This window comes from Nocardia sp. FDAARGOS_372 (assembly GCF_002554515.1).
Taxonomy (GTDB): domain Bacteria; phylum Actinomycetota; class Actinomycetes; order Mycobacteriales; family Mycobacteriaceae; genus Nocardia; species Nocardia farcinica.
Genome location: NZ_PDDW01000001.1, coordinates 1,395,972 through 1,504,055 on the forward strand (window position 1 = coordinate 1,395,972; position 108,084 = coordinate 1,504,055).

At 70.9% G+C, this 108,084-nt stretch carries 123 protein-coding genes and 1 tRNA gene (1 of these 124 cut by a window edge); 53 read left to right on the plus strand and 71 right to left on the minus strand.

The features are described from left to right. Positions 1-123, minus strand: the start of a protein-coding gene (locus CRM89_RS06920) for a GlxA family transcriptional regulator (protein ID WP_098083527.1). 873 nt of this gene lie to the left of the window's left edge; only the first 123 of its 996 coding nucleotides appear in the window; it begins with the start codon at positions 121-123; its stop codon lies beyond the left edge, outside the window. A gap of 32 nt (positions 124-155) precedes the next feature. After that, entirely contained in the window at positions 156-818 is a 663-nt protein-coding gene (locus tag CRM89_RS06925; RefSeq protein WP_011209330.1) for a TetR/AcrR family transcriptional regulator, read from the minus strand. A 115-nt stretch (positions 819-933) separates the two neighbouring features. Here CRM89_RS06925 and CRM89_RS06930 point away from each other — a divergent pair, with 115 nt between their 5' ends. Further along, entirely contained in the window at positions 934-1,425 is a 492-nt protein-coding gene (locus CRM89_RS06930; RefSeq protein WP_060591169.1) for a nitroreductase family deazaflavin-dependent oxidoreductase, read from the plus strand. 6 nt (positions 1,426-1,431) lie between these two features. On the opposite strand, the gene CRM89_RS06935 is transcribed toward CRM89_RS06930, so the two are convergent. Beyond that, complete coding sequence (locus CRM89_RS06935) at positions 1,432-2,010, minus strand: TetR/AcrR family transcriptional regulator (protein ID WP_098083528.1); 579 nt, start codon at positions 2,008-2,010, stop codon at positions 1,432-1,434. Between the two features lie 177 nt (positions 2,011-2,187). Here CRM89_RS06935 and CRM89_RS06940 point away from each other — a divergent pair, with 177 nt between their 5' ends. The 3 genes from CRM89_RS06940 to CRM89_RS06950 are packed head-to-tail and all read left to right on the plus strand — an operon-like array spanning position 2,188 to position 6,395. Continuing rightward, entirely contained in the window at positions 2,188-4,002 is a 1,815-nt protein-coding gene (locus tag CRM89_RS06940) for an ABC transporter ATP-binding protein (RefSeq protein WP_098083529.1), read from the plus strand. Then, the gene (locus tag CRM89_RS06945) at positions 3,999-5,711 is read left to right on the plus strand and encodes an ABC transporter ATP-binding protein (protein ID WP_098083530.1); all 1,713 of its coding nucleotides are present in this window, start codon (positions 3,999-4,001) and stop codon (positions 5,709-5,711) included. The genes CRM89_RS06940 and CRM89_RS06945 overlap by 4 nt, the downstream gene beginning before the upstream one ends. Positions 5,712-5,744: 33 nt before the next feature. Continuing rightward, positions 5,745-6,395 (plus strand): nitroreductase family protein, encoded by a 651-nt coding sequence (locus CRM89_RS06950; protein WP_098086901.1) that lies wholly within the window; start codon positions 5,745-5,747, stop codon positions 6,393-6,395. Between the two features lie 12 nt (positions 6,396-6,407). On the opposite strand, the gene CRM89_RS06955 is transcribed toward CRM89_RS06950, so the two are convergent. Beyond that, positions 6,408-7,145 carry a sulfite exporter TauE/SafE family protein gene (locus tag CRM89_RS06955; RefSeq protein ID WP_060591164.1) on the minus strand — a complete coding sequence of 246 codons (738 nt, stop codon included), beginning with the start codon at positions 7,143-7,145 and terminating at the stop codon, positions 6,408-6,410. Between the two features lie 242 nt (positions 7,146-7,387). On the opposite strand from CRM89_RS06955, the gene CRM89_RS30825 reads away from it, so the two are divergent. Further along, the gene (locus CRM89_RS30825; RefSeq protein WP_172964454.1) at positions 7,388-7,837 is read left to right on the plus strand and encodes a hypothetical protein; all 450 of its coding nucleotides are present in this window, start codon (positions 7,388-7,390) and stop codon (positions 7,835-7,837) included. Between the two features lie 51 nt (positions 7,838-7,888). On the opposite strand, the gene CRM89_RS06965 is transcribed toward CRM89_RS30825, so the two are convergent. Continuing rightward, positions 7,889-8,203 carry a hypothetical protein gene (locus CRM89_RS06965; protein ID WP_127516092.1) on the minus strand — a complete coding sequence of 105 codons (315 nt, stop codon included), beginning with the start codon at positions 8,201-8,203 and terminating at the stop codon, positions 7,889-7,891. A gap of 400 nt (positions 8,204-8,603) precedes the next feature. On the opposite strand from CRM89_RS06965, the gene CRM89_RS06970 reads away from it, so the two are divergent. From CRM89_RS06970 to CRM89_RS06980, 3 genes are all read left to right on the plus strand, one after another. Continuing rightward, the gene (locus CRM89_RS06970; protein ID WP_011209339.1) at positions 8,604-9,011 is read left to right on the plus strand and encodes a YciI family protein; all 408 of its coding nucleotides are present in this window, start codon (positions 8,604-8,606) and stop codon (positions 9,009-9,011) included. Next, positions 9,011-10,210: an RNA polymerase sigma factor gene (locus CRM89_RS06975; protein ID WP_098083532.1), complete on the plus strand. Its 1,200-nt coding sequence runs from the start codon at positions 9,011-9,013 to the stop codon at positions 10,208-10,210. The genes CRM89_RS06970 and CRM89_RS06975 overlap by 1 nt, the downstream gene beginning before the upstream one ends. 75 nt (positions 10,211-10,285) lie before the next feature. Continuing rightward, positions 10,286-12,013: a hypothetical protein gene (locus CRM89_RS06980; RefSeq protein WP_229435015.1), complete on the plus strand. Its 1,728-nt coding sequence runs from the start codon at positions 10,286-10,288 to the stop codon at positions 12,011-12,013. Between the two features lie 477 nt (positions 12,014-12,490). On the opposite strand, the gene CRM89_RS30830 is transcribed toward CRM89_RS06980, so the two are convergent. From CRM89_RS30830 to CRM89_RS07030, 11 genes are all read right to left on the minus strand, one after another. Continuing rightward, the gene (locus CRM89_RS30830) at positions 12,491-13,030 is read right to left on the minus strand and encodes an LpqN/LpqT family lipoprotein (protein WP_098701401.1); all 540 of its coding nucleotides are present in this window, start codon (positions 13,028-13,030) and stop codon (positions 12,491-12,493) included. Positions 13,031-13,092: 62 nt separating this feature from the next. Then, a complete protein-coding gene (locus CRM89_RS30835) occupies positions 13,093-13,995 on the minus strand; it encodes a hypothetical protein (protein WP_172964455.1) in 903 nt (300 codons plus the stop codon). Continuing rightward, on the minus strand, positions 13,980-14,282 hold the full coding sequence (locus CRM89_RS06990; protein ID WP_098083534.1) for a hypothetical protein: 303 nt from the start codon (positions 14,280-14,282) through the stop codon (positions 13,980-13,982). Before CRM89_RS06990 ends, CRM89_RS30835 begins: the two co-directional genes overlap by 16 nt. A gap of 37 nt (positions 14,283-14,319) precedes the next feature. Further along, the gene (locus CRM89_RS06995) at positions 14,320-14,574 is read right to left on the minus strand and encodes a hypothetical protein (RefSeq protein ID WP_098083535.1); all 255 of its coding nucleotides are present in this window, start codon (positions 14,572-14,574) and stop codon (positions 14,320-14,322) included. A 459-nt stretch (positions 14,575-15,033) separates the two neighbouring features. Continuing rightward, positions 15,034-15,924, minus strand: coding sequence for an RNA polymerase sigma-70 factor (locus tag CRM89_RS07000; protein ID WP_060591152.1), 891 nt, complete (start codon positions 15,922-15,924; stop codon positions 15,034-15,036). After that, on the minus strand, positions 15,921-17,111 hold the full coding sequence (locus CRM89_RS07005) for an NAD(P)/FAD-dependent oxidoreductase (protein ID WP_098083536.1): 1,191 nt from the start codon (positions 17,109-17,111) through the stop codon (positions 15,921-15,923). The genes CRM89_RS07000 and CRM89_RS07005 overlap by 4 nt, the downstream gene beginning before the upstream one ends. A 97-nt stretch (positions 17,112-17,208) precedes the next feature. Then, a complete protein-coding gene (locus CRM89_RS07010) occupies positions 17,209-18,585 on the minus strand; it encodes a sodium:alanine symporter family protein (RefSeq protein ID WP_060591149.1) in 1,377 nt (458 codons plus the stop codon). A 128-nt stretch (positions 18,586-18,713) separates the two neighbouring features. Then, positions 18,714-19,637, minus strand: a complete 924-nt coding sequence (locus tag CRM89_RS07015; RefSeq protein ID WP_098083537.1) for a TAXI family TRAP transporter solute-binding subunit — start codon at positions 19,635-19,637, stop codon at positions 18,714-18,716. Continuing rightward, on the minus strand, positions 19,634-21,058 hold the full coding sequence (locus CRM89_RS07020; protein ID WP_098083538.1) for a HAMP domain-containing sensor histidine kinase: 1,425 nt from the start codon (positions 21,056-21,058) through the stop codon (positions 19,634-19,636). Before CRM89_RS07020 ends, CRM89_RS07015 begins: the two co-directional genes overlap by 4 nt. 4 nt (positions 21,059-21,062) lie before the next feature. Then, entirely contained in the window at positions 21,063-21,722 is a 660-nt protein-coding gene (locus CRM89_RS07025; protein ID WP_098083539.1) for a response regulator transcription factor, read from the minus strand. Between the two features lie 47 nt (positions 21,723-21,769). Further along, positions 21,770-23,131, minus strand: coding sequence for an MFS transporter (locus CRM89_RS07030; protein WP_011209348.1), 1,362 nt, complete (start codon positions 23,129-23,131; stop codon positions 21,770-21,772). Positions 23,132-23,276: 145 nt separating this feature from the next. Between CRM89_RS07030 and CRM89_RS07035 the strand changes: the two genes are divergently transcribed. Beyond that, positions 23,277-24,203, plus strand: coding sequence for an aldose 1-epimerase family protein (locus CRM89_RS07035; protein WP_098083540.1), 927 nt, complete (start codon positions 23,277-23,279; stop codon positions 24,201-24,203). A gap of 75 nt (positions 24,204-24,278) precedes the next feature. Next, on the plus strand, positions 24,279-25,739 hold the full coding sequence (locus CRM89_RS07040; protein WP_050768284.1) for an MFS transporter: 1,461 nt from the start codon (positions 24,279-24,281) through the stop codon (positions 25,737-25,739). A 13-nt stretch (positions 25,740-25,752) separates the two neighbouring features. Here CRM89_RS07040 and CRM89_RS07045 read toward each other — a convergent pair whose 3' ends face one another. From CRM89_RS07045 to CRM89_RS07060, 4 genes are all read right to left on the minus strand, one after another. Continuing rightward, positions 25,753-25,920 carry a DUF4236 domain-containing protein gene (locus CRM89_RS07045; RefSeq protein ID WP_011209351.1) on the minus strand — a complete coding sequence of 56 codons (168 nt, stop codon included), beginning with the start codon at positions 25,918-25,920 and terminating at the stop codon, positions 25,753-25,755. A gap of 73 nt (positions 25,921-25,993) precedes the next feature. Continuing rightward, positions 25,994-26,185, minus strand: a complete 192-nt coding sequence (locus CRM89_RS07050) for a DUF3072 domain-containing protein (RefSeq protein ID WP_011209352.1) — start codon at positions 26,183-26,185, stop codon at positions 25,994-25,996. Between the two features lie 98 nt (positions 26,186-26,283). Further along, positions 26,284-26,523, minus strand: coding sequence for a DUF1272 domain-containing protein (locus tag CRM89_RS07055; RefSeq protein WP_220275465.1), 240 nt, complete (start codon positions 26,521-26,523; stop codon positions 26,284-26,286). A 12-nt stretch (positions 26,524-26,535) separates the two neighbouring features. Next, complete coding sequence (locus tag CRM89_RS07060) at positions 26,536-26,946, minus strand: PaaI family thioesterase (protein WP_060593323.1); 411 nt, start codon at positions 26,944-26,946, stop codon at positions 26,536-26,538. A 76-nt stretch (positions 26,947-27,022) separates the two neighbouring features. Between CRM89_RS07060 and CRM89_RS07065 the strand changes: the two genes are divergently transcribed. Next, positions 27,023-27,610 carry a TetR family transcriptional regulator gene (locus CRM89_RS07065; protein WP_098083541.1) on the plus strand — a complete coding sequence of 196 codons (588 nt, stop codon included), beginning with the start codon at positions 27,023-27,025 and terminating at the stop codon, positions 27,608-27,610. Between the two features lie 33 nt (positions 27,611-27,643). On the opposite strand, the gene CRM89_RS07070 is transcribed toward CRM89_RS07065, so the two are convergent. The 4 genes from CRM89_RS07070 to CRM89_RS07085 form a co-directional block, all read right to left on the minus strand. Further along, positions 27,644-28,657, minus strand: coding sequence for a hemolysin family protein (locus CRM89_RS07070; RefSeq protein ID WP_060591140.1), 1,014 nt, complete (start codon positions 28,655-28,657; stop codon positions 27,644-27,646). Further along, a complete protein-coding gene (locus CRM89_RS07075) occupies positions 28,650-30,035 on the minus strand; it encodes a hemolysin family protein (protein ID WP_098083542.1) in 1,386 nt (461 codons plus the stop codon). Before CRM89_RS07075 ends, CRM89_RS07070 begins: the two co-directional genes overlap by 8 nt. A gap of 248 nt (positions 30,036-30,283) precedes the next feature. After that, complete coding sequence (locus CRM89_RS07080) at positions 30,284-31,312, minus strand: alpha/beta fold hydrolase (RefSeq protein WP_060591136.1); 1,029 nt, start codon at positions 31,310-31,312, stop codon at positions 30,284-30,286. A gap of 20 nt (positions 31,313-31,332) precedes the next feature. Next, positions 31,333-32,052 carry a hypothetical protein gene (locus CRM89_RS07085; RefSeq protein ID WP_098083543.1) on the minus strand — a complete coding sequence of 240 codons (720 nt, stop codon included), beginning with the start codon at positions 32,050-32,052 and terminating at the stop codon, positions 31,333-31,335. Between the two features lie 110 nt (positions 32,053-32,162). Between CRM89_RS07085 and CRM89_RS07090 the strand changes: the two genes are divergently transcribed. Beyond that, positions 32,163-32,789 (plus strand): class I SAM-dependent methyltransferase, encoded by a 627-nt coding sequence (locus CRM89_RS07090; protein WP_195009717.1) that lies wholly within the window; start codon positions 32,163-32,165, stop codon positions 32,787-32,789. Positions 32,790-32,802: 13 nt separating this feature from the next. Here the strand turns inward: CRM89_RS07090 and CRM89_RS30330 are convergent, their stop codons facing one another. The 4 genes from CRM89_RS30330 to CRM89_RS07105 form a co-directional block, all read right to left on the minus strand. Then, positions 32,803-32,985 (minus strand): hypothetical protein, encoded by a 183-nt coding sequence (locus CRM89_RS30330; protein WP_127516094.1) that lies wholly within the window; start codon positions 32,983-32,985, stop codon positions 32,803-32,805. After that, positions 32,982-33,737 (minus strand): Mut7-C RNAse domain-containing protein, encoded by a 756-nt coding sequence (locus tag CRM89_RS07095; RefSeq protein WP_060591131.1) that lies wholly within the window; start codon positions 33,735-33,737, stop codon positions 32,982-32,984. The genes CRM89_RS30330 and CRM89_RS07095 overlap by 4 nt, the downstream gene beginning before the upstream one ends. A gap of 31 nt (positions 33,738-33,768) precedes the next feature. Further along, positions 33,769-34,485, minus strand: coding sequence for an MBL fold metallo-hydrolase (locus CRM89_RS07100; RefSeq protein WP_098083545.1), 717 nt, complete (start codon positions 34,483-34,485; stop codon positions 33,769-33,771). A gap of 172 nt (positions 34,486-34,657) precedes the next feature. Further along, positions 34,658-36,097: an amidase gene (locus CRM89_RS07105; RefSeq protein ID WP_098083546.1), complete on the minus strand. Its 1,440-nt coding sequence runs from the start codon at positions 36,095-36,097 to the stop codon at positions 34,658-34,660. 128 nt (positions 36,098-36,225) lie between these two features. Here CRM89_RS07105 and CRM89_RS07110 point away from each other — a divergent pair, with 128 nt between their 5' ends. From CRM89_RS07110 to CRM89_RS07125, 4 genes are all read left to right on the plus strand, one after another. Further along, positions 36,226-37,170 (plus strand): LuxR C-terminal-related transcriptional regulator, encoded by a 945-nt coding sequence (locus CRM89_RS07110; protein ID WP_098083547.1) that lies wholly within the window; start codon positions 36,226-36,228, stop codon positions 37,168-37,170. 31 nt (positions 37,171-37,201) lie between these two features. After that, positions 37,202-37,507, plus strand: coding sequence for a helix-turn-helix transcriptional regulator (locus CRM89_RS07115; RefSeq protein WP_011209366.1), 306 nt, complete (start codon positions 37,202-37,204; stop codon positions 37,505-37,507). Further along, positions 37,507-37,893, plus strand: coding sequence for a VOC family protein (locus CRM89_RS07120; protein WP_170916118.1), 387 nt, complete (start codon positions 37,507-37,509; stop codon positions 37,891-37,893). The genes CRM89_RS07115 and CRM89_RS07120 overlap by 1 nt, the downstream gene beginning before the upstream one ends. A 589-nt stretch (positions 37,894-38,482) precedes the next feature. Further along, positions 38,483-38,740: a hypothetical protein gene (locus tag CRM89_RS07125; protein WP_098083548.1), complete on the plus strand. Its 258-nt coding sequence runs from the start codon at positions 38,483-38,485 to the stop codon at positions 38,738-38,740. Between the two features lie 267 nt (positions 38,741-39,007). Here the strand turns inward: CRM89_RS07125 and mug are convergent, their stop codons facing one another. From mug to CRM89_RS07160, 7 genes are all read right to left on the minus strand, one after another. Continuing rightward, the gene (mug, locus tag CRM89_RS07130; RefSeq protein ID WP_098083549.1) at positions 39,008-39,562 is read right to left on the minus strand and encodes a G/U mismatch-specific DNA glycosylase; all 555 of its coding nucleotides are present in this window, start codon (positions 39,560-39,562) and stop codon (positions 39,008-39,010) included. A 36-nt stretch (positions 39,563-39,598) separates the two neighbouring features. Beyond that, entirely contained in the window at positions 39,599-40,219 is a 621-nt protein-coding gene (locus CRM89_RS07135) for a response regulator transcription factor (RefSeq protein ID WP_011209369.1), read from the minus strand. Between the two features lie 35 nt (positions 40,220-40,254). Then, positions 40,255-40,812: a nuclear transport factor 2 family protein gene (locus CRM89_RS07140; RefSeq protein WP_011209370.1), complete on the minus strand. Its 558-nt coding sequence runs from the start codon at positions 40,810-40,812 to the stop codon at positions 40,255-40,257. Further along, entirely contained in the window at positions 40,809-42,044 is a 1,236-nt protein-coding gene (locus tag CRM89_RS07145) for an amidase (RefSeq protein ID WP_098083550.1), read from the minus strand. Before CRM89_RS07145 ends, CRM89_RS07140 begins: the two co-directional genes overlap by 4 nt. After that, a complete protein-coding gene (locus tag CRM89_RS07150) occupies positions 42,041-42,310 on the minus strand; it encodes a hypothetical protein (protein ID WP_041560142.1) in 270 nt (89 codons plus the stop codon). Before CRM89_RS07150 ends, CRM89_RS07145 begins: the two co-directional genes overlap by 4 nt. Then, positions 42,286-42,825, minus strand: coding sequence for a flavin reductase (locus CRM89_RS07155; RefSeq protein WP_011209373.1), 540 nt, complete (start codon positions 42,823-42,825; stop codon positions 42,286-42,288). Before CRM89_RS07155 ends, CRM89_RS07150 begins: the two co-directional genes overlap by 25 nt. A 79-nt stretch (positions 42,826-42,904) precedes the next feature. Then, on the minus strand, positions 42,905-44,386 hold the full coding sequence (locus CRM89_RS07160) for a PAS domain S-box protein (RefSeq protein WP_172964456.1): 1,482 nt from the start codon (positions 44,384-44,386) through the stop codon (positions 42,905-42,907). Between the two features lie 169 nt (positions 44,387-44,555). Between CRM89_RS07160 and CRM89_RS07165 the strand changes: the two genes are divergently transcribed. Genes CRM89_RS07165 through CRM89_RS07200 form a run of 8 tightly spaced genes read left to right on the plus strand, consistent with a single transcriptional unit; the run spans position 44,556 to position 51,511 of the window. Next, positions 44,556-45,716: an acyl-CoA dehydrogenase family protein gene (locus CRM89_RS07165; RefSeq protein ID WP_170916107.1), complete on the plus strand. Its 1,161-nt coding sequence runs from the start codon at positions 44,556-44,558 to the stop codon at positions 45,714-45,716. A gap of 51 nt (positions 45,717-45,767) precedes the next feature. Further along, a complete protein-coding gene (locus CRM89_RS07170; protein ID WP_011209376.1) occupies positions 45,768-46,133 on the plus strand; it encodes a hypothetical protein in 366 nt (121 codons plus the stop codon). Between the two features lie 36 nt (positions 46,134-46,169). Beyond that, positions 46,170-47,459 carry a Rieske 2Fe-2S domain-containing protein gene (locus CRM89_RS07175; RefSeq protein ID WP_060591117.1) on the plus strand — a complete coding sequence of 430 codons (1,290 nt, stop codon included), beginning with the start codon at positions 46,170-46,172 and terminating at the stop codon, positions 47,457-47,459. Further along, the gene (locus CRM89_RS07180; RefSeq protein ID WP_011209378.1) at positions 47,452-47,964 is read left to right on the plus strand and encodes an aromatic-ring-hydroxylating dioxygenase subunit beta; all 513 of its coding nucleotides are present in this window, start codon (positions 47,452-47,454) and stop codon (positions 47,962-47,964) included. Before CRM89_RS07175 ends, CRM89_RS07180 begins: the two co-directional genes overlap by 8 nt. Then, positions 47,961-48,701, plus strand: a complete 741-nt coding sequence (locus CRM89_RS07185; protein ID WP_060591115.1) for an SDR family NAD(P)-dependent oxidoreductase — start codon at positions 47,961-47,963, stop codon at positions 48,699-48,701. Before CRM89_RS07180 ends, CRM89_RS07185 begins: the two co-directional genes overlap by 4 nt. Positions 48,702-48,717: 16 nt before the next feature. Further along, a complete protein-coding gene (locus CRM89_RS07190) occupies positions 48,718-49,665 on the plus strand; it encodes a PDR/VanB family oxidoreductase (RefSeq protein WP_060591113.1) in 948 nt (315 codons plus the stop codon). Between the two features lie 23 nt (positions 49,666-49,688). Further along, on the plus strand, positions 49,689-49,976 hold the full coding sequence (locus CRM89_RS07195) for a DUF485 domain-containing protein (RefSeq protein ID WP_086843078.1): 288 nt from the start codon (positions 49,689-49,691) through the stop codon (positions 49,974-49,976). After that, positions 49,973-51,511: a cation acetate symporter gene (locus CRM89_RS07200; protein WP_098083552.1), complete on the plus strand. Its 1,539-nt coding sequence runs from the start codon at positions 49,973-49,975 to the stop codon at positions 51,509-51,511. Before CRM89_RS07195 ends, CRM89_RS07200 begins: the two co-directional genes overlap by 4 nt. A 70-nt stretch (positions 51,512-51,581) precedes the next feature. On the opposite strand, the gene CRM89_RS07205 is transcribed toward CRM89_RS07200, so the two are convergent. Next, positions 51,582-52,115 carry an MspA family porin gene (locus CRM89_RS07205; protein ID WP_172964457.1) on the minus strand — a complete coding sequence of 178 codons (534 nt, stop codon included), beginning with the start codon at positions 52,113-52,115 and terminating at the stop codon, positions 51,582-51,584. 510 nt (positions 52,116-52,625) lie between these two features. Here CRM89_RS07205 and CRM89_RS07210 point away from each other — a divergent pair. Both CRM89_RS07210 and CRM89_RS31285 read left to right on the plus strand, forming a co-directional pair. After that, positions 52,626-52,943 carry a hypothetical protein gene (locus CRM89_RS07210; protein WP_086843082.1) on the plus strand — a complete coding sequence of 106 codons (318 nt, stop codon included), beginning with the start codon at positions 52,626-52,628 and terminating at the stop codon, positions 52,941-52,943. Positions 52,944-53,282: 339 nt separating this feature from the next. Beyond that, a complete protein-coding gene (locus CRM89_RS31285) occupies positions 53,283-53,426 on the plus strand; it encodes a hypothetical protein (RefSeq protein WP_172456883.1) in 144 nt (47 codons plus the stop codon). A gap of 90 nt (positions 53,427-53,516) precedes the next feature. Here CRM89_RS31285 and CRM89_RS07215 read toward each other — a convergent pair whose 3' ends face one another. From CRM89_RS07215 to CRM89_RS07230, 4 genes are read right to left on the minus strand one after another with little or no spacing between them, the layout of a single operon-like run. Then, a complete protein-coding gene (locus CRM89_RS07215; protein ID WP_041561009.1) occupies positions 53,517-53,774 on the minus strand; it encodes an HPr family phosphocarrier protein in 258 nt (85 codons plus the stop codon). A 48-nt stretch (positions 53,775-53,822) separates the two neighbouring features. Beyond that, entirely contained in the window at positions 53,823-55,892 is a 2,070-nt protein-coding gene (locus CRM89_RS07220) for a fructose-specific PTS transporter subunit EIIC (protein ID WP_086843084.1), read from the minus strand. A 12-nt stretch (positions 55,893-55,904) separates the two neighbouring features. Beyond that, a complete protein-coding gene (locus CRM89_RS07225; RefSeq protein WP_060591100.1) occupies positions 55,905-56,855 on the minus strand; it encodes a 1-phosphofructokinase family hexose kinase in 951 nt (316 codons plus the stop codon). Beyond that, on the minus strand, positions 56,852-57,619 hold the full coding sequence (locus CRM89_RS07230) for a DeoR/GlpR family DNA-binding transcription regulator (RefSeq protein WP_098083554.1): 768 nt from the start codon (positions 57,617-57,619) through the stop codon (positions 56,852-56,854). Before CRM89_RS07230 ends, CRM89_RS07225 begins: the two co-directional genes overlap by 4 nt. A 139-nt stretch (positions 57,620-57,758) precedes the next feature. Between CRM89_RS07230 and CRM89_RS07235 the strand changes: the two genes are divergently transcribed. Beyond that, a complete protein-coding gene (locus tag CRM89_RS07235) occupies positions 57,759-59,450 on the plus strand; it encodes a putative PEP-binding protein (protein ID WP_098083555.1) in 1,692 nt (563 codons plus the stop codon). Between the two features lie 3 nt (positions 59,451-59,453). Here CRM89_RS07235 and CRM89_RS07240 read toward each other — a convergent pair whose 3' ends face one another. Next, complete coding sequence (locus CRM89_RS07240) at positions 59,454-59,930, minus strand: YbaK/EbsC family protein (RefSeq protein ID WP_098083556.1); 477 nt, start codon at positions 59,928-59,930, stop codon at positions 59,454-59,456. A 185-nt stretch (positions 59,931-60,115) separates the two neighbouring features. Here CRM89_RS07240 and CRM89_RS07245 point away from each other — a divergent pair, with 185 nt between their 5' ends. The 11 genes from CRM89_RS07245 to CRM89_RS07295 all read left to right on the plus strand — a co-directional run bounded on the left by CRM89_RS07245 (position 60,116) and on the right by CRM89_RS07295 (position 65,615). Then, positions 60,116-60,745: a hypothetical protein gene (locus tag CRM89_RS07245; RefSeq protein ID WP_098083557.1), complete on the plus strand. Its 630-nt coding sequence runs from the start codon at positions 60,116-60,118 to the stop codon at positions 60,743-60,745. A gap of 5 nt (positions 60,746-60,750) precedes the next feature. Further along, a complete protein-coding gene (locus CRM89_RS07250; protein ID WP_098083558.1) occupies positions 60,751-61,860 on the plus strand; it encodes an SRPBCC family protein in 1,110 nt (369 codons plus the stop codon). Beyond that, positions 61,857-62,249, plus strand: coding sequence for a gas vesicle protein GvpJ (gene gvpJ, locus CRM89_RS07255; protein ID WP_098083559.1), 393 nt, complete (start codon positions 61,857-61,859; stop codon positions 62,247-62,249). The genes CRM89_RS07250 and gvpJ overlap by 4 nt, the downstream gene beginning before the upstream one ends. Then, positions 62,249-63,046, plus strand: a complete 798-nt coding sequence (locus tag CRM89_RS07260) for a GvpL/GvpF family gas vesicle protein (RefSeq protein WP_098083560.1) — start codon at positions 62,249-62,251, stop codon at positions 63,044-63,046. The genes gvpJ and CRM89_RS07260 overlap by 1 nt, the downstream gene beginning before the upstream one ends. A 3-nt stretch (positions 63,047-63,049) precedes the next feature. Continuing rightward, the gene (locus CRM89_RS07265) at positions 63,050-63,304 is read left to right on the plus strand and encodes a gas vesicle protein GvpG (protein ID WP_098083561.1); all 255 of its coding nucleotides are present in this window, start codon (positions 63,050-63,052) and stop codon (positions 63,302-63,304) included. A 5-nt stretch (positions 63,305-63,309) separates the two neighbouring features. Continuing rightward, positions 63,310-63,609 (plus strand): gas vesicle protein, encoded by a 300-nt coding sequence (locus CRM89_RS07270; RefSeq protein WP_098086904.1) that lies wholly within the window; start codon positions 63,310-63,312, stop codon positions 63,607-63,609. Beyond that, positions 63,606-64,001, plus strand: coding sequence for a gas vesicle protein (locus CRM89_RS07275; RefSeq protein WP_098083562.1), 396 nt, complete (start codon positions 63,606-63,608; stop codon positions 63,999-64,001). The genes CRM89_RS07270 and CRM89_RS07275 overlap by 4 nt, the downstream gene beginning before the upstream one ends. Further along, entirely contained in the window at positions 63,994-64,770 is a 777-nt protein-coding gene (locus CRM89_RS07280; protein ID WP_098083563.1) for a GvpL/GvpF family gas vesicle protein, read from the plus strand. Before CRM89_RS07275 ends, CRM89_RS07280 begins: the two co-directional genes overlap by 8 nt. Continuing rightward, positions 64,767-64,979: a gas vesicle protein gene (locus CRM89_RS07285; protein WP_098083564.1), complete on the plus strand. Its 213-nt coding sequence runs from the start codon at positions 64,767-64,769 to the stop codon at positions 64,977-64,979. Before CRM89_RS07280 ends, CRM89_RS07285 begins: the two co-directional genes overlap by 4 nt. After that, the gene (locus tag CRM89_RS07290) at positions 64,972-65,265 is read left to right on the plus strand and encodes a gas vesicle protein K (RefSeq protein ID WP_098083565.1); all 294 of its coding nucleotides are present in this window, start codon (positions 64,972-64,974) and stop codon (positions 65,263-65,265) included. The genes CRM89_RS07285 and CRM89_RS07290 overlap by 8 nt, the downstream gene beginning before the upstream one ends. 98 nt (positions 65,266-65,363) lie before the next feature. Next, complete coding sequence (locus CRM89_RS07295) at positions 65,364-65,615, plus strand: hypothetical protein (RefSeq protein ID WP_086843089.1); 252 nt, start codon at positions 65,364-65,366, stop codon at positions 65,613-65,615. 12 nt (positions 65,616-65,627) lie between these two features. Here the strand turns inward: CRM89_RS07295 and CRM89_RS07300 are convergent, their stop codons facing one another. From CRM89_RS07300 to CRM89_RS07335, 8 genes are all read right to left on the minus strand, one after another. Continuing rightward, a complete protein-coding gene (locus CRM89_RS07300) occupies positions 65,628-66,302 on the minus strand; it encodes a hypothetical protein (RefSeq protein WP_098083566.1) in 675 nt (224 codons plus the stop codon). Between the two features lie 119 nt (positions 66,303-66,421). Next, complete coding sequence (locus CRM89_RS07305) at positions 66,422-67,195, minus strand: MerR family transcriptional regulator (protein WP_011209393.1); 774 nt, start codon at positions 67,193-67,195, stop codon at positions 66,422-66,424. 93 nt (positions 67,196-67,288) lie between these two features. After that, a complete protein-coding gene (locus CRM89_RS07310; RefSeq protein ID WP_098083567.1) occupies positions 67,289-68,806 on the minus strand; it encodes an NAD(P)/FAD-dependent oxidoreductase in 1,518 nt (505 codons plus the stop codon). Further along, positions 68,803-69,720, minus strand: coding sequence for a reductase (locus tag CRM89_RS07315; protein WP_098083568.1), 918 nt, complete (start codon positions 69,718-69,720; stop codon positions 68,803-68,805). Before CRM89_RS07315 ends, CRM89_RS07310 begins: the two co-directional genes overlap by 4 nt. 1 nt (position 69,721) lies before the next feature. After that, positions 69,722-70,612: an SDR family NAD(P)-dependent oxidoreductase gene (locus CRM89_RS07320; protein WP_107646856.1), complete on the minus strand. Its 891-nt coding sequence runs from the start codon at positions 70,610-70,612 to the stop codon at positions 69,722-69,724. A gap of 83 nt (positions 70,613-70,695) precedes the next feature. After that, positions 70,696-72,675, minus strand: coding sequence for an acetoacetate--CoA ligase (locus tag CRM89_RS07325; RefSeq protein WP_098086905.1), 1,980 nt, complete (start codon positions 72,673-72,675; stop codon positions 70,696-70,698). Then, complete coding sequence (locus tag CRM89_RS07330; protein ID WP_060591087.1) at positions 72,672-73,424, minus strand: 3-hydroxybutyrate dehydrogenase; 753 nt, start codon at positions 73,422-73,424, stop codon at positions 72,672-72,674. The genes CRM89_RS07325 and CRM89_RS07330 overlap by 4 nt, the downstream gene beginning before the upstream one ends. Beyond that, entirely contained in the window at positions 73,421-74,797 is a 1,377-nt protein-coding gene (locus CRM89_RS07335) for an MFS transporter (protein ID WP_060591085.1), read from the minus strand. The genes CRM89_RS07330 and CRM89_RS07335 overlap by 4 nt, the downstream gene beginning before the upstream one ends. A gap of 98 nt (positions 74,798-74,895) precedes the next feature. On the opposite strand from CRM89_RS07335, the gene CRM89_RS07340 reads away from it, so the two are divergent. Beyond that, complete coding sequence (locus CRM89_RS07340) at positions 74,896-75,852, plus strand: LysR family transcriptional regulator (RefSeq protein ID WP_098083570.1); 957 nt, start codon at positions 74,896-74,898, stop codon at positions 75,850-75,852. 18 nt (positions 75,853-75,870) lie between these two features. Here CRM89_RS07340 and CRM89_RS07345 read toward each other — a convergent pair whose 3' ends face one another. Both CRM89_RS07345 and CRM89_RS07350 read right to left on the minus strand, forming a co-directional pair. Next, positions 75,871-77,175 (minus strand): DUF1254 domain-containing protein, encoded by a 1,305-nt coding sequence (locus CRM89_RS07345; RefSeq protein ID WP_098086906.1) that lies wholly within the window; start codon positions 77,173-77,175, stop codon positions 75,871-75,873. A gap of 301 nt (positions 77,176-77,476) precedes the next feature. Further along, positions 77,477-77,561 (minus strand) — tRNA-Leu (locus CRM89_RS07350). Positions 77,562-77,945: 384 nt separating this feature from the next. Between CRM89_RS07350 and CRM89_RS07355 the strand changes: the two genes are divergently transcribed. After that, positions 77,946-78,380 (plus strand): DoxX family protein, encoded by a 435-nt coding sequence (locus CRM89_RS07355; RefSeq protein WP_098083571.1) that lies wholly within the window; start codon positions 77,946-77,948, stop codon positions 78,378-78,380. A 282-nt stretch (positions 78,381-78,662) separates the two neighbouring features. Here CRM89_RS07355 and CRM89_RS07360 read toward each other — a convergent pair whose 3' ends face one another. Further along, positions 78,663-79,142, minus strand: a complete 480-nt coding sequence (locus tag CRM89_RS07360) for a DinB family protein (protein WP_060591079.1) — start codon at positions 79,140-79,142, stop codon at positions 78,663-78,665. 295 nt (positions 79,143-79,437) lie between these two features. Between CRM89_RS07360 and CRM89_RS07365 the strand changes: the two genes are divergently transcribed. The 3 genes from CRM89_RS07365 to CRM89_RS07375 all read left to right on the plus strand — a co-directional run bounded on the left by CRM89_RS07365 (position 79,438) and on the right by CRM89_RS07375 (position 81,805). Then, positions 79,438-79,941 carry a GNAT family N-acetyltransferase gene (locus CRM89_RS07365; RefSeq protein ID WP_194999084.1) on the plus strand — a complete coding sequence of 168 codons (504 nt, stop codon included), beginning with the start codon at positions 79,438-79,440 and terminating at the stop codon, positions 79,939-79,941. Positions 79,942-80,240: 299 nt separating this feature from the next. Beyond that, complete coding sequence (locus CRM89_RS07370; RefSeq protein ID WP_098086907.1) at positions 80,241-81,239, plus strand: zinc-binding alcohol dehydrogenase family protein; 999 nt, start codon at positions 80,241-80,243, stop codon at positions 81,237-81,239. 149 nt (positions 81,240-81,388) lie between these two features. Then, complete coding sequence (locus CRM89_RS07375; protein WP_172964458.1) at positions 81,389-81,805, plus strand: pyridoxamine 5'-phosphate oxidase family protein; 417 nt, start codon at positions 81,389-81,391, stop codon at positions 81,803-81,805. Here CRM89_RS07375 and CRM89_RS07380 read toward each other — a convergent pair. From CRM89_RS07380 to CRM89_RS07390, 3 genes are all read right to left on the minus strand, one after another. Then, a complete protein-coding gene (locus CRM89_RS07380) occupies positions 81,786-82,034 on the minus strand; it encodes a hypothetical protein (RefSeq protein ID WP_060591077.1) in 249 nt (82 codons plus the stop codon). The genes CRM89_RS07375 and CRM89_RS07380 overlap by 20 nt on opposite strands. A 78-nt stretch (positions 82,035-82,112) precedes the next feature. Further along, positions 82,113-83,855, minus strand: a complete 1,743-nt coding sequence (locus tag CRM89_RS07385) for a GAF domain-containing sensor histidine kinase (protein WP_172964459.1) — start codon at positions 83,853-83,855, stop codon at positions 82,113-82,115. An 85-nt stretch (positions 83,856-83,940) separates the two neighbouring features. Next, positions 83,941-84,588 carry a response regulator transcription factor gene (locus CRM89_RS07390; RefSeq protein ID WP_060591075.1) on the minus strand — a complete coding sequence of 216 codons (648 nt, stop codon included), beginning with the start codon at positions 84,586-84,588 and terminating at the stop codon, positions 83,941-83,943. A 180-nt stretch (positions 84,589-84,768) separates the two neighbouring features. Between CRM89_RS07390 and CRM89_RS07395 the strand changes: the two genes are divergently transcribed. Beyond that, complete coding sequence (locus CRM89_RS07395; RefSeq protein WP_098083574.1) at positions 84,769-85,746, plus strand: NAD(P)H nitroreductase; 978 nt, start codon at positions 84,769-84,771, stop codon at positions 85,744-85,746. Positions 85,747-85,762: 16 nt separating this feature from the next. Here CRM89_RS07395 and CRM89_RS07400 read toward each other — a convergent pair whose 3' ends face one another. The 4 genes from CRM89_RS07400 to CRM89_RS07415 form a co-directional block, all read right to left on the minus strand. Continuing rightward, entirely contained in the window at positions 85,763-87,397 is a 1,635-nt protein-coding gene (locus CRM89_RS07400) for a SulP family inorganic anion transporter (RefSeq protein WP_098083575.1), read from the minus strand. A 106-nt stretch (positions 87,398-87,503) separates the two neighbouring features. Then, positions 87,504-87,833: a helix-turn-helix transcriptional regulator gene (locus CRM89_RS07405; RefSeq protein ID WP_060591069.1), complete on the minus strand. Its 330-nt coding sequence runs from the start codon at positions 87,831-87,833 to the stop codon at positions 87,504-87,506. Positions 87,834-87,917: 84 nt separating this feature from the next. Beyond that, on the minus strand, positions 87,918-88,799 hold the full coding sequence (locus tag CRM89_RS07410; RefSeq protein WP_086840264.1) for a universal stress protein: 882 nt from the start codon (positions 88,797-88,799) through the stop codon (positions 87,918-87,920). Positions 88,800-88,926: 127 nt separating this feature from the next. Continuing rightward, entirely contained in the window at positions 88,927-89,355 is a 429-nt protein-coding gene (locus CRM89_RS07415) for a nitroreductase family deazaflavin-dependent oxidoreductase (protein ID WP_011209430.1), read from the minus strand. A 107-nt stretch (positions 89,356-89,462) separates the two neighbouring features. Here CRM89_RS07415 and CRM89_RS07420 point away from each other — a divergent pair, with 107 nt between their 5' ends. After that, positions 89,463-89,693, plus strand: a complete 231-nt coding sequence (locus CRM89_RS07420) for a hypothetical protein (RefSeq protein ID WP_371391960.1) — start codon at positions 89,463-89,465, stop codon at positions 89,691-89,693. After that, positions 89,690-90,178 (plus strand): hypothetical protein, encoded by a 489-nt coding sequence (locus CRM89_RS07425; protein ID WP_060591064.1) that lies wholly within the window; start codon positions 89,690-89,692, stop codon positions 90,176-90,178. The genes CRM89_RS07420 and CRM89_RS07425 overlap by 4 nt, the downstream gene beginning before the upstream one ends. On the opposite strand, the gene CRM89_RS07430 is transcribed toward CRM89_RS07425, so the two are convergent. Genes CRM89_RS07430 through CRM89_RS07450 form a run of 5 tightly spaced genes read right to left on the minus strand, consistent with a single transcriptional unit; the run spans position 90,168 to position 95,049 of the window. Beyond that, positions 90,168-90,914, minus strand: coding sequence for a hypothetical protein (locus CRM89_RS07430; protein ID WP_098083576.1), 747 nt, complete (start codon positions 90,912-90,914; stop codon positions 90,168-90,170). The two genes, CRM89_RS07425 and CRM89_RS07430, sit on opposite strands and share 11 nt — an antisense overlap. Then, on the minus strand, positions 90,911-92,674 hold the full coding sequence (locus CRM89_RS07435; RefSeq protein ID WP_098083577.1) for an asparagine synthetase B: 1,764 nt from the start codon (positions 92,672-92,674) through the stop codon (positions 90,911-90,913). The genes CRM89_RS07430 and CRM89_RS07435 overlap by 4 nt, the downstream gene beginning before the upstream one ends. A gap of 6 nt (positions 92,675-92,680) precedes the next feature. Further along, a complete protein-coding gene (locus tag CRM89_RS07440) occupies positions 92,681-93,172 on the minus strand; it encodes a hypothetical protein (protein WP_011209435.1) in 492 nt (163 codons plus the stop codon). A gap of 33 nt (positions 93,173-93,205) precedes the next feature. Further along, entirely contained in the window at positions 93,206-94,063 is an 858-nt protein-coding gene (locus CRM89_RS07445) for a hypothetical protein (protein ID WP_229435017.1), read from the minus strand. Continuing rightward, positions 94,048-95,049: a hypothetical protein gene (locus tag CRM89_RS07450; protein ID WP_098083578.1), complete on the minus strand. Its 1,002-nt coding sequence runs from the start codon at positions 95,047-95,049 to the stop codon at positions 94,048-94,050. Before CRM89_RS07450 ends, CRM89_RS07445 begins: the two co-directional genes overlap by 16 nt. A 72-nt stretch (positions 95,050-95,121) precedes the next feature. On the opposite strand from CRM89_RS07450, the gene CRM89_RS07455 reads away from it, so the two are divergent. Both CRM89_RS07455 and ligA read left to right on the plus strand, forming a co-directional pair. Then, positions 95,122-95,739 (plus strand): bifunctional 2-polyprenyl-6-hydroxyphenol methylase/3-demethylubiquinol 3-O-methyltransferase UbiG, encoded by a 618-nt coding sequence (locus CRM89_RS07455; protein WP_098083579.1) that lies wholly within the window; start codon positions 95,122-95,124, stop codon positions 95,737-95,739. A 95-nt stretch (positions 95,740-95,834) separates the two neighbouring features. Further along, entirely contained in the window at positions 95,835-97,826 is a 1,992-nt protein-coding gene (ligA, locus tag CRM89_RS07460) for an NAD-dependent DNA ligase LigA (protein ID WP_098083580.1), read from the plus strand. Positions 97,827-97,856: 30 nt separating this feature from the next. Here ligA and CRM89_RS07465 read toward each other — a convergent pair whose 3' ends face one another. Then, entirely contained in the window at positions 97,857-98,480 is a 624-nt protein-coding gene (locus tag CRM89_RS07465) for a LysE family translocator (protein WP_086840274.1), read from the minus strand. A gap of 166 nt (positions 98,481-98,646) precedes the next feature. On the opposite strand from CRM89_RS07465, the gene CRM89_RS07470 reads away from it, so the two are divergent. From CRM89_RS07470 to CRM89_RS07480, 3 genes are all read left to right on the plus strand, one after another. After that, entirely contained in the window at positions 98,647-98,970 is a 324-nt protein-coding gene (locus tag CRM89_RS07470) for a hypothetical protein (RefSeq protein ID WP_011209441.1), read from the plus strand. Between the two features lie 94 nt (positions 98,971-99,064). Then, positions 99,065-100,423, plus strand: a complete 1,359-nt coding sequence (locus tag CRM89_RS07475) for a M20/M25/M40 family metallo-hydrolase (protein ID WP_076573437.1) — start codon at positions 99,065-99,067, stop codon at positions 100,421-100,423. Positions 100,424-100,441: 18 nt separating this feature from the next. Beyond that, complete coding sequence (locus CRM89_RS07480; protein WP_011209443.1) at positions 100,442-100,969, plus strand: YbhB/YbcL family Raf kinase inhibitor-like protein; 528 nt, start codon at positions 100,442-100,444, stop codon at positions 100,967-100,969. Positions 100,970-101,190: 221 nt separating this feature from the next. On the opposite strand, the gene CRM89_RS07485 is transcribed toward CRM89_RS07480, so the two are convergent. Further along, entirely contained in the window at positions 101,191-101,664 is a 474-nt protein-coding gene (locus CRM89_RS07485) for a recombinase family protein (protein ID WP_098083581.1), read from the minus strand. A 291-nt stretch (positions 101,665-101,955) separates the two neighbouring features. Here CRM89_RS07485 and CRM89_RS07490 point away from each other — a divergent pair, with 291 nt between their 5' ends. Both CRM89_RS07490 and CRM89_RS30335 read left to right on the plus strand, forming a co-directional pair. Continuing rightward, on the plus strand, positions 101,956-102,153 hold the full coding sequence (locus tag CRM89_RS07490; RefSeq protein ID WP_060591051.1) for a hypothetical protein: 198 nt from the start codon (positions 101,956-101,958) through the stop codon (positions 102,151-102,153). A gap of 45 nt (positions 102,154-102,198) precedes the next feature. Further along, positions 102,199-102,507 (plus strand): hypothetical protein, encoded by a 309-nt coding sequence (locus tag CRM89_RS30335; RefSeq protein WP_127516096.1) that lies wholly within the window; start codon positions 102,199-102,201, stop codon positions 102,505-102,507. 73 nt (positions 102,508-102,580) lie between these two features. Here CRM89_RS30335 and CRM89_RS07495 read toward each other — a convergent pair whose 3' ends face one another. From CRM89_RS07495 to CRM89_RS07515, 5 genes are all read right to left on the minus strand, one after another. Continuing rightward, a complete protein-coding gene (locus tag CRM89_RS07495) occupies positions 102,581-103,135 on the minus strand; it encodes a hypothetical protein (RefSeq protein ID WP_153053912.1) in 555 nt (184 codons plus the stop codon). Further along, entirely contained in the window at positions 103,111-103,398 is a 288-nt protein-coding gene (locus CRM89_RS32185; RefSeq protein ID WP_098083583.1) for a DUF4158 domain-containing protein, read from the minus strand. The genes CRM89_RS07495 and CRM89_RS32185 overlap by 25 nt, the downstream gene beginning before the upstream one ends. A gap of 153 nt (positions 103,399-103,551) precedes the next feature. Further along, positions 103,552-105,381 carry a long-chain fatty acid--CoA ligase gene (locus tag CRM89_RS07505; RefSeq protein WP_098083584.1) on the minus strand — a complete coding sequence of 610 codons (1,830 nt, stop codon included), beginning with the start codon at positions 105,379-105,381 and terminating at the stop codon, positions 103,552-103,554. A gap of 196 nt (positions 105,382-105,577) precedes the next feature. Then, positions 105,578-106,348: a GTP cyclohydrolase II gene (locus CRM89_RS07510; RefSeq protein WP_098083585.1), complete on the minus strand. Its 771-nt coding sequence runs from the start codon at positions 106,346-106,348 to the stop codon at positions 105,578-105,580. Positions 106,349-106,393: 45 nt separating this feature from the next. Next, positions 106,394-107,974, minus strand: a complete 1,581-nt coding sequence (locus tag CRM89_RS07515; RefSeq protein WP_098083586.1) for a PfkB family carbohydrate kinase — start codon at positions 107,972-107,974, stop codon at positions 106,394-106,396. Positions 107,975-108,084 lie beyond the last annotated feature (110 nt).

Genomic DNA, 108,084 nt, shown 5'->3' on the forward strand with positions numbered 1-108,084 from the left:
CACGATGCGGATCTCGTACCGATCGTCCGCACAGACCGTGTTCGCCGCGCCGAACACCACGCCCGGGAGCATCACCTCGAAACCCACCGCGCCTTCGGAGGCGAGGACCGCCACGATCGTCATGGCTGGAATTTAGCGGATATCCGGGTTCTGGCCTAGGGGGCGGTGCGGCGCTGCTCGAGGGTGTCCAGGATGAGGTCGAGCCCGTAGTCGAATTCGTCGCGGAAGTCGTAGCCGGGTCGCAGGACGTGCCCCACGGCCAGTTCGGTGAAGTGCGGGAACTCCGTGGCGGGCAGTCCGGCCATGATCTCGCGGGCGACCTCCTCGGACTCGGCGGGCGCGGCGAACGGCAGCGTGGCTTCCTGCAGGGCGAATCCGTAGATGTAGCTGTCGATCAGGGCGTAGGCGTGCGCGGTGAGTGCCAGCGAGAAGCCGGCGCCGCGCAGGCAGCCGAGCACCGCCTCGTGGTGGCGCAGGGTGGCCGGACCGGGCGCCTTGCGCGATTCCATGAGTCCGATCGCCCAGCGGTGCCGTGCCAGCGCCGCGCGCACCGAGCGTGCCCGCGCGCCCATCGCCGCACGCCAGTCCAGGCCGGGATCGGGCAGCTCGATCTCGGCGAAGACCAGGTCGACCATGCCGTCGAGCAGCTCGGCCTTGCCGCGCACGTGGTTGTAGAGCGACATCGCCTCCACACCGAGCAGGGTGCCCAGACGGCGCATGGTGAGCGAATCGATGCCGTTGGCGTCGGCGAAATCGACCGCGGCCGAGAGGATCCGATCACGGGTCAGGGGTGGCCGAGCGGGGTTGCGGTGCGGCATGGGGCTCCGGGGGTGGACAGGACGGGGATTGACGGTACTTACACGGTAAGTCTATGGTACTTACAACGTAAGTGAGCCGCGGCGTGCCGAGGCGGTCCCGAAGGCGGTTGTCCTGATGAAAGTGCTGATTGTCCTCGCCGTGCTGATCGTGGCGATTCCGCTGCTCGCGCTGGCGACGCTGCTGATCGGCCTGCGGTACCGGATCGCGCCGATCGTCGACACCGTGCGCCGCTTCAACAAGAAGGTCACCAACCGGCGCGTCCTGCGGGACGCCGGCACGGCCGGCTCGCCCCGCGCGCTGATCCGGCACGTCGGCCGCCGCTCCGGCCGGACCTACGACACTCCCGTCGACGTGATCCCCACCGACACCGGCTATGTCGTCGCCCTGCCCTACGGCACCCGCGCCGACTGGCTGCGCAACGTGCTCGCCGCGGGCTCGGCCACGGTGGTCACCGACGGTGCCACCGTGCCGGTCGATCAGCCCGCGCTCGTGCCGACCGCCGCCGTGGCCGCCCACCTCTCGCCCGGAACCCGCCTGACGCTGCGGCTGTTCCGCGTGGACCGGTGCCTCCAGGTGCGGCGGGCGCCCGTCCGCGAGTCGGCCTAGCGCCCGCTACCTCTCGTCGCCGGTGCCGAAGTACCGCAGCGTCATCTCGATCAATGCCTCGACATCGGACTCGACCATCGGCGCACCGGTCATCCCCATCCGGTGCAGCAGGGTGCCGACGACGACGTCGATGTAGAACAGCACCCGTTGCTCGGACTCGCCGAGCGCGTCCTGAACGGCGATCCGATACGGATCCTGGAAGCGGGTCGACAACAGGGTGCGCAGCTCCGGATCGCTCACCGCGTCGCTGAAGACACCCGCGAAGGCGTCGCCCACGCCGGGATCGGCGATCTTCCCCGCGATCCAACGGATCGCGCCCGTCATGATCTCGGCCCGGTCCGCGCCCTCCAGTGGTACCGGGCCGAAGGCGTCGAGCAGGCAATCGATGATCAGCGCGCCCTTGGACGGCCAGCGGCGGTAGACGGTCGTCTTCGCCACGCCCGCCGCGGCCGCGATGCGATCGACCGTCGCGCGCGCATAACCCAGCTCGTGCACCGTCTGCAAGGTGGCGGCGAAGACCACGGAGTGCAGACCGGACCGTGGCCGCCCCGGTGGCCGAGCGGATTCGCTGCTCACTCGCGTCATGCCCACACCCTAGTGCATTACGCTACTCTTGGTTTCGATACGCCAGGTATCGAAACTGGCGGTTTCACCTGGGCGCGGTACCGGACACAGCGGTACCGCCATCGAGCGGCGAGGAGTGAGCATGGGCAGGGACGACGGTGCCGAGCGCGTCACGCCGGGTATCCGGGTACGGGCATCATGACGGCCACCGATCTCGCCGAGGCACGCGAGCAGGACACGCCGGTCACCGCGGTCGCACCCGAACGGACCGCGATGAGGTTGCTGCGTCCGCATCTGCCGGGCTTCGCCGCCGTGGTCGTCCTGCAGGTCGTCGGCGCGCTGGCGGGTCTGGTGCCGCTGCTGGCCGTGGTGGAGCTGGGCCGGATCCTCCTGTCGCCGACACCGATCCAGGAGGGGCGGGTCTGGTCGGTGGTGCTCGCGGGCGCGGCCGGGTTGTTCGTGCGGCTGGTGTGCGGCGCCGCGGCGTCGGGGCTCGCGCATCTGCTCGACAGCCGGGTGCAACTCGCGTTCCGGCGGCAGCTGGCGGCCCGGCTGGGCACGGTGCCGATCGGCTGGTTCTCCCGGCGGCGCACCGGGGAACTGGCGAAGGTGGTCGGCGAGGACGTCAGCGCCGTGCACCCGTTCATCGCGCACACACCGGGCGAACTCGTCTCCGCCTTCGTGGTGCCGTCGGCCTCGCTGATCTATCTGTTCACCGTGGACTGGCGGCTGACGTTGATCACCCTCGTTCCGGTGCTGCTGGCCGTGGCGGTGGTGCCGCTGATGACGACGTCCGCGCGGCAACGCGAACAAGCGGAGTTCGACGCGGCGATGGGCCGGATCGCGGACTCGGTGGTGGAGTTCGTGCAGGGCATCGCGGTGGTCAAGACGTTCGGCGGTGCCGGTCGCGCCAATCGCCGGTTCCACCGCGCCGCCGACGAATTCGCCGACATCTTCTTGCGGATGGTGCGTGGCCTGGCCGGACCGGCGGCCGCGATGCAGGTGGCGCTGTCGCCGCCGTTCGTCCTGCTGGCCGTGCTGATCGGCGGCACGGTCCTGATCCGCGCCGGCGACATGCCCCCGGCGGATCTGTTGCCGTTCCTGCTGCTCGGTCTCGGACTCACCGCGCCCGTCGCGGCACTGGGGCACGGCTTCGACGACCTCCAGGCCGCCCGCCGCGCGATCGGCCGGATCCGGGAGGTGCTGGCCGAGCCGGCGCTGCCGGAGCCCGCGCGGCCCGCCGTTCCGCGGGGGCACCGGATCGAACTGCGCGACGTGCGTTTCGGCTACGACGCCGGCCGCGACGTGCTGCGCGGCATCGACCTGGTGCTCGAACCCGGCACCGTCACGGCCCTGGTCGGCCCGTCGGGCAGCGGCAAATCGACCCTGGTGCAACTGCTTCCGCGATTCTTCGACCCGACCCACGGATCGGTCCGGCTCGGCGGCGTCGACCTGCGTGACCTCGCGCCCGCACAGCTGTACCGGACGGTGTCGTTCGTCTTTCAGGATGTGCGGCTGCTGCGCGCCTCGATCGCGGACAACATCGCGCTCGCGGTGCCGCACGCCGACCGCGACGCCATCGAACGGGCGGCGCGAGGCGCCGCCATCCACGACCGCATCCTGGAACTGCCGAACGGGTACGACTCGGTGGTCGGCGTCGATGTGGTCCTGTCCGGCGGTGAGGCGCAACGTCTTTCGCTCGCCCGCGCCCTGCTGGCCGCCACGCCGGTGCTGGTACTCGACGAGGCGACCGCCTTCGCCGATCCGCAGACCGAACAGGCGGTGCGCCGGACCTTGTCCGCCCTCGGCGGCGACCGCACGCTCCTGGTGATCGCGCACCGTCTCGAGACCATCGCCGACGCCGACACCGTCGCGGTACTCGACAACGGCACCATCGTCGAACGCGGCAGCCCCCGTGAGCTGCTGGCCCGCGGCGGCCGCTTCGCCGCCCTCTGGGAAACCCACCGCACCGCGGTCGCCGACCGGCCCTCGCGAGAAGAGACACCCCGATGATCCGCACGCTGTTGCGCGTACTCGGCCCCGACTACGCGCCCCCGGTGCGCCGCACCATCGCCCTGATGACCCTCACCGCCGTGGCCGAGGGCCTGTCCTACGCCCTGGTGGTGCCGGTGCTGCGGGCGCTGCTCGGCGACAACCCGGCCGAGGCCGAGCCCTGGCTGATCGCTTTCGGGGCCGCCGTGGCGGGGTACGCGCTGCTGCGTTACCGCAGCGACCTGTCCGGTTTCACCGTCGGCACCACCCTGTTGCGCGGGGTCTACCACCGGCTCGGCGATCATCTGGCCCGGTTGCCGGTCGGCTGGTACACCCCAGGGCGGGTGGGGGAGGTGTCGGTGCTGGCCGGACGCGGTGTCCTCGCCGCGCTGAGCGTGCTGGCCCACCTGCTGGCCCCGCTGGTCTCGGCGACCGTCACGCCCCTGACCATCCTCGCCGTCATGCTCGCCTACGAGTGGCGGCTCGGGCTGGCCGCGCTGGTCGCGGTGCCGATCGTCGCCGCCACCCAGGCCGTCACCGCGCGGGCCGCCACCGCGGGCGACGCCGAACGCCACGAGCGCGACACCGAGGCCGCGAACCGCGTCGTCGAGTATTTGCAGGCGCAGCCGGTACTGCGCGCGGGCGGGCGAACCGCCGAGCGCTTCGCCCTGCTCGACGACGCCCTGCGCGCTGTCGAACGCACCTCCCGCAAGCAGATCGCGACCGCGCTGACCGGCGCGGTCGGCGCGACCCTCACCGTGCAGGCGATGTTCACCGCACTGCTGGCGCTGGCCGCCTACCTCGCCCTGGGCGGCACCGTCGACGTGGCCGAGGTCCTGGCGATTCTGGTGTTGGCCGCCCGCTGCGCCGATCCGCTGCTCGCGCTGGCCGACATCGGCAGTCAGGTGCGCGGCGCCCGCGCCGAACTGCATCGACTCGACGCGGTCCTGCGCACCGAACCGCTGCCGGAACCCGCCGAACCGATCCGGCCGCAGCGGCACGACCTCGCCTTCGACGCCGTGACCCTCGCCCACGGCGATCGGCCCGTGCTCGACGGGGTCACCCTGACCGTGCCGGAAGGGCAACGGCTCGCCGTCGTCGGCCCGTCGGGTGCGGGCAAGAGCACCCTGCTGCACCTGCTCGCGCGCTTCTCCGATGTCGACGCGGGCGCGGTGCGCATCGGCGGGGTGGACGTGCGCGCCATCGACACCGACACGCTCATGTCGCGCATCGCGGTGGTCTTCCAGGACGTGCACCTCTTCGACGGCACCATCGAGGACAACGTCCGCCTCGGCCGGCCCGACGCCACCGACGCCGAGGTCAGGGCCGCGGCGGCGGCCGCCCGCCTGGACGAGGTGATCGAGCGGCTGCCCGACGGCTGGGCGAGCCACGTCGGCGAGGGCGGGGCCCTGCTGTCCGGCGGTGAGCGGCAACGGGTCTCGATCGCCCGGGCGCTGTTGAAGGACGCCCCGATCGTGCTGCTCGACGAGGTGACCTCGGCCCTGGACCCGGTGAACGAGGCCGCCGTGCACGCGGGCATCACCCGGCTGATGGCCGGGCGCACGGTCGTCATGGTGGCGCACCGGCTGCGCACGGTCCGCACCGCCGACCGCATCGTCTTCCTCGACGGCGGGCACGTCGTCGAGGCGGGCACCCACGACGAGCTGCTCGCCCGCGGCGGTCGGTACGCCGACTTCTGGCGCGCGGCAGCCAGTCCGGCGCACACGTGATCGCGGCCCTGTCGTACGGTCGGAACCATGCCGATCGAGCTGGACCTGAACCCCGACGAGCTGTTGTCGACCACCCGCACCGTGCGCAAGCGGCTGGACCTGGAGCGCGAGGTGCCGCTCTCGGTCGTGCGCGAATGTCTCGAGCTCGCGGTGCAGGCGCCGTCGGGGTCCAACCGGCAGGGCTGGCACTGGGTGGTGGTCACCGATGCCGAGAAGCGCAGGCGGTTGGGGGAGCTGTACCGGCGCGGGTTCGCCGAATACCGGGCCGCACCGGAGTACCTGGGCACCAAGGCCACCGGCGATCCGGCGGTGGATGCCACACGTCGCCGGGTGGCCGATTCGGCGGAGTACTTGGCCGAGAAGATGGGGGAGGTGCCGGTGCTGCTGGTGCCGTGCCTGTGGGGGCGCGTCGACAACGTCTCCGGTGCGGCCAGCGCCTCGCACTGGGGGTCGTTGTTCCCGGCGGTGTGGAGCTTCTGCCTGGCGGCCCGCGCCCGTGGGCTCGGCACGGCGTGGACCACCCTGCATCTGAAGTACGAGCGGGAGGCGGCCGAGGTGCTCGGCATCCCCTTCGAGAAGGTGTCGCAGGGGGCGCTGATCCCCGTCGCCTACACCAAGGGCACCGACTTCAAGCCCGCCGCCCGGGTCGACATGGGGCGGATCGTGCATGTCGACTCGTGGTGAGCTGACCCGAGGTCAGCTCAGCGCCAGATAGGCAGCCAGGCCGGTGCCGCAGACGGCGACCGCGATGCGGACCGCCGTCGGCGGCAGCCGCGCGACCAGGGGCGGTCCGCACCACCCGCCGGCGAAGGCGCCGACCGCCATGGCCGCCGCCGCGAGCCAGTGCACCGGCCCGAACACGGCGAATCCGATGGCGGCCACGAAATTCGCGATGCCGGTGAGGAAGCTCTTGAGCACCCCGGCCCGCCACATGGTGGCCGAGGTGCAGACCAGGATCAGCGCCAGGAACATCACCCCGACGCCCGCCCCGAAATAGCCGCCGTACACGGCGACGGCGAATATGCCGAGCGGGTAGAGCCGCGGAAACTCCCGGTCGCCGGCCAGCTCCCGCAGCTTCGGCTGCGCCAGCAGGCTCAGCGAGGCCGCCGCGAGCAGGAACGGCACCGCCACCTCGAAGGCGTCGGCGGGGGTGAGCAGCAGCAGCGCCGCGCCCGCGGTGCCGCCGAGCGCCGAGTACGCCGCGTACCGGGCGAGCGTGCGGCCTTCGACCGCGTGCCCGGCACCCGCCTTGGCGGTGGACCCGACACCGACCGCGACCATCGCCACCGTGTTGGTGACATTGGCCGCGACCGGGGGCAGTCCCGCTGCCAGCAGCGCCGGATAGGAGATCAGCGAGGCGATCCCGGTGACGTACCCGATCACGCCGGCGAAGAACCCGGCCAGGGCCACCAGGCTCAGGGTGAGAACGCTCAACGGGCCGCCACCCGACCGGACACGCGAATCATCGGATGATTCTGGACGTTCGCGGCGGCGGGCGGCAAATCCGGCGGCCCGAAGCCGATGCAGATCACAACGGCCGATCACCCGGACCGGCAACCGGTCAGGAATCGAGAAGCGTAGGTCGGCGCGGACGCCATAGCGTCGTTTTCATCGTCGTCGATCGACATCGGCAGGCACGGGCGGATCGCAGGGATCCGCCGCTCGAGGAGGGCGCAATGGACTGGAACAAGGGAATCCGGCAGACGCACCGGGTGCTGGCGATCGTCTTCACCCTCAGCGTCGTCGTCACCGTGGTGGCGATGGCGGCGCAGGGGCCGGCGTGGCTGGCGTATCTGCCACTGCCGCCACTGGCGCTGTTGTTCTTCTCCGGTGCGGGCCTGTACGCGCTGTGGTGGCGCGGGCGGCGGAGCGCGGACGCGGGCGGACCGCCGGCGCGGGCGGCGGGTGTGCGGCGGCTGCACCGCTGGTCCGCCGTCGCCTTCACGGTGACGGTGCTCGCGACCTTCGTCGCGCTGTCGCTGCCGGAACCGATCGTCTGGGTGTCGTATCTGCCCTTGATCCCGCTGCTGGCGCTGCTGGTCTCGGGGCTGTACATGTTCGCGCTGCCGTATCGGCGGCGCGCGGCCGGCGCGGAATCGACCGCGATGCGGTCGTCGGTGGGGTAGGGGCGGCTCCGGTCGCCGACCGACGGCAACCGGAGGGTCCGACCGTGGCCGCTAGTACTTCGGCCGGGTGCACGGGACCGGCAGCCCCGAGCCGGTGCCCAGATCGCAGACGGCGCCGGTCAGCATCTGGAACGGGGTGACGCCGACGAGGACCAGCAACCCGAGGAAGTCACCACGCCCGAGGTAGTACCCGGCCGACTCCAGCGCGGCCGCGCCACTGTCCACCATCGACGAACCGGTGCTCACGGCGACGGGGATGGCGTGGGCCGGGCCCGGCTCGGCAGGCGCGGCCGCGGCGCTCGCGGCGGCGGCGACGAGGGACGCCGCGGCCACCGAGGCGGTGGCGAGACGAAGGGGGGTACGCATCATTGCGCTCCTTTGGTCGTGAATTGTCATTAACATAGTAGGGCCGAAGGGTCCCGATGGTGCGGCGAATCGAGGAGATCGGCGTCCGCTGCGGGCCGCGCGGTCGCAGGGAAGACGGATGGCCGACCTGGCATCCATCTGCGTAAATGTCGTCGTCTCGATGAGTGGTCGGCGGGTTCGCGTGCTGATCGCGATCGGGTGCGCACCCGGTCGGCGGCATGGGCACTCGGATGGTCATCCGGAGAAGGAACACCCACTTACGTCGATTTCGCCCGACTCGGTTCACCGCTTTCCGGCACCCGCGAGAAAATTCTTCCCGGCAGATGTCGAGAACGCGTCCGCGGTTCCGTCCCAGGGGTACGAGACCAACTAGGGTCGCAATTCCCGAAGGGAGAACGTCATGGCCAAGTACCTGCTTCTCAAGCACTATCGCGGCGCTCCGGCGGCGGTCAACGACGTGCCGATGGATCGGTGGACGCCCGAGGAGATCCACGCGCACGTCCAGTACATGAACGACTTCGCGGCGCGGCTGGAGGCCAGCGGCGAATTCGTCGACGGGCAGGCCCTCGCTCCGGAGGGCATGTGGGTGCGCTCGGACGGCGAGGGTAAGCCACCCGTCACCGACGGCCCGTTCGCCGAGACCAAGGATCTGATCGCGGGCTGGATGATCATCGACGTGGACTCCCAGGACCGCGCCGTCGAGCTCGCGGGCGAGCTGTCGGCGGCGCCCGGTGCGGGCGGCGCACCGATCCACGAGTGGCTCGAGGTGCGCCCGTTCCTCACCGCCCCGCCGACCGTCACCGAGTGATGGCCGCCGACGCGATGGACGCGGCGCGGCTGCGCGCCTTGATCCCCGGGGTGCTGGCGGCCCTCGTCCACCGCGGGGCGGATTTCGCGACGGCCGAGGACGCGGTGCAGGAGGCGCTGGTGCGGGCGGTGGAGACCTGGCCGCGGCAGCACCCCGCCGACGAGAAGGGCTGGCTGATCACCACGGCTTGGCGCTGCTTCCTCGACCTGGCCCGCTCCGACACCGCCCGGCGGCGGCGCGAGGAACGGATGCTCGACGAACCGCCGCCCGGGCCGGCCGCCTCGGTCGACGAAACGCTGCAGCTGTATTTCCTGTGCGCGCATCCGAGCCTCACCCCGGCCTCGGCCGTCGCGTTGACGCTGCGGGCGGTCGGCGGGCTCACCACCCGCCAGATCGCGCGGGCCTACCTGGTGCCCGAAGCGACCATGGCGCAACGCATCAGCCGCGCCAAGCGCACCGTGAGCGAGATCCGGCTGGATACGCCGGGTGACCTGCGCACCGTGCTGCGCACGCTCTACCTGGTGTTCAACGAGGGATACAGCGGCGATGTCGACCTGGCCGCCGAAGCGATCCGGCTCGCCGGCCAACTCGCCGCCGCCACCGACGATCCGGAGGTGGCCGGGCTGCTCGCCCTGTTCCTGCTGCACCATGCCCGCCGTCCGGCCCGCACCCGCGACGACGGCAGCCTGGTACCGCTGGCCGAACAGGACCGCACCCGGTGGCGGCGCGACCTGATCGCGCAGGGGATCGCGGTGTTGCAGACCGCACTGGCGCGCGACCGGCTGGGGGAGTACCAAGCCCAGGCCGCCATCGCCGCCCTGCACGCGGACGCGCCGACCGCGGCCGAGACCGACTGGGTGCAGATCGTCGAGTGGTACGACGAGCTGGTGCGGCTCACCGACAGCCCGATCGTGCGACTCAACCGCGCCGTCGCCCTCGGCGAAGCGGACGGCCCGCGCGCCGGATTGGCCGCGCTCGCCGATCTCGACCCCGGACTCCCGCGGTACACCGCCGCGAACGCCTACCTTCACGAGAAGGCAGGCGAACTCGCCACCGCGGCCCGCCGTTACGTCGAAGCCGCCGAACAGGCGGACAATCTGGCCGAGCGCAACCACCTCACCCTCCGCGCGGCCGCACTGCACCAGCGGCTGGCGGACGAAGACCGAGCCGCGACGAAACCGCCGTGCGGGCCCGGGTGATCCTGCTATCTTCGCCGGACAGTCGCGCACTCCCGCGACCACCCGGGGACGTGCGCGGTCGGTGAGGAGTGCAGCGTGATCCGTGTCCCCTGGCGTCTGCTCTCGCGGATCGCGAGCATGTCCTGCAGCATCACCCTGATCGCGGTATCGGTATCGGCACTGTCGGCGGCGGACCCGCCCGCAGGCGAGCGGATCGAGTTGGTCTATCCGTCCACTTCGTCGGTGCCGTCGGTGATCTCGTCGGTGGTTCGCAGGCACCTGCCGCTGCCCGCCTCGGCCGGGCCCCGTCCCCCCGAGTGTGATCAACTGTCCTACCTGCGGTTCCGCTCGGCCGCGGGCCCCGAGGAGGCAGCCCGCGCCGACCGCATCCTCGTCGCCCAGCCCGGCATCTTCGAGGGGGCGAGCGCTTTCGAGAGCCTGGCCCGCAACACCGTCGCGGCCGCCGCGCAGCAGGGCGCGCACCTCGAATTCTGGGCGCTGGACCGCCGTTCCAACTGCCTCGAAGACCACACCGGACGCCTCGCGGGCCTGCGGACGGACTCGCTCGACGTCGCCACCGCCTACTACTTCGGCGGCGCGGAGATCGACGGCAGGCGCTTCGCCGGATTTCCCGTCGACGGACCCGCGGTGGCCTGGCTGGCGAATCAAGGTCTGGCACAGACACTGCGCGACCAGTACGACCTGCTGCGCGCCGAGCTGCCCGACCCGGCGGTCCGCGCGCGAAAGGTGCTGTGCGGCGGGCACTCCCTCGGTGGACTGATCACCGGCAACTTCGCCGAATGGGATTTCGACGGCGACCCGGCCACCACCGACGACGCCGGCCACCGGCAGTGCGCCGGGTACTTCGCCCTCGACACCGCCGTCAGCGCCGACCCGGCGGCGCTGATGCCGCAGGCCGAACTGCCCGATCTGCCGCCCGCCGTGGCCGCGGTGCTCGCCGCCGGGACCGGACGGGTGGGCACCGCGCTACCGGTGTTGGCCGCCCCGGCGGTCATCAACCCGGAGACGATGAACCTGCTCGCGCTGGCCGGCCTGGCGGCGCATCTCGAGCCCGAGGGGGTCGACCAGATCGTCGCGCGCCTGCCGCGCAATCCGAATGTCGATGCGACGCTGCGGGTTCTACTCGCCCAGGACCACCGCGCGGTGCTCACCGGCCATCCCGACATCCGCACTCTGCATGCCACCAACACCGCCGTGCTCGGCGCGATCCTCGACGACAACTCCCAACCGTTCGCCTTCCTGCAAGCCAGCACGGGTTTCCTCGCCCCCGGCACCCCCGTGGGCCCGAAGTCCTTCCCGCTGCCCACCGCCGCAGCCGCCGCACTCCCACTCGGCCCGGCGCTGTTCGGCACCGCGAAGAAGTTCGCCCCCACCGGGTTCGACCCCGGCACCGTCTACCGCTGGAGCGACTACGACGCCGTCGACCCGGCCCGCTTCGACGCCACCACACCGGACAGCGAGATCACCTCCGTCCACGAACTCGCCCGCGATCTGTGCGAACCACCCCTGGACTTCACGGAGTGGTATTTCCCCACGCGCCTCACCCTCGACACCGCCACTCCCGGCGGCCCCGGCATCGATCGACACCACCGCTACCCCGACGCCGCCACCGGCGCGCCGACGATCACCTTCGTCGCCGCCGACGGCGTGGGCGTGCGGCCCCCGCCGGAAACCTCCGGTCGCGTCGTCGACCTGCCCGGCTACAACCATCTCGACGTGGTGACCGCCGCCGCCGAGCAGAACGACGGTCGCCCGGAGACGGTCTCGACCCAGCTGGCCGCCTTCGCCGTCGCGCTGAGCTGACCGGGGCCGGACCAGACCACCCGTACCCCGCCACCGCCGCGCCGCGCGGTGTGCCGCACGTCACCCCGACGGGTGGAAGATCTCCGCGCGGGCCGCCGTTGTAGATGCTGTCGGCGCCTCGGGCAGCCCCGGGCCGCACCCTTCGTCGCTACGAGCGACCACTCGCCGAGAGGCGCTTGCCTGGTGCCGACCCCCGTTCGCGGGAACGCCGCAGGTCCACGGACCTGCGGCGTTGTGCATTCCAGAACCCTCGGCCCCGCCGGTACTGAAGCACCAGAGGTCGCTGCCACATTCGGTGCCCCGCCGGTCGCTGAACCCGGCCCCGCCCGGCGCGGCGAGTCCGGACTCTGCTGCCACTTCCGACTGCCTGCCTCGCCCCGGTCCATGTGGCTTCCGAACCCAGGTGACCCCACCGGGACCAAAGCCTGCTGTCGGGAACTGGATGTCTGCGTGACGGTCCTCGCGGGTGGACCGGTTCTAGAGGGCTGTCGTGATGTGCAGAGGCGGGTTGATTTTGAGTGGTGGCGGGGTGTCGATGAGGTGGTGTTGGGGTGAGTGCGACTCGACGGTCACGGTGTACTGCACGAGGAAATCGAATTCGTCGCCACGTACGAGTAGGTAGCGGGTGGTGGCGTGAACTTGTCGGTCTCCGCCGACGTAGCTGCCGGTGATGACGGCTGATCGGTAGCCGCAGCAATCGTCGTATCCGTGAGAGGTCTCGGTCCAGGATGGGAGACGGCGGGAGTCCACGAACGCGCGGTCCATCAATTCCCAAGTGTCCACGCGGGCGGTGAGCCGGCCGACCATGATGACGATATTGTCGACCCATTCGGCGTTGTCGATTCCGGTGGGTGCGTGAGCCCATGCCAGGTACGCCCCCGGGGCGACTTCTCGTCCGATCGGAACCCAGGCGGCCGGGAGATCGACCCAAACCTGGGGTGCGCCGATGGTGTCAGGATGCACGGGGACGCATCGCACGGATCGGTTGTATAGATATTCGGCGATACTTTCGCTCACGGGGTCTCGCTTCCAGACGCTGATGGGGCAGTTCTCCGGTGTGGGGCCGACAGGTGTGAGGATCACCGAGCGGGTTGCTGGTGGTAGTGCACGGTGAACCAAGGCAGCACAGACGGCGAGGCCAGCAGCGCGCGGTCGGGTGGGGTGATGTGCAGGTGGGCCACCAATCCCAGCAGCAGGTTGGAGTCGCAGCGGAGGATGCAGGCCGGAATGCCGAATTCTCCGACGTCGTCGAAGAGAGGGTGCCGCGGCCGCATGGACCGGTCGGCCAGTACCGCGGTTACGACGGGGGCTTCGGTGTTGTAGGCCGAGAGCCTGCGTTCTCGGCCTCGGATCTCTGTAATCTCCTCCCAGCCGATGCGTGTGGTGGCGCGCAGGGGGGTTCGGCAGACGATTCCCGCTGGATACATCTCATACGAGATGCGGGTGACGCGGACGAACACCATCAACAGCACGCAGATGGCGGCGGCGATGGCCATCACCAGCGCGACGCCGGCTCCACCGCTGTTGTCGCGGGAGAACGGGAGCAGCTCCGCTCCGGCGCCGGACTGCCACGACCACCACGCCATCGCCCCGTAGAGGGCGCAGCCGGCCAGGATCAAGATCAGCGGCAGGACCTGGGAGTTCTGTTCGAGCCGGACTCCCAGACCCCAGTCGGGGTCCGTATGCGTTGTGACCGGGGGGCCTAGCCGCGCGCTCGCGCGCGGGAACAATGACAACGCCCGGGCGGCGAAGAGCCCGACCGCGCCGGCGCTGAGCATCGCCACACCGAGACGGCCGAGCGGGACCGCGAGACCGTTGCCAACGCCGCGCGCCGCCATCACCAACCACAACAGCATGATGAGCGCGAAGAAGACCGCCGCCGCAGCCGAGAGCCACGCCGCGGCACGGGAATAGCGCCCATCCCACTGCCGCGGAATGGACAGGACCGGTGCGGAGTTCGGCGGGCTCATGACCAGATCCACTGAATGCTCTTGGAGACCAAACCCATTCCCGCGGCCGTTCCAGCGCCCTCGCTCACGATCGCCTTCGTGGGATCCATGCCGCCGTTGATGTCGTTGGCGATCGCGGGCACGGTACCGATCACGTTACCGACGATGCCCAGCCTGCTGAAGCCGGTCGACCATTGCCCGTCCTTGGAGGTAGCCCAGTTTTCGACCCACTTCAGCACCCCCGTGTCCGCGGCTTCCTTCACCCTGCCGGTGACGGAGGTGCGATAGATCGACTTCAGCTCCGCCAGCGGCTGGTTCATCGCGTTGTAGGCTCCTGTGCACGCTGCGGCCAGATCGTCATAAGCGGTGGCGTTCGCCCACCGCGGCAACCACCATCAACCCCGACAAGTGATTGAACCGCGCCTTCAGCACATTCTTCGCCGTAGTGCTGTGCCCATCGGACGCACTCAGCGATACCCCCACCGCCGAACCAGGCAACGCCCGGGCAGCAGCGCCCGCATCCAACCGCTTGGCCTTCTCGATCTCATTCGGCAACAACGCCAACGCGGCTGCCGCCTGACGCAAGGAATCTGGATCGACCTCGAACGCCACAGAACCACCCCCCTTTCAGAACGATCACGAGTATAGACGTCCTCGCCCAGCAGTCGGTTCCACCCGCCCAGCCGTCGGCATGAGCGGGAAGCCGACTCGTCCGCAACCTCATCACAGGCCCGATCGTGCTGTTCCACCTGGGCATCTCGAGATCTCCGGTGCAGCCGGGCTCAGCGTGGCTGCGGTGCGCGCCCGCACCCTTCGGGGCCTCTACCGGCTGGGGCCTTTTGGTTCCGAAGCCCTCGGTGGTTCGCTGCCGGAAGGTTCGTTGTCTCGGGAGGTCGCTTGGCCGCATCCAACGTCACGAGCTGGGCGGCTTTCCGGATGCAGCAGCCGATCCGAGTGAGCAGGCAGCTGTGGGATCGGGCGATGTCCGGCAGATGTGACGACCTGCCACCGGCGCGCCGCGGTGGCAGGCCATGCCGAGGTGTTCATGTCGGCTCCTGAACTGTCGGGCCTTCATCGGAGGGTGAGCGGTGCCTCGGTGTCGAGGTGGGTCAGTTTCTGTGGGTTGCGCACGTAGTACAGCCCGGTGATCCGGTCGTCCGCGAGCTGCATCGCGAGCACGCCGTCGAGCTCGCCGTCGATGTGCAGTGCCAGTGCGGGCGCGGCGTTGACCAGCGTCGGCTCGGCGGTGAGCGCGACCCGGTGCCTGGCGAGGCCGCCGACGACGAACCGGGCCACCTTGTCGGCGCCGACCACCGGTCGCGGGTTGGCCTGCTTGATCCCGCCGCCGTCGCTGATCGCGACCACGTCGGGGGCGAGCACGTCCAACAGGCCCTGGATGTCGCGGTCCTCCAGGGCCCGCTGGAACGCTGCCAGCGCGGCCTGCGCCTGCCCGGGCGGCACCGACCGGCGTGGGCGGCGCGCCTCGACGTGGCGGCGGGCGCGGTGCGCGATCTGATGCACGGCGGCCGGGGTCTTGTCGACCGCGGCCGCGATCTCGTCGTAGCCGAATCCGAACGCCTCGCGCAGCACGAACACCGCGCGTTCGGTCGGGGACAGCGTCTCGAGCACGAGCATCAGCGCCATCGAGACGCTGTCGGCCAGTTCGGCGTCCGCGGCGACGTCGGGGGTGGTCAGCAGCGGCTCCGGCAGCCAGGAGCCCACATAGGACTCGCGGCGGCGTTTCACCGAGCGCAGGCGGTTGAGGGCCTGGCGGGTGGTGATGCGCACCAGGTAGGCGCGCGGTTCGCGCACCTCGGCGGTGTCGACAGCGGTCCAGCGCAGCCATGTCTCCTGCAGGACGTCGTCGGCGTCGGCCGCCGACCCGAGCATCTCGTAGGCGACGGTGAACAGCAGATTGCGGTGGGCGAGAAAGGTTTCCGTCGCCGCGGCCGACGTACTCATGCGACCGGGGTCGCCGCGTCCTGCTGCCGGGCCGCCAGCTGGGCGGGCCGGTGCTTGCCGTCCTTCATCCACTTGTGCGAGCCGGGCTTGCGCGCCTCGGTCACCAGATGCTTGACGCTGAACTCGCACGACACTTCCTTCAGCTTCTTGCCGACCGGCCCGGGGAAGTAGATCGGCATCGCGGTGTCGTCCTTGTGGGCCAGCTGGAAGATGCCCGCGGTGCGGCCGAAGCTGATGCACATCGCCGAGAAGGACAGGTCGATCGGCGCGGGCTGCCGTCCGGCCATCCGGCTCAGCAGGGTGTCGGCGGCGTGGGCACCGAGGCAACCCGCGGCGTAGGCGCTCATCCGGAACGGCAGTCCCGAGGGCGCCGAGGAGTCGCCCGCGGCGACGATGCGTTCGTCGTCGACGCTGGTGAGCGTCTCGTAGGTGAGCAACCGGCCCGCGGCGTCGGTGCGCAGGCCGCTGCGCGCGGCCAGATCGGGGACACCGAAGCCCGCGGCCCAGATGGTGATCGCGCTGCGCACCGCGTGTCCGCCGCCGAGTTCGACGGTGTCGCGGGTGACCGCGGTGACCGTCGCTTCGGGGCCTTCGAGCACCTCCACGCCGAGGCGGGTGAGGTATCGGCGGGCGGTGCGCCGCGCCTTGGCGTGCAGGTACGGCGCGAGCGTCCCGCCGCACACCAGGGTCACCGCGCGGCCCTGCTCGGCCAGTTCGGCGGCGGTCTCGATGCCGGTCGGGCCGCCCCCGACCACCGTCACCGCCGCCGACTGCGGGGTATCCAGCAGCGCCGAGCGCAGCCGCTGCGCCGCCTCGAAGGTGGCGAGGGGGTAGGCGAATTCGGCGACGCCGGGCACCGGGGGTGTCGCGGCGAGGCTGCCCACCGCGTAGACCAGGTAGTCGTAGCCGAGCGTGCCGCCGCCGGCCAGCTCCACCGTGCTGGTCTGCGCGTCGATCCGCGTGACGGTGTCCACCACCAACTCGACGCCGTCGGCGAGCACGTCGGTGTAGTCGACGACCGCGTCGTGCGTCCCGCCGACCAGCTGGTGCAACCGCAGCCGCGGCACGAACCGCGGTCGCGGATTCACCACGGTCACCTGCACGTCCGCGCGCTGGGTCAGCCGGTCGGCCGCCATCACCCCGGCGTACCCGCCGCCGACGACGACCACCTGGATGTTCCCGCTCATGCTGTCTCTCCTTCGTTGCGAGGGTTCGAGCACAAGACACCGGGAACCCGAGAAACCTGACACAGTGTGATGCAGATCACTCGACGGTGGTGGTCGGTCAGTCGACGGTGACTTTCGTCCGCTCGTCTTCGGGTTGCCTGCCGTCGAAGTAGGCCTTGGTCTCCCGATACACCAGCGGGGACAGGATCAGCAGGCCGACGAGGTTGGGCAGGGCCATCAGGCCGTTGGCGACATCGGAGAAGGTCCACACCGTGGCCAGTTCGCGGGTCGCGCCGACGTAGACCACGGCGATGAACACGATCCGGTAGGGCAGCACCAGCCGGCGGCCGAAGAGGTATTCGACGCAGCGGTCGCCGTAGTAGGACCAGCCGAGCACGGTCGAGAACGCGAACAGGATGACGCCCACGGTCACGATGACGCTGCCCCAGTCGCCGGGCAGGCCCTGGCGGAACGCCTCGGCGGTGAAGGTCGCGGGCGATCCCTCGCCCTTCCACACCCCGGTCACGACGATGGTGAGCGCGGTGAAGCTGACCACGACGAGGGTGTCGATGAAGGTCTGGGTCATCGACACCAGCGCCTGCCGCACCGGGTGGGTGGTCTGCGCCGCGGCCGCCGCGATGCCGCCGGTGCCGAGGCCGGATTCGTTGGAGAAGATGCCGCGGGCGACGCCGTATCGGATCGCCGCGGCCACGCCGGCGCCGACGAAGCCGCCGGTCGCGGCGGTGCCGGTGAAGGCGTCGGTGACGATCAGCCCGATCGCGGCGGGCACCTCGGCGATGTTGAACGCCAGCACCGCGGCGGCGCCGAGGATGTAGACGATGATCATGAACGGCACGAACAGGCTGGTCACGCGCCCGATGCTCTTGATGCCGCCGAGGATCACCGCGGCGGTGAGTGCGGTGATGATCACGCCCGTCGCCCAGGTCGGCAGGCCCCACTCGGATTCGACGTTGGCCGCCACCGTGTTCGCCTGGGTCATGTTGCCGATGCCGAAGGAGGCGAACACTCCGGCGACGGCGAAGAACCCGCCGAGGAACACGCCCAGCGGCCCCTTGATGCCCTGCCGCAGGTAGTGCATCGGACCACCGGCTTGTTCACCGGCGGCGTCGGTGCGCCGGAACCGCACCCCGAGGAACGCCTCGGAGTACTTGGTCGCCATGCCGACCAGGCCGGTGCACCACATCCAGAACACCGCGCCCGGCCCGCCGAGCGCGATCGCGGTCGCGACACCGGCGATGTTGCCCACGCCCACCGTCGCGGCCAGCGCCGTCGACAGCGCCTGGTAGTGCGAGATGTCGCCCTCGGCGTCGTGGTCGCGGCGCTTGACGAACGCCAGCCAGAACGCCAGGCCGAAGTGGCGGAACTGCACACCGCGCAACAACACGGTCAGGTAGAGCCCGGTCAGCAGCAACAGCGGGATCAGCAGCCACGGACCCCAGATGAAGTCGCTGGCTTCGCTCAGGAACGCGTCCATACTCTCCTCGTACCGTCTTCGTGCTTCACCCCGGACCCGGAGGGCCACGGGCAACCATCGCGCGAATCGCGCCGACTAGGCATTCAATCACCGCCGCTCTTCCACCCCGGCGGGCCGGGGGTGCGGTCTCACCCGTGTCGGCGCCGGTACTCCTCGGCCGCACCCGGGTGCAGCGGCACCGTCCCGGTGCCGATCAGCGACCGCGCGTCGAGGAATTGGGTGCCCGCGGCCTCGGCGGGCACGAGCTCGTCGGTGCGGGTGAGCAGCAGGTCCACGATCGCGGCGGCGGCCTCCGCGCTCATCGCGGGCGCGGCCAGCAACAGGTTGGCCACGCCCACGGTGTGCACGGTCGGCCCGCCCGGATAGGCGTCGGCGGGGATCTGCACGCGGTCGTAGACCGGGCCGTAGCGGGCCCGCAGCGGGGCGGCGAGTTGCCCGAGCTCCAGCAGCCGCATCCGCGACGGCACCGCCAGCGCCGCGGTGGGCACGCCACCCGCCCACAGCAACGCGTCGATCGCGCCGCCCGACAGGGCGGCCACCGCCTCGCGCAACGGTTGATGCGTGACGACGACGTCGGTGGCCGGGTCCAGTCCGGCCGCGAGTAGCAGGCGCTCGCCGGTCATGGCCGCCCCCGAGCCGGTGGCCCCGAGGTTGACGCGGGCGCCGCGCAGCTCGGCGACGGTGTGGACGGGACTGTCGGTGCGCACGGCCAGTTGCAGGTAGTTCTCGTAGACGCGGCCGAGCGCGAGCAGCCCGGGCCCGGCCTCCCGCGCCGAATCCGCCAGTGCCAGTGCGGCATCCACCCGGCCCTCGGCGAGCAGGGCCAGGTTCTCCTGCGACCCCGCGGTCACCACGGTCTCGATCCGGACCGTGCCCGCCCGCGCCGCGGCCTCGGCGAGCAGGCGGGCGAAGGCGTAATAGAAGCCGCCGACCTCGCCCGACGCCAACCGCACCGCGGGCGGATCACCGCCCGCGCAGGCGCTCGCCGCCGCGAGCCCCGCCAGCACCAGAAAGCCGCGACGCGATAATCCGCGCACCGGGGAGACACTCATGCCGGCACCGCCGCGGGCAGGTGCACCGAGACCGCGAGCCCGTGCGGGTCGGCCGCGGCGACGGTGAGCCGCCCGCCCCTGGCCTGCGCCAGCGCCGCGGCGATCGGCAGGCCGAGCCCGGACCCGCCGGCCGGAGCCGTCGAGCCGCGATAGAACCGCGTGGTGAGCCGGTCGAGTTCGGGCGCGGGCACCCCGGCGCCGTCGTCGCGCACCGTCACCGTCACACCGTCCGGCTCGCGCGTCACCGCGATCACGGTGCGCGTGCCCGCCCCCGCGTACCGGTTCGCGTTGCTGAGCAGCACATCGAGGATCTGGGCGAGGGTGTCGGCGGGCACGGCCACCTCGGTACTGCCCATCGCGTCCGCGGCCTCCAGGGTCTGCTCGGCGGCGCGGAACGCCGAATGCCAGGCGTCCACCCGGTCGGCGACCACCTGCACCGCGTCGCAGCGGTCGCGGTCCGCCTCGGCCGGGAAGGCGGCCGGTGTCTCGGCGACGGCGAGCGTCAGCAGCCCGTCGAGCAGCGTGGTCAGTCGTTCGACCTCGGCGCTCGCCTTGCGGAAGGTCGGCGCGGCGCTCTCGGGGACGGCGGGTTCGAGGGAATCCAGCCGGATCGTCAACGCGGCCAGCGGATTCCGCATGGCGTGCGCGGTGTCGGCGACCAGCTGACGTTGCGCGTGCGCCGAATCGGCGACCGCCCGCGCCATCGCGTCGAAGGACTGCGCGACCGCGCGCATCTCCGGCGGGCCGCCGTGGCGGCGGGTGAGCGATGTGGGTGCGGCCGGGTCGGGCGTGCCCGGCGGCGGGGTCGGCAGTGTCGCGGTGAGTTCGGCCACGGCGTCCGAGAGTGCCGCCAGCGGCCGCAGCACCCACCGGCTCAACGTCACCGCCAACAGCATGAACACCAGCATGGCCAGCACCGCGCCCAGCACGATCACCGTCCAGGCCCGGGTGATGTCGGCGCGGGCCGCGGTGGTGGACGCCTGGATCACCACCGCCCCGTTGACCTGCACGCCGGTGCCGACCGGCCGGGCGATCAGCATCGTGGCCGCGCTCCACGGCAGCAGTCGCACCGCCGGTTGCGGCTGTTGATTGCGGCGGGCGGCGGCCACCGCGGCGGCGACGTCCGGGTCGGCGGTATCGATCCCGGCGTTGACGGTCGTCGCGCCGCGCGCGTCGACGACCAGCACGTTCTCGCCGTAGAGGGCGTGGTAGCCGGTGACCTCCTCGACCAGCGCGGCGGTGTCGCCCTCGGCGGTGGCCACCGCGTCGGCGAGCGAGGCGAACCGATCGGCGTCGCCGGAGCGGCCGAGCACCAGCTGCTGGGTGCGGCTGGTGGCGTAGGTGAGCGAGAGCGGCACGGCGAACGCGAGCACCGCGATCGCCGCGAACACCGTCAGCGCGACCAGCAGCCTGCGCCGCATCGGCTCACTGCCCCCACCGGTAGCCGTAGCCGCGGATCGTCGTGATCAGCCCCGGCCGGTTCAACTTGGCCCGCAGCCCGGTCATGTGCACATCCAGCGACCGGGACACCGCGACGAAGGCATCGCCCCAGATCCGGTCCATCAGCTGCTGGCGGCTCACCGCCGCGCCCGGCCGCTCCACCAGCGCCTCGAGCAGCTCGAACTCCTTCTGCGTCAACGGCACCGGTGACCCGGCCACCTCGACGACCCGCGCCACCAGGTCCACCCGCACGTCTCCGGTGACCACCTCCCGACGCGGCGGTTGCGCGGCCACCGCGGCGCGCCGGGTGACGGTTTCCAGGCGCGCCATCAGCTCCGCGATCCGCGGTGGCTTCACCAGGTAGTCGTCCGCGCCGCCGCGCAGGCCCCGCACGACCGAGCGCTCGTCGCTGCGCGCGGTCAGGATCAGCACCGGCACCGAACTCACCTCGCGCAGCTGCCGCAGCACCTGGAGCCCGTCGCCGTCGGGCAGGCCGAGGTCCAGGATCACCGCGTCGTAGCCGCGATGATCGAGCAGGAGTTCGGCGCCGCGGCGCTTGCGGTCGGCACGGAAGCCGCGGGCGGTGAGCGCCTCCACCAGCGCATCACCCACACCGTCGTCGTCCTCGACCACCGCCAGTCGCACGTGCCGATCCTTTCACACCGAGCAGTTCCGTCCGGGTCGCCGGCCGCTCAGGCGCGCGCGCCGGTCAGATCCCGCTCGGGCCCGCCGTCCACCGGCTGCGCGGTGTCGCCGTCGATGGTGGACTCGGCCGAGGTCTCCCGCATGAAGTAGTAGGTGACCAGCGAGATCGCGACGCAGCCGGCGACGTAGAAGAAGTACACCGCCTCCAGGTCCGCCTTCTTCAACGCCAGCGCGATCATCTCGGCGGTGCCGCCGAAGATGGCGACGGTCAGCGCGTAGGGCAGGCCGACGCCGAGCGCGCGGATCTTGGTCGGGAAGAGTTCGGCCTTGACGATCGAGTTGATCGAGGTGTACCCGGTCACGATCACCAGCGCCAGCATCATCAGGCCGAACGCGGCCAGCGGATTGCTGGTCTGCGCGAGCACCATCATGATCGGCACGGTCAGCACGGTGCCGCCCACGCCGAAGAAGATCAGCAGCTTGCGCCGGCCGATCCGGTCGGACAATCCGCCCGCCAGCGGTTGCAGCACCACGAACACCAGCAGCGCGACGAAGTTGATCCACGCGACCGTGCCCTTCTCCAGCCCGGAGGTGTTGATCATGAACTTCTGCATGTAGGTCGTGTAGGTGTAGAACGCCACCGTGCCGCCCAGCGTCAGGCCCACCACCAGCAGGCACTCCCGCGGATACCGCAGCAGCATCCGCAGCGAACCGCGGGCTGCCGCGGGCGCCGCGCCGGACTCGTCGGCCTCGACGGCGCGGAACTGCTCGGATTCGTCCATGCCGCGCCGCAGCCACATCACCACCAGGGCGCCGGTCGCGCCGATCACGAACGGGATGCGCCAGCCCCAGCTGTGCATCTGGTCGTCGGTGAGCACCTGCAGCAGCAGGATCTGCACCCCGAGCGCGGTCAGCTGGCCGGCCACCAGCGTGACGTACTGGAAACTGGAGTAGAACCCGCGCCTGCCCTTGGAGGCCACCTCCGACAGGTAGGTCGCGCTGGTCGCGTACTCGCCGCCCACCGACAGACCCTGCAGCAGCCGCGCCAGCAGCAGGATCACCGGGGCGGCGATGCCGATCGTCGCATAGCCGGGCGTCACCGCGATCAGCAGCGACCCGGCCGCCATCACGGTCACCGACAGGGTGAGCGCGGAGCGGCGGCCGAACCGGTCGGCGTAGCGGCCCAACGCCCAGCCGCCGAGCGGACGCATCAGGAAGCCGACGGCGAACACCGCCGCGGTGGACAACAACTGGGCGGTCGCATCGCCCTCGGGGAAGAACGCCTTGGCGAAATACACGCTGAACGCCGCGTAGACATACCAGTCGTACCACTCGACGAGGTTGCCGATCGATCCCCGCAGCACGTTCGCGACGACCCGCCGCTCGCTCCCAGGCTGTGTCGTAGTCACTGAATCTCCTTTTCCGGACGCAGCGTCGCGTCTGTCGGAAAAGGAGTGTGTCGGCAGTCACAAGGGTGACGGAAGGCTCGCGGACGTTTCCTAACACTCCCTTAGGACGATCGGTCCCGGCGCCCGCGCACCCTAAGCTCACAGCGTGCCAGACACCGCCCCCACCGCCACCGGCCGGTCGATCGTGCTGGACGCGCACGGCGTGCGCGCCGAGATCGGCACCGTCGCGGCCGTGTTGCGCTCGTTGACCGTCGCCGGGACCGCCCTCACCGAGCCCATCTCCGCGGCCGCGCCGCCGCCGCTGGGGTGCGGCATCGTGCTCGTGCCGTGGCCGAACCGGGTTCGCGATGCGCGCTGGACGCTGGACGGCGCACCACAGCACCTCGACATCACCGAACCCGCCCGCGGCAACGCGATCCACGGGCTGCTGCGCAACACCGAGTACAGCGTGCGCGAGCGTACCGGCGACAGTGTCACGCTGGCGGCGTTGATCCCGCCCCAGCACGGCTGGCCCTTCCTGCTCGACACCACGGTCGGCTACACGCTGCGATCCGACGGCCTCACCGTCGTCCACACCGCCACCAACCACGGCGACCGGCCCGCGCCGTGGGCGGTCGGCGCCCACCCCTACCTCCGGGTGGGCGACACGCCCGTCGGCGAGCTCGTGCTCACCGTCCACGCCGACACCTGGTTCGACGTCGACGAGCGGATGAACCCGATCGGCGAGCATCCCGTCGACGGCACCGACCGCGACCTGCGCGACGGCGTGCGCGTCGATGCCCTCGACCTCGACACCGCGTTCGGGGCGGTCACCCCGCGCGACGGCGTGGCCGCCCGGCTCACCGCCCCCGGCGGCGCCACCGTCGACCTGCGGTACGGCGCGGACTGGGGCTACCTCCAGGTCTTCACCCCGCGCACGTTCCCGCGCCCCGACGGCCCTGGCCTGGCGATCGCGGTCGAGCCGATGACGGCGCCGCCGGACGCGCTCAACTCCGGCCGCGGCCTGCACTGGCTCGAACCGGGCGAAACCACCTCGCGCACCTGGGAAATCGTCCACACCCCGAGCCGCTGACCGCGGCGGGACGGATATCGGCTGCGGCCGAGCGTGGTTCGGTTTCCGGCGGCCGCGACGGGGAAGATCACCATCATGACCACGGTGCGCACCCGGATCCCCGCCCGCCTCGACCGGCTGCCGTGGTCGCGATGGCACTGGATGATCGTGGTGGGGCTGGGGTCGGTCTGGATCATCGACGGGCTCGAGGTCACCGTCGTCGGCAGTGTGGCCGGGCGGTTGTCGGAGCCGGGCAGCGGCCTGCCGATTTCGGCGGCGCAGGTGTCCGGGCTCGCGGCGGCGATGTATGTGGCCGGTGCGTGCGTGGGCGCGCTGTTGTTCGGCTGGTTGACCGACCGCTACGGGCGCAAAAGGCTGTTCATCATCACACTGGCGGTATACCTGGCGGCGACGGCGCTCACCGCGCTGTCGTTCTCGGTCTGGTGGTTCGTGTTGTGCCGGTTTTTCACCGGGCTCGGCATCGGCGGCGAGTACGCGGCCATCAATTCCGCGGTGGACGAGTTGATTCCGAGCAAATACCGCGGCCGCGTCGACATCGTGATCAACGGAACCTACTGGCTGGGCGCGTCCGGCGGCGCGTTGCTGTCGGTGGCGGCGCTGAACCCGGAACTGTTCGCGCCGAACATCGGCTGGCGTCTGATGTTCGGCATCGGGGTGGTGTTCGGGCTGTTGGTGCTGGTGGTGCGCAGGCATGTACCGGAAAGCCCGCGCTGGATGTTCATCCACGGCCGCGACCGGCAGGCCGAGGAACTCGTCGACGGGATCGAGGAACAGGTGCGCCGCGACACCGGCGCGGAGCTGCCGGAGGTCGAGGAGATCGTGCAGGTGCGTCAGCGCCGCTCGACCGGGTTCGGGGAAATCGCCTCGGTAATGTTCCGCCGGTACCCGCGGCGCAGCGCTCTCGGGCTGTCCCTGTTCATCGGCCAGGCGTTCCTCTACAACGCCGTCACCTTCAATTTCGCGGTGATTCTCGGACGCTCGTTCGACGTGCCCGCCGACCGGGCCGGCTACTACTACGCGGTGATGTGCCTGGGCAGCTTCTTCGGCCCGCTGCTGCTGGGCCGCTACTTCGACACCGTCGGCCGCAAGCCGATGATCACCGCCTCCTACCTCGGGTCCGGTCTGCTGTTGCTGCTGACCGCGGTGCTGCTGGTGCGCGGCGACCTGACCGCTGTCACCCTCACCGCCTGCTGGGCGATCGTGCTGTTCGTCGCCTCCTGCGGCGCCAGCTCCGCCTATCTCACGGTGAGCGAGATCTTTCCGATGGAGACCAGGGCGATGGCGATCGCGTTCTTCTACGCCATCGGCACCGCGGCCGGCGGGATCGCCGGTCCGTTGGTGTTCGCCGAACTCACCGGTGACGGCGATCCCGGCCGCACCGCCCTGGCCTTCGCCATCGGCGCGACGATGATGATCCTCGCCGGGTTGGTCGAACTCGTCCTCGGGGTGCGGGCCGAGCAGCGGTCGCTCGAGAGCATCGCCGCCCCACTGAGTTTCCAGTCCGACGAACCCGACACCGCCGGGGTCCGGCGGTGAGGCGAGGATCGGGTCAGCGCTGGCGCCAGCTCAGTGGGCCGGGCAGGTCCACGCTGTTCCTGCGGGTGCGCGAATTCCACGACCACGGACCGATTTTGATGCTCCACGACGAGAGACCCGATTGGGTGAAGTTGAGCTTCAACGGCCCGAACGACTTGCGCTGACGGTACTTGATGGGCATGTGCAGCCTCCCTGATCCGGCTCCAGGATAGCCGATTTCCGTTACCGCCCACGGATTCCCGCGGTGGTGCGGCTCATTCACCGCGCCCGGTGCGCTGCTGCAACTCGTCGATCAATCGGGAGGCCTGTGCCTTCGTGAGGCCCTCGGGCACCTGCTCGCCCGCCTCCTGCGCCAGCGTGTGTAGGTAGGACTCCTGCGGACCGGTCATCGGCTCGTCGCCGGTGGTCCACTCCTGCGGATCCTTCTCCGGATTCGGCTGCACCATCGGTCACTCCTCACAGTCGACAGAACAGGTGTTCGACTCCCGGTCTACCCGGCCCGCACGATTTCAACCCGACCTCATCCGGGCCGACTCGGACCGGGTCACGGGCTGGGGCGCGTGGTCCCGAGACCGATCCGGCGGGCGAGGCGTGCCGGCAGGCGGGTCGCGATCTGGGCGGCGCCGGTGGTCCGGCGCGGCCGGGGCACGAGTTCGCCCGCGCAGTTTGGGCAGCTGTCCAGGCCCGTGTGGCAGGTGGGGCAGTAGGTGCACTCGTAGGAGCAGATCCACGCCTCACCGTCCGGTCGCAGCGTGGCGCCGCAGAGTTCGCAGCGTGACTTCATCCGCAGCACGGGTCAGCCCACCTTGTAGTTGGCCAGCGCCTTGGCGACGTGGGTGCCGGACGCGGTGACGATGTCGACCTCGCAGGCGGTGAGTGTCGCGCCGCGGCGCAGGGGCCGGCCGCGGCCGATCAGGTCCTCGGCGCGGGCGGGCTGGAGGAATTCCATGGCCAACGAGGCGGTCACCCCGCGCAATTCGCCGGGTAGTTCCCGCCCGCACCACGCCGCGGCCATCACGGTCATGTCGGCGAGTGCCGCGATGGCGCCGCCGTGCACCATGTCCTCGACGGTGGCCAGTTCGGGGCGCCAGGGCAGGCGCAGCGCCGCCTCGTCGTCGGTCAGTTCTTCGATCCGGACGCCGAGCAGGCGCACGAAAGGGGATTGCGGCACGAAGAGCCGCATGAGCTCGGTGCCACCGGACGCCATCTGCTGAAGCTGTTCCTTGTTCACCTACACAGTGAATGTGAGCTGCACTCTGTATGTCAAGGGTAGGATCGCGGTCGTGACGACGTTGCGACAGGCGCAGGCGCAGGCCACGCGGGAACGGTTGATCGAGGTGGCGACGCGGCTGTTCGCGGCGGACGGCTACGCGGCCGTCACCACCACCACCTTGAGCGAGGCCGCGGGCATGACCCGGGGCGCGCTCTATCACCACTTCGCCAACATGGGCGAGGTCATGGCGGCGGTGCTGGCACGGTCCGAGCGAGCGCTCGTCGAGCGCGTGGCGCACGCGCTGGACGGGCACCCGGAACCGGGCGCGAAGTTCCTGGCCCTCGGCCCGTCGCTGTTGCGGGTGCTGGCCGAGGATCCGACCACACAGCGCATCGTCTTCCTCGAAGCACCCGCCGCCCTGGGCTGGACCCGGTGGCGGGCAATCGACGAAGGGCGATCGCTGGCACTGATCGCGGGCCTGCTCACCGAGCTGCGCGAACGCGGACAGCTCGCCGAGGGCGTCGACCCGCATCTCACCGCCCAGCTGCTGCTCGGCGCGATCAACGAAGCGGGCATGCGGGTGGCCGCCACCGACGGCCGCGACCGCGCAGCCGCCGCCACCCAACTCACCCTCCTGTGCCGCGGTCTGCTGGCGTGATCCGGTGGCCGGCGCACCGGCCACCGGTGGCATTCACGCCGCGGTGTCGGCGGTGGGCAGCAGGCGGGCGAGCAGGTCGGCCAGGGTGATCAGGCCGACCACCCGGTCGCCGTCGGTGACGACGGCCAGGTGGTTGCGGGTCTCGCGCATGATCCGCAACGCCTCGTAGACCGCGGTCGCGGTGTCGAGGGTCAGCGCCGGGCGCATCAACCGCGCCGCGATGACACCCGGCTCGGCGCGCAACGCGTCGCGCACGTGCACGACGCCGTCCACCTGCCCGGCCGCGCCGACGAGCAGACGCAGATGCCCCGTGCGGCGGGCGGTCTCGGCGATCTGCTCGGCGTCGGCGTCGGGGGAGACCCCGCTGGGGTCGGCGCCGGACGGCACGATGTCGCCCACGGTGAGCGCGGACAACTCCAGCGCGCTCACCAGGTGTCCGTGGTATCGCTCGTCGAGGGTGCCGACGGTGGCCGAATGTTCGACCAGGTGCCGCAACGCATCCGGGTCCTGACCACTGCCGACCTGGTCGACCGGGTCCACGCCGACCTTGCGCAGGCACCAGTTGGCCACCTGGTTCAGCCGGACGATGAGCGGCCGGGTCAGCCACATGAACGCGCGCATCGGAATCGCCAGCAGGGTCGCCGATTTCTCCGGATGCGCGATCGCCCACGATTTGGGCGCCATCTCGCCGACGACCAGGTGCAGGAACGTCACGATCACCAGCGCGAGCACGAACCCGGCGACATCGGCGAGCCACAGCGGCGCGCCCCAGTTCTCGAAGGCCGGGGTGAGCCAGTGGTGCACCGCGGGCTTGGTGATTGCACCCAATGCCAACGTGCACACCGTGATACCGAGCTGTGAACCGGCCAACAGCACCGACAATTCCGAGGCGCTGCGCAGCGCCGCCCGCGCCGAGCGGCTGCGCGGCGCGGCGTCTTCCAGGCGGTGCCGGCGGGCGGCGATGAGGGCGAACTCCACGGCCACGAAAAAGGCGCTCGCCGCGATCAATCCGACCGTGGCCGCCAGCACGATCCACGGGTCATCCATCGCGGTTCTCCCCTTCCGGCTGCCCCGCGGCAGCCTCGACGCGGACGCTCACCCGCACCGACGCGGGCACGTGCTTGTCCACCGCACGCACCTCAGCCAGGAGGGTCCGCCGCGGTGGCGGGTCGGCCATGATCAGTTCGGCCGGGTCCGGCGGGAGCGTGATCGCGACGGTGGTGCCGACCTCGGGCAGGCCGCCGTACTCGGTGATGACCAGTCCGGCCAGGGTCTCGTAGTCGCCGTCGGGCAGCGCGTGGCCGAGGGTGCGGCGCACCTCGTCGAGGTGGACGTCCCCGCGGATCAGCCAGCCGTCGCCGTCGACGGTAACGACCTCGGTCTCGATCGCGGTGTCGTGCTCGTCGGCGATCTCGCCCACGAGTTCCTCGGCCATGTCCTCGATGGTGACGACCCCGGCGAATCCGCCGTACTCGTCGATGACCAGCGCCATCTCCTCGCCCGCGGACCCCAGGCGGGCGAGCACGTCCGGCAACGGCAGCGTGGTGGGCACCAACACCGCGGGCCGGCACCGCGATCCCGCCGTGCCGGTCTCGCGGTCGTCGAGCAGGTCGTGCAGGTGCACCACACCGCGCAGGTCGTCGGCGCTGTCACCGACCACCGGATAGCGGGTGTGCCCGGCACTCATCCTCGCCAGGACCCGCGCGACCGGCTCGCCGGCGCCCACGTAGTCCACCCGCGAGCGCGGGATCATCGCGTGTTCGGCGGTGCGGGTGGGGAAGTCGAGGATCCGGTCCAGCAGCGCCGACAGTTCCGCGGGCAACTCGCCGGTGTCGCGGGACTCGGCGACGATGTGCACCAGATCGCGCGGGGTGGCCGAATGCTCGACGTCGTGCACCGGCTCGATCCGCACCAGGCGCAGCAGCAGGTTCGACGAGGCGTCGAACAGGGTGATCAGCCAGCCGAACAGCCTCAGGTACAGGGTGGTGGACCTGGCCAGCCAACGCGCCACCGGTTCCGGCCGGGCGATGGCGAGGTTCTTGGGGAACAGCTCGCCGAACACCATCTGCACCACGGTGGAGAACGCCACCGCGAGCACCGTGCCGACGGCCACGCCCACCGCGGTGGGGACGCCGACGCCGCCCAGCAGATCCCCGAACCCGCTGCCGATCAGCGGTTCGGCGACATAGCCGACCAGCAGGCCGGTCACCGTGATCCCCAGCTGGGCTCCGGAGAGCATGAACGACGTGCGGCGGGTGACGGTGAGTGCGCGGGCCGCCGCCGCGTCACCGGCCTCGGCCCGAGCCCGGAGCCGGGACCGGTCCACGGCCATGTACGCGAATTCCTGCGCCACGAAGTAGCCGGTGAGGGCGGTGATGGCCAGAACGACGAGGATGCCGAGTGCGATACCGAGAACGGTCAGCACGGTCGGCTCCGGGAAATGGTGACGGCGGGAGCGTCACACGGGGGCGGGGAGGGTCTTCGAGGTTTGCGCTTGGCGCGTCTCATCAGCTCTCTCTGCAATCGAATGGCAACCTACCCCACCCAGAATAAGGCAATCCAATTGATCCCGTTTGTCCGAGTCGGCGACGGCGGCCTGGACGCCGCTGCCCCGGGAACGTCCGTACCCGGCCTCGGACGATCTGCTCGCACACCGTCGTCCCTGACCGTGGGTCACCGATCCCGGATGGCGGCCGCGGCGGCCGCGCGGGAGCGGACGCCGAGCTTGATGCGGGCGTTGGCGATGTGCCGGTGGACGGTGTGCGGGCTCAGCGTCAGCCGTTCGCCGATCTGGGCGTCGGTGAGGCCGTCGGCGACCAGCCGCAGGATCTCGCGCTCCCGCTCGGTGACGGCCGCGGGCCCGGGCGGGGTGGGGTGCGAGCGGATCGGGTGCCCGAGACCGCGCAAGGTGGCGTCGGCGACCCCACCGGCGTCCCCGCGCCACGGGAAGTGGTCCTCACCGGGCAGTTCCACGAACGTGGCCCGGCGCACCCGCCGCGCCACGTCGACGCCGAGGGCGAACGGCACGGCGCGGTCGTCGCGGCGATGCAGCACGGTGGTCGGGACCGTCAGGGCGGCCAGGTAGTCGGTGGCGTCGAGCGCGTAGGCGCCCGCCAGGGACCGGGCCGCCTGCTCCGCGGTCGCGGACAACCGCTGGAACTGGGCGAAACGTTCCCGCTCGGCATTGCCGGCGCCGGGGATGAAGATGTCGGCGAGCAGCCGCGAACCCAGACCCCAGTGCGCGGAGATGGCATCGACCATGGCCCGGCGGGCCGCTTCGGGCGCGATGTCGGCGCCGCGGGCGAACGCGCCGTAGAGCACGAGACGGTGCACCCGGCCCGGCATCCGGGCGGCCAGTCCCGCGGCGACGGCGGCACCGGAGGAGGCGCCGACGAGCGCGAGCCGGTCCAGCCCCAGCGCCTCGATGAGCTCGGTGGTGACCGCGATCTCGCCGTCCAGGTCGAGGGTGTTCCCGCCGGTGCCGGAGGCGCCGCGGCCCGGCTGGTCGTAGCGGATCACGGTGAACCGTTCGGCGAGCCGGGACAGGTATGCCCGGAACAGCGGATCCTCCCAGTTGAGCGTGAGGTGGCTGCACCACCAGCCGCCGACCAGCAGCGGCGGGCCGCTGCCCACCGCCGAGTACGCGATGTCGCCGCCCGAGGTCTTCAGGTGGCGCACGAGTTGATCCTCGACGCGCAGCATGATGCCACCTTTCCCGATCGTCACGGCTGCCGCCGCAGTTCCACCCACACCGCCCGTGCGGAGGCGACCACCGCGCCCGACCCATCGATGATGGCGGATGCGGTGCGCACGGAGCGATTCCCGGCGTCGAGGGTCCAGCCGAGGCAGATCAGTTCCTCGCCGACCTCGATCGGACGGCGCTGATGCGCGGTGAGACTCCCGAGCAGGCAGAACCGCCGCTCCCGCATGGCCGCGGCGGGGTAGCTGGGGCAGTCGAGCGCACCCCACACCGCGGCCGCGCGCACGACGCCTGCCACGGCGAAGCGTTCGGTCGGCACGAACGGGCTGGCCAGCACCTCCGGATGGCCGGGCAGGGGACCGGAGGTCACCCGCAGCCCGTCGTCGCGGTCGGGTCCGCAGACCACACAGTCCGACAGCGGGTGCTCGATCCCGCGCATCGGATGCGACCGCCGGGCGTGCTCGGCCTGGTCCATGCTCGCCCGCACGGGCGGTTCCAGCACGAACGGCTCGACCGCCGCCGCCGTGGCGAGCAGGGTGTCGCCGTGGGTGACAGCGGCTTTCGTGCCGTCGCCGGTCGCCGTGAGCGGCACCGCGAGCGGCACCCCGTGGCGGAGGACGACGGTGGCGGTGCCGCCGACCAGACCGGCGAAGGCGCCGCAGGCGAAGCCGCCGTTGGACATGCCGGGCAGGGCGTTCTCGGCGGCGGACAGGGTGAGGGTGGTGGTCGTCGAATTCGTCATGGCAGCCAGCCAACCGCGCCGACCCCCGCGCCCGGATCACCCGTTTCCGCCATCCGAAATGGCCGGAACCGGCCATGCCGAGCGGGGCGGGCGCGGGCCAGACTGCCACCATGACCACAACGACCTTCGGCCGGCGTTCCTTCGCCCGCTGGTATCCCCGTTTCATGGACCGCGTCGAGCGCGCCGGGCAGGCGGACATCCGCCGCGACCAGCTCGCCCATGCCCGCGGCCGCACCCTGGAGATCGGCGCGGGCAGCGGCCTGTCCGTGCCGCACTATCCCGACCAGCTCGAGGAGCTGGTGCTGCTCGAACCCAACCCCGACCTGCGGGCCCAGCTCGCCGCCCGCACCGACACCCCCGACGTGCCGGTGCGCGTGATCGACGGCGACGCGCACGCACTCGACTTCCCCGACGCCGCCTTCGACACCGTGACCGCCTCGCTGGTCTTCTGCTCGCTGCGCGATCCGGCCCGTGCCCTCGCCGAGGTGCACCGCGTGCTGCGGCCCGGGGGAGTGTTCCTGTTCCACGAACACGTGCGCGGCAGCGGCGTGCGCGCGGTCTTCCAGGACGCGCTCACGCCGCTGCAACGCCGCCTCGCCGACGGCTGCCACGCCAACCGCGATTTCGAATCCCTGGTCCGGGCAGGCAAATTCGCGACGGTGGAACTCACCGCCATGCGGATGCCGACCCGCCTGCCCACGATCGTGCCGTTGGTCGTCGGCTCGGCGCGGAAGTAGCGTCGGCCGCCGCTCACTCCCTGCTCACCGCACGGGCGCGGGCGGCCAGACCGTCGAGCACGTCGACCCGCTCGGCCGGTACCTCGACATTCATGCGTATCGATGCCGTGCCGACGGCGGTGAAATGCCGAGCACCGATGCCAGCGGCGCTCCCCACCACGATATTCCGCCCAACGATGCCGACGGTGCCGGTCAACGCCGTACCGCGGCGAGAATCTGCGTGACGAGATCGTCCAGCCTGCGCTGGTGCGCGCCCGCCCAGTAGATCCGCCCGCATCCGGTGCAGCGGCGGAAGGTGTCGTAGTTCTCCCGGGTGCCGGGTGAGAGTTCGTGGACTATCTCGTCTTTGGCTACATCGGCCAACACCGCGCCGCAGCGCAGACAGCGGGTGAACGGGGCCAGCTGGTCGGCGAGATCGAGGCGGCCGATCACCTCGACGATCTGTTCGAACGGACGGTCCGCGCGCACGTACACGCCGTGGCTGACGATGCGACGGGCGAGCAGCCCGCGGTCGCGGGTGAGCAGGATGCGGTGGTCCTCGGCCGAGATCTCGGCCAGCCGCGCGTCGGTGGCGTCGAAGTCGCAGCGCACGTCCTGGCCCATCAACCGCAGCAGGCGGGCGAGGCCGCCGAGATTGACGTCGACCAGCATGCGCGGCTCGCGCAGCGGATGCGGGCGCACCCGGGTCAGCCCGGAGATGTCGAGGCTTTCGAACATCGGATAGGCGGCGAGACGATCGCCGGGGCGCGGATGATGCTCGAAGCCGACCGATTCACCGTTCACCAGCAGCAGGTCGATCTCGGTGTGCGGGACGCCGGCGGCTTCGACGATGTCCTTGACGGTCTGGTGCGGCCGGACCGGGCGCCACAGTGCGTCCTGGCGGTCCTGCGGCGGCAGGAAGTCGTTGAGTTCGGCGTACAGGCGCAGCTCGATGCCGGGCGCGGTCATGTCTCCATGATCCGGTCGTCCGCAACCGAATTCACGCGGTCAGCCGGTCGTCGTAGACGCTCGCCAGATCGCGCAGGGCCGTCCCGCCGTCGCCCTGGAAGCTGGAGCCGTGCATGATCGCCAGGGTGGTCGGGGCCAGTTGGGCCAGGCGGCGCAGGGTGGCGGGGACGGCGGGGCCGATCGATGTCGCGTGGAAGACGTCTTCGGCGGCCGCCGCCGGTTCGACGAGGTCGGTGTCGGTGAGCGCGGGACCGTCGCCGAGCTGGGTCATCAGGTCGCCACAGAACAGCACCCCGGTGGTCTGCTCGTAGAGCACGCGCGCCTCCCAGTTGTGCGGGGCGTGCGGGGTGTCGATGTGCTGGACGCGGCGGTCGCCGAGGTCGATCACCTGGCCGTCGGCGAGCGGTCGCGGCGGCCGGTCGGCCATGTCGTCGAGGGAGACCGCACAGCCGAGTGCGCCGTGTGCCACCTGCGCGTGCGGGGCGGCGGCCAGGAAGAGATTCATCGAACCGCACTCGTCGGCCTCCACGTGGCCGAAGGTGATCCAGCGCAGCTCCTCGACCGGTCTGATCCGCGTGATCTCGGCGGTCACCGCCGGGAACAAGGCCCGCATGCCGGTGTGGAACAGCAGCGGTTCCTCCGCGTCGAGGAAGAACTGGTTGAAGGTGAACCCGGTCGGTCCGACCTCGGGGATGTAGGTGGAGATGCGATAGATGCCGTCGGCGATCTCGTCGGTGTGGGTTTGCATGATCGAATCCCGGTGCTGGCGTTGACCCCCCACTCGAAACCACGCGCGACCTCGAAGTTTACTCCCGTGCGCGGGATGCCGACAGCCCACAGGAGAAGACGGCCTGCCCGGTGTGGGCTACCGAAGACCCCGGTGTGCGGGTCCGGCACGTGGCGCGGACCCGCACGGTGCGCTACCGGCCCACGTGCACGGCCGGGCGACGGTCCGCCCACGGCATGGCGCGCTCGAGATCGCCGGCTAGCGCCAGCAGCGTGGCTTCGTCGCCGTAGCGGCCGGCGAACTGGATGCCGATCGGCAGGCCCGCGGTGGATTCGGCCAGCGGCAGGGAGATGGCGGGCATGCCGGTGACGTTGAACAGCGCGGTGAAGCTGCCGTAGTCGAAGATCCGGTCATACCATTCGCGCGCGCTCAGCGAGGCGTCGTCCGCGTCGAGATGCCCCAGCGGGATCGGCGGTGCGCTGGTGGTGGGGGTCAGCAGCACGTCGTAGCGGGTGAGGAAGCCCGCGACCGCGCGGGTCGTCTGGTTGAACACGCGGTCGGCGGCGAAGATGTCGAACGCCGACAGGGTCTTGCCGTATTCGACACACGCCAGCGTGGTCGCCTCCAGGTACTCCCGGCTGGGCTGCACGGCCAGTTGTGCCGAGGCGCCGAGGACGGCGTCGGCGAGGAAGCTGCACCACGCGTCGAGGTTGGCCTTGTCGAAGGCCGCCACATCGAGTTCGGGCGCGGCCTCCTCGACGACGTGCCCCAGCTCCGCCAGTCGCTCGGCCACCCGGTTCACCGCGGCCACACACTCCGGGTCGACCGCGCGACCGGCGTCCATCGGGGTGGTGGTGACGGCGATCCGCAGCGGCCGGGAACCCGCGGCGGCGTGCTCGGCGTAGCTGCGCACCGGGCCGGGCAGCAGGTAACGGTCGCCGGGCTCGGCACCGTGCACCGCGTCGAGCAGCCGCGCGCAGTCGCGCACGGTGCGGGTGACGGCGAATTCGATGCCGAGGCCGAGCAGCGGGTCGGCGAAGTCGGGGCCGGGGGTGGTCCGGCCACGGCTCGGCTTGAGGCCGACCGCACCGCAGGCCGCGGCGGGGATGCGGATCGAGCCGCCGCCGTCGTTGGCGTGCGCCATCGGCAGTGCGCCGCTGGCGACCAGCGCCGCCGAGGCGCCGCTGGAACCGCCGGGGCTGCGGTCGGTGGCCCACGGGTTGCGGCTGGGTCCGCCGTAGGCGATGGCCTCGGTGGTGGCGTTGAACCCGAATTCCGGGCTGCGGGTGATCGCGCCGATGGCCAGGCCGGCGCGACGGAACCGCGCGACCAGGTGGGTGTCCTCCGGGTGGGCGACACCGGCGCCGAACAGCCGGCTGCCGCTGCGGCTGGGCACCCCGCCCGCGTGCGCGATGAGGTCCTTCAGCGCGAACGGCACCCCGGCGAACGGGCCGGACTCGTCGTAGTCGAGCGGTTTGTCGAACCGCTCGCCCGCCACGGCGGCCAGTTCGGGCTCGACCGCGTCCAGGGCGGTCGCGGCCGCCGTCCAGACCTCGGCCGCGCTGACCTGGCCCTCGCGGATCAGCTCCGCCAAACCGGTGGCGTCGTGCGCGGCGTATTCGGCGACATCCATGTGATTCTCTCCTCGTGCTTCGCGGGCGGGATGGGCGAAGGGTAGGAGCGAACATCACGGCGCGTATCGGCAGAATGACGGAGGCGCAATCGCGGGCGGGTTGCTAGCCGCGCACTTACCATGACCCCATGAGCGAGTCGGCGGTGCGTGCACGTCTCGCCGCCGCGCTGGAACTCCGGGACGCGGCGGCCGGGTCCCCGGTGGGCGAACCCCTCCGACAGCAGGCCGCCCGCCTACTGTTCGCCCTGCGCCGGGTGGTGCCCTACGACCACGCCGCGCTGTCGATCCCGGATCCGGTGACCGGCGAGCACACCACCTACACCAACTTCGGCTACAGCACCCCGACGCTGGACCTGATCAACGACGCCATGCCGGACATGGAGTTGTACGACGAGCTCCGCGAGACCCGGCTCCCGGTGCTGTTGCACGACGTGGACCGGCGGCGACGGCGCGGCGTCGTGTTCGACACCATCCGGCGCAACGGCTTCCGCGACGGGCTCAGCCACTGCCTCTACTCGCCGCACGGCCGCTACCTCGGCATGCTGAACCTGAGCACCTACACCCCGCTCGACGAGCACACCCTGGCACTGACCACCCTGGTCTCCGACGCGCTCGCCGCCGCGGTCGACCCGCTGCGCCCGGTCAACGGTGCCGCCATCGCCCTCGGCGCGGGAGAGGAGGCCCTGCTCATCGATCGCGAAGGCACGCCACGCCCGTTGACGGCCGGCGCGTGCACCGACCTGGCCGCGGCCCTCGTCGGTCGGCTTCCGGCGCCGTCGGCGACGGTGATCCACCGCGCGCAGGTGCACGAAGTCCGCGTCGACGAGGTGCGCGGCGGCACCCTGCTCCGGCACCGCCCGGTGCCGCCGCCCGCGGGATTGACCCTGCGTGAGCTCGAGGTGCTGGAACTGCTCGCGCACGGTGCGGCCAACACCGAGATCGCCCGCACCCTGCGGATCGGGGCATCGACGGTCGCCACCCACGTGGAGGCGATCCTGCGCCGCACAGGATCGCCCAACCGGACCGCCGCAGCCGTCTACGCGACCCGCATCGGGCTGTGCCGTTCCTGGTGAACCTTGACAGGCAAGTCCGCGCTTGCCTATCGTGGCGGTCGTGGACGCAGACCCCGACCTGTTCAAGGCGATCGGCGACGCGACGCGACGCACCATCCTGGACGAACTGATCGACCGAGACGGTCAGACGCTGTTCGAGCTGTGCGGCCGGCTGACGATGAAGCACGGCCTCACCTCCTCGCGACAGGCCATCTCCCAGCATCTGGCCGTGCTCGAACAGGCGGGCCTGGTGCGCACCCGCCGGCAGGGCCGGTACAAGTTCCACCACATCGACACCCGCCCGCTGCGCGCGATCGTCGAGCGGTGGCCCATCGACCGAGAGGAACCGAAGCCGTGATCCGCATCAACATCACCAGCGTCTACGTCGACGACCAGGCCAAGGCGCTGGACTTCTACACCGGGAAACTGGGCTTCGTGAAGAAGACCGACGAACCCGCCGGCGGTGCGCGCTGGCTCACGGTCGTCTCACCCGCCGACCCCGACGGTGTCGAACTGCTGCTGGAACCCGACGGGCACCCGGCGGCCCGCACCTACAAGGACGCGCTGGTCGCCGACGGCATCCCGTTCACCCAGTTCGCCGTCGACGACGTGTACGCCGAGGTCGACCGGCTCAAGGGCCTCGGCGTCGAATTCACCCAGGAGGCAACCGATCTCGGGCCCGTCGTCACCGCCGTCTTCGACGACACCTGCGGCAACCTGATCCAACTCGCCGCGATGAAGTAGCGCTGGTTCCGCTCACGTGGTGGGCTGACGATCACGGTTCACCTAATCGCCGCCGGTCGCGGGCGCAGCCCGGTCGTCGTGGTGACGCGGGGGCCGGCCGGCTATTCACCGATGCCCGCGCCGTTGCTCGAAGCGGTCGTGGTGCCCCGACCTGGCCGATGCCGCCACGACATTGCGGTGCATCGGCGTGTCGTCCGAACCCAGGCTGATTCCTTTTGTGAAAATCTTCGCAGAAAGCCTGTCGCCGATCGAACCGCTCCCACGGAGGTGAGATATTCCCACACTGTCGCAGGTCTACAGTTCGCCTGAATGCTACCTCGGGCCGGGTCAGGCCGGTCATTTCTACTTCAGCGAAATCCCTTATCTCCCAACCATGTTCTACATGGCGTACCCGACAACGTCGGAACCCGGTAAACACTCACTGTGGACAGAGTGGCACGGTATCGCGCGATACAACAATTATGCGGAGGGCGGCACGCTGTCTCAGGCGGACGTGCATTATGTCCGCGTCCAGAACGAGCACGGGGACCGCAGCGAAACGTTCAGAATCCGCGCCTGGCGACCTTGGCAACCGTAGAGGAGATCGCTGATGTCAGAGCTGCTCGTAGTAACCGATGAAGAAGGGAACATCCGGGCCGCAACCAGGATAGGGGCCGCGCCAGACCCTGACGTGCCCGAAGCCACGCACCTCCAGGTTCGTATCGCGCCGCAGGCCGGCGAAGCGGTGCACAGCGTCGCGCTTCCGGACGAGTTGCGTGCCGCGGGATCCCTGGCGTCCCTCGATCACTACTACCTGGATGTAGGTGGAGGCGTGGCCAGGCTGACGCGGCACACCGCCGCCGAATAGTTCGCCGGCCTCGGGGCGGCCCGTTCCGGCGGGGTCCGACAGCCTCCTCGAGTTTCCGAAGGCATGAGATCTCGGCGGGCACGAAGCTCTCGATACGGCGAGCGCTGTGTAGTTTCCGTCGGTGAACCGAGGTCGAAGTGGCTATCGGGAATTCCGGGCCCGCCCCGAGTTCTTCTTCCCAACTCTTGCGATGGTCGTAGAGGTGCACGATATGGCCCGCGGCTCAGGACGTCGTCGGAGGCCGCTGTGGTGCAGTGCGGGAAGGATCTACCCCGTCGCCTCTCGGAGGGCGCGGAACTCCGCGGCCAGGGCGTCGAGGGTGTAGTGCGCGTTGAGTCCGCTGGGGTTGGGTAGCACCCAGATCTCGGTGTCGGCGATCGTCTCGGCCTGGCGGCCGACGGTGGTGCGCGGACGGCCGAACGCGGTCCGGTAGGCGCCGATCCCGAGCACGGCCAGCGCCTTCGGGCGGTATCGCCGGACCCGTTCGGTCAGCGCCCGGCCGCCCTCGCGCAACTCCGCGGTGGTCAGCTCGTCCGCCTTGGCCGTCGTCCGCGGCACCACGTTCGTGATGCCCAACCCCAAGGCGAGCAATTCCGCCTGCTCGTCCGGCCGGAACAGGCGCGGGGTGAATCCGGAACGGAACAGCGCGGGCCAGAACCGGTTTCCCGGCCGCGCGAAGTGATGTCCGGTCGCACCGGACCACAGCCCCGGATTGATCCCGCAGAACAACACCCGCAGATCCGGCCCCACCACGTCGGGAATCGTGGTCCCGGCGGCGGCCGCCAGATCCGCGGGCGTGGGTCGATACGCCGCCGATACCATCACCCCAGTCTGCCGCACCGCCACCGGGGGCCCGGGTCAGACCGCGACGCGGTAGGCGAGGATGTCGCGGACGAGGGTGCCGAGGCTCTCCGATTCGGTTTTCGCCTTGATCCGGGCCCGGTGCACGTCGACGGTTTTCACGCTGGTGCCGAGCCTGCTGGCGATCTGTTGACTGGAGCGGCCCTCGATGACCAGGCGCAGCACATCGCGTTCGCGCGGGGTGAGGCCGTCCAGGCGGGCCCGCACCCGCAACCGGTCGGCCCGCTCGGCGAACAACCGCGTCGCCACCGGCAGCTGCTCCTGCACCACTTCCAGCATCCGCTGCGGCTCGTACGGTTTCTCCAGGAAATCGACGGCGCCCGCGCGCAGGGCGCGCACCGACATCGGGATGTCGCCGTGGGCGGAGCAGAAGATGATCGGCGCGGGATAGTCGCGCTGGTTGAGCTGTTCCTGCAACTGGAATCCGCTCAACCCGGGCATCCGCACGTCGACGATGACGACGCCCGCCTCGTCGAAATCGACCTCCTCCAGGAACGAGGTGGCCGTGGCGTAGGTGAGTGCTTCGATGCCGACGCTCTGGAGCAGGAACGCCAGCGACTGCCGCAGGTCTTCGTCGTCGTCGACGACGTGCACCACGGGGGCGGACTCGGCGTTCATGGCGGACAATCCTAATCCTGCGGCGATCCCGGTGGTCATGGCGTCATCAGCACCGAGCGGGTGGGGAAGTGCTCGGCGAAGTTCGCGGGCAGCGGCGCGACGAAGACGTTCTCGGTGCGTGTCCGGGTGATCTTCCAGACGCCGTCGATGCGGCGGAAGGCGTTGTTCAAGCGGCTCGAGCGCAGCAGCGCGGTGCCGTCGGCGAACAGCCACGGCTGCATGTGGATCCACTGGCCCTGCGCCGTGTCGCCGTCGACGTGGATCTGCTCGGCGGTCGGATAGTGGGCGTTGAGCACCAGCCGCGGCTCCCGGTCGGGGCTCCAGAACCGCTCGAAATGCGCACGGATCGCCGCGTGCCCGACCAGGCGGCCGAACTGGTTGTCGTAGTACTCACCGACGCCCTCCCAGACCGCGTCCTCGCTGTAGAGGTCCATGATCAGGTCGATGCGCCGGGCGTCGTCGGCCACGCCGAACTCCGGGCACGGCGTGTCGCAGAGGAACATGTAGCGGGCCTGCAGCCGGCGCACCTCCGCCTCGCCCTCCAATGTCTCGATGCGGCGGACGAGCCGCGCGATCGTGTCGGCCTCGGTCACCGTGACCTCCTCGTGTCGGTGATGTCGTGAATCCACGCCGCCGCGCGCAGCAGGGCGGCCTCCGAGTGCGGGGCGCCGATCACCTGGATGCCCAGCGGCAGCCCGTGCGGGTCGCGCAGCCCGGGGACCGTGGCCACCGGGAGCCCCAGCGCCTGCCAGGGCCTGCTGAGCACCGGGTCGCCGGTGGCGTGCAGTCCGTGCGGCGCCGGTCCGGGCGCGGCGGGGCCGAGCACGACGTCGTAGTCGCCGAGCACGGCCGACACCGCACCGCGCGTGCGTTCGATCGCCCGCCGGGCCGCGGTGTAGTCGGAGTCGCTGATCGCGGCACCGGTGCGGAGCAGGTCGGCCAGCGGGCGGCTGAGTTCCTCGGCCCGGGCGAGTTCGGCGGCGCGCTCGCGGGCGGCCTCGTAGGCCATGACCATCCGGTGGGCCTCGACGGCGGGTGCGACGACCTCGTGGGCGAAATCTACCACGTCGGCACCCTCGGCGACCATCCGATCCCGCAGCGCCGCAACCGCATCGCGCATCGACGGCTCGACCGGCGGACCACCGTCCCACACCGCCACCCGCGGTGCGGCGACCGGCGCGTCCAGCGGGTCGGGCGCTCCCGTCAGCATCGACCACGCGCAGGCGAGATCAGCCACCCCCGCGGTGAAGAACCCGTGACTGTCCAGACTGGGCGCGAGCCCGGTGACCCCGTCGGTGGGCAGCAGGCCGCGGGTGAGCACCAGCGCCGCCACCCCGCAGTAGGCGGCCGGTCGGGTGACCGAGCCCGCGGTCTGCGAGCCCAGCGCCAGCGGCACCTGACCGGCGGCCACGGCGGCCGCCGACCCGCTCGACGATCCGCCGGGCGTGTGCCCGGGCGCCGCCGGATTGCCGGTGGGGCCGGGGGAGAAGTAGGCGAACTCCGTGGTGACGGTCTTGCCCGCCGGGACGAACCCGGCCGCTCGCCACCGCCGCACGATCTCGGCGTCCGTGGTCGCCGCGGCGCTGTCGGCCCGCACGCGGGAACCGCACCGGGTCGGGTAGCCGGACACGTCGATGATGTCCTTGACGCCCAACGGGATTCCGGCGGGCGAGGTCTGCGGATCGCGAACCACCCAGGCGTGCAGGCGCTGCTCGGTCTCGGCGATCCGGCGCCGCGAACGCTGCCACACCTGTTCGAGGCCGACCCGGTCGGCGGCGAGATCGTCGACCAGCTCGCGCAGCGACCACGGCGCGTACCGCGTCATCGGTCGCTCCAGGCCGCATCGGCCGACCAGTAGTCCATGCCGCTCGCGCTCACGCCGTGTCGCCACTCGGAGGTGCGGCGCAGGCTGGGCTCGGCCGCGGCGGTCACCCGGTCGGCGGCCTCCGGCCCGTCGGCGTCGGCCTGCCAGTGCACCCAGTTCAGCTCCCGGCCGGACGCGTCGTGCAGGAACAGATCGACGTGCCGCCACCCGTAGCCGTGGGTGTCGTTGTAACACATCAGGGTCAGGCGGGCCTGCGAGTCGTCCATGCGGTGCTCTCCTGCTCGGTGCCGACGTGGTGGAAACGGCGCTGGAAGTAGACGAGGGCGTCGGCGTTCTCCCGGACGTCGACTCGCTCCACACTCACCAGGAAGATCGAATGCGAGCCCTGGGTGTGGTCGCTGATGATCCGGCCGACCACCCGGGCGGCGGCGGTGCGCAGCATCGGGATGTCCTCGGTGTCGTGATCCCACATCGCCCACTCGAACCGTTCGGCCATCGGCACCCCGGTCGCCCCCGCGAAATGCCCGGCCAATTCCTCGTCGCGGGCACTGAGAACGTTGACGCACAACCGCTCGTTCCGGCGGAAGATCGCGTGCGTGTAACTGGACTGATTGACGCACACCAGAACCGTGGGCGGTGAATCGGTGACCGAACACACGGCACTGACGGTGATGCCCGCGCGACCACCCGGCCCGTTGGTGGTGACCACGTTGACTGCGGCCGAGAGATTCGACATCGCCGCCCGGAAGTCACGCTGTTCGGCGGTCAATTGCTTGGTCATGATCTCGACGCTACGAGTGATCCACGCCTCGAGAAATCGAGAGTTCCCCCGCTCGCGCTGAAGGTTTCCCCTACCCGATTCAGGGTGTGGGCAGCGCGAATCCGAAGATCGAGCCGCCGCCCTCGGCGGCACGGCACCAGATGGTGCCGTGCTGGCGGGTGATGATGCGGTAACTCAACGCCAATCCGATCCCGCTGCCGTGCGATTTCGAGGTGAACGATTCCAGGAACGGATCACGCTGCACACCGCGCCCGTGATCGCGCACCGTGAAACAGCCGCCCTCCGCCCGCAGCTCGGTGGCCAGCAGGATGCGCCGCGCTCCGGGCGGACACTGCGCCATCTCGTCGATGGCGTTGAAGCACAGGTTCACGATCACCTGCCCGGTCAGCACCCGTTCGCAGCGCACGTCCACGGGGGTGGGGGACAGGTCGAGCTCGATCACCACCCCGTGCTGTTCGGCGCGCAACCGCACGAAGTAGAGGCATTCGGTGACCACGTCGTTGAGGTCGGCGACCTGGTCGACCTGTTCCAGGTGCCCGACGAACGCGCGCAGCGTGGCCACGATGGTCGCGGCCCGGTCGATCTGCTTGCGGGCCGCGTCGAGGCCGATGCCGACCCGGCGGTCCAGCTGCTCCCCGCCGGGCAGGTGCGAGCGGATGCCCGCGATGTAGTTGCCCGCGGCCGCCAGCGGCTGGCCCAGCTCGTGGGCGATCGCCATCGCCATGTCGCCCATCGCGGTGTAGCGGGCGAGGTAGTTCTCGCGCTGGAGTTCCAGTCCGCGTTTGCGCTCGTCACGCACCCGATCGGATACGTCGTGGACCAGCATGAGGAAGGCGGGCACGTCGGTGTCGTCGAGTCGCTCCAGGCTGCCGTCGAGCCAGGAGGTGGTGCCGTCGGGCTGGGCGACCTCGAGCCGCACCGCGGCCACCGGGTCGGCGTCGGCGGCGACCTCGGCCCATCCGGTGCGCCTGCCGGCCCGGTGCAGGTAGGCGTAGGAGGTGAGCCGCGGCCCGGCCGGTAGTTCGGTGCCGGGGTCCAGGCCGAGGCGGGTCAGGGCGGTGTCGGTGGCGAAGCGGATCTCCCCGGCCTCGTCGAGTACGAACGCCATCGTCGCGGTGTGCCTGGCCAGCGCGTCGACGTAGGTCGTGGTCAGGCGCAGGGCGTGTTCGGTGCGCTGCTCGCGCTCGATGTCGCGGAACTGCACCATCACCGCGGGCCCCTGCGCGAGATCGATGCGGGTGGCGACGGCGTCGGTGGGAATGACCCGCCCGGATTTGGCGCGGTAGTGCCATTCGATGCGGCTGCTGCCGTGCTCCACCGCGTCCTGGAGCCAGGCGCGGCCGATCACCCGGTCGTACTGCTGGGCCGAACTGCTCATGTCGTTGGCCTTGAGCGGACGGATCTCGTCGAGGTCGAAACCGAGCATCGCGCACGCGGCCGGGTTGGCCCAGAGAATGTTCTTGGTCTCGGCGTCGTGGACGAGCACACAGACCTCGGTGGCGTTCATCATCGTGACGAAATCCGAGACGACCAATTCGGGAGCACGCGGATCGACGGACATCGGGCCAGGGTAACGCCGCCCGGACCACGCGGTTACCGGCACGGGCGGGCACTGAAGAAATCCCTTACACGCATGGTGGTTGACACCGTCTCGGGCGCGGTCTTTACCGATGTCGGTGTGGCGCCGATCTCTTTACCGTCGAAGAACATCCCCTCGACGACAGGAGCAGGTGATCGTGTCCACCCCGGAAGCAACGGTGCCGCGCACGGCCGGCCCGGCGATCCTCGACGACGTGCTCGCCGAACTCGCCGAGCGCCGCCGGGAATTCCGCGACCGGAAATACGTGCCACGCGATTTCGTCGCGCGCTTGAAAGAGGCCGGGATCTACCGGGCCGCCACCCCGCGGCGATTCGGCGGCGAGCCCCAGGCGCCCGCCGATTTCCTGCGCACCATCGAGCGCATCGCCACCGTGGACGGCTCCACCGGCTGGGTGGCCAGCTTCGGTTCGGCGCTGGTCTACCTGGCGGCGCTGCCGCTGGAGACGCAGGCCAAGCTCTACGCCGACGGGCCCGACGTGGTGTTCGCCGGCGGACTGTTCCCGGTGCAGCCCGCCGAGGAGGTCGACGGCGCGTTCCGCGTCACCGGCCGGTGGAAGTTCGCCAGCGGCTGCATGGCCGCCGACGTGCTCGGCGTCGGCATCCCCGGCGATTCGAGCACCGGCGGCAAGCCACGCACCGCCCTGCTGCGCCCCGACCAGGTGCGGATCGAGCAGGACTGGGACGTCGTCGGCATGCGCGGCACCGGTTCGTTCGACCTGGTGGTCGCCGACGCGGTGGTGCCGCGGGAGTGGACGTTCATCCGCGGCGGCGAACCCACCGTCGACGAGCCGCTCTACCGGTATCCGACCATCGCCTACGCCGCGCAGGTGCTGGCCGTCGTCGGCGCCGGGGTGGCGCGGGCCGCGCTGGACTACGCCATCGAGACCGGCGCGGGCCGGGCGGGTATCACGGGTGCGCCCAAACTGGCCGACCGGCCGTACTACCGGACCGCCGTGGCCGAGACCGAGGCCGCCCTGCGGTCGGCGCGCGCCTACTTCTACGAGATCACCGACGAGGTGTGGCAGACGGTGCTGCGCGGCGACCCGGCGAGCCCCGCGCAGAACGCGCACCTGCGCCTGGCGGCCAGCCACCTCGCCACCACGGCGGGCGCGGCCGTGCAGCGCATCGTCGAGATCTCCGGCACCGCGGCCATCTTCGAAGACCACCCGCTGCAGCAGTGGGTCGGCGACGCGCTCGTACCGCAGCAACACGCCTTCCTGGGGCCCGGCCTGGTGGACGCCGCGGGCGCCGTCCTCATGGGACAGCCGCCGACGGTGCCCGGATTCCACTGAGGCGGTGCCCGGATTCCACTGAGCAGCAATCGAACACGTGAGGAACCGATCATGACCGACAGCCCGTTGCGGGTGCTCTTCTGCATCGGCATCAACCAGAACTTCTTCGACCTGCCCGAGGGCGGCGTCACCCCCGCGGACGTGTGGACCGGCTTCGTCGCTCTCAGCGACGGCATCAAGGCGCTCGACGGCATCGACTTCCTCGGCGACATGGACGACGACTCGACCATGGTCGGACCGTCGGACGGATGGCCGTGGACCTGCTATCTGCTCGCCGACGCCGACAGTCACGACACCGTCAAGGCCGCCTGCAACCTGGTCCGCACCATCCCGGTCGGCAGCAGCGACTGGAAGCTGTGGAAGTTCCTGAAGATCGAGGCGCGGATCGGTCGCGCGCTGACCCCTCGACAGTACTGACTCTGCACGCCTGACCCTTTCACGCCAGGAGGCATCATGACCGCGCACAGCGCAGCGCCGCATCGGGCGCCCGCCGATCTGGTCGACGGCGACCGGGTGGCGGCCCGGATCTACACCGACCCGGAGATCTTCGAGTTGGAGATGACGAAGATCTTCGAAAGCACCTGGATCTGGGTCGCCCACGAATCCGAGATCGCCCGGCCGGGCAGCTTCAAATCCACCTACGTCGGCCGCCAGCCGGTGATCGTCACCCGTAACCGCAAGGGCGAGATCAACACCTTGCTCAACCGCTGCCGGCATCGGGGTGCCAGCATCTGCGAGCAGCGCAGCGGTGTCGCCAACGGCTTCACCTGCCCCTACCACGCCTGGTCCTACAGCCTGGACGGGCAACTGCGCGGCATCCCCTACCCGGACGGGTACGAGGGCGTGGTGTCCAAGGGCGATCTGTCGCTGCGCAAGCTGCGCACCGAGTCCTACGGCGGCATGGTGTTCGCCACCTTCGCCACCGACATCGAGCCGCTGGCCGACCATCTCGGCGACGCCAAGCTCTGGATCGACCGGTTCATGAAGCAGGGCGGCGGCTACCCGATCAAGGTGCTGGGCACCCACCGGTTCACCTTCCACGGCAACTGGAAGATCCAGCTGGAGAACACCACCGACGGCTACCACTTCCCGATCGTGCACCGCTCGTGGATGGCCTCGGTGGACGCCGAGACCGCGGACATGATGTCGTTCATGACCGACCCCGAGGCGGTGACCCACGATCTCGGCCACGGGCATTCGGTGATGCAGATGGTGCCCGAGCACTCCGATCTCGACGCCGACGACGGCAGCGAACCCCTGCAGGCCCGCTTCGACGACCTGGTCGCCGAGCTGAAGGCCACCGGCCTCGACGACGCCGCGGTCCGCAAGCTGGTGCGCGCCATGCACGGCACCGGGTTCAACCTCAACCTGTTCCCCAACGTGTCGATGTCGGCGGCGTTCTTCCGGGTGCTGCGCCCGATCTCGGTGGACGAGACCACCATCGAGCACATCGCCATCGGCCCGGACGGCCCGGCCGAGATCGTGAATCCCGTCAACCGGGCCAGGCTGCGGGTGCACGAGCACTTCCAGGGCCCCTTCGGGTTCGGCACCCCCGACGACGCCGAGGGCTGGGATCGCGTCCAGCGCGGCGCCCAGGGCGACCCGGACATGCCGATCCTGGTCAATCGCGGCCTGGCCAGGGAGAAGCCGAGCCCGGAGGGCTGGCCAACCGCCCACGTCACCGACGAGACCGGCATGCGTGCCGCCTACGCCCAGTGGAAGCAGATGATGAGTGATGACTGACACCCTCACCGCCCCGGCCACTCTCACCGACGCCCGCGTGCTCCGCGCGATCGAGCTGATCTGGCGCGAGGCCGACCTGCTCGACCGCAAGGACTACCACGCCTGGCAGGAGCTCTACACCGACGACGCTCACTACGTGGTGCCGATCGACCGCACGACCGACGACTTCGACAACACCCTCAACATGATCTACGACGACGCCCGCATGCGCGGCATGCGCGTGGTCCGCATGACCGAGGGGTACGCCATCGCCGCCGTCGACGCGGCGACGACGACCCGCACCGTGTCGCGGTTCGTGCCCGAGTCGGTCACCGACACCGAGGTGGTGCTGCGCGCCGCCCAGATCCTCATCGCCTACAAGCGTGGCCGCCACGACATCTGGGCCGGTGACGTCGAATACCGGATCCGGCTCGGCGCCGACGCGGCCGCCGACCGGATCGCGCGCAAGGTGGTCCGGCTGGTCGACAGCGAGGACGCCGTGCCCGCCGCGGGGTTCCTGCTGTGAGCGCGCCGGTCGCGGTCGTCACCGGCGGCGCGCACGGCCTGGGCGAACACATCGTGCGGCGCCTGCACGCCGGCGGTCACCGCGTCGCGATCGCCGACCTGGACGGCCCGGGAGCGACCGCGCTGGCGGCCGAACTGAACGACGACCTCCCGGTGCGCGGCTACCAGGTCGACGTCGCCGACAAGGCGTCGCTGCAGCGGCTGCTGACGGCCGTGACCGGGGATTTCGGCGGGGTACAGGTGCTGGTCAACAACGCCGCACGCACGCAGGCCCGCCCGCTGCTGGAGATCACCCCGGAGGAACTCGACGCCGTGCTGGCGGTCGGCTTCCGCGGGACATTCCTGGCCTGCCAGGTGTTCGGCGCGCACATGGCCGAACACGGCTACGGGCGCATCGTCAACATGGCCTCGCTGGCCGGGCAGAACGGCGGCACCGCCACCGGCGGGCACTACGCCTCGGCCAAGGGCGCGGTGCTGTCGCTGACCAAGGTGTTCGCCCGCGAGTTCGCCGCCGCCGGGGTGACCGTGAACGCGGTCTCGCCCGGGCCGCAGGACTCACCCGTGGTGCGCAGCATCGTCGGGGCCGACAACCTCGACGGCTTCGCCCGGACCATTCCCGTCGGGCGCCTGGGCGACCCGGCGTTCATCGCCGAGATGGTCGCCCTGCTCGCCACACCGGGCGCCGCCTCGGTGACGGGCGCGTGCTGGGACGCCAACGGCGGCCTCTACATGCGTTAGGAGTCCCGTGCCGACTATGAAAGTGACTGTGGCGCAGATCGTCTCGGAGACGCCGAGCATCCGCTCGCTGCGCCTCGTGCGCGAGGACGGGCGCCCGCTCGGCCCCTACCGCGCCGGTGCGCACATCGACGTGACCGGGCCGACCGGCATCCTGCGGCAGTACTCGCTGTGCGGGCCGCCGAGCGAGGCGCAGTCGCTCACCATCGCGGTCAAGCGCGAACCGGACTCGCGCGGGGGCTCGGCGGCACTGCACGAGGTGTGCGAGGGCGACATCATCGAAATCGGGGAACCACGCAACATTCTCGCCGTGGACCCCGGCGCCACCCGGCACGTGCTCGTCGCCGCGGGCATCGGTGTGACTCCGTTGCTGAGCATGGCCTACGAATTGCACGGAAACGGCGCGGAATTCGAGTTGCGGTACTTCACGCGATCCCGCACCGAGACCGCGTTCGCCGACCTGCTGGAGAATCGCGCGGAATTCCGTGACCGGGTGCGGCTGCACACCGGGCTGTCGCGCGCCGATCAACGCCGCACACTCGACGACCTGGCGGCCACCCTCACTCCCGGCACCGCGGTCTACACCTGCGGTCCGGCCGGCTTCATGGATACCGTCGCCGAGGTGGTGACGCCGGTCGTCGGCGCGCCGAACCTGCACATCGAGCATTTCGAGGCCGCCGCGGTCGACACCTCCGGCGACACCGCCTTCACCGTCGAACTCGACACCGGGGAGAGCTTCGAGATACCCGCCGACCGCTCGATCCTGTCGGTGCTCGAGGAGAACGGGATCGAGGTCTTCAAGTCCTGCGAGGAAGGCATCTGCGGGTCGTGTGTCTCCGGGGTGCTCGAGGGGGAGCCGGAACACCGCGACAATTGCCTGTCGGTAGCCGACAAGGCCGCGGGCGATCAGATCGCCCTGTGCGTATCACGCGCGCGCACTCCCAAACTCGTGATCGAACTGTTCTGACCGGATAAGGGAAGACGATATCCATGCAAGATACTCCCGCCCTCGCCCCGCCGAGCGACCTCGACGCCGCCGCCCGGGAACGGGCCGCGCTCATCCTGCGCCTCAGCGCAATCGTACTGGTCCTGTTCTTCCCGTTGCCGGTTCTCGGCGGCTTCACCTCGCTGCTGGACACGGTGGTCTTCGGCGGCGTCACCCTCGCGTGGATCTATGCCGCGGCGCAATTCGTCGTCGCCGTCGTGGTGGCCCGCTACTACATGAGCCGCGCCGCCGCCCTGGAGAGCCGGACCGCAGGGGAAGGGGCCCGCGCATGAACGTCGTCTCCGCCACCCTGTTCGCCGCGCTGGTCGCGGTCACCCTGGCGATCACCGCGTGGGCCGCCCGGCAGAACAAGTCCGCCGCCGACCACTACGTCGCCGGCGGCGCCCTCACCGGCAGGCAGAACGGCGTCGCCATCGCCGGTGACTTCATCTCCGCCGCCTCGTTTCTCGGCGTCACCGGCGCGATCGCGCTGACCGGGTTCAACGGCTTCTACCTCGCGGTGTTCGTGCCCGTCGCGTTCGTACTGGCGCTGCTGCTCATCGCCGAGCCGCTGCGCAACCTGGGCCGCTTCACCCTCGCCGACGTGCTCGCCACCCGGTTCCCTGGCAAGGACGTCCGGTCGCTGATGGCGATCAGCACGGTGGTCATCAGCGTCGTCTACCTGGTCTCGCAGCTGGTGGGGGCGGCGCTGCTGGTGTCCCTGCTGTTCGACCTCGACTACGTGGTCGCGGTGCTGGTGATCGGCGCGCTCACCACCGCCTACACCCTCGTCGGCGGCATGCTGGCCACCAGCTGGATCCAGATCGTCAAGACCGGCCTGCTGCTGGTGTGCGCGGTCGCGTTGTTCCTGCTGGTGCTGGTGCGCTTCGACTTCAACCCGTTCGGGCCGTTCAGCGCCGCGCTGGCCGAGTTCGGTCAGCATTTCGTCGCGCCGCGGCGCGGCGACGGCGCCGCCTCCTTCGACCAGCTGTCCCAGACCGTCGGCCTGGTGCTCGGTGTGCTTGGCCTGCCGCACGTGATGATCCGCTTCCTCACCGTCCCCGACGCCCAGCAGGCCCGCACCTCGGCCTACACCTCGCTGTGGATCTTCTTCGGCTTCTACCTGATGATCCCGGTGCTCGGCTACGGCGCGGCGATCCTCGTGGGCCCCGGCGCCATCGCGGCCGAGAACAAGGGCGGCAACCTCGCCGTCGCCCAGCTGGCCGAAACCCTCGGCGGCGGAATCCTGTTGGCGTTCGTCGCCGCGGTGGCCTTCGTGACCATCCTGGCGGCCCTGTCGGGTCTGGTCATCGCCACCTCCGGCGCCATCGCCCACGATCTGTACGCCCAGGTGCTGCGCAACGGTGCGGTCTCGGCGGCCGCCCAGCACCGGGCCGCGCGGATCGCGACGGTGGCGACCTGCCTGGTCGGTGTCGGCATCGCGTTCGCCGCACAACGCCAGAACGTGGCCTTCCTCGCCTCGCTCGGCATGTCCATCGCGGCCTGCGCCAACCTGCCCGCTCTTCTGTTGACGCTGTACTGGCGGCGCATGACCGCCCGTGCTGTGCTGGCCGGCATCGTCACCGGCCTGGTGCTCTCCACCGCGGTGATCCTGCTCAGCCCCGTCGTGCAGGGCGCGGACTCGCTGCTGCCGTTCTCGAACCCGGCCCTGGCGGTCGCGCCGATCTCCTTCGCGGTGTCGATCCTGGTGGCACTGTGCACGGCACCGCGCGGTACGGCCGCCGCGCAGGCCGAACGGGAGTTCCTGGAGTTGCGCACCCGGGCGTTGACCGGCCGTACCCCCGAGGAGGCTGCCGTCGCATCCTGACGGTTCGTGTCGTGATGGTTCGGGCGGGGCCGCAGTAGGGCGGCCCCGCCCGGCACTCGTTCGGCCCGACTCAGAACGTGAACGGGTCGCCGTAGCCGGTCGTCTGGAGGGTGCTGCCCGGCGTATCGGCGCGGACGGTGATGAAGGGCATCGCCGAGGCGGGGGAGAGGCAGCCGTTGACATGCAGGGGAGTGTTGGCGTGGGCGAAGGTGAACGGGAAGGTCGACTCCTCGTCGAGTTCGGCCACCCCGATCGGCACCGCGGTCACCGTGCCCGGCGCGAGGCTGAGCGAGAGCTCGCCGGCCACCGCGCCCTCGACACCGATGCTGGGCTCCAGCCCGACACCGACACCGAATCCGATGCCGACCTCGGGCGGCGCGTCCACCGAGAGTCCGAGGTCGACGCCGAAATCGGCGCCGATGGACGGCGAAATCGAGGCGCTCATCCCCACTTCGGGCGCGATGGCGACCGAGATGCCGTCGGAGACGTCCACCGCGCAGCCGACCAGGTAACCGGCCGCCACCTCGCCGCCGCGCAGCGCCGAGACGCCGTCCAGCGCGACCGAGAAGTCACCCGACACCTTGACCGCGTGGACGAACGGCACACCGAAAGCGGTGTCGCCCCGCGGGAACCACCTGAGCGAAATCGACAGCCGCCACCATGCGGGCCGCCCCGGCGGCGACTTCCCCCGGCGCCGTGCCCGCGGCGGGGGCCGCGGATCCGATCGCGGTGACCGTCACCGCGCCGATCGCGGCCATGATCGAGACATGCGTGCGCTTCATCACCCTCCAGTCGAGAAGATCTGATCGGAAACTCCGGGCACGTCAGCTCTAGGCGAACTCAGCCCTCGGCGAACTCGCCGACGCGTCGTGCCTGGATTGCCGACCGGCACGGGACCACGAGCCGCCGGTCGAGCACATCCAAGCACACCGCGCACGGAATGGGGCGCAAATTCCGGTGATGCCGGAAATGCCTGTCTCGCAACCGCGCCGCGAAATCCGTACCGCACGGTCGCTCAGTTCGATTCGTCCCATCCGGAACACCATTTCTACCGAACTGTCCTGCGAGGCTCTCCCCGCACCGCGAAAGGAAAACCGTGCCCCTGCTCAGACCTTTGCTCGCCCTCGCCGCACCGGTCGGCGTGATGCTCCTCGGGACCGGCACCGCCTCGGCGCTGTCGGTCAGCCCGGCGGCCGATGCCGTCGTCATCGAAGTCGCGCATGCCGAGGCCCAGGTGATCACGAGCCTGAACCTCGGCCCCGTGCTCGGCACCCTTCCGCCGTCCTTCTCCCCGCTGGGCCGACAGCGGTTGGGGGAAGCGATCGGACGCGGCGCGGCCACCGCCGCGCAGACGCCGGGCTCGCGCGTGATCATCCGGGTCGACCAGCCGATCGCCGCGTCACCGGGCATCAGTGTCGAGGTCGTCCGATAGGCGAGATCGGGTCGGCGACAGAATTGCCGGGCGTCCGGATGACAATTGTCGGCGAAATCGATCATTCGCTTTCGCCGCATGCGACGTGCCGGTTGTCGAATTGTTTTCACACCCGCCGCGCGGCGCTTTAACCACTATTTCCGGCCATTTTCGCGGCGAGTACGCGGATTCGGCAGGAGTGCGCGAATCAGCTACTGCCGCTTATGGTTCCGAAGTGCTAATCTTGAGGTCGGCAATCCCCCCAGAAGGGCTTGCCGTGGTGGACGACGGTGTCGGTTCGGCAACATTGTGAATTGCCGGACAACGGTCCGCAGCGCATCGCGCAGCACCGTCGTGTCGATGCGGTTTCTTTACCGGAGAACAATCCGAAAATCTCTTCCGAGAAAGAGGGAAAAGATCATGAGTGCGATCATCGGACTCGGTTCCGCGGCGGCGATGGCAGCTGTCAATCTGGCGTGGGCGCTGATCTCCATCATCCTGTGAGCACGGCTGCCACCTGCCTGATCTCCGGATCGTCGGACCCGGAGATCAGCGGTGGTGCCCGGCCCGGGCGAGCCGGTGCGGCGACCGGGGTCAGGCGTCGAGGTCGGCGGCGACCATCTCGGCGATCTTGTCGAGGGTGGGCTGGTCCTCGCTGCTCACGACCACTTCGGTGCCGTGGGTGGCGCCGAGCGCCATGATCATCAGCGACGAGCCCGCGTCGACGGGTTCGCCGCCCGGCAGGGCGAGGGTGACCGGTACGCCCGCGGCGGCGACCGCCTCGGCGATGAGTGCGGCGGGCCGCGCGTGCAGACCGATGGACGAACCGACGGTGACGGTGGTGCTCGGCATCATGACTCCTGGTGGTTGAGTGGACAGCGGGGTCGATCGGGGAGGGGGTCAGGCCGCGGCCGGTACGGCCTCGGCGCGGGGGCGAGTGAGCAGCTTCGCGAGGGTCACGCACACCGCGGCGGTGATCGTGCCCGCGGCGATCGCGAGCACGAACCAGACGAGGTGGCCGACGGCGAAGAAGACGAAGATGCCGCCGTGTGGTGCGCTCAGGGTGGCGCCGGTGGCCATCACCAGCGCACCGGTGACCGCGCCACCGGCCATCATCGACGGGATCACGCGCAGCGGGTCGGCGGCGGCGAACGGGATGGCGCCCTCGGAGATGAACGAGGCGCCCAGCAGCCAGGCGGCCTTGCCGTTCTCGCGTTCGGCGGTGGTGAACAACGTGGGGCGCAGGACGGTCGAGGCCAGCGCCATCGCCAGCGGCGGCACCATGCCCGCCGCCATCACCGCGGCCATGATCTTCAGCGTCGCGGGATCGGCGACCGACAGACCCGCCGCGGCGAACGAGTACGCCGCCTTGTTGACCGGGCCGCCGAGATCGAAGCACATCATCAGGCCCAGGATCACCCCGAGCACCACCGCGGAGGTGCCCGACAGGCCGTTGAGCCAGTCGGTGAGGGCCTCGGTCACCACCGCGAGCGGCTTGCCGAGCACCGCCAGCATCAGCACACCGACGATGAGCGAGGCGAACAACGGGATCACCACGACCGGCATCAGACCACGGGCCCACTGCGGCACCGGGATCCGGCTCACCCACAGCGCCGCGAAGCCGGCGATCAAGCCGCCGACCAGACCGCCGAGGAAGCCCGCGCCGACGAAGACCGCCACCGCGCCCGCGGTGAAACCCGGTGCCAGGCCGGGGCGGTCGGCGATCGCGAAGGCGATATAGCCGGCCAGGGCGGGCACCAGGAAGCTGAACGCCAACGATCCCAGCTGGAAGAGCACCGCGCCGAGATAGGTTCCCAGGCCACCCGGCGGCAGGTCGGTCAGCGAGTTGTCCAGCACGACGGAGCTCGCGTTGTCGGCGATCTCGTAGCCGCCCACGAGGAAGCCGAGGGCGATCAGCAGGCCGCCCGCGGCGACGAACGGAATCATGTAACTCACGCCGGTGAGCAGGATCTGGCGCAGCCGGGTGCCCCAACCGAGCGCGTCGGGGGCCACCTCGGGGGTGGCCTCGGTGAGCACGGGTCCGTCGGCGGGGTCGCGCGCCACGCGCAGGGCGTCGGCGATCATCGCGTCCGGTTCGTTGATCGCGCGCTTGACCCCGGATTCGACCACGGGCTTACCCGCGAACCGCGCGCGGTCCTTCACCCCGACATCGGTGGCGAGGATGACCGCGTCGGCCGCGGCGATGTCGGCCGCCGAGAGCGGGGTGGTGCCGCTCGAGCCCTGGGTCTCCACCCGCACGGTGACGCCCGCCCGCTCACCGGCGGCGACGAGGGCGTCGGCGGCCATGTAGGTGTGCGCGATGCCGGTGGGGCAGGCGGTGACGGCGACGAAAGATCGCGGCCGGGTGGTCGCGGGCGGCTCGGTGGCCGGGGCGGGCGCGGTCGTCGCGGAAGCGGCCTGCTCCGGTGCGTTCCTCGCTGTCGACGCGGTCCGGTTCGCCGCGCCCGCTTGCTCGGCGGCGGTGCCGGAAGCCGGCGCCGCGCTCGCGGCCGGTGCGGGGGCGACCACCGAATCGACCAGGGCGACAACCTCGTCCGCGGTCGTCGCCGCGCGCAGGCTCCCCACGAATTCCGGCTTGACCAGGGCCCGCGCCAGACTCGACAGCAGCTTCATGTGCTCGGCGCCCGCTCCTTCCGGCGCGGCGATCAGGAACACCAGATCGGCGGGGCCGTCCGGGGCGCCGAAATCGACCGCGGGGGCGGGCCGGGCGAAGGCGAGCGAGGCCGCGGTCACGGCCGCGACCCGGCAGTGCGGGATGGCGATGCCGCCGGGCAGGCCGGTGGCCGACTGCGCCTCCCTGGCCAGGGCGGCTTCGGTGAGCGCGGTCGCGTCGGTGGCGCGTCCGGCGTCGGCGAGACGCTGGGCGAGCGCGGCGATCACCGCGTCCTTCGACGTGCCGAGATCGGCGTCGAGGCTGATCGTGGCGGGGGTGATGATCGAGTCGGCCATCGGTGGGGCCCTTCAGGAATGGGGGAGCAGGTCGAGCGCCGTGACGGCCACGGCGTCGGGGTCGGTGTGGTGGGGTCCGGGCAATCCGGTGCCGGGCAGTGCCGCGGCGGCGCTGCCGTAGGCGACAGCGCGGCGCAGCCGGTCGGCCGGAGCCGCGCCCGCAAGGTCGGCCAGCAGGTACCCGGCGAGCGCGGAGTCACCGGCGCCGACGGTGCTGCGCGGCCGGATCGCGGGCGCGGTGGCATGCCAGGCGCCCTCGGCGGTGGCCAGCACCGCGCCCGCGGCGCCGAGGGTGGCCAGCACCGCGCCGATACCGCGGTCGACGAGTCCGGCGGCGGCCCGGGCGGCGGCGAGCGGATCGGCCAGCGCCGCGGGGTCGAGGCCGGTGAGCTGGGCGAGCTCCTCGCTGTTGGGTTTGACGAGATCCGGTGCGGCCGCGCCGATTCCGTCGGCCACCGCGCGCAGCGGCGCGTCGGAGGTGTCGACGGCGATCCTGGCGTGCGGCAGAGCGCGGATCAGGTCGACATACCAGTCGGTGGGCACGGCGGGCGGCAGCGACCCCGACAGCACCACCCAGGCGGCCTGCGCGGCGAGTTCGGCCAGCAGCCCCGCCAAGTCGCGCAACACGTCCCCGGTGAGCGGCTGGCCGGGCTCGTTGATCTTGGTGGTGGTCCCGTCCGCCTCGGTGACGGTGAGGTTGATCCGGGCCGACCCGCTCGTCGGCACGCTGCGGTGGGCGATCCCGGCCTCGGTGAGGGCGCGCAGCAGCGGGTCGTCGGCGTTGCCGGGCAGCACCGCGACCGTGGGCACGCCCGCCGCGGCCACCACGCGAGACACATTGACGCCCTTGCCGCCCGGGTGGACGGCGACGCCGCGCGCCCGGTGGACGGCGCCACGGTGCAGCGGCTCGGCGAGGGTGACGGTGCGGTCGATGCTCGGATTCGCCGTCAAGGTGACGATCATGCCGCCACCACCTCGATGCCGCTGTCGGTCAGCTCGTTGCGTACCGAATCGGGGATGCCGGAATCGGTGACCAGGACGTCGATGTCGTCGATGCCGGCGAAGCGGACGAAGTCCTCGCGGCCGATCTTCGAGGAGTCGGCGACCACCACCACGCGGTGCGCGCTCGCGACCATCGCCCGCTTCACCGCCGCCTCGTCGACGTCGGGGGTCGAGAGCCCGTGGGCGCCGGTGAGGGCGTTGGTGCCGATGAACGCGGTGTCGACGCGCAGCCCGGCCAGCACCCGCAGCGTATCGGGCCCGACGGCGGCCTGCGTGATACCGCGGACCCGGCCGCCGAGCAGGTGCAGCTGCACGCCGGCGTGGCCGCTCAGCCGTGTGGCCACCGGCAGCGAATTGGTGACGCCGACCAGCTCACGGTCGGCGGGCAGCAGCGCGGCGATGCGCGCCGTGGTGGTGCCGGCGTCGAACAGGACGCTGCCGCCGGTCGGGGGCAGGTAGTCCAGGGCCGCCTTGGCGATGCGCTCCTTCTCCGCGGTGTGCGTGGCCTCGCGCTCGGTGGTGCCGAGTTCGATGGCGGTGAGAGCGGCGGCGGGGACCGCGCCACCGTGCACCCGGCGCACCAGCCCCATGCGGTCCAGCACGGCCAGGTCCCGGCGGACGGTCTCGCTGGTGACGCCGTAACGCTCGGCCAGGTCGGCGACCGATACGCGACCGCGTTGCCCGACGAGCGTGGCGATGGCCTGCTGCCGCTCCTCTGCGTACATCCGTTCCTCCGATGTTGGTTTATGTTGTTTTACGTCCGAGCGTGTTGCTTTGTCAATGGTTCGGAGTAGTCTGGATCACAACGAGTTGCCGACGAGCATCGTTCAGAACTTCCCCTCCGGGTACGAAGGAGACCGCAGAATGACCCGATCACAGCAGGTAACGACCGCCGGTACCGTCCTGCGCGGAACCCCTGCCGTGCCCGGAGTGGCGGCCGCCCCCGCAGTCCGGCCCAACCCGCGGCTCCCCGTCGATGCCCGAACGGACATCGTTCCGGAGTCCGAACGGGCAGCGGAACTCACCGCGTTGCGCGCCGCGGCCGCCACGGTGGCCGACCGCCTGCGCACCCGGGCCGAGGCGGCCTCCGGTGCCGCCGCGGAAGTGCTCGCCGCCAACGCCGCCATGGCCGCCGACCGTGGGTGGTCGGCCGCCGCGGAGAAACTGATCGGCACCGGCTCGACGGCGAGCGCGGCCGCGATCGGGGCGACCGAACAGTTCGCGCAGATGTTCAGCCGGCTCGGCGGTCTGATGGCCGAGCGGGTGACCGACCTGCGCGACGTGTGCGATCGCATCGTCGCCGAACTGCACGGCCTGCCCGAACCCGGTGTGCCCACGCCCGAACGGCCCTCGATCCTGCTCGCCCGCGACCTCGCACCCGCCGACACCGCGGGCCTGGACCCGGCCCGCATCATCGGGCTGGCCACCGCTCTGGGCGGCGCCACCAGCCACACCGCGATCATCGCCCGCCAGCTCGGCATCCCGTGCGTGGTCGCGGTCGACGGTCTCGACGACGTGCCGGCGGGCGCGCAGATCCTGATCGACGGCGCCGCAGGCACCGTGACCGTCGAGCCCGCTCCCGCCGTCGCGGCGGCCGCGGTCGCCGCGCATCGCGCCACCGCGGCGCGCATCGCGAGCTGGACGGGCCCGGGCGCCACCCGCGACGGCCACCGCGTCGACATCCTCGCCAACGTCCAGGACGGCGCGGGCGCGCGCGCCGCCACCGCCACCCCCGCCGAGGGGATCGGGCTGTTCCGCACCGAACTGTGCTTCCTCGATCGTGATGCCGAACCGAGCGTGGCCGAGCAGACCCGCATCTACCGCGAGGTTCTCGACGCCTACCCGACCGCGAAGGTGGTGATCCGGACGCTCGACGCCGGCTCGGACAAACCGCTGCGCTTCGCCGAACATCCCGACGAGGCCAACCCGGCGCTCGGTGTCCGCGGTATCCGTATCGCCGCCCGCGACAGCGGCATTCTCGAACGCCAGCTCGACGCCATCGCGGCCGCCGCCGACGGCCGCGCCACCCCGCCGTGGGTGATGGCGCCGATGGTCGCCACCGTCGCCGAAGCGCGGTCCTTCGCCGCCGCCGCGCGGGCCAGGGGCCTGGTCGCCGGGGTGATGATCGAGGTGCCCGCCGCCGCGCTGCTGGCCGAGGCGATTCTCGACGAGGTCGACTTCGTCTCGATCGGCACCAACGATCTCGCGCAGTACACGATGGCGGCCGACCGGATGTCGCCCGATCTGGCCGCGCTCACCGACCCGTGGCAGCCCGCCGTGCTCAGCCTGGTCGCCCGCACCGCCGCGGCGGGCGTCCGGTGCGGCAAGCCGGTCGGGGTCTGCGGTGAAGCAGCCGCCGACCCGCTGCTGGCCTGCGTGCTGGCCGGGCTCGGCGTCACCTCGCTCTCGGCGGCCGCACCCGCTGTCGCCGGGGTCGGCGCCCAACTGGCGACGGTGACCCGCGCGCAGTGCGAATCGGCCGCGTGGGCGGTGCTGCGCACCACCGATCCGGGCGAGGCCCGCGTCCAGGCCCGCCGCCTCCTGCTCGACGACTGACGGCTACTCGACGTCGATCGGCGTGCCGCCGGTGACCCGCACCAGTTCGTCGAAGCTGGTGGGGAACACGGTGTGGGGATGCCCGGCCGCCGCCCACACCACCTCGTGTTCGGCCAGCCACTTGTCGACGAACGTGCGCACCGGCGCCGGGTGCCCGAGCGGCGCGACCCCGCCGATCGGCTGCCCGGTCGCCGCGCGCACGACCTCGGGGGCGGCGCGGCGCAGTGTCGCGACCCCGGCGTGGCGGGCGACGAGTTCGACATCCACCCGGTGTGCGCCGCTGGTCAGCACGAGGACCGGCGCGCCGTCGGCGTCGAAGATCAAGCTGTTGGCGATCGCACCGACCGGACAACCGAGTTGAGCCGCTGCCGCGGCGGCGGTCGGCGCGGGCTCGGGCAGGACGACGATCTGGCCCGCGACGCCGTGCGCCCGCAGAGCGGCGGCGACGCGGAGGGCGTTGGGCGGCAGGTTCTCCGGCATGGGGTCACTGTAAGCGGCGAATTATCCCGCATATTCCGGCAACACACGGGTTACGCAGCTGGAGCGGGCGGCGTACGGTCGAATAAAGAGGAAGTATGTGTTCTAACTCACACCCGACGACCGGCCGCAATGACAGCACATTTCATCTCCACGGCGCGGATGTGGACGATTCGAGGAGTTACCCGATGAAATGTGCAACGAGGATGGCCGCGGGGGTGGGTGTCGGCTACATCCTGGGCCGCACGCGCAAGATGCGACTGGCATTGATGCTGGTCGGAGCCGGTCTGAGCAGGCAAGGCAGCCGGCAGGAACTGATAGAGCGAGGCACGTCGCTGATCAACTCCTCCCCGGAGTTGAGCCGGCTCGCCGAGAGCCTGCGCGGTGAGTTGCTCGGCGCTGCGCGCACCGCCGCGGTCTCCGTGGCGAGCAACCGCATCGACGCACTGAACGCACGCCTGCAACAGCACGGCAGTCACGACGAGCAACCCGGCGGCACCGATGCGGAGGAGCGCGCCGAGCCCGACGAATCCGACGAGTACCCCGCGGCCGAGACCGCTGCGGCGGGTGAGTCCGACGAAACCGAATCCGACGACAGCGAACGGGATCAGGACGCCGCCGACCAGACCGGCGACGAGGGCGCGTCGGTGGGCCGTCCCGTGACGCGCCGCCGCTCGGCCGCCCCCGCCGCCCGGCGCCGCGCCGCCCGCTCCCGATCCGAGGGCGAGCCGGACGACGAGCCCAGCCCGCGCCGACGCCGCACCGGCGTGCGCGCCGGGACGAGCGACCGCGCGCCGGTCCGTCGAACGAGCCGGTGAGCGCGATGTCCGCGAAAGCACTCGCCGACGCCGCGACCTCGGTGACGAACAAGGCAGCAGGCACCGCCGGAGAAGCGACACCGTCCGGGCAGCTACGGCGATCGCTCGAGCAGTTGGCGCAAACCCTTGCCCTGCGGGCCCTCACCGGCGTCTCGAACAAGGTGTCCGGAACCACCGAACGCCTGAACCAGGTCGCCCAGGGCGGCGGCGCGGGTCTGGTGTCGACACTGACCGGTGGCGGCGGTGAATCCGGCGACGGCGGGCGGCCGCTGTCGGGCGCCGTCCGCGCGGGCAAGGATTTGGTGACCCACACCGTCGCCGAGAAGCTGCGGGAGGGTGCGCGGGCGCTGACCGGAGGTTTCGGGAAGAAGGCCCAGGACAAGAGCCGCAAGCCGACCAACATCGTCGAGCAGATCGATGTGGGCGTCCCGGTCGACCTCGCCTACGACCAGTGGACCCGGTTCACCGATTTCCCGAGCTTCATGAAGAAGGTCGAGAACGTCGACCAGGTGTCCGACGAGAAGCTGAAATGGTCCGGCAAGGTGTTCTGGTCCAAGCGCACCTGGGAGTCCACCATCGTCGAACAGGTCCCGTTCGAGCGGATCGTGTGGCGTTCGAGCGGTGACAAGGGCTTCATCGACGGCGCGGTCAGTTTTCACGAACTGGCACCCGATCTGACCCGGATCATGGTCGTGCTCGATTACCACCCGGCCGGGTTGTTCGAGAAGACCGCCAATCTCTGGCGCGCCGCCGGACGCCGGGTCCGGCTCGAGCTCAAGCTCTTCCAACGCCACGTGATGACCGAGGCGGTGCTGCACCCCGACGACGTGGTCGGCTGGCACGGCGAGATCCGCGACGGCGAGGTGGTCGAGGACGACGGTGCCGCGGACGAGGACGAGGACGCGGACGTAACCGACGACACCGACGACACCGACGACACCGACGAGCCTTACGACACCGACGACACCGTTGGCGAGGAAGCGTTCGACGACGAGGAGTTCGAGACGGACGAGGCGGCCGGGGACGAGTCCGACGACCGGCCCCAGGACAGCCCTGCGGCGCGGCGCCGGACGGGCCGAGTCCGCGCCACCGCGGGACGGGAAGCCCGGAGATGACCGTCGAACCGGTCGGCGGCGGAGGCGGTGCGACGGCCAGGCCCGCGTCCTCGAGTCTCGCCGATGTCGTCGACTCGATCCTCGACAAGGGGCTCGTGATCGACACGTTCGCGCGGGTGTCGCTGGTCGGCATCGAACTGTTGACCGTCGACGCCCGGATCGTGGTCGCCGGCATGGACACATACCTGCGCTTCGCGGAGGCGGCCGAACGCCTCGAGCTGTCGAGCAAGGAGCCCAGCGGATTGACCGACCTCGTCGGCGACATCACCGAAAGCGGTGCCGAGGGCAAGACGAAGGGCGCGATCGAGGCCGCGGGCAAGAAGGTCATGGACTTCCTCGACGAGGTCGACAGCACCCAGCGTCACTCGTCGAAGGGCGGCGATCGGTGATGCCGCACCCATCGCCTGCCGAGACCGCCGACCGGGACTCCGACCGGCGAACCGCGATCTACGTCTACGGGCTCGTTCCGGCGGATGTGGAGCCCGAGCCCGACGCCACCGGAGTCGGCGATCCGCCCTGCACCGTGTCGATCGTGCGCCACGACGAGATCGCGGCGTTGGTCAGCGAGATTCCGCTGGACCACCCACTGGGCACGCCGGACGATCTCACCGCGCACGCGCAGCTCCTCGATGGCTCCGCGGCCGTCGCACCGGTGGTGCCGCTGCGATTCGGAACGGTGCTGTCGGACCCGGAGTCGCTGGTGAGCGAGCTGCTCGCGCCGCACCATGACGAACTCCTCTCCGCCCTACGGGAATTGGAGGGACGCGCCCAGTTCGTCGTGAAAGGCCGGTACGTGGAACAGGCGGTGTTGCGGGAAGTGCTCGACGAGAACCCCGACGCCGAACGGATGCGCGCGGAGTTGCGCGGCAAACCCGAGGACGCGACCCGGGATGTGCGCGCCGCGCTCGGCGAGCTGATCTATCGCGGGGTCGAGGCCAAGCGCGTCGCCGACACGCGCCGCGTCGTGGCAGCCCTCGAGGAGCTGGCGCCCCTCGTCAACGAACGCCCGCCGACCGACGAACTCGACGCCGCCCACCTCGCCGTTCTCGTCGCGCTCACCGAGCAGTCCAGGTTGGAGCAGACGTTGGCGGAGCTCGGCAAGGACTGGGACGGCCGTGTCGAGCTGAGGCTGCTCGGCCCGATGGCGCCCTACGACTTCGTGACGAAACCGCAGCGGGAGGAGTGAGACGTGGGTGTGCTGTCGTCGGTCCTGACGCTGCCGCTGGCGCCGTTGCGCGGCGTGCTGTGGGTGGCCGAGATCATCGCCGAGCAGGTCGATCAGGAGCTGTATCACCCGGCGTCGGTGCGGCGGGACCTGGAGCGGGTGGACGAGGCCGCCGCCGCGGGTGAGTTGTCCGATGAACAACGCGCGCAAGCGCAACAGGAAGTGCTCGACCGGATGATCCGGCCGCAGGACCAGGAATCGCCGGACCGGAAGGAGTGATCGGTGTGACCGACACCGAATCGGGCCGGCCCGCGCTGGGTGCGGGTCAGGCCGGTACCGTCGCGACCCGGCAACTGGCCGAGCTGATCTCGAAACCGATCGAGGCCGCCACGTCGAGCGAACCGACCGAGGCAGGCTGGTTGGTGGAGGTCGAGGTGCTCGAGGACCGCCGTATTCCGCCCTCGGCCGACATGCTCGCACTCTACGAGGTCGAGCTGGACCTGGACGGAAACCTGCTGGCGTACCGGCGCGTCCGCCGCTACAGCCGGGGCAGCACGGACATCGGCGAGAGGAACCTGCGGTGACCGCCATCGGCGGCGGCCCCGCGCCGCCGCCGCAACCGTACAACGGCGCACACCAGGGGGCGAACCTCGGTGACATCCTCGAACGGGTGCTCGACAAGGGGCTGGTGATCGCGGGCGACATCCAGGTGAATCTGCTCGACATCGAGCTGCTCACCATCAAGTTGCGCCTGGTGATCGCCTCGCTGGAGACGGCGAAGGCGGTCGGCATCGACTGGTGGGAGAGCGATCCGTGGCTCAACAGCAACGCGCGCAGGCTCGAACACCCGGTACGGGACCTCGAGCTCGAGAACCGTGAATTGCGCGAGCGGATCGCCGAATTGGAGGCGGGCGGTGGGCAGGCGCCGCTGGAGCGCGCGCGGGAGGAACGGCGGACGGAACGCGACCGTGAGTGACGGCGTCTGGTTGTACGCGGTGACCGACCGCCTCGCCCTCGACCTCGACGGACTGACCGGTGTGGCGGGTGAACCGGTGCGCCAGGTCGTCGCGGGTGATCTGGCGGCCGCCGTGGGCTCGGTGCCACTGGGGGAGTTCGGTGCCGAGGCGTTGCGGCGCAACTTCGAGGATCTGGCTTGGCTGGAGGCCACGGCCCGCGCCCACGACCGCGTGGTCATGGCCCTGGTTCGCCACGGTCCGACGGTTCCGCTGCGCTTGGCGACGGTGTTCCTGGACGACGACCGGGTGCGCGCACTGCTGGCCGAACGGCGCACCGACATCGAGTCGGCGCTCGATCTGGTGCGTGACCGGGCCGAATGGGGGGTGAAGGTGTATTGCGATCGGGCCGCCCGTGCGGCGGCGATCGCCGACGCGACCGTGGCCGACACCGGGCGCGGCACGGGCACCGCCTACCTGCTGCGGCGCCGCGCGGAGCTGTCGGCACAGGAGACCGTCGAACGGGACGCGCTGGCCCGCGCCGAGGAGATACACGCCCGGCTGGTCGAGCAGGCGGTGGGCGGCCGGCGGCAGCCGCTGACCGACCCCGTGCTCACCGGCCGCCGGGACTGGCTGGTCCTCAACGGCACCTACCTGGTCGACGACGACCGGGCGGCGGAGTTCGCGGCCGCCGTCGACCGGCTCGGCGCGCAAGTACCCGGCCTGCGACTCGAACTCACCGGGCCGTGGCCCCCGTACTCGTTCGCCGGCGTGGAGCGGGCGTCGCCGTGACCTACCCCGACCGCGAGCGCCGCGTCGCGCTCATCGATCTGCTCGACCGGGTGCTCGCCGGCGGTGTGGTCATCTCCGGCGACATCCGCCTGTCCATCGCCGACGTCGATCTCGTGCAGATCTCCTTGCGCGCGCTCATCTCCTCCATCAGCGCGCTCACGCCCGCTGAACTCGACACCGTCGGCGGGGAGGTGTCGCTGCATGACTGAGCCGCACGGTCTCCCGCCGCGGATCGACGCGGACCCGGAATCGGTGGAGCGCGGGCTCGTGACACTGGTGTTGACCCTGGTGGAGTTGCTGCGCCAGCTGATGGAACGCCAAGCGCTGCGACGCGTCGACGAGGGCGACCTCAGCGATGCTCAGATCGAGCGGATCGGCACCACGCTGATGAGGCTCGAGGAGCGCATGGAGGAGCTGCGTGTCCATTTCGGTCTCGCCCCGGAGGACCTGAACATCGACCTCGGGCCGCTGGGCACCCTGCTGCCCCGGGACTGAGGTCTTCGCCGCGCGTCCCCTCCGGTCGGCCGGGCGCGGTCACCACCCCAGAACCGCCGTCTTGTGGCTTGCGGCTCCCTCGCGCAGAGTCGAGCGGCATGCGACCGAATTCCGCAACCGCTCGTGTCCGGTGCACGCTGGCCGCGGCCGTCGTCGGCGCCGCGCTCGTCGTGTCCACCGCTCCCGCCGCATCCGCGCTGCCCGCCGGCCCGCTCGCTGTCGCGCCCGTGGCCACCCCGGCCGAGTCGGGGTCCTCGTCCGGCTCCGGGTATCTGCTGGAGGCGGCGCTCAACGCCCTGTGTGTGCTCACGGGTTCGCAACCCGGCTGCTGGGGCAGCGTGCCGCGGTGACCATCGGATTCGTCAGCCGTCGGTGAGGCCGAGGTCGAGGCGCGCCAGGTCGACGAACCGGCTCAGGCATTCGGTGGCCGCGGTCACCGTCCGTTCGATGTCGGCGATCATCACCGGGGCGTCCTCGCGCATGGCCTCGACGGGCTCCGGGGCGCCGCCCAGGTGGCGCCTGGCGAACGACGTCAACCGATCCTGGAGGAAGGGCGCCGCGTGTTCCTCGTTGAATCCCACGATGACCGGCGCGACGTCGAGGTTGCCGACCAGCGATACCGTGATCTGCGCCCGTGACATCGCCGCCACGCTGTCGCCGACCTCGACGACCTGCGCTCGGACTTCCTCGCGCTCGATCGGCTCCTGGAGCAACTCACCCTCGAGGCCGCTGAGCCCTTCCATGAAGCGCATCATCGCGGCCGCGTAGTCCGAATAGGCCCGCTGCCTGTTGTCCCGCACCACCTGCGCCACTTCGGCGCGTTCCTTGCGCTGGAGTTCCGTGCTGCTCACATACACCGCCGACCCGGCCGCGATGCCGCTGGACACCACGGCGGCACACAGGGCGGCGACCAGCGCGTAGCGCCCGCTGCGGGTCGCCGCACGAACGTCTCGCCGCAGGTCGGCATTGGTGGGTTCGGTGGGTGCCGCAGGCGGCGTGCCCGCGTGGCCGTCGCGCGCGGACGTGTTGATGGTCATCTCCGCACCGGTCCTTCTCGCGTCGCTGGTCCCGGTTTCCAGCGTTCGCCGTTGGCGGCGTCGGTGAATGCGTAGGGGACTACTCGAATCGGCCCGGACCGGTGCGTCGGCGAGTGCCGTCAGGTGTCGGAACGGGAGTGGCGCTGGCGCGCGGCGGCGCCCAGATAATCACCGAGTTCGCGCTGGAGGACGGCGTCGAGGGCTTGTTCGAGTCCGCTGTGCACGATCCGGGTGCCCAGTTCGCGCCAGCGGGTGAGCATCTGGGTGGTGGCGGCGGTTTCGGCGTCGGTGTCGGGCAGCCAGCCCGGTCCGTGGTCGTCGACGATGCGGTTCTTGGCGGCCACCACCAGCGTGCGCGCGACGTCTTCGAGTTTCGCGCGCAGGTCGGCGTACAGGTCGATCATGGTGGCGAGGTCGATGCCGTCGCCGTGCAGTTCGAGCAGCACTTCCACCAGGTCGGGGCGCAGCAGGGTGACGGTGTCGTCGTCGGTGCGCACCAGCTGCAGGTCCGCGAGACGGTCGAGGTGCTTCTCCTCGGCCTGCTCGGCATCGAGATCGGCCAGCAGTGCCACGACGGCGTCCCTGGGCAGCTGCACCGGGTCGTGGCGGGCGCCCCAGGCGTCGGTGACGGCCTTCTGCAGGCCGAGGATCTCGGTGAGGTCCTTGCCGGTTTCCCAGCTGGTGATGAAATCGGTGATGTGGGCGAGGGTGAAGCCGCGCTCGAGCAGCCCGTTGACGATCTGCAGGCGCGCCAGGTGCGAGTCGTCGTAGATGTTGGCGCGGCCCTCTCGCCGGACCGGCTGGGGGAGCAGACCCCGTTCCTGATACAGCCGGACGTTGCGCGAGGTGGTGCCTGCCGCGCGGGCCAGATCATCGATGCGGTATTCGGTCACCGTCCTCGCCCCGGTCCTTTCGGTCGCGCCCTCGCGCCCGGGCGCCCACGACGGCCGTGGCGGGCGCCCGGGTAGCGGCTGCCGGTCTCAACCCTAGCCAAGCGACGACAGGGCGGCCCCGGTGACCGCGGGTGTGTTCGCCCGCGGTGTCAGGATCCAGTCGTCGAGGTCGAGCCGGGCCAGCTGCCGCACGTACTGGGTGCCGAAGCCGGGGTACATGGTGGCGTTGAAGCCTTCCTCGGTGAGATACCAGCTGCGGCAGCCGGAGTTCCAGGTCGTGGCTGCGAGGCGGCGTTGCAGTGCGGCGTTGTAGCGGTCCTGGCGGTGCCGGTCGACCTCGAGGCTGTGCAGGTCGCGGGTGAGCAGCAGGTCGACGGCGCGCGCGATGTAGTCGATCTGTGCCTCCATGTACACCAGTGCCGAGTTGTGCCCGGGGCCGGAATTGGGTCCGAAGGTGAGGAAGAGGTTGGGGTATCCGGCGACGGCGACGCTCTTGTAGGCGTACGGTCCGCGCCGCCATTCCTCGTCGAGGCTGCGTCCGTCGCGCCCGGTGACGGGGATGGGCGCACCGGACTTGGACACCTCGAATCCGGTGGCGAAGACGATGCAGTCGGCGCGGTGCTCGATGCCCTCGGCGGTGCGGATGCCGCCGGGAACGATCCGCACGATCGGCCAGGTGATCAGCTCGCAGTTCGGCGCCTGGAGTGCGGGATAGTAGTCGTTGCTCATCAGCAGGCGTTTGCATCCGGCACGGAACTCGGGGGTGAGTTGCCTGCGCAACCACGGGTCGCGCACCTGGGCGCGCAGGTGCAGCCGGGAGACCTGTTCCACGACCTTGGTCAGCGGGCTGTTCCAGACCACGCCCAGCGCGACCGATTCGTGACCCCAGAACCAGGCTTCGCGAGCGAGCTTCTGGGTGAACGGGATTCGCCGGTAGAGCGCGCGGGTGAGCTCACCGGTGCCGCGGTCGACCCGGGGCAGCACCCAGCCCGGTGTCCGCTGGTAGACGGAGACGGCGGCGGCGCGGTCGACCAGTTCGGGGATGATCTGCACGGCGCTGGCGCCGGTGCCGACCACCGCGACCCGCTTGCCGGTGACGTCGTAGTCGTGGTCCCAGCGGGCACTGTGCATCATGTGCCCCTCGAAGGTGTCGATGCCGTCGATGTCGGGCAGCCCGGCGTTCGACAGCGGACCCGAGGCCAGCACCACCGCCCGCGCCCGCAGCGGCCGCTCGTGCCCGTCGACGGTGATCGACCACTCCCCGGCGGACTCGTCGTACACCAGTCCGGTGACGTTGTGCCCGAACCGCAGGTGCCGGCGCAATCCGAAGCGCTCGACCATCGCCTCGATGTAGCCGAGGATCTCCGCGCTGCCGGAATAGGTGCGTGACCAGTCCGGATTGGGCGCGAAACTGTAGGAGTACAGCCGGGAGGGGATGTCGCAGGCGGCGCCGGGGTAGGTGTTGTCGCGCCAGGTGCCGCCGACGCGGGTGTCGCGTTCGAGAATCGCGATGTCGGTGATTCCGCGGCGGCGCAGCCGGATGGCGGCGCCGAGTCCGGCGAAGCCCGCGCCGATGACGGCCACGTCCAGCGGCCGCTGTGCCCCGCTCATGCGACCGGCTCGTAGGTCAGGCTCTTCGACCAGGTCGGGCGGCTGAAGAACCGGCCGGGGATGCGGCCGGTGACCTTCACCAGGCCGTCGGCGAGCAGGTGGTAGGGGTGGCTGCGGTCGATCACCCAATCACTGTGCAGTTTGACGATCTGGTACATCGGCAGCCGGTTCACGATCGGCGCGCGCTGGCCGACGGCCTTGAACCGGGCCATCGCGGCGTAGAGGCGGTCTTCGGAGACGCCCATCTCCACGATGTTGTCACGCATCTTGTTCAGCAGCGGGAAGTAGCTCAACGCCCCGACGATCAGCGCGGGATTGGCCCAGCTGCCCACGAAATCGATGGCGAGCTTGCGCGCGGTGGCGTGGCCGAGCAGCTCCATGACCGCGTAATCGGTGGCCAGGTGCCGGGATTCGTCGGCGTTGATGCGTTTGAACACCTCCTGCGCCACCGGGTCGGCGATCTCGTCGGTGACGAACTTGATCAGCGCGCCGTCGAGAGCGACCTCGAGCATGGGGATGACGGTGCCCAGGATCGACAGCGACAATCCGTCGGAGTGTTTGTCCAGGAAGTCGATGACGAGTTTGACGTTGATGTTCGGTTCGGGGATCTCGTCGCCGTCGAGCATTCCCCACCGGCGCATCAGCGCGAGTTCGGCGTTGGCGTGGCGCTGTTCCTCGGCGTGGAAGTAGCGGTAGATCTCTTTCAGGGTGTCGGTGGGCGCCTTCTTGGCCATGGCGGCGAATCCGCGCGCGCCGACGTTCTCGATCCACATCAGATCCGCCATGAACGGCGCGAGTCTGGCGTGCAGGTCGGGGTCGATCGTCTCGGCCCCCGGGGCGTCCCAGTCGATGTCGGCCAGCGCCCACTGGCGGGCTTTGATCTTGGCCAGCATGGCGTCGAAGTCGAAAGCCATCTCAGGCTCCTGTCGTCTCGGTGGACGTCACCGGCCGGCTCGGGTTCTCCTGCGGGAGCAGGCGGTTGAGCAGGCCGAGGACGGTGGCATACGGGGTGGGCAGGGTGCGTTTGAGCAACCAGATCAGCCGGGCGTCCAGTTGCGGCAGGACGTAGAGGCGACCGCGATCCAGCGCGTCGAGGGTCTCGGCGGCCACCCGTTCGGGGGACACCCCGGTCAGCCGCATCGCCGTCTCGGCCAGCCGGGAGGAGCCGCCGGTGATGCGCCCGTCGGCGACGACGTTGGTCGTGACGAAGGTCGGGCACAGCACGGTCACCGCCACGCCGCTGCCCGCCAGTTCGGCGGCCATGGTTTCCGACAGCGAGACCACCGCGGCTTTGGCGGTGTTGTAGACGCCCATCCGCGGGGCGGCGGCGAATCCGGCGGCGGAGGCGACGTTGACGATGCCGCCGCGCCCGGCGGCCCGCAGCCGCGGGGTGAAGATCTCGCACCCGTGCACCACCCCCCACAGGTTGATGCCCAACGCCCAGTCCCAGTCGTCGAAGCCGATGTCGCCCACCGGCTTTCCGCCGATGCCGACTCCGGCGTTGTTGACCACCAGCGTGGGTGGCCCGGCGAAGACCTCTTCGGCGTAGTCGGCCAGCGCCTGCACGTCCTCGCGGCGCGCGACGTCGCAGAACAGCGCGTGCGCGCGGCGGCCGTAGCGCTGTTCGATCAGGCGCACGGTCTGCTCGGCGCGTTCCTTGTCGATGTCGGCACACACCACCCGCCCGCCGCGGGCGGCCACCTCGAGGGCGAAGGCGCGGCCGATTCCGCTGCCCGCGCCGGTCACCACCGCCCGGGCGTCGTGGCTGCGTCGGTCGTGGCCGAGCAGGGCGGCCAGCGGGGACATTCTCACCATCACAGCATCAGCGAGCAATGCGCCATTTGTCAATGGCGCATTGCTCGCTGACTATTGCGAGCCCCGGGTGCGGGTCACGCGCGCCGGGATTCGTGCCGTCCCGCCTCCGGTCGCTGGGCGGCGAACCAGGCGAGCAGTTCCGCGTCATCCACCGCCGTGGGATCGACGACCTGCGCCGGATCGGCCCCCTGCAACAGCCGCTTGACGGGGATCTCCAGCTTCTTGCCGTTGCGGGTGTGCGGAATCGCCGGGGCCTGCAGGATCACGTCGGGCACGTGCCGGGGAGAGAGCGCGGTCCGAACGGCCTCGGTGATCCGCGTCCGCAGCTCGTCGGTGAGCGTGATTCCGGACGCGGTGACCACGAACAGCGGCATCCAGTAGCCGCCGTCGGGTTGTTCGACGCCGACGACGAGCGCCTCGGCGATCTCGGGCAGGGCTTCGACCGCCTGGTAGATGTCGCCACTGCCCATCCGGATCCCGTTGCGGTTCAACGTGGCATCGGATCGGCCGTGCACGATCACGCTGCCGTGCGGGGTCAGGGTGATCCAGTCACCGTGCCGCCAGATGCCGGGGTAGGTGTCGAAATACGCTGCGCGATACCGGGATCGGTCCGAGTCCCGCCAGAACTCGACGGGCATCGACGGCATCGGCGCGGTCACCACGAGCTCGCCCACCTCCCCGCGCACCGGCCGACCGTCCGGATCGTAGGCGTCGAGCGCGACGCCGAGGAACGGCGCCGACAGCTCGCCCGGCCACACCGGCACGGTCGGGGTGCCACCGGCGAACGCCGAGACGATGTCGGTGCCGCCGCTGATGGAGGAGACCGGGATGTCGGCGCCCACGTTGTCGCGCAGCCACAGTCCGGTCGAGGAGGGCAGCGGCGCGCCCGTCACCCCGATCATCCGCACCCGGGACAGGTCGTGATCGCGGGCGGGCACCGCCCCGGCCTTGATGCAGGCCAGCAGATACCCGGGACTGGTGCCCAGCACCGTGCAGCCCAGCCGCGCGGCGAGCGCGAAGAGGCCGTCGGCCGCGCCGTGGGCGGGACTACCGTCGTAGCAGACCACCGTCGCGCCGACGAGCAGGCCGCCGACCTGGTAGTTCCACATCATCCAGCTGGGCGTGGTGTACCACCAGAAGGTGTCGTCGGGGCCGATGTCGGAGTGCAGCCCGACGGCCTTGAGGTGTTCGAGCAGCACACCGCCGTGCCCGTGCACGATGCCTTTCGGCTTGCCGGTGGTGCCGGAGGAGAACAGCACCCACAGCGGGTGGTCGAAGGCCACCGGTTCCACCGCGAGCGGCTCCCGCGCCGTCGAGATCGCCTCGGCCCAGCCGACGGCGTCCGGCACCGGGTGGCCCAACCGGGACACCACCACGGTGGCGGTCACGGTGGGCAGGGCCGCGCGCAGCGCCTCGATGTCGGCGCGGCGGTCGTGGCTCCGGCCGCCGTAGCGGTAGCCGTCGGCGGTCACGAGCACGACCGGTTCGAGTTGTCCGAGCCGGTCGGCCGCGGCGCGACCGGTGTTGTCCTGCCCGCAGACACTCCAGATGGCGCCCAGGCTGGCCGTGGCCAGGAACGCCACCACCGCTTCGGCGATGTTCGGCAGGTAGCCGGCCACCCGATCGCCCGGCCGCACGCCCAACCGCCGCAAAGTCGTCGCGAACGCGGCGGTGTCGGAGAGCAGTTCGTGCCAGGAGTATTCGCGCGGCGCCTCGTCTTCGGACAGCGCGACGATCGCGGGCCGGTCCGGGCGGGCCTGCTGCACCACCTGCTCGACGTAGTTGATGCGGGCGCCGGGGAACCATCGCGCGTCCGGCATCTGCCCGTCGACGATGCGCTCGGGCGCCGCCCCGAGGTCGAAGTACTCCCAGACGGCTCGCCAGAAGGCCGGGATGTCCTCGACCGACCACCGCCACAGGTCGTGGTAACCCTCGGTCGCGACCCCGTAGCGGTCGTGGATGAACCGCGCGAACCGGGTGATCCGCGCGTTCTCGACCCTCTCCGGGGTGGGCGTCCATTGCGACACACCGGTTTCGGTGAGCATGTCGGTCATCGCGCGCTCCACCCGCCGTCCATCGTGTAACTGGCTCCGGTCACCATGCCCGCCGCGTCGCCGGTGAGCCAGGCCACCAGCGAGGCCACCTCCGCGGGCTCGACGAGGCGTTTCACCGCGCTCTCGGTGAGCAGGACCTGCTCCACCACGTCCTGTTCGGGAATGCCGTGCGCGGCGGCCTGCTCGGCAATCTGCTTGTCCACCAACGGCGTTCGCACGTATCCGGGGTTGACGCAGTTGCTGGTCACCCCGTGCGGGCCGCCCTCGAGCGCGGTCACCTTCGACAATCCCTCCAGCGCGTGTTTGGCGGTCACATAGGCGGATTTGTAGGCCGAGGCCCGGATCCCGTGTACCGAGGAGATGTTGACGATCCGCCCGTACCGTTGCGCGTACATGTGCGGCAGTGCCGCGCGGATCAGCAGGAACGGCGCCTCCACCATGAGCGCGAGCATGGTGCGGAACCGTTGCGGCGGGAACTCGGTGATCGGGCTGACGGTCTGGACCCCGGCGTTGTTGACCAGGATGTCGACCTCGAGGCGCAGGTCCTCGAGTGCCGCCACGTCGAGCAGGTCGACTTCCCATGCGGTGCCGCCGATCTCGTCGGCGACGGCCTTGGCGCCCGGTCCGTCCACATCGGCGACGGTGACCGCGGCCCCGCGCCGGGCGAGTTCGCGGGCGCAGGCCGCGCCGATCCCGCCCGCGGCGCCGGTGACCAGCGCGGTGCGCCCGGTCAGGTCGATGCCACTCATGCGCGCACCGCCTTGGCCGCACCGGCGAGCTCACGGGCGTCCGCGCTGTCGAGTTCGGCCAGGTTCGCGCCCTTGGTCTCCCGGGCGAACAGCACGGCCACCGCCGTGATCGCGCAGGCCAACGCCAGGTAGATCGCGATCGGCACCGCGGACTGGTAGGTGTCGAGCAAGCGCACCGCGATGATCGGCGCCAGCGAACCGGCCACGATCGAGGTCACCTGATAGCCCAGGGACACCCCCGAGTACCGCATCCGGGTCGGGAACATCTCGGCCATGATCGCCGGTTGCGCCGAGTACATGAACGCGTGGAACACCAACCCCAGGATCACGGCGGACAGGATCACCGCGTTGTGGCCGCTGTCCATCATCGGGAAGGCGAAGAAGCCCCAGGTGCCCGCGGTGACCGCGCCGACCAGGTAGACGGGCCTGCGCCCGTAGCGGTCGCTGAGCCGGCCGACCAGCGGGATGATCGCGAAATGCACCGCGTGCGCGGCCAGCAGCCACCACAGGATCACCGTGGTATCCGCCCCCACGTGCACCTTCAAGTACGTGATGGAGAAGGTGACGACCAGGTAGTACATGATGTTCTCGCCGAAGCGCAGCCCCATCGCGGTGAGCACGCCGCGCGGGTAGCGCTTGAACACCTCGACGGCGCTGAACCCGGTGGCCTTCTCCTGTTCGGCCTGCTGCTGGGCGGCCAGGAAGATCGGCGCGTCGGTGATCTTGGTGCGCACGTAGTAGCCGATGAACACCACCACCGCCGACAGCCAGAAGGCCACCCGCCAGCCCCACGACAGGAACGCCGCATCCGAGAGGGTCGAGGTCAGGAACAGCAGCACCACCGTGGCGAGCATGTTGCCCACCGGCACCGCCGCCTGCGGCCACGACGCCCAGAACGCGCGGCTGCGGTCCGGGCTGTGCTCGGCCACCAGCAGTACCGCGCCGCCCCATTCGCCGCCCACCGCGAAACCCTGGATGAACCGCAACGTCACCAGCAGCGTGGGCGCCAGGTAGCCCACCTGACCGAACGTCGGCAGGCAGCCCATCAGGAAGGTCGCCGCGCCGACGAGCAGCAGGCTCAGTTGCAGCAGCTTCTTGCGCCCGTACTTGTCGCCGAAGTGGCCGAACACCACACCGCCCAGCGGGCGGGCCGCGAAACCGACGGCGTAGGTGACGAAGGCGGCCAGGATCGCGTCGAGATCACTGGTGCCCTGGGCGAAGAACACCTTGTTGAACACCAGGGTGGCCGCGGTGCCGTAGAGGAAGAACTCGTACCACTCGACCACCGTGCCCGCCATGGAGGCGGCCACCACCCGCCGCAGTCCGGTGGGGGCGGCGGGCTCAGTGCCCGGCCCCGCTGTGCCGACGCTCATCACATCTCCTTCACACCGACCGCATCCCCGTTGGTTGTGATGCGGCGCACACACTCTGGCTGGAAGTCGAGTATTCGTGCACACCTACTGCCCGATCAATGGCGAATTCCGCACCCCAGCTCTGCAAGAATGCAGATGTGCCCGCCGCGTACCCCAGCCCCGACGACCTCCTCGTGCTGCTGGCGGTCGCCCGCACCGGCCGTTTCACCTACGCCGGTGACGAACTCGGCCTCAACCACACCACCGTCTCCCGCCGCATCACCGCCCTCGAGCACGCGCTCGGCGGGCGCGTGCTCAGCCGCGGCGCGGGCGGCTGGGAGTTGACCGACCTGGGGCGGGAGGCGCTCGGCGCAGCCGAGGCGATCGAGGCGGCGGTGCGCTCGATCGCCCCCAACTCCCGCGGCGAGCGGACGCTGGAAGGGGTGGTGCGGATGTCGGCCACCGACGGATTCAGCGCCTATCTCGCCGCCCCCGCCGTCGCCGAGGTCCGCCACCGGCACCCGCGCATCGAAGTGGAGATCATCGCGACCACCCGGCGGGCCTCCGAACAACGCTCCGGGCTCGACCTCGAGGTGGTCGTCGGCGAACCACGCGTGCGCCGCGCCCGCGCCACACCCCTCGGCGACTACGTCATCGGCCTCTACGGCACCCCGGCCTACTTCGCCGAGCACGGCACCCCGGAGTCGGTGGCCGACCTGGCCGGGCACCCGCTGGTGTACTTCATCGAATCCATGCTGCAGGTCGACGACCTGGACCTGGCCCCCAACGTCGTGCCCGCCATGCGCGAATCCGTCTCCTCCACCAATGTTTTCGTCCACGTCGAAGCCACCCGCGCCGGCGCCGGACTCGGCCTGCTGCCGTGCTTCATGGCCGACCGCCACCCGGACCTGGTGCGCGTGCTGCCGGACGCGGTCGCGATCCGGCTCACCTATTGGCTGGTCGCCCGGCCGGAAACCCTGCGCCGCCCGGAAGTGGCGGTGCTCGTCGATGCGCTGCGGGCACGGGTGCGGGCCGAACGGCGCGCACTGCTCGGCTCATCTGCCGCGGTGAGCTGAACTCCTGCCGTCGGGGGTTCACACCTTGCGCAGCGGCGGCGGCTGCCACCGGCCGTCCAGCACCTCGCGGTGCGGGGCGTACAGGCGCATCGTCACTCCGAGCGGCCCGCGCGGGGCAGGCAACCAGTTCGATTCCCGGTCCGCGCCCGGATGGGTGTGCTGAAGGTACAGATCCAGCGACCCGTCGGCGTTGTAGGACAGCGGATCGCGGTCGCCGAGAGCGAACCGGTTCAGCTCGTTGGCCACCTGGAAACCCTGCTCGTCGTACATGGTCACCGACCAGAACGCCGCCACCGGCGGCAACTCGCTCTTGTCGAAGTGCAGCACATAGTCGTGCTCGCCGGTGACCGGATCGCCGTCGGCGTCGGTGAGCAGCAGCGGATACACCGCGTCCTCGGGCGGGTTGGCGCCCAGCCCCACCATGGTGATCACCGCCCGCTCGAGATAGAAGTTCCCGTACACGCCCATCGTCTCGACATGGTTGGCCCAGCCGTTGACCTTGCTGCCCAGCGCGGTGACCGCGGCGTGCATCGCCTCGAAGGCGTCGGCGCGGCCCGCCTCGATCTCGGCGCGTTCGGCGGGGGAGAAGCGGTCGGCGTCGAAGGACTCACCCGCGACGATGCCGAGCCGCGCCAGCCGCGCGAGAATCGGCTGATCGGTCAGATGCGGCGGGACGGTCGCCAGCACCTCGGCGGCGTGGACGAAGTAGTCCAGGGCGCTCATCTCGTGGACCAGGGTGAGCGGCTCGGTGGTCGCGTCGACCGGGTCGGTGGGCCGATCGGCCGCCGCACCGACCGGGGTGATCCGGAATCCGTCCTGGATGGCGTGCACGGTGGCGTAGTCGCCGGGCCCGTTGGTCTGGGTCCGGCCGATGATCCACGCGAACGGGGTCGGCGCCGGAATCACCGTGGCGCCGTCGGGCACCGGCCCCCGGTACCCGGGCGCGGTGACCACGAAATCCGCCGCGCCGGTCCCGGTGGTGCGTTTGCCCGGACTGGCGAACACATCGGTCCACATGTCCAGCATCGGCAGCATGTAGTAGCGGTCGCCGGTATCCGGGGTGTGCACCAACACCGGCCCCGCGGTCAGATCCAGCCAGGCGATCGAATACAGCGTGTCGAAGTTGGGCCGCACGACCGCGCGGAAATCCGCCGGTGGGAACTCGCGCATGTGATGGAACTGATTCGGCGGCCCGAACCCCGGCCGGGAACCCGCCACCGCACCGGTCTGCTGGCGACGGCTGATATCCATCGTCACCAGGGGATAGAAATACAGCGTTCCCTCGTAGCTCAGGGTTCGCAGATCATCGGAGAGGATGCTCACCGCGGTCACCTCGCAGTCGGTCGGGAATCGTGCCGTTCCGGAACGTCGCGTCCGATCCGCCTCCCGCCGGACCCCGCGCCGCTGGTCACGAGTGCCATGCTGCCGGTTCCCCGGTGGCGGCACTTCACACAGTCGGGGTGAGGTGGCGGGCCCGCGAAAGGCGCCGACCGGCGTGCCGCTCGCGTGGCGCCCTGCACCCGACGACGAAGCGCTTCCGGTTGAGGGGACGTTCGGGCTCCGGACCATCTCAGGGTCCAAAAAAGAACGCATCCTCTGCAGATTGGCAGAGGATGCGTGACAGTGTCCGGAGGGGGACTTGAACCCCCACGCCCTATAACGGGCACTAGCACCTCAAGCTAGCGCGTCTGCCATTCCGCCACCCGGACCGGTGTGCCCAGCAAGGTTATCGGATGTCCGGGGCGGGGACCAAATCGCGGGTCGGCGTAGGTGCCGGTGATGGCATTTTGCCTGGTCAGTGGTGTGGTCTTGCGCTCGTGGAGGATGTGAGGGGGTCGGCCGGGCGGGCCTGCTCCAGGATGCCGGTCAGCGCCGACGAGCCCGGGCTCTTCGGGAGGGACGGCGAGTTGTCCGGGCGGTCGGTGACCAGGGAGCGATGGAATGGGCGCGCGGTCGCTCCGGTGGGCCGGCCGACCCATCACGACCGGTTCGGAGAAAATTTCTCGTGGGGAGCGATGACTTCTCCGAGGGTGCTCCGTCCTACCTGGTGAACGCGCCACCAACCCGGCGCGACCGACCAGAAGGACAGGAACATGACCACCACCACCGCCACCAGCTTCGCCACCGACGCCGCCCGCCGCCCCGGCACGATCCGCAATCGGGTCCTGTGGACCTTGCAGGTCGTGCTCGGTCTGTTCTTCATCATCGCCTCCGGCGGACCGAAGCTGGTCATGCCGAACGCGTTGGTCGAGAACGCTCCCGAGAATCTGACCCTGCCGTTCGGGCTGCTCATCTTCATCGGGCTGGCGGAGGTCGCCGGCGGGATCGGCCTGATGGTGCCCCGGCTGACCGCCCTGGCCGCCGTGGGGCTGAGTGTGCTCACCGTGCTGGCCGCCGGGACGCAGGCCTTCATCGCCGACAAGCCCGCGATGGCGATCTTCCCCCTGGTCCTCGCCGCGATCTTTGCCTGGATCGCCTACGAGCGCCGCGCCGGTCTCACCGCCCTGCGCACCGCGTTCTCGCGATGACACCTTCCTGAGCGCTGATCGGCGATCGGTGGATCCACCGATCGCCGATCAGCGCGTTTCCGGGATCGATCGCCTGTCGGGTTGGCGGCTGTTCGATCCGCGGCCGTCCGGTTCGCGGCACCTGCCTTCGGGTGCCGCACCGGGCGGCCGCTCTCTGTCGGGTGAGGCGTACCGGCCGCCTCCCCAGCCGACGACGGCCACGCCGCCGGTGTCGGGGCCGGACGAGATTCGGCCGATACGCCCGACCGTCGGGCCGGGTCCGGGACGCCCGGCGAGATTCGGTCAGCGGGCCGTGATCTGTTCGCGCAGGATGTCCCCGTGTCCGGCGTGTCTGGCGAATTCGGCGGTCATGAACACGTAGATCCAGCGCAGGTTGACCACACCCATGCGGGGGTGCTCGCGGGTCTCGTCCAAGGCGATCGGGCCGGCGATGGCGCGGGCTCGGGCGCTCGCGCGTTCGAATTCGGCGATCACCTGCGGCACGGTCTCGTCGTCGCCCACCTCGAAGCCGCCGTGCGGCCACAGCGGGCCGTCACAGTCGGCGTCGGCGAGTTGTCCGAGCGTGCGCTGGAACCACATTCGCTCGGCGAAGGTGGCGTGTTTGATCAGTGCTATCGGGGTCGTCAGTGACGGCACGAGCCTGCGCCTGGCGTCGGCTTCGGACAGGCCGCGCACGGTGTCGACGAGGTCGCGGCGCGCCCGGTCGAGCATGGTCTCGAGGAGTTCTCGCTCGGTGCCGGGAGCATGCAGTCGAGTGGTCATCGCAGAGCTGTCCTTCCTCGGCCGGCCCGGCGCACGCCGGATCGACCGAACTGTGGGTGGGGTTTCGACACGGAGGGCGGGGGAAGAACCGCCGCCGAAGTGTGCGTGTGCTTCGTGAGGGAAGCGAGACGGGCCGCTGAGACCTTGCGACCCATCCTGAATGTGGGTGCGAGCGGCTGCTGTTCAATCTAGCACCTGCTGTTCGGTGGCCCGGGGTCGCTCGCGAACGAAAATCCGGTGCGCGCCAGAGCCCGGTGGTGTTCGATGACGTGGTCTTCGGAGGATGGGAGTGCGGATGGCCGAGATCCGGGAGGGCACCGTGGTGGTGCCGGTGACGCTCGAGCATGCGCGTCTGTTGGACTCGCCCGCCGACTTCGAGCAACGTTTCGGGCTGGCGTTGGTCGAGGGTTACCTGGCCTTTCCGGAAGCTATCGCGCAGACCCTCGAGACGCTGCGGGCGGGGACGGCGCCGCAGTGGTACAGCCATTTGATCGTCGACACCGCGACTGCCCGGGTCGTCGGGTTGGGCGGTTTCACCGGGCCGCCGCGCGACGGGGTGGTCGAGATCGGCTACAGCGTGGCGCCCTCCGCGCGGGGTCGCGGGCACGCCACGGCGGCGGCTCGCGCCTGGATCGAGGCGGCTCGGGAGCGGGGTGTGCGGACGGTGATCGCGCATACCTTCGCCCAGGAGAACCCGTCCACCGCGGTGCTGCGACGCTGCGGATTCGTGCAGACGGGCGAGACGATGGACCCGGATGAGGGGCCGGTGTGGCGCTGGGAGCTCGATCTCACCCGATAGCGCCGCAGCGGCCCGCGGTGGACGGGTCGCTCGCGTCGGCGGCGACGGATGCATCCGTCTACCTCGTCGGCGACGCCTCGCTGCGAGTTGCTCTGCGCCGCATCGATATTCGTCGATCACCTACCTGATGGCATGGTGTCTTCGCGGACCTGCGCGGCTCCGTCTGGCACTGTCACACCCGCCACCACGGGGGCTGCGCCTGCGCGTCATGCCCTGAGCGTGGCGTCGCCGCGGTCCTAGGATCGACAGCTGACGGGACACCGAGCGGGACGGAGGCTGCCGTGGGTGCGGTCGAACGGATGCGGGTGTGGCGGGTGGTCGAACCGGGGCCGGTGGGGCGCGGGGCGCTGCGGTGCGAACGGGAGGAGGTGCCGCGGCCGGGGGAGGGGGAGTTGCTGGTGCGGGTGGCGGCGTGTGGGGTGTGCCGGACCGACCTGCATGTGGTGGAGGGGGACCTGCCGGTGCACCGGGCCGGGGTGACGCCGGGGCACGAGGTGGTCGCGGAGGTCGTGGCCGCGCCGGCGGGGGAGCAGCGGTTTCCGGTCGGGTCCCGGGTGGGGATTCCGTGGTTGCGGCATACCTGCGGGGTGTGCCGGTACTGTCGGCGCGGGGCCGAGAACCTGTGCCCGCACTCGCGGTACACGGGGTGGGACGATGACGGCGGGTACGCCGAATACGCCACCGTGCCTGCCGATTACGCCCTGACGTTGCCGACGGGATACGCCGACGAGGAGTTGGCGCCGCTGCTGTGCGCGGGCATCATCGGCTATCACGCGCTGCTGCGCGCGCAGCTGCCCGAGGGCGGGGTGCTGGGGATCTACGGGTTCGGCGGCAGTGCGCATCTGACCGCACAGGTGGCGCTCGCCCAGGGTGCGCGAGTGCACGTGATGACGCGAGGCGCGGCGGCCAGGGAGCTGGCGGCGGCGCTGGGGGCGGCCTCGGTGCACGGGGCGACCGACCCGCCGCCGGAGCCGCTGGACGCGGCGATCCTGTTCGCACCGGCCGGGGAGCTGGTGCCGCCGGCGCTGGAGGCGCTGGACGCGGGCGGCACATTGGCGGTGGCGGGCATCCACCTGACCGATGTGCCGCCGTTGAACTATCAGCGGCATCTGTTCCGGGAGCGGCAGATCCGCAGCGTCACCGCGAACACGCGCGCTCAGGCCAGGGAATTCCTGGCGGTGGCCGGGCAGCACCGGTTGCGGGTGACCACCCACCGCTACCCCCTCGACCACGCCGATCGAGCCTTGGCGGACCTGGCCGCGGGCCGTTTCGACGGCGCGGCGGTGCTGGTGCCCTAGCGGGTCCGGCTGAGGACCTTCGGCACTGTGCTGGGGGAGTGGGGGCGTGATGGCATGGGGGGCGGCCCGGGAGCAGGACGGGCGGGAAGCGGGTCGAGTAGGTGGATGCGGCGCAGCGGTCGGCGGAACGGGAGGGTTGTGCTCGCACGATGCTCGAGATCGGGCGGGGGGAGGCGATGGCGCTGTTGGCACGGATGCCGTTCGGGCGGATCGTGTTCACCCGGGACGCCTTGCCCGCGATCCGGCCGGTGAATCATCTGGTGGACGGGCAGTCGATCGTGGTGCGGACGGGGGCGACGACGGGCCTGGCGGCCTCGGTGCGGGCGCGGGGGTCGGTGGTGGTGGCCTATGAGGCCGACGAGATCGATCCGGTGCGCGGGCTGGGCTGGTCGGTGGTGGTGACCGGGTGCGCGCGGCCGGTGACCGACCCGGACCTGCTGGCCGGCTACTCGGCGCGGCTGCGGTCGTGGGTGGACCCGGCGCCCGACGAGGTGGTGGCGATCGAGGCGACGTTGGTGCACGGCGTCCGGTTGACCGCGCAGCCGGTCATCGCGCGCGGCGCCTGACGCGCACGGCTCGCGCGGTGCGGCCCCACCACAGCAGGCGAACCGACACGGCCACATAGAGCGCACCGGCCACGTAGACGAGCGCGCCGCCGTAGTCGTCGGCCCAGTCCGGGAGCCGGTCGGCGGTGAGCAGAGCCGCCGCGAGCATGCCGAGCGCGGTGATCATGGCGGGCACGCCCAGCGGCGCCACCGTGTCGTCGACGGTGTCGAGGTCGGGTGATCTGGCCATACGCCCAGGTTGCCGCGTCGGCGCCGCCGCGGTCAGAGCAGTGCTGCCCCTTCTGCCGAGGACGAAAGTCCCGCGCGGTCAGGGCAGGGGGACCGACCAGTGGATGACGGTGCCGCCGTCGCGGCCGCGTTCGGCGCGGAAAGTGCCGCCCGCCTTCTCGGTGCGGGCGGCCATGTTGGCCAGGCCGCTGCGGCGCGGCAGGTCCTCGGGCAGGCCGATGCCGTTGTCGACGATCTCGAGTTCGACGTCGTCGCGGATGGTCAACCGCACCGACAGCGAGGACGCTTTCGCGTGGCGGACGACGTTGCTGACAGCTTCGCGCAGCACCGCCTCCACATCGTCGAACATCGCCGGGGCCAGCACCGACACCGGGCCCGACAGCCGGATGCTGGTGCGCAGGTCGGTCTCCTCGGTCATCTCCGCGAGGACGGCGTGCAGGCGTTTGCGCAGCGCGGGCGCCTCGGCGGCGCTGCTCGAGTGCAGGTCGAAGATGGAGTGGCGGATCTCCTGGACGATGGACTGGACGTCGTTGACGGTGTCCATCAGCCGGGTCTTGATCTCCGGGGCGCGGGCGCGCGAGACGGTGCTCTGCAGCGACAGCCCGACCGCGAACAGCCGTTGGATGACGTGGTCGTGCAGGTCGCGGGCGATGCGGTCGCGTTCGGAGACGACGTCGAGTTCGCGCATGCGGCGCTGGGTGGCCGCCATCTGCAACGCCAGCGCGGCCTGATCGGCGAAGGCGCTCATCATCGCCTGTCCGGCCGCGTCCACGGGCGGCATGCCGAGCGCGCGCATGGTGGTGAGCAGGCCGACCACGGCGTTGCCCGCGCGCAGCGGCAGGGTCAGCACGGGCCCGTACTCGAGCGAGGTCGCGAAGGACGGCGCGTCGGCGGTGTCGACGGCCAGGGGACGTCCGTCGCGGAAGGCGACGCCGGTGTGGGTTTCGTCCATCGGCAGCCGCGTGCCGGTGAGAGTGTCGGCGTCGGCGCCCGCGGCGGCGACCACGACCAGTTCGGTGAGGTCTTCCGGGGGCACGTCGGGGTCCTCGGGCAGGGCGAGGAACGCGCACGCCGAGCCGGTCAGCGCCAGCGCTCGCTCGGTGATGACGGTGAACACCTCGCTGGTCTCCCCGCCGGCCAACAGCCGGGTGGCGACCTGCTGGGTGGCTTCCAGCCACTGCTGGCGGATCCGGGATTCCTCGTAGAGGCGGGCGTTGGCGATGGCGATGCCCGCCGCCGCGGCCAGCGCCTGCACCACCACCTCGTCGTCCTCGGTGAACTCGTGCCCGCCGGCCTTCTCGGTGAGATACAGGTTGCCGAAGACCTCGCCGCCGACCTGGACGGGCACCCCGAGGAAGGTGCGCATGGGCGGGTGGTGGTCGGGGAAGCCGACCGAGGCGGGGTGGGCGGACATGTCGGCCAGCCGGATCGGGCGCGGGTCGTCGATCAGCAGGCCGAGCACGCCGTGCCCGCGCGGCAGGTCGCCGATGAGCACCCGGGTGCGGTCGTCGATGCCCTCGTAGACGAATTCGGCGAGCTCCTTGGAATCGCGGTCGCTCTCCCGCACACCGAGCGCGCCGTATTTCGCGTCGACGAGTTCGATGGCGGTGTGCACGATCGAGCGCAGCGTGTTGTCCAGGTCCAGGCCCGCGGTGACCACGAGCATGGCCTCGATGAGCCGGTCCATCTGATCGCGCACGTTGACGATCTCGGCGATCCGGTCCTGCACCTCCGCCAGCAACTCGCGCAGGCGGGACTGGGCCAGGGTCTCGATCACCGGTAGACGGTCGTTCGAGCCCGGTCGCGAAGATCGGCCTTCCATGCCCAGCATCCTCTCACTTCACCCTCGCGCCGCCGACCCGGTGTCCGCGGCACGCGGTGCACTCCCAGCCGGATCGCCGGTCGAATCAGTCCGTGCGCCTGGGTTGTTCGAGTTTGGCGGCCAGGACCGCGGCCTGGGTGCGCCGCTCCACCCCGAGTTTGGTGAGCAGTCGGGACACGTAGTTCTTGACGGTCTTCTCCGCCAGGAACATCCGCGCGGCGATCTGCCGGTTGGTCAGGCCTTCTCCGAGCAGGGCGAGCAGGGTGCGTTCCTGCTCGGTGAGGGCGGCCAGCGGACCGCTGTCGGCCTCGGCCTCGGCGCGCAGCTTGGCCATCAACGCGGCCGCGGCGCGGTTGTCGAGCAGCGATTTGCCCGCCCCGATCGCACGGACGGCGTCGACGAGATCGGTGGTGCCGATGTCCTTGACCACGTAGCCGCTGGCGCCGGCGAGGATGGCGTCCAGCATCGCCTGCTCGTCGGTGAACGAGGTGAGGATCAGGCAGCGCAGCTTCCCGTCCCGGGAGAGCAGTTCACGGCACAGTTCGATGCCGTTGCCGTCGGGCAGGCGCACGTCGAGCACGGCCACGTCGGGATCGAGGGCGGGGATGCGGGCCAGGGCCTGCGCGGCGTCGGCGGCCTCGCCGACGACCTCCATGTCGGCTTCGGCGTCGATGAGATCGGCGACGCCGCGCCGCACGATGGCGTGATCGTCGACCAGAAACACCCTGACCATCGGCCCTTCCCCTTTCTGTCGCTGACCTCAGACTACGCAGCGGCGTGCCCGCGGCGCTGCTTCTCGGGCGGGCGGCGCCCGGATCGCCAACCGAAGTCCCCCCGGTGAGGGTCCTCCGACCCTGACCGCTGCCCGCGCGCGGGTGCGACCGTGAGGCAGACCACGACGAAGGACGGACACATGCACCGCGGACTGCCCGACGACAGCACGGTCGCGACGGCACTCGCGCTGGCCGGTCGCGCACCCTCGGTGCACAACGTGCAGCCGTGGCGGTGGCGGATCGACCGGCACAGCGTGCACCTGTATCTGGACCCGGCCCGTACGCTGCCCCGCACCGACCCGGACCGCCGCGATGTGGTGATCAGTTGCGGTGCCGCGCTGCACCACCTGACGGTGGCGTTCACGGCGATGGGGTGGGCGAGTGTGGTGACGCGGCTGCCGGACCCGGCGGATCCTGATCATCTGGCCGCGATTCGGTTGGTGGCGCACCGGGCAACGGGTCAGGACATCGCGATGAGCGCGATGATTCCGAAGCGGCGCACCGACCGGCGACACTATGCGCCGTTGCCGTTGCCGCCCGGCTGTTTCGGACTGCTCGCCGAACGCGCGGCCGCGCTGGGCGCGATGGTGCGCGTCGTCGACGACGGCGCGCGGGCCCGATTGGTCGAGGCCGCGCGTGCCGCCGCGCGGGTGCATGCCGAGGACGACGACTACCGCTTCGAGTTGGCGCTGTGGTCGGGCAGACATGGCAGTGACGACGGTGTGCCCGCCCGCAACGCCCCGCCACCGCGCGAGAGCGACGTGTTGCCCGCGCGGGTGTTCTCCGCGCCCACGCTGGTGGATCCGGCCCGCGCCGGCGATCACGCCGAGCTGCTGGTGATCGCCACCCCGGCCGACGATCGCCTGGCGCGGCTGCGAGTCGGTGAGGCGCTGAGCGCGGTGCTGCTCACAGCCACCAATATCGGCCTGGCGACCTGCCCGCTCACCGAGCCGCTCGGGATTCGCGACCACCGTGCCATGATCCGCCGCGGTGTGCTCAACGGCACCGCGCATCCGCAGGTCGTGCTACGAATCGGCTGGGCACCGGAGGGGGCCGAGGCGTTGCCGCGTACCCCGCGCCGTGCGGTGTCCGAGATGCTCGTCCCCGGTGAGGGTTGACGCGCGGCTGCGGCGTTCAGGACGTGGCCGTGAGGCGAGTGCGGGCGTAGGCAATGGCGTCGGGGGTGTGGTCGAAGACGCGGTCGTCCGCGGGCAGCGCGCCGAGCGTGTCCAGCAGGGGGCGATGGTCGGCGCGCACCCCTGAGACCAGCACGAGGATGCCGTGGTGCTCGAGTTTGCCGATCGCGTCGGCCAGTACCAGCGCGCCGGTGGTGTCGAGCGCGGTGACCCGCGACATCCGCAGGACGACAACCCGCACGTCGGCGACCTCGACGAGTTCGAGCAGGAATCGGTGGGCGGCGGCGAAGAAGAGCGGGCCGTCTATCCGGTAGGCGACGATGTGGTCGCGCAGCAGGGCGTGTTCCTCGGCGAGGATCGCCCTGCTGTCCTCGTCCAGCGGGACTTGTTCCAGCCGCGCCTCTTTCGCGACCGCGCGTAGGGCGAGGAGCATCGCGATACCGATTCCGGCGGCGACGGCGGTCACCAGGTCCAGGGCGACAGTGACGGCGAAGGTGACGGCCATGATCAACGCATCGCCCTTGGCGGCGCGGGCGATGGCAACGATGGCCGCGGTTTCCACCATCCGGATGGTGGTGGCCAGCAGCACCCCGGCGAGTGCGGCCAACGGGATGTGGGACACCAGCGGCGCCGCGCAGAAGACGATGCCCGCGAGGACGGCCGCGTGGGTGAGCGCCGCCAGCCGAGTGCGGGCACCGGCGCGCACGTTGACGGCGGTGCGGGCGATGGCGCCGGTGGCGGGCACGCCGCCGAACAGCGGTGCGGCGATGTTGGCCAGGCCCTGCCCGAACAGCTCGCGGTCCGGGTCGTGACGGGTGCCGACGGCCATCGAGTCGGCCGCGGTGGCCGAGAGCAACGATTCGAGGGCGGCCAGCGCGGCGACCGCGAGCGCGGGCACGATCAGCGCGCCGAGCCGGCCGGGGTGCACGAAGTCGAGTCCGGGCGCGGGCAGACCGGAGGGGATGGCGCCGATGCGGGTCAGGTCGAGGTCGAACAAACCGGCGAGTACGGTCGCCGCGACGACCGCGGCCAGCGCCACCGGCAGTTTCGGCATCCGTCGTCCACCGAGCAGCACGGCACCGGCGACCAGCGCCGCGGTCGCGGGCGCGATCACGCCGGGATTGCCCAGGTAGTGCAGCACGGCGTCGACGGCCACCGTCCACACCTTGTCACCGGTGGCGTCCTCGATCCCGAGGGCCGCAGGCACCTGCTGTAGCGCGATGACGACGGCGATTCCCGCGGTGAACCCTTCGAGCACCGGAGCGGGCATGTAGCGGACAGCCCGGCCGACACCGGCGAAGGCGAGCACGACCAGCATCAGGCCCGCGAGGAGGCCGACGGTGAGTACACCGCTCGCGCCGTGCTCGTGCGCGATCGGTACCAGCACCACGGTCATGGCCCCGGTCGGGCCGGACACCTGGAATCGCGATCCCCCGAAGATCGCCGCGACGGCGCCGGCAACCACGGCGGTGGCCAGGCCCGCGCCGGCTCCGAGTCCCGAGCTGATGCCGAAGCCGAGCGCCAGCGGCAGGGCGACCAGTGCGACGATCACGCCGGCGGTGAGGTCGGCGGCCGGCGCGCGCAGACCGGGTAGCCAGTCCGCGCGGGTGGGCAACAGGGTTCGGGGGCTCATCGGGTGCGGTCCCGGGGTAGGCGAAGCATGAGGAATCCTGGATGTCTAGTTTCGAAAATTGGAAAACAATGAGCGTGACGGGCGGCAGCGAACGGTTCGAGGTGCGTTACACCGATTCCTCCAGGGCTTCGACCTGGCCGCTGAGCACGCCGGTGAGGATCACGCGCGCGGTGGCCAGTAGGTGGGCAACCTCCGGCGAGGTGAGCTGGTAGGTCACCGAGAGTCCCTCGCGCCGGGCGGTGACCAGGCCGGCGCGGCGCAGCACCGACAGTTGCTGGGAGAGGTTGGCCGGTTCGACGCCGACTTCCTCCAACATCTCCGAGACCGCGTGCTCCCGCTCGCTGAGCAGTTCCAGGACCCGGATGCGCACGGGATGACCGAGTGTTTTGAAGAAGTCGGCCTTCATCTGGTACAGCGGCCGCTGGAATCCCGGCATTGCCTCACCGCCCTCGCGCTCGTGTCGGCCAGGGCATGGCCTGGCTGGTTGCAAAGTTTAGCAATCAGCAGAACAGGCAGGCAGTCAGGGGGTGTGCACGACCATCACCGGGCAGTGCGCCTGCTGGACCAGGGCGTTGCCGACGGAGCCGAGCAGCAGGCTTCCGAAGCCGCCGCGTCCGCGGCTGCCGACCACGAGCAGCTGCGCGGGCTTGGACCATTCGCGCAGGTGGTGGCGCGGGCCGGACAGGTAGACCTTGCGGGTGACGCGCACCTGCGGGTATTTGTCGGCCCAGCCGTCGAGTGCGTCGGCGAGCAGTTCGTGGGAGGTGGTCTCGATCTCGCGGTCGGCGATGGTGTCGGGCAGACCGGTCAACTGTTCGAACCGCAGGTCGCTCCAGCAGTGCACGGCGACGAGGGTGGCCCGCCGCTCGGCGGCCTCGGCGAAGGCGAGTTCGACGGCGGCGCGGTTGTGCGCGCTGCCGTCGACGCCGACGACGACCGGCCCGCAGCGGCGGATGCTGGTGTCGTTGCCGCTCGCGCGTACGACGGTGATCGGGCCGTGCCCGTGGGCGACCACCGCCGACAGGGTGGAGCCCAGGTAGCCGAGGGCGCCCGCGTTGCCGGTGCCCAGCACGGTCATGGCCGCGAAGTCGGAGCGGTCGATGAGGACCTCGGCGGCCGAGCCCTCCACCAGTTCGGTGTCGACGGCGCAGCCGGGCGCGGTCTCGGTGGCCAATTGCGCTGCGGCGGCCAGGTATTCGACGCCCTGCTGGCGGAACTCGGCGGTGACCGACGGGACGAGCAGGGCGTAGGGCCCGAACACCGCGCGGGTGGCGGCCAGGTCGAGGGCGTGCACGAGCCGCAGCGGCCTGCCCCGGGCCGCGGCGGTCTCGGCGGCCCAGCGGACGGCGAGATCGCTGGCGGCGGAGTCGTCGACGCCGACGACGAGGGGATGTGCGGCCATCAGAGCGTGTCCTTACCGGTGTGCGTGCGGGTGCTCTCAGGCTAGGAACGGCGCATCGTCGGGCACGCTGGTCCGAGGTCCCCGGCGGAGGGGCCGAAAGGCCCACGTTGCCGGGGATCGCGGCGGATCAGGCGCGGCGCAGGGCGACCACCGGGATGGTGCGGATGCCGGCGGTCTGGCGCTCGTAGTCGGCGAAACCCGGGTAGCGGCGCGCCTGTTCGGCGTAGATGCGGTCCCGCTCGGCGCCGGTGACCACCTCGACGGTGACGGCGTAACGGTCGGTGCCGCGTTCGATTTCGGCGCGTCCGGCGGCGCGGAGGTTGTGGTACCACTCGGGGTCGACGGGGGCGCCCGCCTTGCTGGCGAAGACGTAGACGGTGTCGGGGTCGTTCTCGTCGGCCTGATACATCAGCGGGGCCACCATCTCCCGGCCGCTCTTGCGGCCGCGATGGTGCAGCAGCAGCATCGGCGCACCCGCGAACTGGCCGCCGACGCGGCCCTCGTTGGCGCGGAACTCCTCGATGATGCTGGTGTTCCAGTCCTTGCCATCGCTCATGATGTGTCTCCTTCGTCGTCGCCGCACGGCACTCGTCGGCCAGGCTCTCGCATCCTGACCCGCATCGCGACCGCCGCCGCGCCGACACGCGGTGACCAGCCGTATCGGTGGAGCCGACCGAGTACCGCGCGCTCAACCCCGACGCCGACTGGGATCCCGCGTCCAAGCAGCCGCTGTTCAAATCCGGCGCGGCCCGGCTGGAACGGATCGCGCTCGCCGACGGCGTCCCGGCGGCGGCACCGACCAACACCGCCTCGGCTCCGTCGAGCCCGGCGGTCCCCGACACCGTCGGCGGCCCGGCGGGCACCGCGCACGAGACGACGGAGGCGCAGGCGTGAACAACGTCGGAGTGGTGATCACCGAGGTGCATCGCGCGGAGAACGAGCTCGGCACGGAACTGCTGCGGGTCGCCGACCGACAGCAGACCGACCACGAGGTGCACCACCTGGCGGGTGACCTGGCCCGGTGGTCGCATCAGCACGTGCGGGCGCTGGCGGTCACGGGACGACGGTTCGGGCTGGACCTGGACCCCGAACCCGAGCACGACTCCGCGCTGCGAGCGGCGGTGCGCCAGAAGGGCAGCGAACTGCTCGGCCGCCACCACACGCCCGCGCTGCTGTTGTTGCGGGACCTGCGCCGCATCCACGTGCTGGCCGCGGGGGTGTCGGTGGACTGGGAGCTGCTGGCACAGGCGGCGCAGGCGATGCGTGACAGCGACCTGCTGGCGCTGACCCAGCGCTGTCATCCGCAGACGTTACGCCAGATGCGGTGGGCCAACGCGAAACTGAAGGAGAGCGCGCCGCAGATCGTGGTCACCGGCTGACCGGGCGCTCCAGGTCGGTGCAGGTGGCCGCGTCGGGCAGCTCGGGTGCCAGGAACACCGTCTGCGCCATCATCCGGTAGCCGGACATACGTTCCCGGAAGATCTCGATGGATTCCTCCGGATGCACCGAATCGATCACCGCGTGCGGGCCGACGGCGTTGAACTGGTGGCTGACCCCGCGCGGGATCTGCATGTCGACGAACGAGCAGGGCGGCACGATCAGGTTGTAGCGGGTGCGTTCCACCCCGGGCGGGGTGTCGGGCAGCGCGTCGGTGAACTGCTCGGGCCGGAACGGGGTGACCCCGGCGATGTCGGTGACGACGAACGGTGACAGGCTGCCGACCCGGATGTGGGTGTCGGTGCCGGTCATCATTCGCACGAACCGCAGCCCGGTGTGCAGGTGCATGCGCGAACAGATGCCGCGTTCGGCCGCGTCGTAGAAGTCCATCAGGTAGCGGTCGGCGAAGAAGCCGTCGAACGGCGTCTCGACCATGTAGACATCGCCCTCCTCGAACACCTGCGAGCGCACGATGCCGTCGCGGTCGGGGGTGGTGGCGGCGGGGCTGGCCTTGGCGGCGCGCACGATCTGGGCGAAGGCGCCGACGACGGCGTCGGCGACCTCGGGTGCCAGTTGCGCGACCGGGGTGACGACGTTGCGGCCCGCGTCCTGGAAGCTCGCCAGGTCGTGGATCTCGTTCTCGTCGTCGGCGTGGTGTTTGATGCGTGGCTCGGTCACCGGACGGACTCCTCGAGGTCGAACGAACGCAGCCAGAGTTGCAGCGAGAGCACCAGCCACAGTTTGCCGCCCTGCCGGGGCAGCAGGGCGCCCTCGCCGCGCAGCCAGGCGCGGATGGTGTCGGCGCGGAACAGGCCGCGCTCGCGGGCGGCGCGGCCCAGCAGCAGGTCGTGGGCCAGCTCGCGCAGCGGGCCGTCCAGCCACTGCTGCACCGGCACCCGCATGCCGCTCTTGGGCCGGTCGACGATGGTGGCGGGCAGCAGGTCGCGCACCGCCTGTTTGAGGATCCATTTCTCGCTGGTGCCCGCGAGTTTCATCGTCGGAGGGACGGCGAAGGCGTGGTCCACCACGGCACGGTCGAACAGGGGCGCGCGGCCCTCGATACCGCTGGCGGCGGTGAGGCGTTCGACCTTGGTGAGGATGTGGTGGGCGCCCTTGGTGCGCAGGTTGGTGTGCAGCAGCTGGTTGAGCAGGCTGGTCATCGCGCCGGGCCGCAGGTAGGGGGCGACGTGCTCGACCGGTCCGGGCGCGTCGGCCAGTGCGGCGAGCGCGTCGCGGGTGAGCAGGGTGGGCAGGTCGGCGTAGCACTTGCGGTAGCTGTCGAGGTAGGCGTGGGCGCGGGCGTCCTCGGCGGGGTCGTCGCGGGTGAGCTCGAAGATCAGCATCGGCAGGTTCTTGGGCCCGCCGAACACCGGGTCGCCGCCTTCGCCGTTGAGCGCCACCCGGATACCGTCGGCGGCCACGGCTTCGGCCAGCATCAGGTTCGGGACGGTGAGCGGGTCGCCGACGGGGCTGTCGAGCAGGCCGACCGTGTCGGCCAGGCGGGCGGCGACGGTCTGCCCGGGGACGGTGAGCACCCGGTGGCGGGTGTGGCAGTGCGTGGCGACCAGGCCGGAGTAGCCGAGCTCGTCGGGGGCGTCGGCGCCGAAACTGATCGAGTACGTGTGCACCGCCTGGTCGTGCAGTTTCGCGGCAAGGGCGGTGACCAGGCTGCTGTCGATGCCGCCGGAGAGCAGCACGCCGACCGGTTCGCCTGCGGGCAGCCGCCGGGTGACGGCGTCCTCGAGCAGGGCACGCAACCGCAGCGCGTGTTCGCTCGCGGGACGCTCGTCGATGTGCTCGCGCGGCTCCCAGTAGGTGTGTTCGGTGCTGGTGCCGTCGGGGTGCAGACGCAGGCAGCGGCCGGGCAGCACCTCGTGCACGTCGCGCAGCAGGGTTTCGCGGCCGGGCAGGTAGGCGAAGGTGAGGAAGGACCGCACGGCGGGCAGGTGCAGGCCCGTGCGCAGGGCAGGCCAGCGGCGCAGTGCGCGCAGCGAGGTGGACGCGGCCCAGCCCGCGCGGGCGCGGGCGTGGAAGAGGGTGCGGGCGCCGAGCTGATCGCGCAGCAGCACCAGGTCGGGGCCGTCGGCGACGGCGAGGGCGAACATGCCCTCGGCGGCGGCGATGCCGTCCAGGCCGAAGCGGGCGTAGCTGTGCAGCAGCACCTCGCCGTCGGGGCGGCCCGGTGGCGGTGCGTCGGCGCCGAGGCGGGCGCGCAGCCGGTCGGCGTTGAACAGGGTCACCTCACCGACGGCGGTCAGCGCACCGGCGGTGAACGGTCCCGCCGCGACGCCGGGCCCGTCGAGCAGCCCGAACCCATGTGGGCCCGCTGCGGTGATCGATCCAGCGGTGATCGGCCCGGCGGTGATCGGTTCCGCGGCGACGGCGCGCACGTGCGCGGCCGGGTCGTCCTCGGTCAGGAAGGCACACCATCGAGACATTCGCACTCACCCGAAATCGTCGTCGTCGCCATAGCCGTCGTCCCAGTCGTCGTAGCCGCCGTCACCACCGTCAGCGTCACCACCGCCGGTGCCGGTCTGGGCGGCCTGGGCGCGCAGCTCCTCTTCTTCCTCGGGCGTCAGCGAGGTCGGCGGCATGATCAACGCGCCGAGCAGCGCACCGCCCGCGACCGCGGCCAGGATGCCGCCGAGCCGCCCACCGAAGGAGGAACGGTTCACCGTGAGCACGCCGTCGCTCCACAGCGTGCGCCCGTAGCCGGATTCGCGGCCGTAGACGACGGTCCCGCCGCGGTGCACCCGCTTGACGAGCTTGCTGCCCAACGGTTCGTCGGTGCCGGAATGGCCGCGGTCGTCGCGCCAGCCGACCGTGCCGTCGGGGCCGCGGCTGCGCCATTCCTGCCTGCCGTCGGCGTAGCGGCGGTGCACGGTGCCGTCGGCGAGCAGTTCATCGGTGTAGGCGAGCTGCCGGTACTCGGGCACGGCGGGCTCCTTTCGAGGCGGGCGGGGCGCCGGTCATGCGACGGGCCAGGTGAGGAAGCCCGCGTCGCGGGCACGGCGCAGATCGACCAGCGGCGTGCGGGGCGGACGGACCTCGCGCACCAGCCGGTGCACGGTGCGCAGCAGGGCCGCGGGGCGGACGGCGTCGAGGTCGACGGCGCGACCGCGGCGCAGCCAGTCGCGTTCGCGCGGGTCGAGGTGGGAGAGTCCGGGCGCGGCACGAAGATCCGGGCGAGCGGCCCGGTCCAGTGCGAGATCGTCATGGTCGTGCCGGTGGAACAGGTGCAGCCCCATCGCCTGCCGTGGCCGCAACCCCAGCGGCACGACCCGCACCTCGGCGGCCAGTCCGGCGAGTTCGCGGACCCGCGCCGGGAATCGGAGTCCGGCCGCGCTCGCCCCGTGCAGCACGTACACGGTGCCGCGGACGCGGGCGAGCATGGCGACCACACCCGGGTGCAGGGGCAGTTCGGCGGCGCTCACCACCGGGCAGGCCGATTCCATCGGTAACCCGTTGGCGCGCATCATCGCCGCGATCGCCTGGGATTCGCAGACCAGCAGCCGGGGCAGGCCGTAGTCGAACAGGTCGGGTTCGCCGGTGTGCTGTCCGGGCGGGGTCGTGCGGGGCGCGGCGGGGGCCAGCAGACCGGGCAGCTCGCGGTGGCGGGCGAGCGCGGCGCGGAATGCGTCCTCGGGCACCGGGATCGGCAGGGTGAACGCGGCACGGCGCGGCAGCCGGTGCGCGGGGACGAGCAGGCGGCACAGCTCGTGCTGAAGCTGCCCCTCGGTGACGCGGAGACCGCCGGGGGCGCTCGCGCGGCGGGCCGCGAGCGGCAGCAGCCGGTCGAGCACCCGCGGGGTCAACTGGTCGGCCACGTGAGGAAACCTACCGCGCGGGCGCTGCGCCGGTCCGGGTCGGCCGCCTCCTCGACCCGTTCCACGCCGCGCTGGACCAGGCCGAGCAGCCGGGCGGGCGGCAGCGCGGCCACCGGCGACCACCATCCGTCGAGCAGCCACTCCCGGTCGTCGGCGGGCAGCTCGGGCGGCAACACCGCGCTGCGCAGCGGGCGTTCCCGCAGCCGCACCGCCGAACGCGCCGTCCGTGCCGCCCTGGTGGACAACCCGATCGGCACGACGCGGGACCCGAGCACCGCCCGCACGCGGGCGGCGAACTCCACACCCGGCGCGCCCGCGTCGTGCAGCAGCAGCACCGGGACCGCGGGCGGCAGCTGCTCGACGCGCTCGCACAACGCCATGCCCCACGCCCGGTGCGCGTCGTTGGCGGCCAGGCAGGCGAGCACGCCGCGGTCCGGGCACAGCAGCGCCAGCCGCGGCCACTCCACCGCGGGCAGCGCGAGATCCTCGTCCACCATGCCGGGCGGCAGGTCGCGGTAGATCCTCCGCCAGGGCTCGAGCACCTCGGACCGGAAGGTGCTGTACCGCACCGGAACCTGCACGGTGGTCATCCGCACGAGCAGCGGGCGCACCAGCAGCAGCACCAGATTCACCGCGACCAGCAGCCCCACCGCCGCGGGCAGGGCGACAAGGACCGGCACCAGCCCGCTGACCATCGAGACGAACGCGGCCACCACGATCACGACCGCGGTCACGGCCACCCACGCGTGGTAGACGCGCCGGATGCCGGGCAGGTCCTTGCGGGCCAGCGCGTACCACAGCTGGGTGGGGGTGTAGCGCAGCCCGCGGCCGTCGCCGAGCTTGTCGGCCAGCCGCCGAATCCGCAGGTCGTGCAGGCGGAACGGGCTTAACTTCGGCTCCAGCGCGAACTCGCGCGCGCATTTCGAGCAGCGTCGACCCGAGCGTTCCTTGTACAGCAGGTTCCTGGCGCAGTGCGGGCAGATCACGCCTCATGGTCGCCGATTCGCGCCCCGCGCGCGAGTGGTATCGCCGCGCGCGGCGCACGTAGCATCGCGCGAGTGACGCAGCTGCCGCCGGATACCGACCGCTGGAACACCAACATCCACTATCACGACGTGCTCGTCGAGGCGGTGGCTCCGCACGCCGGGCGCATTCTCGATGTCGGCTGCGGGGAGGGCATGCTGTGCCGCAGGCTGCGCCGTGACGATCGCGCGATCGTCGGCATCGACACCCACGCCGAGAGCATCGCGTTGGCGCGGGCGCAGTCCGGCGCGGACGGCCCGCACTACGTGTGCGCCGACGTCCTCACCCACCCGTTCGAGCCCGCCTCCTTCGACGCGATCGTCTCCGTCGCCACCCTGCACCACCTGGACCCGGGCGCCGCGCTCACCACGATGGCGCGGCTGCTGAAACCCGGCGGCACCCTGGCGATCGTCGGCCTCGCCCGTCCCCGGTGGCCGCACGACCTGCCGGTGGAGGCGCTGGCCGTGCTCGCGTTCACCTACCACCGGCTGGCCGGGCACCACCATTGGGAGCATCCCTCGCCGATCGTCTGGCCGCCGCCGCACACCTACGCCGAGATCCGCGACACAGCCCGGGCCCTGCTGCCGGGCGTGCGGTACCGGCGGCACCTGTACTGGCGATACTCCCTGCGCTGGCGCAAGCCGGCCGCCTGATCGCCGGGCCGCGCTCCCGGCCGGAGGCACGGCGGGCCCGCGTGTCCGGGGCGACCTCCCTCGGCTGTCGGTGGCGGTGGGTACCGTCTGGGTTCGTGGACGCTGGGGAACGGATCCGGGAGCTCGCCGATCGCATCGTGGAGTTGCGGACGGCCTACTACGAGGGCGCGCCGCTTGTCGCCGACGCCGAGTACGACGCGATCGAGGACGAGCTGCGCGCGCTGATCGCCGCGCACCCCGAGCTCGCCCCGGACCCGAATCCGCTCGACCAGGTCGGCGCGCCCGCCGTGCTGCACGCCCCGGTGCGGCACTCGCGGCCGATGTTGTCGCTGGAGAAGGCGACCACCCCCGAACAGGTCGCGGCGTTCTTCGAGCGCTTCCCCGGTCAGCCGGTCGTGGTCATGCCCAAGCTGGACGGGCTGTCGCTGGCGCTGGTCTACGAGGACGGCAGGCTGGTGCGCGCGGTCACCCGCGGCGACGGCACCACCGGCGACGACGTGACGACGTTGGTGCGGGCGTTGGTCGACGGCGTGCCGGAGCGGATCGACGTGCCGGGCCGGGTCGAGGTGCGCGGCGAGGCGGTCATGTTGCGCTCCACCTTCCTGGCCTACAACGCCGCGCACCCGGACAAGCCGCTGATCAACCCGCGCAATGCCGCGGCGGGCACGCTGCGCGCGAAGGACCCGGCCACCGTCGCCGAGCGCCGGCTCCGGTTCTTCGGCTTCGACCTGGACACCGCCGAGGGTGGTGCCGCCGCCGACCTGGGCGAGGGGCTGCGGGCCCTGGGCATCGCGGGCGCGGCGATGCGGGTGTGCGCCGACGCCGAGCAGGCGCAAGCGGCGATCACCGACATCGAGCGGGGCCGCAACGACCTGGACTACGACATCGACGGCGCGGTGCTGCGGCTGGCCGACCGGGACGCCTACGCCGCCGCGGGCACCCGATCCAACTCCCCGCGTGGCGCGCTGGCGTTCAAGTTCGCCGCCGAGGAGAAGACCACCGTCCTCGAGGCGGTCACCTGGGATGTCGGCAAGACCGGCAAGATCGTCCCGGTCGCCCGGCTCGAGCCGGTGTTCGTCGGCGGCACCACGGTCACCAAGGCGACGCTGGCCAACCAGCAGGTCATCCGCGCCCGCGACATCAAGGTCGGCGACACGGTGCTGGTGCGCCGCGCCGGTGACGTCATCCCGTTCGTGGCCGGGGTGCTCGACGCCTCGAAACGCACCGGCGCGGAGGTCGAGATCGTGCCGCCCACCGAGTGCCCGTCGTGCGGGCAGCCGGTCACCGAGCAGGGCAACAGCCGGGAACTGTTCTGCACCAACGCTTCCTGCCCGGCGCAGACGGTGCGCAGGCTGATCCACTGGGCCTCCCGCGCGGCCGCCGACATCGACGCCATCGGCGGGGTGTGGATCGAACGCCTCGCCGAGGCGGGCGTCCTGGAGAACCCTTCCGACTTCTACACCCTGACCAAGGAACGGCTGCTCGAGTTCGACCGGATCGGGGAGGTCTCGGCGACCCGGATGATCGAATCCATCGACCGCAGCCGCGATGTCGGGTTGCGTCGCGCGCTCATCGGGCTCGCCATCCCGATGGCCTCCGAGGGCACCGCCGCGCGCCTGGCCCGGGCCGGTTTCGCGTCGCTGGAGGAGGTCGCCGACGCGGGCGAGGAGCGGCTGGTCGCGGTCGAGGACATCGGCCCCAAGGTCGCCGCCTCCCTCGTCGAGCACCTGACCCGGCTGCGTCCCGAACTCGAGCGCCTGCGCGAGCGTGGAGTCTCCCTCGACGTCCGCGAGGAGGACCTGCCGCCGGTGGTCGCCGCGGGCGCGCCGCTGGCGGGCAAGACCGTCGTCGTCACCGGCGCCATCAGCGACCCCCGCTCCGGCGAGAAGGTCGCCCGCCCCACGTTCCAGCGGCTCTGCGAGAAGGCCGGGGCCACGTCGGCGTCGTCGGTGTCGGCCAACACCGATCTGCTGATCACCGGCGCGGGCGTCGGCGAATCGAAACTGGCCAAGGCCGAGAAGCTCGGCGTCGAGATCGTCGACCAGGCCACCATCTGGGCCCAGCTGATCGAGGCGAAACTCGTCTGATTCGAGCCGCTGACCGCGGGGGCGCCGCGGTCAGCGGTCCTGGACGGCGAGGCGGCCGGCCATGGCGAGGAAGGACACGGCGAAGGTGCGGCGGGTCCAGGCGAGGACGGCCGGGCGGTGCAGGACACGCCCGCGCAGGGTGGCCGCGCAGATGCCGTAGGCGGCGAACACCACGAACGTGGCGAGCATGAAGACCGCGCCGAGTTCGAGCATGCGCAGCGAGGCCCGCGGTGTGCCCGCGGGCACGAACTGCGGGAGGAACGCGACGAAGAAGACGGTGAGCTTGGGGTTGAGCAGGTTCAGCAGTACCGCCGCGCCGACCACGCGCGCCGCGGAGCGAGGGGTGCCGGTTGCGGGCTCGCCGGTGGGCAGCGCCGGCGAGCCGGTGTCGCGGACGACGCTCCACGCCATGTACAGCAGGTAGGCGACCCCGAGGTACTTCACGGTCTGGAAGGCGAGCGCGCTGGTGTGCAGCAGAGCGGCCAGGCCGGTGATGGCGGCGAGCAGGTGCGGCACGATGCCCAGGGTGCAGCCCAGTGCCGCGACGAGGCCCGCGCGGGCGCCCCGGGACAGTGCGGTGGCGAGGGTGAACAGCGCCCCGGTGCCGGGGGTGGCGACCACGACGAGCGTGGTCAGCACGAACTCGATGCTCATCGCCCGCAGCGTAACGGGGCCGGCCGGATCCGCAACCCCGTCGATGCGGGGCGGGGATTCCGACCGGTCCGTCGGCGTGCCATGATGGGAACATGTGTTCGATTGCGGGTGTGTTGCGGGTCGTGCGGCCGGTGGGCGGGCACGCGCCGGGACCGGGTGATCGACGATGAGCGAGGACGGTGTCTCGGCGATCCGGCGACTGGCGCGGCCACGGCCGGTGCTGGTGGATCCCAAGCGGGTGTGGTTGCTGCCGGAGCGGCCCGGCAGGCAGCGGCCGAGCTTGGGGGTCTCGTCGAACAGCCTGGACCCGCGGTTCCAGGAACCGTGGGTGCCCGCCACCCAGTTCGGGTGGGTGCGCCTGCATCTGGGCCATTACGTGGCCTGGTATGCCGAGGTGGCCGTCGACTACCGCACCCGCAACAAGCTCACCGAGACCACGTTGCGGCACTGGGTGCCCTGGGACGCGGTGCGGTTGCCCGAGCGCCGCTGAACCGGATGCGCCGGTTGGGTTGGGCGGCTTGGCATTCGACTCGCGCCGATCGCCACCGCCGCCCCGGGCAGGAGGGAAGTGGTAGGAAAGGAGCGTGTCCGCAACTGGCGAAGTAACCGGTCCGAACAACTCGCGCGCCGTCGCCGAGGTGGTGGAGCTGGTCAGCAGGCTGATCCGTTTCGACACCTCCAACACCGGCGATCTGGCCACCACCAAGGGCGAGCAGGAGTGTGCCGAGTGGGTGGGGGAGAAGCTGCGCGAGGTCGGCTACACCACCGAATACGTCGAGTCGGGCGCGCCGGGCCGCGGCAACATCTTCGCCCGGCTGCCCGGCGCCGATCCCGGCCGCGGCGCGCTGATGATGCACGGTCACCTCGACGTGGTGCCCGCCCAGGCCTCGGACTGGAGTGTGCACCCGTTCTCGGGGGCGGTGCGCGACGGTTATGTGTGGGGTCGCGGCGCGATCGACATGAAAGACATGGTCGGGATGATGCTGGCGGTGGCGCGCCAGTTCAAGGCCGAGGGCACGGTGCCGCCGCGCGACATCGTGTTCGCGTTCCTGGCCGACGAGGAGAACGGCGGGCGCTGGGGTTCGCAGTGGCTGGTCGACAACCGGCCGGACCTGTTCGCCGGGGTCACCGAGGCCGTCGGCGAGGTCGGCGGGTTCTCGCTGACGGTGCCGCGCCGCGACGGCGGTGAGCGGCGCCTGTATCTGGTGGAGACCGCGGAGAAGGGGCTGGGCTGGATGCGGTTGCGCGCCAAGGCGCGCGCCGGGCACGGCTCGTTCCTGCACGAGGACAACGCGGTGACCATCCTGGCCCAGGCGGTGGCGCGGCTGGGCACGCACACCTTCCCGCTGGTGCTGTCGGATTCGGTGGCGCAGTTCCTGGCGGTGGTGGCCGAGGAGACCGGGTTGCCGTTCGATCCGACCGGTCCCGACATCGAAGGCCAGCTGGCCAAACTCGGCACGATCTCGCGCATCATCGGCGCCACGCTGCGCGACACCGCCAACCCGACCATGCTGCAGGCCGGTTACAAGGCCAACGTGATCCCGCAGACCGCCGAGGCGGTGGTCGACTGCCGGGTGGTGCCGGGCCGGCAGGCGGCCTTCGAGCGGGAGGTCGACGAGCTGATCGGACCGGATGTCGAACGGGAGTGGATCACCAAGCTCGACTCCTACGAGACGACCTTCGACGGGCACCTCGTCGATGCGATGAACGAGGCGATCCTGGCCCACGATCCGGAGGGGCGCACGGTGCCCTACATGCTCTCCGGCGGCACCGATGCCAAGGCGTTCGCGCGCCTGGGTATTCGCTGCTTCGGTTTCGCGCCGCTGCGGCTGCCGCCGGACCTGGATTTCAGCGCCCTGTTCCACGGGGTGGACGAGCGGGTGCCGGTGGACGCGCTCGAATTCGGCACCCGGGTGCTGGAACACTTCTTGTTGCACAGCTGAACCGCAAGAGAGGAAGCCATGGCTTACAACCCCTACGACGCACTCCCGCAGGTGCCCACCTTCACGGTCACCTCGCAGGACGTCACCGATGGTCAGCCCTTCGCCAGCGAGCAGGTCAGCGGTGTGATGGGCGCGGGCGGCAAGGACATCTCCCCGCAGCTGTCCTGGTCGGGTTTCCCGCCGGAGACCAAGAGTTTCGCGGTGACGGTGTTCGACCCGGACGCCCCGACGGCGTCGGGCTTCTGGCACTGGGCGGTGTGTGACATCCCCGCCGATGTCACCTCGATCCCCAGCGGCGCCGCCGACAACGACGCCGGGCTGCCGACCGGCTCGCTGACCCTGCGCAACGACGCGGGCTCCTACGGTTACGTCGGCGCGGCCCCGCCGCCCGGGCACGGCCCGCACCGCTACTTCATCGTGGTGCACGCGGTGGACACCGAGCGGCTGGGCCTGGACAAGAACACCACCCCCGCGGTGCTCGGGTTCAACCTGTTCTCCCACACCCTGGCCCGCGGCACGATCGTGGCCACCTACGAGCAGAAGTAGTCCCGCACGCGTCGGGGCCCCGGACTTCCCGGTCCGGGGCCCCGACGGTATTTCCGGGTCGGACGTTGAGGGGTGCCGGGGAATCGTGGCACCAGCCGCAAGGCGCCGATTGCTCCCGACCATTACGTGCCCGTCGACGTAGACGATGACATCGCCGACCTGGGCAAGTTCCAGGAATGCCGGGTCGATTCGCGATCGCCCTCTGGTAGTGCCTTCCTGATTCACTCCGCAGCGGTGCCAGCCCGAAGGTAGCTGTACACGGTGTCACGATTGATCCCGAGACCGGTATAGACGCCTTGAGCCTTGGCGGCCGCGATGCCCTCGCGTTGCCGTTCGAGGATCAATGACCGTTCGAACTCGGCGAAGGCACCCATGACCGAGAGCAACAACGTCGCCATCGGTGAATCTTCACCGGTGAACGTCAATGACTCCTTGACGAATTCGACCCGCACCCCCTTGCCTGTCAACACCCACACCAGATGGCGTAGGTCGTCGAGGTTGTGTGCGAGCCGGTCCATCGAATGCACGAACACGGTGTCGCCCTCGCGCACGAAGGCGATCAGCTCGTCGAGCTCGGGCCGTTCGGTGTCTTTCCCGGATGCCTTGTCGGTGAACATCCGATCGACGGCGATCCCGTCGAGTTGTCGGACGGTGTTCTGATCCACCGAACTCACCCGGACATAGCCAACTCGCATGAAAGCTCCCCACGCTGTGACCGATTCGGGCCATATATGTGACCTAGGTCACTGGCTCGGGTTGGAACCCGTTGAGCCGCAGAGCCGTCAAACCTATTAACAGGGATCGCTAGGGCGATTTGGGGGGGGGCGAAATGAGGACAGTCACGCTGACGCTCACTTTGCGACCCTGTCGTCGAGTTCGGCAAGGAGGGGCGCTGAACCCTGCCGTCTCTCGAAATCCGGCTCGCACCCCCTACACCTTCAGCGCCGCTGAAGGGACCCAAGAAATCGAAAACCGTTAGGGGCATCATGAAGCTGAAGAAGATCGTCGCTGCCGTCGCCGCCGGCTCGGCACTCACATTCGGTTCCATCGCTGGTATGGCGGTGATCAGCCCGGCCGTTGCGAATGCCGTCGCGGATGACGGCTGTGCGGTGGTGGGCCTCACCCAGGATGGGAAGTTCCTGGTCGAGAGGTGCAACGGCGAGCTGGTGTATACGAGGGTTTAAGCTTAGAGTGCAATCCTTCATCAAGGTATTCGGGAGCTGCCATCAATGACGAATCGCGTCAGAATCACCGCTGAAGCGACCGCGCTGAATCCGGTTGAGAGGATCGGCCGTCCAGGCCGAACCATACGGAGCTATATCGAAGAATTCGGTGGCTCCTGGGAAGGTACGCTGACCGACCCGTTCGACATCTCTCATCGGGTCTCGCTCGAGCCTTTCAAGTCTCACAACCCTGAGCTGTACTTGAAGATCCAGTTCAGGGTTTCTCGCGATGACGAAGATTTCGATTTCGACTATAGCGATGCGGTCGTACTCAAAGAGTACGACCTTCCTGCGGGTGTCGAACTTCCTCGGTAGGGACCGAGGAAGTGGAGACGGTGCGCTTGCGGCTACTGTAGCTGGTTCCTCCTTGACCAGCGAGCATATGCCGTCAGGCCATCGCCTGAATCAGCCACTGTGGGGCAAGGTTTGGGCTCTGCGCAGCGTAGCACTTCACCCGCAGCGGATGCCCACGCAGATGGCTCGGTGACTCCACCGCGGCGCGAGCCCGCCAGTTCTTCGCGGTCTTCGGCGCGATGTCGGCGAACACCTCGACCGGGACGCCGATCTCGCGGACCGCTTCGAGCTTGGCGATCTCGGTGAGCATCGTGTTCGAACTGACGTTACCCGGATCTGACCGGATCGACGCCAGCACCGCGCTCCCGCCTTCCAGCTCGCCCGCCTCGTCAGCGGCCGGGGCGACCAGCGCGACCAGCCTGGCCACCACCTCGGTCGACAACCGCGACATCACCCGGTCGAATAGCACCTCCTCCCCGCGGCTCAACCCCGCCGCGACGATCCGGTCGATCCGGCCAGTCGTCGGTGGCTCCAGCTTGCGGCGGCGCAGCTCGGCCAGCAAATGTTCGCGCACCCGCTCACCGCTGCGCTCGACCTGGGTGACCTCCTCGACCAGCCACCACGTCAACGCATCGGCATCGGGCCACACTGCATTCGCGGAACCCGAGCGCCTGACTGACCTGGGCACGGTGGTACTCGATCCTTCTGACCAGACCAGTCGTAGAACGCGATTTCGGTGCGATCCACACCGATCTGGCGGGCCACGTAGGCGATCGCCTCGTCTGGGATCTCGGAGCGGCCGCGTGGAAACCGGCCCCGCTCGGTGTAAAAGCGGAGCAGAATCGTGAACCCCAGCCGTGTAGCGCCCCGCTTGCCGCCGATCAGGTTCGGCTCATCACCTCGATCGTCCACGCATCGATCAGTTCGTCCTGGTCCACCTCACGCGCCACAGCCGCGCAAGCGACACCGAAATCACCACCAGCACAGGACAATTACGGCAGACGACGGATCGATACTGCTCGTATGCTCGGCATTCACCCCGACTTGCGGCTGGTGACACGGTCCTCAGACGTTGACGATGTGCTCGGGCGCCGGGTCGGCGTAGAGCTCGGCGAGGGTGGTGGCGTACTTCTCGGCGATCGGCTTGCGCTTGAGCGACATCTTCGGGGTCAGCTCGTCGCCGCCGGGCTCCCACACCGCGCCGACGATGGTGAAGCGTTTGATCTGCTCCACCCGCGAGAGCTTGGTGTTGCCCGCCTTCACCGCGGCGTGCACCTCGTCGACGATCTCGCGGCGGCGCACCAGGGTGGGCAGGTCGGCGTCGGTGGCGCCGAGGTCTTTGGCGCGCAGGGCCACGATGTCGGGGTCGAGCACGATCAGGGCGGTGATGTAGGGCTTGGCGTCACCGATCGCGACGACCTGACCGACCAGCGAGGACGCGGCCTTGACGGCGTTCTCGATGTTGCTGGGGGCGATGTTCTTGCCCGCCTCGTTGATGATCAGTTCCTTCTTGCGGTCGATGATGCGCAGGTAGCCGTCCTCGTCGAGGGTGCCGACATCGCCGGTGTGCAGCCAGCCCTCGGCGTCGATCGCCTCGGCGGTCTTGTCGGGCATGTTGCGGTAGCCGCGGGTGACGATGGGGCCGCGGATGAGCACCTCGCCGTCGGCGTCCAGGCGCACCTCCACCCCGTCGACGGGGCGCCCGACCGAGCCGGGGCGGGGTTTGTCCAGTTCGGTGTAGGTGCCCACGCCGGTGGTCTCCGACATGCCCCACACCTCGCTGACGGTGAAGCCGAGACCGAGGTAGAACTCGAGGATCTCGGCGGGAATGGGCGCGGCGCCCGAGGCGGCGACCTTGAGCTCGTCGAAGCCGAGCGCGGCGCGCAGCTTGGACAGCACCAGTTTCTCGGCGAGCCGGTGCTGCACGGCCAGCACGGGGGAGCGGCCCTTGCCGGCCAGGTCGGCGCGCGCGGCCGCCACACCGGTCTCGATCGCCCAGGTGGCGAGCTTCTTCTTCACCGGGCTCGGCTCGCTCGCGAGCTTGGCCTCCACCCCGGCCTTGATCTTCTGCCACACCCGCGGCACGCCGAAGAAGGTGGTGGGGCGGGCGTCGGGCAGGGCGGCGGCGATCTCGCGCGGGTCGGGCACGGTGGTGATCTGGATGCCGGTGACCAGGTTGATGGCGTGCCCGGAGATGCGGTCGGCGACGTGCGCGGCGGGTAGGTAGGACACCGCGCGGTCGTCCAGGCCGACCCGCAGCGGGCCGCTGACCAGCGCGGTGATCTGGGCGAGCACGTTGGCGTGGGTGATCTCCACGCCCTTGGACGGGCCGGTGGTGCCGGAGGTGTAGATCAGGGTGGCCAGGTCGTCGTTGCGCACCGCGCGCCAGGCGGCGTCGAAGTCGAAGTCGGCCAGCGGGTTGGCTTCCACCTCGGCCAGGGTGAGGGTGCCGGTGGCGGGGCCGTCGACGACGATGATGTGGTCGAGTGCGACGCCGGTGGCGCGGATGACGTCGAGGAAGGCCTGCTCGGTGACGACGATCTTGTTGCCCGCGTTGCCGAACAGGTGCGTGATCTGCTCGGCGGAGCTGGTGTTGTACACCGAGAACGGGGTGGCGCCCACGTGCAGGGCGGCGGTGTCGATCAGGTTGAACTCCGGCCGGTTGGTGAGCATGATGCCCATCGTGTCGCCGTGCTTCAGGCCGAGGGCGGCCAGTCCGGCGGCCAGGGCGCGCACCCGTTCACCGTATTCGCGCCAGGTGATCTCGGTGGTGCCGCCGACGGTCCGCAGCGCGACCTGGTCGGGGCGCAGCGTGAGGGTCTCCTGGAACGCCTCGGGAACGGTGTACACCGTCTTGCCTGACTCGTGCGCGAAACCGATTTCTGAAGTGCTCATATTCCCTGTTCCCGATGTCGTCGTGAACCCGACTCGTGCGCCTCGGGGTCACCCGGCCGCGGCCGCGCAAACCCTGAAACAATGGTGGTGCCGATATCTCATTATCTCACACCCGAGGTGCGGGCGAGTGGCGTAGCTCACTCATGGTAGCCACATCCGGACCGCGGTGCTGCCCGTTACGTCCGGATCGACGCCGTCAGGACCGGCGCGCGGCGGTGCCGGCCCCCTCGCCGCGCAGCCACCCCCACCGGGAGCGGCGCGTCCCGCCGACCGCCCCCGCGCCGTCCTCGTCCCAGCCGGCGTCATCGGGCAGCACCGGCAGCACCATCGTGCTCTCGGGCCCGGCCAGCCCGGCCGCCCACGGCGCCGACGGCTCGGGCAGCCAATGCCTGCGCCGAGCCCGCTTGTCCTGCAGGTACTTCCGCGCCCGGGCACTGCGCGGACGGGTGGTCAACGGCACCACGGTCACCGCGACACCCAGATCGGTGAGCGCGGCGGCCTTGTCGGGGTTGTTGGTCAGCAGCCGCACTCGGCGCAGGCCGAGCTCGGCGATCGCGGCGGCGGCGAGCCGGAACGACCGCGCGTCCTCGGGATAGCCCAGGCGGGTATAGGCGGTGAAGGTGTCCGCGCCGGTGCGCTCGGCCTCGCGCAGGCCACGCGCCTTGGCGACGAGCCCGGCGCCGCGGCCCTCCTGGTCCAGATACACCAGCACGCCGCGCCCCTCGGCCTGGATCAGGTCCATGGACCGTTCGAGTTCGGGGCCGCAATCGCAGTCGTCGGACTGCAGTGCGTCACCGTAGAGGCAGCGCGAGTGGATGCGCACCAGGCAGTCCTGGCCGATCTCCCCGAACACCAGCACCGAGCCGCCGTCGCGGTCGGCGGGTAACTCCCGGACCCGGACGGTCAGCTCGGCGCCCTTGCGGGTCAGGCGATGCGCGGTGTCCGTGCCGGGGTCGACTGTGGTCAATGCTCCTCCGAAGCATGCGCGAAAGGGAATGGGCGAGGTGCGGGGTCAGCCGGTGCCGCCGGTGAGGTATTCGGCGCCGGCCGCGGCATGGGTGGTGAAGCCCGCGATCCGATCGATCTGCGCGGCCGCGGGCATGGCGTGCGGGATCTCACCGAAGGACTGGGTGGCCGCCATCGCCGCGGTCGCCCACGCGAAATCGGCGGGCTCGGCCGCGCTCCAGCCGTGCCCGGCCAGCCGGCGCGCCAGCGCGGCGACGAAAGCCGCCGGCGCGCCGGGGGATTCGTCCAGATGCGCGGCGGCCGGGCGCGGCACGTCGAGGGTGAGCGCGGCCGAGCGCACCCGGCAGTGCAACCCCTCGACCACGCACACGCAGTCGACGCCGAGCGCGCGCAACCGGTGCACCACCTGTTCCTCGGTCTCCGATCCGACCGCGGCGGGGTCGGCGCCGACGAGCTGGGCCAGTTCACCGGGCGTGCCGATCAGATAGTCGATGCGGTCGAAGAACTCGTACAGGTACTGCGGCGCCTCCAGCGGCGGGGTGGGCTGCACGAACAGCCGGGGCCGGGTGCGGGCTCCGGCCCGCAGCAGCCGCAGGACCTGTTCGAGCACCGGAGTGGGTTGCTCGAAGGTCAGCAGCAGCGCGTCGCAGTCGGTGAGCGCGGCCAGCGCGGCAGGTGTGGTGAGATCCTCGGCGCTCAGCCGCACCGCGTCGTCACCGCGGCCGATGACGCCGTAGGCGCCGGTGGCGGTCACGATCAGTGCCGCCACCGGGGTCGGCTCCCCGGCGGCGATGCGCACCAGGTCGGTGCCGACGTCCTCGCGGCGCAGCGCGCGCAGGATGCGCCGCCCGGCCGGATCGTCGCCGACCGCGGCCATCAGCTGCACCCGGAAGCCGAGCCGGGCCGCCGCGACCGCCCGATTGAGGCCCTTGCCGCCGAGATGTTCGGCGAAGCGGCCCTTGGCGGGGGCATCCTCGGCCGGGAGGCGATCGGTGCGGTAGATGTGGTCGATCACCGCGTCGCCGACCACGGTGATGCGGCCGAGCGGGGCGGTGTGCGCGGCGGGTGCCTCGGACCGGGCTGTCGCGTCATCGGTGTCGTCGTATCCGTGGTCGCCGTAGCCGGGTTCGCCGTAGCCGGGTTCGCCGTAGCCGGGGTCGGCGTCGAGCAGGGCGGCCAGCGCGGTGAAGGCGCGGCGTTCGGGGTTGGTGCGCAGTGAACGCACGGTGAGTTCCGGCGGATTCGGGTCGGCGTCGGTGGCGGCGTGCAATGTGTGCCAGTACTCGGCCAGGGACGCGCGCCGTTCGCCGAGATCGGGGGCGTAGAGCCGGTCGGGGTCGACGCCGGCGGGTGGCTCGGCGCGCCAGAGGCCGAGCGCGAGGGCGGCGTCGACGATGAAGCGGTCACTGGGCGCCAGCCGGGCGGCCAGCTCGCGCACGACCGGCGCGACGACGGCCTCGGGCGCGGCCCGGTCGCGGTGGGCGCGGCGGCGGATGACGGGCAGTTCCAGCAGCGGCGCGACGTCGATTTCGGTGGTGCGCAACCGGTCGGCGCTGAGCCCGGAACGTTTGCACAACCGGGTGAGGATGTTGCGGACGGCGACGGTGCCGGTGTCGTGCGGCGCCATACGCGATCCGTCCTCCGTCCTCGGGCAGCGGTGCGGTGATGATCTTGCGGCTCACCCTAAGCGCCGGGCGCGCGTTTAGCCACCGCTGCGGCGGTGAATTCTCCTAGTGT

What these genes read in the sequence shown, in the direction of transcription:
- CRM89_RS06970 (WP_011209339.1), top strand. Translation starts at nt 8,604, where the DNA reads ATGGCCAAGTACCTGCTTCTCAAGCACTATCGCGGCGCTCCGGCGGCG.
- CRM89_RS07175 (WP_060591117.1), top strand. Translation starts at nt 46,170, where the DNA reads ATGACCGCGCACAGCGCAGCGCCGCATCGGGCGCCCGCCGATCTGGTC.
- CRM89_RS07070 (WP_060591140.1), bottom strand. Translation starts at nt 28,657, where the DNA reads ATGGATGACCCGTGGATCGTGCTGGCGGCCACGGTCGGATTGATCGCG.
- CRM89_RS07465 (WP_086840274.1), bottom strand. Translation starts at nt 98,480, where the DNA reads ATGAGCATCGAGTTCGTGCTGACCACGCTCGTCGTGGTCGCCACCCCC.
- CRM89_RS07335 (WP_060591085.1), bottom strand. Translation starts at nt 74,797, where the DNA reads ATGAGCGTCGGCACAGCGGGGCCGGGCACTGAGCCCGCCGCCCCCACC.
- CRM89_RS07400 (WP_098083575.1), bottom strand. Translation starts at nt 87,397, where the DNA reads ATGAGCCCCCGAACCCTGTTGCCCACCCGCGCGGACTGGCTACCCGGT.
- CRM89_RS06935 (WP_098083528.1), bottom strand. Translation starts at nt 2,010, where the DNA reads ATGACGCGAGTGAGCAGCGAATCCGCTCGGCCACCGGGGCGGCCACGG.
- CRM89_RS07155 (WP_011209373.1), bottom strand. Translation starts at nt 42,825, where the DNA reads ATGACCAAGCAATTGACCGCCGAACAGCGTGACTTCCGGGCGGCGATG.
- CRM89_RS07170 (WP_011209376.1), top strand. Translation starts at nt 45,768, where the DNA reads ATGACCGACAGCCCGTTGCGGGTGCTCTTCTGCATCGGCATCAACCAG.
- CRM89_RS07250 (WP_098083558.1), top strand. Translation starts at nt 60,751, where the DNA reads ATGTCCGCGAAAGCACTCGCCGACGCCGCGACCTCGGTGACGAACAAG.
- CRM89_RS07055 (WP_220275465.1), bottom strand. Translation starts at nt 26,523, where the DNA reads ATGAAGTCACGCTGCGAACTCTGCGGCGCCACGCTGCGACCGGACGGT.
- CRM89_RS07125 (WP_098083548.1), top strand. Translation starts at nt 38,483, where the DNA reads ATGTCAGAGCTGCTCGTAGTAACCGATGAAGAAGGGAACATCCGGGCC.
- CRM89_RS07135 (WP_011209369.1), bottom strand. Translation starts at nt 40,219, where the DNA reads ATGAACGCCGAGTCCGCCCCCGTGGTGCACGTCGTCGACGACGACGAA.
- CRM89_RS07150 (WP_041560142.1), bottom strand. Translation starts at nt 42,310, where the DNA reads ATGGACGACTCGCAGGCCCGCCTGACCCTGATGTGTTACAACGACACC.
- CRM89_RS07435 (WP_098083577.1), bottom strand. Translation starts at nt 92,674, where the DNA reads ATGTCTCGATGGTGTGCCTTCCTGACCGAGGACGACCCGGCCGCGCAC.
- CRM89_RS07060 (WP_060593323.1), bottom strand. Translation starts at nt 26,946, where the DNA reads ATGGCGTCCGGTGGCACCGAGCTCATGCGGCTCTTCGTGCCGCAATCC.
- CRM89_RS07385 (WP_172964459.1), bottom strand. Translation starts at nt 83,855, where the DNA reads ATGGAAGGCCGATCTTCGCGACCGGGCTCGAACGACCGTCTACCGGTG.
- CRM89_RS07085 (WP_098083543.1), bottom strand. Translation starts at nt 32,052, where the DNA reads ATGACGAATTCGACGACCACCACCCTCACCCTGTCCGCCGCCGAGAAC.
- CRM89_RS07180 (WP_011209378.1), top strand. Translation starts at nt 47,452, where the DNA reads ATGACTGACACCCTCACCGCCCCGGCCACTCTCACCGACGCCCGCGTG.
- gvpJ (WP_098083559.1), top strand. Translation starts at nt 61,857, where the DNA reads ATGACCGTCGAACCGGTCGGCGGCGGAGGCGGTGCGACGGCCAGGCCC.
- CRM89_RS07290 (WP_098083565.1), top strand. Translation starts at nt 64,972, where the DNA reads ATGACTGAGCCGCACGGTCTCCCGCCGCGGATCGACGCGGACCCGGAA.
- CRM89_RS07195 (WP_086843078.1), top strand. Translation starts at nt 49,689, where the DNA reads ATGCAAGATACTCCCGCCCTCGCCCCGCCGAGCGACCTCGACGCCGCC.
- CRM89_RS07315 (WP_098083568.1), bottom strand. Translation starts at nt 69,720, where the DNA reads ATGGCTTTCGACTTCGACGCCATGCTGGCCAAGATCAAAGCCCGCCAG.
- CRM89_RS07230 (WP_098083554.1), bottom strand. Translation starts at nt 57,619, where the DNA reads ATGTACGCAGAGGAGCGGCAGCAGGCCATCGCCACGCTCGTCGGGCAA.
- CRM89_RS06965 (WP_127516092.1), bottom strand. Translation starts at nt 8,203, where the DNA reads ATGCGTACCCCCCTTCGTCTCGCCACCGCCTCGGTGGCCGCGGCGTCC.
- CRM89_RS06925 (WP_011209330.1), bottom strand. Translation starts at nt 818, where the DNA reads ATGCCGCACCGCAACCCCGCTCGGCCACCCCTGACCCGTGATCGGATC.
- CRM89_RS07300 (WP_098083566.1), bottom strand. Translation starts at nt 66,302, where the DNA reads ATGACCATCAACACGTCCGCGCGCGACGGCCACGCGGGCACGCCGCCT.
- CRM89_RS07145 (WP_098083550.1), bottom strand. Translation starts at nt 42,044, where the DNA reads ATGACGCGGTACGCGCCGTGGTCGCTGCGCGAGCTGGTCGACGATCTC.
- CRM89_RS07100 (WP_098083545.1), bottom strand. Translation starts at nt 34,485, where the DNA reads ATGCAAACCCACACCGACGAGATCGCCGACGGCATCTATCGCATCTCC.
- CRM89_RS07355 (WP_098083571.1), top strand. Translation starts at nt 77,946, where the DNA reads ATGACCACCACCACCGCCACCAGCTTCGCCACCGACGCCGCCCGCCGC.
- CRM89_RS06990 (WP_098083534.1), bottom strand. Translation starts at nt 14,282, where the DNA reads ATGAACCAGCCGCTGGCGGAGCTGAAGTCGATCTATCGCACCTCCGTC.
- CRM89_RS07090 (WP_195009717.1), top strand. Translation starts at nt 32,163, where the DNA reads ATGACCACAACGACCTTCGGCCGGCGTTCCTTCGCCCGCTGGTATCCC.
- CRM89_RS30335 (WP_127516096.1), top strand. Translation starts at nt 102,199, where the DNA reads ATGACGAATCGCGTCAGAATCACCGCTGAAGCGACCGCGCTGAATCCG.
- CRM89_RS07020 (WP_098083538.1), bottom strand. Translation starts at nt 21,058, where the DNA reads ATGCGGCGCAGGCTGCTGGTCGCGCTGACGGTGTTCGCGGCGATCGCG.
- mug (WP_098083549.1), bottom strand. Translation starts at nt 39,562, where the DNA reads ATGGTATCGGCGGCGTATCGACCCACGCCCGCGGATCTGGCGGCCGCC.
- CRM89_RS07370 (WP_098086907.1), top strand. Translation starts at nt 80,241, where the DNA reads ATGCGGGTGTGGCGGGTGGTCGAACCGGGGCCGGTGGGGCGCGGGGCG.
- CRM89_RS07330 (WP_060591087.1), bottom strand. Translation starts at nt 73,424, where the DNA reads ATGAGTGGCATCGACCTGACCGGGCGCACCGCGCTGGTCACCGGCGCC.
- CRM89_RS07490 (WP_060591051.1), top strand. Translation starts at nt 101,956, where the DNA reads ATGAAGCTGAAGAAGATCGTCGCTGCCGTCGCCGCCGGCTCGGCACTC.
- CRM89_RS07310 (WP_098083567.1), bottom strand. Translation starts at nt 68,806, where the DNA reads ATGAGCGGGGCACAGCGGCCGCTGGACGTGGCCGTCATCGGCGCGGGC.
- CRM89_RS07235 (WP_098083555.1), top strand. Translation starts at nt 57,759, where the DNA reads ATGACCCGATCACAGCAGGTAACGACCGCCGGTACCGTCCTGCGCGGA.
- CRM89_RS07105 (WP_098083546.1), bottom strand. Translation starts at nt 36,097, where the DNA reads ATGGATGTCGCCGAATACGCCGCGCACGACGCCACCGGTTTGGCGGAG.
- CRM89_RS07080 (WP_060591136.1), bottom strand. Translation starts at nt 31,312, where the DNA reads ATGCTGCGCGTCGAGGATCAACTCGTGCGCCACCTGAAGACCTCGGGC.
- CRM89_RS30825 (WP_172964454.1), top strand. Translation starts at nt 7,388, where the DNA reads ATGGACTGGAACAAGGGAATCCGGCAGACGCACCGGGTGCTGGCGATC.
- CRM89_RS07515 (WP_098083586.1), bottom strand. Translation starts at nt 107,974, where the DNA reads ATGGCGCCGCACGACACCGGCACCGTCGCCGTCCGCAACATCCTCACC.
- CRM89_RS07005 (WP_098083536.1), bottom strand. Translation starts at nt 17,111, where the DNA reads ATGAGCGGGAACATCCAGGTGGTCGTCGTCGGCGGCGGGTACGCCGGG.
- CRM89_RS06930 (WP_060591169.1), top strand. Translation starts at nt 934, where the DNA reads ATGAAAGTGCTGATTGTCCTCGCCGTGCTGATCGTGGCGATTCCGCTG.
- CRM89_RS06945 (WP_098083530.1), top strand. Translation starts at nt 3,999, where the DNA reads ATGATCCGCACGCTGTTGCGCGTACTCGGCCCCGACTACGCGCCCCCG.
- CRM89_RS07220 (WP_086843084.1), bottom strand. Translation starts at nt 55,892, where the DNA reads ATGGCCGACTCGATCATCACCCCCGCCACGATCAGCCTCGACGCCGAT.
- CRM89_RS07190 (WP_060591113.1), top strand. Translation starts at nt 48,718, where the DNA reads ATGAAAGTGACTGTGGCGCAGATCGTCTCGGAGACGCCGAGCATCCGC.
- CRM89_RS07110 (WP_098083547.1), top strand. Translation starts at nt 36,226, where the DNA reads ATGAGCGAGTCGGCGGTGCGTGCACGTCTCGCCGCCGCGCTGGAACTC.
- CRM89_RS07470 (WP_011209441.1), top strand. Translation starts at nt 98,647, where the DNA reads ATGAGCGAGGACGGTGTCTCGGCGATCCGGCGACTGGCGCGGCCACGG.
- CRM89_RS07045 (WP_011209351.1), bottom strand. Translation starts at nt 25,920, where the DNA reads ATGCCCATCAAGTACCGTCAGCGCAAGTCGTTCGGGCCGTTGAAGCTC.
- CRM89_RS07295 (WP_086843089.1), top strand. Translation starts at nt 65,364, where the DNA reads ATGCGACCGAATTCCGCAACCGCTCGTGTCCGGTGCACGCTGGCCGCG.
- CRM89_RS07410 (WP_086840264.1), bottom strand. Translation starts at nt 88,799, where the DNA reads ATGGCCGCACATCCCCTCGTCGTCGGCGTCGACGACTCCGCCGCCAGC.
- CRM89_RS07395 (WP_098083574.1), top strand. Translation starts at nt 84,769, where the DNA reads ATGCACCGCGGACTGCCCGACGACAGCACGGTCGCGACGGCACTCGCG.
- CRM89_RS07340 (WP_098083570.1), top strand. Translation starts at nt 74,896, where the DNA reads ATGGCGAATTCCGCACCCCAGCTCTGCAAGAATGCAGATGTGCCCGCC.
- CRM89_RS07010 (WP_060591149.1), bottom strand. Translation starts at nt 18,585, where the DNA reads ATGGACGCGTTCCTGAGCGAAGCCAGCGACTTCATCTGGGGTCCGTGG.
- CRM89_RS07245 (WP_098083557.1), top strand. Translation starts at nt 60,116, where the DNA reads ATGAAATGTGCAACGAGGATGGCCGCGGGGGTGGGTGTCGGCTACATC.
- CRM89_RS07325 (WP_098086905.1), bottom strand. Translation starts at nt 72,675, where the DNA reads ATGACCGACATGCTCACCGAAACCGGTGTGTCGCAATGGACGCCCACC.
- CRM89_RS07095 (WP_060591131.1), bottom strand. Translation starts at nt 33,737, where the DNA reads ATGACCGCGCCCGGCATCGAGCTGCGCCTGTACGCCGAACTCAACGAC.
- CRM89_RS07225 (WP_060591100.1), bottom strand. Translation starts at nt 56,855, where the DNA reads ATGATCGTCACCTTGACGGCGAATCCGAGCATCGACCGCACCGTCACC.
- CRM89_RS07015 (WP_098083537.1), bottom strand. Translation starts at nt 19,637, where the DNA reads ATGAGTGTCTCCCCGGTGCGCGGATTATCGCGTCGCGGCTTTCTGGTG.
- CRM89_RS07390 (WP_060591075.1), bottom strand. Translation starts at nt 84,588, where the DNA reads ATGGTCAGGGTGTTTCTGGTCGACGATCACGCCATCGTGCGGCGCGGC.
- CRM89_RS07000 (WP_060591152.1), bottom strand. Translation starts at nt 15,924, where the DNA reads ATGAGTACGTCGGCCGCGGCGACGGAAACCTTTCTCGCCCACCGCAAT.
- CRM89_RS07375 (WP_172964458.1), top strand. Translation starts at nt 81,389, where the DNA reads ATGCTCGAGATCGGGCGGGGGGAGGCGATGGCGCTGTTGGCACGGATG.
- CRM89_RS07040 (WP_050768284.1), top strand. Translation starts at nt 24,279, where the DNA reads ATGACCACGGTGCGCACCCGGATCCCCGCCCGCCTCGACCGGCTGCCG.
- CRM89_RS07505 (WP_098083584.1), bottom strand. Translation starts at nt 105,381, where the DNA reads ATGAGCACTTCAGAAATCGGTTTCGCGCACGAGTCAGGCAAGACGGTG.
- CRM89_RS07200 (WP_098083552.1), top strand. Translation starts at nt 49,973, where the DNA reads ATGAACGTCGTCTCCGCCACCCTGTTCGCCGCGCTGGTCGCGGTCACC.
- CRM89_RS06940 (WP_098083529.1), top strand. Translation starts at nt 2,188, where the DNA reads ATGACGGCCACCGATCTCGCCGAGGCACGCGAGCAGGACACGCCGGTC.
- CRM89_RS07240 (WP_098083556.1), bottom strand. Translation starts at nt 59,930, where the DNA reads ATGCCGGAGAACCTGCCGCCCAACGCCCTCCGCGTCGCCGCCGCTCTG.
- CRM89_RS07380 (WP_060591077.1), bottom strand. Translation starts at nt 82,034, where the DNA reads ATGGCCAGATCACCCGACCTCGACACCGTCGACGACACGGTGGCGCCG.
- CRM89_RS07405 (WP_060591069.1), bottom strand. Translation starts at nt 87,833, where the DNA reads ATGCCGGGATTCCAGCGGCCGCTGTACCAGATGAAGGCCGACTTCTTC.
- CRM89_RS31285 (WP_172456883.1), top strand. Translation starts at nt 53,283, where the DNA reads ATGCGGTTTCTTTACCGGAGAACAATCCGAAAATCTCTTCCGAGAAAG.
- CRM89_RS07480 (WP_011209443.1), top strand. Translation starts at nt 100,442, where the DNA reads ATGGCTTACAACCCCTACGACGCACTCCCGCAGGTGCCCACCTTCACG.
- CRM89_RS07160 (WP_172964456.1), bottom strand. Translation starts at nt 44,386, where the DNA reads ATGTCCGTCGATCCGCGTGCTCCCGAATTGGTCGTCTCGGATTTCGTC.
- CRM89_RS07365 (WP_194999084.1), top strand. Translation starts at nt 79,438, where the DNA reads ATGGCCGAGATCCGGGAGGGCACCGTGGTGGTGCCGGTGACGCTCGAG.
- CRM89_RS07415 (WP_011209430.1), bottom strand. Translation starts at nt 89,355, where the DNA reads ATGAGCGATGGCAAGGACTGGAACACCAGCATCATCGAGGAGTTCCGC.
- CRM89_RS06975 (WP_098083532.1), top strand. Translation starts at nt 9,011, where the DNA reads ATGGCCGCCGACGCGATGGACGCGGCGCGGCTGCGCGCCTTGATCCCC.
- CRM89_RS07320 (WP_107646856.1), bottom strand. Translation starts at nt 70,612, where the DNA reads ATGTCCCCGCTGGCCGCCCTGCTCGGCCACGACCGACGCAGCCACGAC.
- CRM89_RS07485 (WP_098083581.1), bottom strand. Translation starts at nt 101,664, where the DNA reads ATGCGAGTTGGCTATGTCCGGGTGAGTTCGGTGGATCAGAACACCGTC.
- CRM89_RS07360 (WP_060591079.1), bottom strand. Translation starts at nt 79,142, where the DNA reads ATGACCACTCGACTGCATGCTCCCGGCACCGAGCGAGAACTCCTCGAG.
- CRM89_RS07260 (WP_098083560.1), top strand. Translation starts at nt 62,249, where the DNA reads ATGCCGCACCCATCGCCTGCCGAGACCGCCGACCGGGACTCCGACCGG.
- CRM89_RS07215 (WP_041561009.1), bottom strand. Translation starts at nt 53,774, where the DNA reads ATGCCGAGCACCACCGTCACCGTCGGTTCGTCCATCGGTCTGCACGCG.
- CRM89_RS07050 (WP_011209352.1), bottom strand. Translation starts at nt 26,185, where the DNA reads ATGGTGCAGCCGAATCCGGAGAAGGATCCGCAGGAGTGGACCACCGGC.